At 41.1% G+C, this 115,343-nt stretch carries 102 protein-coding genes and 1 pseudogene (2 of these 103 only partly in view); 41 read left to right on the forward strand and 62 right to left on the reverse strand.

The window, feature by feature from the left end; translation table 11 throughout:
- A protein-coding gene (locus SHALO_RS08935) for a hydrogenase (protein WP_069478219.1) crosses the window boundary here: on the reverse strand, positions 1–25 show its 5' portion. 488 nt of this gene lie to the left of the window's left edge; the window shows 25 of its 513 coding nt (coding positions 1–25); it begins with the start codon at positions 23–25; its stop codon lies off the left edge, out of view.
- A gap of 32 nt (positions 26–57) precedes the next feature.
- The gene (locus tag SHALO_RS08940; protein WP_069478220.1) at positions 58–1,386 is read right to left on the reverse strand and encodes an ATP-dependent DNA helicase; all 1,329 of its coding nucleotides are present in this window, start codon (positions 1,384–1,386) and stop codon (positions 58–60) included.
- 58 nt (positions 1,387–1,444) lie between these two features.
- On the opposite strand from SHALO_RS08940, the gene SHALO_RS08945 reads away from it, so the two are divergent.
- Both SHALO_RS08945 and SHALO_RS08950 read left to right on the forward strand, forming a co-directional pair.
- Complete coding sequence (locus tag SHALO_RS08945) at positions 1,445–3,451, forward strand: SH3 domain-containing protein (protein ID WP_069478221.1); 2,007 nt, start codon at positions 1,445–1,447, stop codon at positions 3,449–3,451.
- Between the two features lie 12 nt (positions 3,452–3,463).
- On the forward strand, positions 3,464–3,991 hold the full coding sequence (locus tag SHALO_RS08950) for a cysteine hydrolase family protein (protein ID WP_069478222.1): 528 nt from the start codon (positions 3,464–3,466) through the stop codon (positions 3,989–3,991).
- A 20-nt stretch (positions 3,992–4,011) separates the two neighbouring features.
- On the opposite strand, the gene SHALO_RS08955 is transcribed toward SHALO_RS08950, so the two are convergent.
- Positions 4,012–4,200 (reverse strand): DUF1737 domain-containing protein, encoded by a 189-nt coding sequence (locus SHALO_RS08955; RefSeq protein ID WP_025345136.1) that lies wholly within the window; start codon positions 4,198–4,200, stop codon positions 4,012–4,014.
- A gap of 377 nt (positions 4,201–4,577) precedes the next feature.
- Between SHALO_RS08955 and tpx the strand changes: the two genes are divergently transcribed.
- Both tpx and SHALO_RS08965 read left to right on the forward strand, forming a co-directional pair.
- Positions 4,578–5,138, forward strand: coding sequence for a thiol peroxidase (tpx, locus tag SHALO_RS08960; protein WP_084010845.1), 561 nt, complete (start codon positions 4,578–4,580; stop codon positions 5,136–5,138).
- Positions 5,083–6,321 carry an NnrS family protein gene (locus SHALO_RS08965; RefSeq protein WP_238585223.1) on the forward strand — a complete coding sequence of 413 codons (1,239 nt, stop codon included), beginning with the start codon at positions 5,083–5,085 and terminating at the stop codon, positions 6,319–6,321. Before tpx ends, SHALO_RS08965 begins: the two co-directional genes overlap by 56 nt.
- Before the next feature lie 47 nt (positions 6,322–6,368).
- On the opposite strand, the gene SHALO_RS08970 is transcribed toward SHALO_RS08965, so the two are convergent.
- The 7 genes from SHALO_RS08970 to SHALO_RS09000 all read right to left on the reverse strand — a co-directional run bounded on the left by SHALO_RS08970 (position 6,369) and on the right by SHALO_RS09000 (position 15,193).
- On the reverse strand, positions 6,369–6,575 hold the full coding sequence (locus tag SHALO_RS08970) for a heavy-metal-associated domain-containing protein (protein WP_025345140.1): 207 nt from the start codon (positions 6,573–6,575) through the stop codon (positions 6,369–6,371).
- A 22-nt stretch (positions 6,576–6,597) separates the two neighbouring features.
- Entirely contained in the window at positions 6,598–8,757 is a 2,160-nt protein-coding gene (locus SHALO_RS08975; protein WP_069478224.1) for a heavy metal translocating P-type ATPase, read from the reverse strand.
- A 93-nt stretch (positions 8,758–8,850) separates the two neighbouring features.
- Positions 8,851–11,223, reverse strand: coding sequence for an HD domain-containing phosphohydrolase (locus SHALO_RS08980; protein WP_069478225.1), 2,373 nt, complete (start codon positions 11,221–11,223; stop codon positions 8,851–8,853).
- Between the two features lie 97 nt (positions 11,224–11,320).
- A complete protein-coding gene (locus tag SHALO_RS08985; protein ID WP_069478226.1) occupies positions 11,321–12,628 on the reverse strand; it encodes a DNA recombination protein RmuC in 1,308 nt (435 codons plus the stop codon).
- 31 nt (positions 12,629–12,659) lie between these two features.
- Positions 12,660–12,944 carry a hypothetical protein gene (locus tag SHALO_RS08990; RefSeq protein ID WP_037956411.1) on the reverse strand — a complete coding sequence of 95 codons (285 nt, stop codon included), beginning with the start codon at positions 12,942–12,944 and terminating at the stop codon, positions 12,660–12,662.
- Positions 12,944–13,861 (reverse strand): 16S rRNA (cytosine(1402)-N(4))-methyltransferase RsmH, encoded by a 918-nt coding sequence (gene rsmH / locus SHALO_RS08995; RefSeq protein ID WP_069478227.1) that lies wholly within the window; start codon positions 13,859–13,861, stop codon positions 12,944–12,946. The genes SHALO_RS08990 and rsmH overlap by 1 nt, the downstream gene beginning before the upstream one ends.
- A gap of 27 nt (positions 13,862–13,888) precedes the next feature.
- Complete coding sequence (locus SHALO_RS09000) at positions 13,889–15,193, reverse strand: adenosylmethionine--8-amino-7-oxononanoate transaminase (RefSeq protein WP_069478228.1); 1,305 nt, start codon at positions 15,191–15,193, stop codon at positions 13,889–13,891.
- A 104-nt stretch (positions 15,194–15,297) separates the two neighbouring features.
- Here SHALO_RS09000 and SHALO_RS09005 point away from each other — a divergent pair, with 104 nt between their 5' ends.
- Genes SHALO_RS09005 through ftsZ form a run of 3 tightly spaced genes read left to right on the forward strand, consistent with a single transcriptional unit; the run spans position 15,298 to position 19,269 of the window.
- Positions 15,298–16,758 (forward strand): peptidylprolyl isomerase, encoded by a 1,461-nt coding sequence (locus tag SHALO_RS09005; RefSeq protein ID WP_069478229.1) that lies wholly within the window; start codon positions 15,298–15,300, stop codon positions 16,756–16,758.
- A complete protein-coding gene (ftsA, locus tag SHALO_RS09010) occupies positions 16,759–18,135 on the forward strand; it encodes a cell division protein FtsA (RefSeq protein ID WP_025345148.1) in 1,377 nt (458 codons plus the stop codon).
- Between the two features lie 15 nt (positions 18,136–18,150).
- A complete protein-coding gene (gene ftsZ / locus SHALO_RS09015) occupies positions 18,151–19,269 on the forward strand; it encodes a cell division protein FtsZ (protein WP_025345149.1) in 1,119 nt (372 codons plus the stop codon).
- A gap of 54 nt (positions 19,270–19,323) precedes the next feature.
- On the opposite strand, the gene SHALO_RS09020 is transcribed toward ftsZ, so the two are convergent.
- The 3 genes from SHALO_RS09020 to SHALO_RS09030 are packed head-to-tail and all read right to left on the reverse strand — an operon-like array spanning position 19,324 to position 21,876.
- Entirely contained in the window at positions 19,324–19,794 is a 471-nt protein-coding gene (locus tag SHALO_RS09020) for a DUF4149 domain-containing protein (RefSeq protein ID WP_069478230.1), read from the reverse strand.
- Positions 19,791–20,612 carry a peptide chain release factor N(5)-glutamine methyltransferase gene (prmC, locus tag SHALO_RS09025; RefSeq protein ID WP_069478231.1) on the reverse strand — a complete coding sequence of 274 codons (822 nt, stop codon included), beginning with the start codon at positions 20,610–20,612 and terminating at the stop codon, positions 19,791–19,793. Before prmC ends, SHALO_RS09020 begins: the two co-directional genes overlap by 4 nt.
- Complete coding sequence (locus SHALO_RS09030) at positions 20,602–21,876, reverse strand: M48 family metallopeptidase (RefSeq protein WP_238585224.1); 1,275 nt, start codon at positions 21,874–21,876, stop codon at positions 20,602–20,604. Before SHALO_RS09030 ends, prmC begins: the two co-directional genes overlap by 11 nt.
- Before the next feature lie 160 nt (positions 21,877–22,036).
- On the opposite strand from SHALO_RS09030, the gene SHALO_RS09035 reads away from it, so the two are divergent.
- Positions 22,037–23,647 (forward strand): methyl-accepting chemotaxis protein, encoded by a 1,611-nt coding sequence (locus SHALO_RS09035; RefSeq protein ID WP_069478232.1) that lies wholly within the window; start codon positions 22,037–22,039, stop codon positions 23,645–23,647.
- Between the two features lie 94 nt (positions 23,648–23,741).
- Positions 23,742–25,700 (forward strand): ABC-F family ATP-binding cassette domain-containing protein, encoded by a 1,959-nt coding sequence (locus SHALO_RS09040; RefSeq protein ID WP_069478233.1) that lies wholly within the window; start codon positions 23,742–23,744, stop codon positions 25,698–25,700.
- 14 nt (positions 25,701–25,714) lie between these two features.
- On the opposite strand, the gene SHALO_RS09045 is transcribed toward SHALO_RS09040, so the two are convergent.
- The 7 genes from SHALO_RS09045 to purH form a co-directional block, all read right to left on the reverse strand.
- Positions 25,715–27,304 carry a methyl-accepting chemotaxis protein gene (locus SHALO_RS09045; protein WP_069478234.1) on the reverse strand — a complete coding sequence of 530 codons (1,590 nt, stop codon included), beginning with the start codon at positions 27,302–27,304 and terminating at the stop codon, positions 25,715–25,717.
- Positions 27,289–27,612: a hypothetical protein gene (locus SHALO_RS09050; RefSeq protein ID WP_084010849.1), complete on the reverse strand. Its 324-nt coding sequence runs from the start codon at positions 27,610–27,612 to the stop codon at positions 27,289–27,291. The genes SHALO_RS09045 and SHALO_RS09050 overlap by 16 nt, the downstream gene beginning before the upstream one ends.
- A gap of 85 nt (positions 27,613–27,697) precedes the next feature.
- Positions 27,698–27,994 carry a metal-sulfur cluster assembly factor gene (locus SHALO_RS09055; RefSeq protein ID WP_069478235.1) on the reverse strand — a complete coding sequence of 99 codons (297 nt, stop codon included), beginning with the start codon at positions 27,992–27,994 and terminating at the stop codon, positions 27,698–27,700.
- Between the two features lie 3 nt (positions 27,995–27,997).
- Positions 27,998–29,260 carry a hypothetical protein gene (locus tag SHALO_RS09060; protein WP_069478236.1) on the reverse strand — a complete coding sequence of 421 codons (1,263 nt, stop codon included), beginning with the start codon at positions 29,258–29,260 and terminating at the stop codon, positions 27,998–28,000.
- Positions 29,261–29,264: 4 nt separating this feature from the next.
- Positions 29,265–29,621, reverse strand: a complete 357-nt coding sequence (locus tag SHALO_RS09065) for a hypothetical protein (RefSeq protein ID WP_238585225.1) — start codon at positions 29,619–29,621, stop codon at positions 29,265–29,267.
- A 95-nt stretch (positions 29,622–29,716) separates the two neighbouring features.
- Complete coding sequence (locus SHALO_RS09070) at positions 29,717–31,537, reverse strand: KUP/HAK/KT family potassium transporter (RefSeq protein ID WP_069478237.1); 1,821 nt, start codon at positions 31,535–31,537, stop codon at positions 29,717–29,719.
- A gap of 150 nt (positions 31,538–31,687) precedes the next feature.
- Positions 31,688–33,220 carry a bifunctional phosphoribosylaminoimidazolecarboxamide formyltransferase/IMP cyclohydrolase gene (gene purH / locus SHALO_RS09075; RefSeq protein ID WP_069478238.1) on the reverse strand — a complete coding sequence of 511 codons (1,533 nt, stop codon included), beginning with the start codon at positions 33,218–33,220 and terminating at the stop codon, positions 31,688–31,690.
- 103 nt (positions 33,221–33,323) lie between these two features.
- On the opposite strand from purH, the gene SHALO_RS09080 reads away from it, so the two are divergent.
- Together SHALO_RS09080 and SHALO_RS09085 are read left to right on the forward strand one after the other, a co-directional pair.
- The gene (locus tag SHALO_RS09080; RefSeq protein ID WP_069478239.1) at positions 33,324–33,761 is read left to right on the forward strand and encodes a disulfide oxidoreductase; all 438 of its coding nucleotides are present in this window, start codon (positions 33,324–33,326) and stop codon (positions 33,759–33,761) included.
- 111 nt (positions 33,762–33,872) lie between these two features.
- Complete coding sequence (locus tag SHALO_RS09085) at positions 33,873–34,499, forward strand: DsbA family protein (protein ID WP_069478240.1); 627 nt, start codon at positions 33,873–33,875, stop codon at positions 34,497–34,499.
- Between the two features lie 9 nt (positions 34,500–34,508).
- On the opposite strand, the gene SHALO_RS09090 is transcribed toward SHALO_RS09085, so the two are convergent.
- Positions 34,509–34,991 (reverse strand): acyl-CoA thioesterase, encoded by a 483-nt coding sequence (locus SHALO_RS09090; RefSeq protein WP_069478241.1) that lies wholly within the window; start codon positions 34,989–34,991, stop codon positions 34,509–34,511.
- Positions 34,992–35,744, reverse strand: coding sequence for a DnaJ domain-containing protein (locus SHALO_RS09095; protein ID WP_069478242.1), 753 nt, complete (start codon positions 35,742–35,744; stop codon positions 34,992–34,994).
- A gap of 76 nt (positions 35,745–35,820) precedes the next feature.
- Between SHALO_RS09095 and SHALO_RS09100 the strand changes: the two genes are divergently transcribed.
- From SHALO_RS09100 to SHALO_RS09115, 4 genes are read left to right on the forward strand one after another with little or no spacing between them, the layout of a single operon-like run.
- The gene (locus SHALO_RS09100) at positions 35,821–36,954 is read left to right on the forward strand and encodes a MalY/PatB family protein (protein WP_069478243.1); all 1,134 of its coding nucleotides are present in this window, start codon (positions 35,821–35,823) and stop codon (positions 36,952–36,954) included.
- The gene (locus tag SHALO_RS09105) at positions 36,951–37,826 is read left to right on the forward strand and encodes a metallophosphoesterase family protein (protein ID WP_069478244.1); all 876 of its coding nucleotides are present in this window, start codon (positions 36,951–36,953) and stop codon (positions 37,824–37,826) included. The genes SHALO_RS09100 and SHALO_RS09105 overlap by 4 nt, the downstream gene beginning before the upstream one ends.
- 41 nt (positions 37,827–37,867) lie before the next feature.
- Complete coding sequence (locus tag SHALO_RS09110) at positions 37,868–38,488, forward strand: NlpC/P60 family protein (protein WP_069478245.1); 621 nt, start codon at positions 37,868–37,870, stop codon at positions 38,486–38,488.
- Complete coding sequence (locus tag SHALO_RS09115) at positions 38,485–39,258, forward strand: NlpC/P60 family protein (RefSeq protein ID WP_069478246.1); 774 nt, start codon at positions 38,485–38,487, stop codon at positions 39,256–39,258. Before SHALO_RS09110 ends, SHALO_RS09115 begins: the two co-directional genes overlap by 4 nt.
- Positions 39,259–39,324: 66 nt before the next feature.
- Here SHALO_RS09115 and SHALO_RS09120 read toward each other — a convergent pair whose 3' ends face one another.
- The 3 genes from SHALO_RS09120 to SHALO_RS09130 form a co-directional block, all read right to left on the reverse strand.
- Entirely contained in the window at positions 39,325–39,921 is a 597-nt protein-coding gene (locus SHALO_RS09120) for a DUF2238 domain-containing protein (RefSeq protein WP_069478247.1), read from the reverse strand.
- Positions 39,922–40,027: 106 nt separating this feature from the next.
- A complete protein-coding gene (gene purL / locus SHALO_RS09125; RefSeq protein ID WP_069478248.1) occupies positions 40,028–42,229 on the reverse strand; it encodes a phosphoribosylformylglycinamidine synthase subunit PurL in 2,202 nt (733 codons plus the stop codon).
- A 61-nt stretch (positions 42,230–42,290) separates the two neighbouring features.
- Positions 42,291–44,177 carry a putative bifunctional diguanylate cyclase/phosphodiesterase gene (locus SHALO_RS09130; RefSeq protein ID WP_069478249.1) on the reverse strand — a complete coding sequence of 629 codons (1,887 nt, stop codon included), beginning with the start codon at positions 44,175–44,177 and terminating at the stop codon, positions 42,291–42,293.
- Positions 44,178–44,322: 145 nt separating this feature from the next.
- Here SHALO_RS09130 and tatB point away from each other — a divergent pair, with 145 nt between their 5' ends.
- The 15 genes from tatB to SHALO_RS09205 all read left to right on the forward strand — a co-directional run bounded on the left by tatB (position 44,323) and on the right by SHALO_RS09205 (position 61,710).
- Positions 44,323–44,748, forward strand: a complete 426-nt coding sequence (gene tatB, locus SHALO_RS09135; RefSeq protein ID WP_069478250.1) for a Sec-independent protein translocase protein TatB — start codon at positions 44,323–44,325, stop codon at positions 44,746–44,748.
- Positions 44,748–45,509, forward strand: a complete 762-nt coding sequence (gene tatC, locus SHALO_RS09140) for a twin-arginine translocase subunit TatC (protein WP_069478251.1) — start codon at positions 44,748–44,750, stop codon at positions 45,507–45,509. The genes tatB and tatC overlap by 1 nt, the downstream gene beginning before the upstream one ends.
- Positions 45,510–45,560: 51 nt before the next feature.
- On the forward strand, positions 45,561–46,532 hold the full coding sequence (gene queA, locus SHALO_RS09145; protein ID WP_238585324.1) for a tRNA preQ1(34) S-adenosylmethionine ribosyltransferase-isomerase QueA: 972 nt from the start codon (positions 45,561–45,563) through the stop codon (positions 46,530–46,532).
- A 353-nt stretch (positions 46,533–46,885) separates the two neighbouring features.
- A complete protein-coding gene (locus SHALO_RS09150; RefSeq protein ID WP_069478253.1) occupies positions 46,886–48,520 on the forward strand; it encodes a ShlB/FhaC/HecB family hemolysin secretion/activation protein in 1,635 nt (544 codons plus the stop codon).
- Positions 48,521–48,554: 34 nt separating this feature from the next.
- Positions 48,555–56,408 (forward strand): two-partner secretion domain-containing protein, encoded by a 7,854-nt coding sequence (locus SHALO_RS09155; protein WP_069478254.1) that lies wholly within the window; start codon positions 48,555–48,557, stop codon positions 56,406–56,408.
- Positions 56,405–57,166: a hypothetical protein gene (locus SHALO_RS09160; protein WP_145923250.1), complete on the forward strand. Its 762-nt coding sequence runs from the start codon at positions 56,405–56,407 to the stop codon at positions 57,164–57,166. The genes SHALO_RS09155 and SHALO_RS09160 overlap by 4 nt, the downstream gene beginning before the upstream one ends.
- A gap of 160 nt (positions 57,167–57,326) precedes the next feature.
- Positions 57,327–57,563: a DUF7683 domain-containing protein gene (locus SHALO_RS09165; protein ID WP_069478256.1), complete on the forward strand. Its 237-nt coding sequence runs from the start codon at positions 57,327–57,329 to the stop codon at positions 57,561–57,563.
- Positions 57,564–57,601: 38 nt separating this feature from the next.
- A complete protein-coding gene (locus SHALO_RS09170) occupies positions 57,602–57,856 on the forward strand; it encodes a hypothetical protein (RefSeq protein WP_069478257.1) in 255 nt (84 codons plus the stop codon).
- A 4-nt stretch (positions 57,857–57,860) separates the two neighbouring features.
- Positions 57,861–58,283, forward strand: coding sequence for a hypothetical protein (locus tag SHALO_RS09175; RefSeq protein ID WP_069478258.1), 423 nt, complete (start codon positions 57,861–57,863; stop codon positions 58,281–58,283).
- A 298-nt stretch (positions 58,284–58,581) separates the two neighbouring features.
- Positions 58,582–58,920 carry a hypothetical protein gene (locus SHALO_RS09180; protein WP_069478259.1) on the forward strand — a complete coding sequence of 113 codons (339 nt, stop codon included), beginning with the start codon at positions 58,582–58,584 and terminating at the stop codon, positions 58,918–58,920.
- 48 nt (positions 58,921–58,968) lie between these two features.
- Positions 58,969–59,526: a hypothetical protein gene (locus tag SHALO_RS09185; protein WP_069478260.1), complete on the forward strand. Its 558-nt coding sequence runs from the start codon at positions 58,969–58,971 to the stop codon at positions 59,524–59,526.
- Between the two features lie 45 nt (positions 59,527–59,571).
- Positions 59,572–59,910 (forward strand): DUF805 domain-containing protein, encoded by a 339-nt coding sequence (locus SHALO_RS09190; protein ID WP_069478261.1) that lies wholly within the window; start codon positions 59,572–59,574, stop codon positions 59,908–59,910.
- On the forward strand, positions 59,903–60,280 hold the full coding sequence (locus SHALO_RS09195; protein WP_069478262.1) for a hypothetical protein: 378 nt from the start codon (positions 59,903–59,905) through the stop codon (positions 60,278–60,280). The genes SHALO_RS09190 and SHALO_RS09195 overlap by 8 nt, the downstream gene beginning before the upstream one ends.
- A gap of 22 nt (positions 60,281–60,302) precedes the next feature.
- Positions 60,303–60,890, forward strand: a complete 588-nt coding sequence (locus tag SHALO_RS09200; protein ID WP_069478263.1) for a hypothetical protein — start codon at positions 60,303–60,305, stop codon at positions 60,888–60,890.
- Positions 60,891–61,173: 283 nt separating this feature from the next.
- Positions 61,174–61,710: a hypothetical protein gene (locus SHALO_RS09205; protein WP_084010853.1), complete on the forward strand. Its 537-nt coding sequence runs from the start codon at positions 61,174–61,176 to the stop codon at positions 61,708–61,710.
- Positions 61,711–61,799: 89 nt separating this feature from the next.
- On the opposite strand, the gene SHALO_RS09210 is transcribed toward SHALO_RS09205, so the two are convergent.
- The 8 genes from SHALO_RS09210 to SHALO_RS09245 all read right to left on the reverse strand — a co-directional run bounded on the left by SHALO_RS09210 (position 61,800) and on the right by SHALO_RS09245 (position 72,865).
- On the reverse strand, positions 61,800–62,081 hold the full coding sequence (locus tag SHALO_RS09210; protein ID WP_025345184.1) for a flagellar basal body rod C-terminal domain-containing protein: 282 nt from the start codon (positions 62,079–62,081) through the stop codon (positions 61,800–61,802).
- 70 nt (positions 62,082–62,151) lie between these two features.
- The gene (locus SHALO_RS09215; protein WP_069478264.1) at positions 62,152–62,838 is read right to left on the reverse strand and encodes a substrate-binding periplasmic protein; all 687 of its coding nucleotides are present in this window, start codon (positions 62,836–62,838) and stop codon (positions 62,152–62,154) included.
- Positions 62,823–63,854, reverse strand: coding sequence for an HD-GYP domain-containing protein (locus tag SHALO_RS09220; RefSeq protein WP_069478265.1), 1,032 nt, complete (start codon positions 63,852–63,854; stop codon positions 62,823–62,825). The genes SHALO_RS09215 and SHALO_RS09220 overlap by 16 nt, the downstream gene beginning before the upstream one ends.
- Positions 63,847–66,756, reverse strand: coding sequence for a response regulator (locus SHALO_RS09225; protein WP_069478266.1), 2,910 nt, complete (start codon positions 66,754–66,756; stop codon positions 63,847–63,849). Before SHALO_RS09225 ends, SHALO_RS09220 begins: the two co-directional genes overlap by 8 nt.
- 128 nt (positions 66,757–66,884) lie before the next feature.
- On the reverse strand, positions 66,885–68,279 hold the full coding sequence (locus tag SHALO_RS09230; protein ID WP_069478267.1) for an MBL fold metallo-hydrolase RNA specificity domain-containing protein: 1,395 nt from the start codon (positions 68,277–68,279) through the stop codon (positions 66,885–66,887).
- 61 nt (positions 68,280–68,340) lie between these two features.
- A complete protein-coding gene (locus tag SHALO_RS09235; RefSeq protein WP_238585226.1) occupies positions 68,341–70,212 on the reverse strand; it encodes an AMP-dependent synthetase/ligase in 1,872 nt (623 codons plus the stop codon).
- Between the two features lie 80 nt (positions 70,213–70,292).
- Positions 70,293–70,853, reverse strand: coding sequence for a hypothetical protein (locus tag SHALO_RS09240; protein ID WP_069478269.1), 561 nt, complete (start codon positions 70,851–70,853; stop codon positions 70,293–70,295).
- Positions 70,853–72,865, reverse strand: a complete 2,013-nt coding sequence (locus SHALO_RS09245; RefSeq protein ID WP_084010855.1) for a TonB-dependent receptor — start codon at positions 72,863–72,865, stop codon at positions 70,853–70,855. The genes SHALO_RS09240 and SHALO_RS09245 overlap by 1 nt, the downstream gene beginning before the upstream one ends.
- Positions 72,866–72,976: 111 nt before the next feature.
- On the opposite strand from SHALO_RS09245, the gene SHALO_RS09250 reads away from it, so the two are divergent.
- From SHALO_RS09250 to SHALO_RS09275, 6 genes and pseudogenes are all read left to right on the forward strand, one after another.
- Positions 72,977–73,996 (forward strand): sensor histidine kinase, encoded by a 1,020-nt coding sequence (locus SHALO_RS09250; RefSeq protein ID WP_069478270.1) that lies wholly within the window; start codon positions 72,977–72,979, stop codon positions 73,994–73,996.
- Positions 73,993–74,700 (forward strand): response regulator, encoded by a 708-nt coding sequence (locus SHALO_RS09255; protein WP_069478271.1) that lies wholly within the window; start codon positions 73,993–73,995, stop codon positions 74,698–74,700. Before SHALO_RS09250 ends, SHALO_RS09255 begins: the two co-directional genes overlap by 4 nt.
- A complete protein-coding gene (locus tag SHALO_RS09260; RefSeq protein WP_069478272.1) occupies positions 74,697–76,028 on the forward strand; it encodes a TrkH family potassium uptake protein in 1,332 nt (443 codons plus the stop codon). Before SHALO_RS09255 ends, SHALO_RS09260 begins: the two co-directional genes overlap by 4 nt.
- Positions 76,025–76,369, forward strand: a pseudogene (locus tag SHALO_RS09265) (potassium channel family protein); the annotation flags it as partial. The gene SHALO_RS09260 and the pseudogene SHALO_RS09265, both read left to right, overlap by 4 nt.
- Positions 76,370–76,377: 8 nt before the next feature.
- Positions 76,378–76,743, forward strand: a complete 366-nt coding sequence (locus SHALO_RS09270) for a methionine-R-sulfoxide reductase (RefSeq protein WP_069478273.1) — start codon at positions 76,378–76,380, stop codon at positions 76,741–76,743.
- A gap of 112 nt (positions 76,744–76,855) precedes the next feature.
- Complete coding sequence (locus SHALO_RS09275) at positions 76,856–77,932, forward strand: CNNM domain-containing protein (protein WP_069478274.1); 1,077 nt, start codon at positions 76,856–76,858, stop codon at positions 77,930–77,932.
- Positions 77,933–77,971: 39 nt separating this feature from the next.
- Here SHALO_RS09275 and SHALO_RS09280 read toward each other — a convergent pair whose 3' ends face one another.
- The 10 genes from SHALO_RS09280 to SHALO_RS09325 form a co-directional block, all read right to left on the reverse strand.
- Positions 77,972–78,553, reverse strand: coding sequence for a histidine phosphatase family protein (locus SHALO_RS09280; protein WP_069478275.1), 582 nt, complete (start codon positions 78,551–78,553; stop codon positions 77,972–77,974).
- Positions 78,546–79,652, reverse strand: coding sequence for a DVU_1551 family NTP transferase (locus tag SHALO_RS09285; protein ID WP_069478276.1), 1,107 nt, complete (start codon positions 79,650–79,652; stop codon positions 78,546–78,548). The genes SHALO_RS09280 and SHALO_RS09285 overlap by 8 nt, the downstream gene beginning before the upstream one ends.
- A gap of 3 nt (positions 79,653–79,655) precedes the next feature.
- Positions 79,656–80,690, reverse strand: a complete 1,035-nt coding sequence (locus SHALO_RS09290; protein ID WP_069478277.1) for an XdhC family aldehyde oxidoreductase maturation factor — start codon at positions 80,688–80,690, stop codon at positions 79,656–79,658.
- A complete protein-coding gene (locus tag SHALO_RS09295; RefSeq protein WP_202968799.1) occupies positions 80,687–81,991 on the reverse strand; it encodes a DVU_1553 family AMP-dependent CoA ligase in 1,305 nt (434 codons plus the stop codon). The genes SHALO_RS09290 and SHALO_RS09295 overlap by 4 nt, the downstream gene beginning before the upstream one ends.
- On the reverse strand, positions 81,988–83,322 hold the full coding sequence (gene trsS / locus SHALO_RS09300) for a radical SAM (seleno)protein TrsS (RefSeq protein ID WP_069478279.1): 1,335 nt from the start codon (positions 83,320–83,322) through the stop codon (positions 81,988–81,990). The genes SHALO_RS09295 and trsS overlap by 4 nt, the downstream gene beginning before the upstream one ends.
- 4 nt (positions 83,323–83,326) lie before the next feature.
- Positions 83,327–83,773 carry a DVU_1555 family C-GCAxxG-C-C protein gene (locus SHALO_RS09305; RefSeq protein WP_069478280.1) on the reverse strand — a complete coding sequence of 149 codons (447 nt, stop codon included), beginning with the start codon at positions 83,771–83,773 and terminating at the stop codon, positions 83,327–83,329.
- Positions 83,766–84,506, reverse strand: coding sequence for a DVU_1556 family methyltransferase (gene trsM / locus SHALO_RS09310; protein WP_069478281.1), 741 nt, complete (start codon positions 84,504–84,506; stop codon positions 83,766–83,768). Before trsM ends, SHALO_RS09305 begins: the two co-directional genes overlap by 8 nt.
- 1 nt (position 84,507) lies before the next feature.
- A complete protein-coding gene (locus SHALO_RS09315; protein WP_069478282.1) occupies positions 84,508–84,714 on the reverse strand; it encodes a DVU_1557 family redox protein in 207 nt (68 codons plus the stop codon).
- 1 nt (position 84,715) lies between these two features.
- Complete coding sequence (locus SHALO_RS09320; RefSeq protein ID WP_069478283.1) at positions 84,716–87,079, reverse strand: pyridine nucleotide-disulfide oxidoreductase/dicluster-binding protein; 2,364 nt, start codon at positions 87,077–87,079, stop codon at positions 84,716–84,718.
- 80 nt (positions 87,080–87,159) lie between these two features.
- Positions 87,160–89,880, reverse strand: a complete 2,721-nt coding sequence (locus tag SHALO_RS09325; protein ID WP_069478284.1) for a molybdopterin-dependent aldehyde oxidoreductase — start codon at positions 89,878–89,880, stop codon at positions 87,160–87,162.
- A 479-nt stretch (positions 89,881–90,359) separates the two neighbouring features.
- Between SHALO_RS09325 and SHALO_RS09330 the strand changes: the two genes are divergently transcribed.
- Together SHALO_RS09330 and SHALO_RS09335 are read left to right on the forward strand one after the other, a co-directional pair.
- The gene (locus SHALO_RS09330) at positions 90,360–92,246 is read left to right on the forward strand and encodes an FIST N-terminal domain-containing protein (RefSeq protein ID WP_069478285.1); all 1,887 of its coding nucleotides are present in this window, start codon (positions 90,360–90,362) and stop codon (positions 92,244–92,246) included.
- Positions 92,243–92,911, forward strand: coding sequence for a response regulator transcription factor (locus SHALO_RS09335; RefSeq protein ID WP_069478286.1), 669 nt, complete (start codon positions 92,243–92,245; stop codon positions 92,909–92,911). Before SHALO_RS09330 ends, SHALO_RS09335 begins: the two co-directional genes overlap by 4 nt.
- Before the next feature lie 91 nt (positions 92,912–93,002).
- On the opposite strand, the gene SHALO_RS09340 is transcribed toward SHALO_RS09335, so the two are convergent.
- From SHALO_RS09340 to SHALO_RS09365, 6 genes are all read right to left on the reverse strand, one after another.
- Entirely contained in the window at positions 93,003–93,461 is a 459-nt protein-coding gene (locus SHALO_RS09340) for a hypothetical protein (RefSeq protein ID WP_145923251.1), read from the reverse strand.
- Positions 93,462–93,468: 7 nt separating this feature from the next.
- A complete protein-coding gene (locus tag SHALO_RS09345) occupies positions 93,469–93,981 on the reverse strand; it encodes a cytochrome b (protein ID WP_069478288.1) in 513 nt (170 codons plus the stop codon).
- A 9-nt stretch (positions 93,982–93,990) separates the two neighbouring features.
- Positions 93,991–94,434: a hypothetical protein gene (locus SHALO_RS09350; protein WP_069478289.1), complete on the reverse strand. Its 444-nt coding sequence runs from the start codon at positions 94,432–94,434 to the stop codon at positions 93,991–93,993.
- A gap of 87 nt (positions 94,435–94,521) precedes the next feature.
- Positions 94,522–95,742, reverse strand: coding sequence for an ATP-binding protein (locus SHALO_RS09355; protein WP_069478290.1), 1,221 nt, complete (start codon positions 95,740–95,742; stop codon positions 94,522–94,524).
- Positions 95,732–96,391: a response regulator transcription factor gene (locus tag SHALO_RS09360; RefSeq protein ID WP_069478291.1), complete on the reverse strand. Its 660-nt coding sequence runs from the start codon at positions 96,389–96,391 to the stop codon at positions 95,732–95,734. The genes SHALO_RS09355 and SHALO_RS09360 overlap by 11 nt, the downstream gene beginning before the upstream one ends.
- Before the next feature lie 4 nt (positions 96,392–96,395).
- The gene (locus SHALO_RS09365) at positions 96,396–96,668 is read right to left on the reverse strand and encodes a metal/formaldehyde-sensitive transcriptional repressor (protein WP_069478292.1); all 273 of its coding nucleotides are present in this window, start codon (positions 96,666–96,668) and stop codon (positions 96,396–96,398) included.
- A gap of 69 nt (positions 96,669–96,737) precedes the next feature.
- Between SHALO_RS09365 and dmeF the strand changes: the two genes are divergently transcribed.
- Positions 96,738–97,685 carry a CDF family Co(II)/Ni(II) efflux transporter DmeF gene (gene dmeF, locus SHALO_RS09370; RefSeq protein WP_069478293.1) on the forward strand — a complete coding sequence of 316 codons (948 nt, stop codon included), beginning with the start codon at positions 96,738–96,740 and terminating at the stop codon, positions 97,683–97,685.
- A 48-nt stretch (positions 97,686–97,733) separates the two neighbouring features.
- Here dmeF and SHALO_RS09375 read toward each other — a convergent pair whose 3' ends face one another.
- From SHALO_RS09375 to ggpS, 7 genes are all read right to left on the reverse strand, one after another.
- Entirely contained in the window at positions 97,734–98,225 is a 492-nt protein-coding gene (locus tag SHALO_RS09375) for a hypothetical protein (RefSeq protein ID WP_069478294.1), read from the reverse strand.
- Positions 98,222–99,811, reverse strand: coding sequence for a PepSY-associated TM helix domain-containing protein (locus tag SHALO_RS09380; RefSeq protein ID WP_069478295.1), 1,590 nt, complete (start codon positions 99,809–99,811; stop codon positions 98,222–98,224). Before SHALO_RS09380 ends, SHALO_RS09375 begins: the two co-directional genes overlap by 4 nt.
- Positions 99,804–100,103, reverse strand: coding sequence for a hypothetical protein (locus SHALO_RS09385; protein WP_069478296.1), 300 nt, complete (start codon positions 100,101–100,103; stop codon positions 99,804–99,806). Before SHALO_RS09385 ends, SHALO_RS09380 begins: the two co-directional genes overlap by 8 nt.
- Positions 100,104–100,117: 14 nt before the next feature.
- Positions 100,118–102,133: a TonB-dependent receptor gene (locus SHALO_RS09390; protein ID WP_158513720.1), complete on the reverse strand. Its 2,016-nt coding sequence runs from the start codon at positions 102,131–102,133 to the stop codon at positions 100,118–100,120.
- A gap of 123 nt (positions 102,134–102,256) precedes the next feature.
- Positions 102,257–103,243: a helix-turn-helix transcriptional regulator gene (locus SHALO_RS09395; protein ID WP_069478297.1), complete on the reverse strand. Its 987-nt coding sequence runs from the start codon at positions 103,241–103,243 to the stop codon at positions 102,257–102,259.
- A 129-nt stretch (positions 103,244–103,372) separates the two neighbouring features.
- Positions 103,373–104,440 carry a mechanosensitive ion channel family protein gene (locus tag SHALO_RS09400; RefSeq protein WP_069478298.1) on the reverse strand — a complete coding sequence of 356 codons (1,068 nt, stop codon included), beginning with the start codon at positions 104,438–104,440 and terminating at the stop codon, positions 103,373–103,375.
- Positions 104,437–106,704 carry a glucosylglycerol-phosphate synthase gene (gene ggpS, locus SHALO_RS09405; protein WP_069478299.1) on the reverse strand — a complete coding sequence of 756 codons (2,268 nt, stop codon included), beginning with the start codon at positions 106,702–106,704 and terminating at the stop codon, positions 104,437–104,439. The genes SHALO_RS09400 and ggpS overlap by 4 nt, the downstream gene beginning before the upstream one ends.
- A gap of 256 nt (positions 106,705–106,960) precedes the next feature.
- Between ggpS and SHALO_RS09410 the strand changes: the two genes are divergently transcribed.
- Together SHALO_RS09410 and SHALO_RS09415 are read left to right on the forward strand one after the other, a co-directional pair.
- Positions 106,961–107,233 carry a nucleotidyltransferase family protein gene (locus tag SHALO_RS09410; RefSeq protein ID WP_238585228.1) on the forward strand — a complete coding sequence of 91 codons (273 nt, stop codon included), beginning with the start codon at positions 106,961–106,963 and terminating at the stop codon, positions 107,231–107,233.
- 76 nt (positions 107,234–107,309) lie between these two features.
- A complete protein-coding gene (locus SHALO_RS09415) occupies positions 107,310–107,804 on the forward strand; it encodes a hypothetical protein (RefSeq protein WP_069478301.1) in 495 nt (164 codons plus the stop codon).
- Between the two features lie 25 nt (positions 107,805–107,829).
- Here SHALO_RS09415 and SHALO_RS09420 read toward each other — a convergent pair whose 3' ends face one another.
- From SHALO_RS09420 to metH, 6 genes are all read right to left on the reverse strand, one after another.
- The gene (locus SHALO_RS09420; protein WP_069478302.1) at positions 107,830–108,267 is read right to left on the reverse strand and encodes a nucleoside deaminase; all 438 of its coding nucleotides are present in this window, start codon (positions 108,265–108,267) and stop codon (positions 107,830–107,832) included.
- 100 nt (positions 108,268–108,367) lie between these two features.
- Complete coding sequence (locus tag SHALO_RS09425; protein WP_069478303.1) at positions 108,368–108,805, reverse strand: hypothetical protein; 438 nt, start codon at positions 108,803–108,805, stop codon at positions 108,368–108,370.
- 8 nt (positions 108,806–108,813) lie between these two features.
- A complete protein-coding gene (locus tag SHALO_RS09430) occupies positions 108,814–110,445 on the reverse strand; it encodes a hypothetical protein (protein WP_069478304.1) in 1,632 nt (543 codons plus the stop codon).
- Between the two features lie 107 nt (positions 110,446–110,552).
- Positions 110,553–111,248 (reverse strand): SIR2 family NAD-dependent protein deacylase, encoded by a 696-nt coding sequence (locus tag SHALO_RS09435; RefSeq protein ID WP_069478305.1) that lies wholly within the window; start codon positions 111,246–111,248, stop codon positions 110,553–110,555.
- Positions 111,249–111,259: 11 nt separating this feature from the next.
- Positions 111,260–112,051 carry an alpha/beta fold hydrolase gene (locus tag SHALO_RS09440; RefSeq protein WP_069478306.1) on the reverse strand — a complete coding sequence of 264 codons (792 nt, stop codon included), beginning with the start codon at positions 112,049–112,051 and terminating at the stop codon, positions 111,260–111,262.
- Between the two features lie 29 nt (positions 112,052–112,080).
- Positions 112,081–115,343, reverse strand: partial view of a methionine synthase gene (gene metH, locus SHALO_RS09445; protein ID WP_238585325.1) — the 3' portion only. The gene runs 154 nt beyond the window's last position; only the last 3,263 of its 3,417 coding nucleotides appear in the window; the start codon falls outside the window, past its right edge — the gene reads right to left on this strand; its stop codon occupies positions 112,081–112,083.

Genomic DNA, 115,343 nt, shown 5'->3' on the forward strand with positions numbered 1-115,343 from the left:
TTTCATAACTTACATTAAGTTCCATAGGTTGCCCCCTTGTGGTTTACATGTAAATCGTCAAAAGTCGCCAAAAAGTGAATCGCTCTTTACTTCTTCTATTTTTAAGATGTCCGATTTTTGGTAAAACTCCCCTACTTTGGGGGAAACTTGCACACACCGTGTCAAATGCTCAAAAAAGCGTTGGTAGTGGTAGTCGAGCAGAAGCTGTTTGGGGTAACGAGCACGCGAAATCGCCACATAAAACTGGCTTTTTTCAAAGATGTTGTTAATATTGCAGACCAATGAGTCAATGCTCATCCCCTGACTCTTATGAATCGTGATGGCGTAAGCGAGTTTGAGTGGAAACTGCTCAATGGAAACGAGTGGTTTTTCTTTGACTTCGCCTTCCATAACGACATTTTCATGCAACGTGTACTCTTGGCGTTCCACTTTCACGAGCTCGCCCGCTTTTTCCACGATGACCTCATTTTCATCAATCGCCTTGATGATACCTCGCTCACCATTGTAGTATTTGCCCCATTTGTTAGTGCAAAAAAGCACCTTTGCACCCACTTTTAAGGTCAAGTCCACAGGAATGGGAAGTGCGTTTTTCCACCCCTCGATTTTGTTTACATGTAAAGACTGTTCATGCACTTTTTCTTTGGCTTTGAGGACGATAGGCTCACTCTCGATCTGTGCTAATTTTTGGATGTTCAGCATCTCGGCTTCTTTGTTCCTGCCAAACAAGACTGTTGGGTCATCATCCCAAACACCGACATTTGTACGCAAAGCTTCAAGGTATTCGAGTGTATCACCATCAAGTATGCCACGTCGTATTTTGCCAAGATGCGAGAAAAAAAGTACATCGTGTGTGCGTTTGGTGATCGTCAGTTCCACCACCACAGGCTCAAACGTATTCCATGAACTGCTCTCAAACGCGTACTCAAAACCGCCCCACAGACTATTTTCTTTACCTTTAGAGACAGGAGGAAGCTGGAAAAAATCACCCACAAAGAGCACACTTCCCTCAAACCCCGCATTGCGAAGACGATAATAAATCATATCGAGCAAGTCTGCCGAAACCATGCTAATCTCATCAATGACCAAGAGATCGCACCTTGTAAGCACTTTTTTGATCTCAACGAGTCTGGCTTTAGTGTAACGATCATGACGGGTGAGTTCATCGAGGTGGGTGCAGATGCCAAAGGCAAAAAAGCTGTGCAAAGTTTGACCGCCAACATTGACTGCACTCACCCCTGTACTTCCAAGAACGACGATTTGCTTGCCGACTTTTCGCAGCTCTGTAACGATTTCACCCACCAGATAACTCTTGCCAACGCCCGCACCACCCGTGAGGAGAACATTGTCCTTTTTTAAGATGTCGATGAGTTTTTGTGCTAAGTTCAAAGAGGCTTCCTAAGTTGTTTTGGGTATTATAGCATTAAGAAAATTCAAGGCTTCAAATATGTCAATACGGAATATTTTTCTTTTTACATGTACGCTTTTTCTTCTCAGCGGGTGTTCTTTAAAAGAGCCATCAGCCCAAACAGTGATTGCACAAAAAAGCAGTTCAAAAGAGATGCTGCTTTACCCTCAAAACGTAGACTTTTTAGCGCAAAATATCACGCCTCAAAGCGTTGCACAAGACGATTTTACCTACCGTTACTATTCGCCATGGTTTAGAACGCATGTCAGCCACGACAAAGACGATGCGCTCTGGGCAAATCGGTCGTATGGACTGAAAAATCGTTATTATGGTGAAAATCTGCAACTCATCGATGGCGCTGAGATCGATACTATCATTAGCGCGACAAACGTAGAAGCGTATGGAAGCCTCAACTCACATGCGATTATGATCCAAAATGCACAAATGCGCAACCTCCCCTCCGACAAACCTTTTTTCAAAAAAACGACTTTGCCAGGAGAAGGCTATCCGTTTGATTATTTGCAAACATCACGCATTCATGTGGCTGAGCCTATTATCATTTCACACTACAGTAAAGATGGCGCTTGGGCATTTGTGGAGAGTTCTTTTGCTTCGGGGTGGATTCCTGTTGAGAGCTTTGTGACGGTGAATGCCAAAGAGCGTACCGAGTTTTTGAGCACAGTAAAAGTTGCCATCACGAAAGACAATGTACCCCTTTATAACGCAAAACAACGCTTCATCACGTATGCCAAAGTGGGAGCCATCTTGCCCATCAGCAGTGAAGACGATGACTTTTTTTACGCTTACATGTACACACGAGACGCCGCATTTAACGCTCAGAAATTAGAACTGCGCATCCCAAAAAGCTTTGCGCAAACCGTACCCCTAAGCTTTAGCAAAGAGAATCTCAGCCAAATTGGCGATGCACTTTTGGGTGAAAAATACGGCTGGGGCGGCTTTCTAGCCAATCGCGACTGCTCCGCCATGACGCGCGATTTTCTCTCTCCTTTTGGCATCTGGATTCCACGTAATTCCGCAGCACAAAAAAGTTTTGGAGAGTATGTTTCACTCAAAGATTTAACACCCAAGGAGAAAGAAGCGATGATACTCAAAAACGGCATAGCCTTTTTAAGCCTCATTTACCTCAAAGGTCACATTATGCTTTACGCGGGTGAATTTGAGGGTAAAGCCCTTGTGATGCAAAACATTTGGGGTGTGAGAACGATGGAGGAAGGCAAAGAAGGTCGCAATGTCATCGGCAAAGCCATCATCTCAGACTTGTATGTGGGAGCCAATCAACCCAATGTGCCAGAGAATGGACTGCTTATCAACCGCGTTGAGGGCATTATGGTCAAACCTGCCAATCCTAAAAGCAATAACCTTGTCTCAAAATACCCAAGCGTCAAAACGATCAAAGATAACACCGTCTTTTTTATGGATGGAAGCTCACTACCTTATGATGACAAAAAAGTAAAAACATTTGACGAGAAGCTTGAAAATGCAGACATCGAAGATATGTTCGCCCAAAAATACTCAGCCTTTGCACCCATAACCGACCCTGCTCTCAATGATGACCCCGGTCGTTTTCGCAACGATGCCTTTTTGAAAAAACTCTACGGTTCCAGTAAAAGCGAGATCGAAAAAAACCTTACAACGGTAAACTGGCTTCCTAACCACGGCGGAGTAAAACTGAAATTTAACAAAAATGAAAACGCGGCCGCACAACTGCAAAAAGTCTCTGACGAACTCGATCAATTGCCTGAAGAGTACATGAAATACCTCAAAAAAGTCGATGGAACCTACTACTACCGAAAAATCGCAGGAACTTCTCGCCTTAGTGCTCATAGTTACGGCATTGCCATTGATTTAGATACACAATTTTCAAGCTACTGGCGATGGGATAAAACCTACCAATTCAAAAATGAAATCCCTCAAAAAATCGTCGATATTTTTGAAAAACACGGCTTCATTTGGGGTGGAAGATGGTACCACTACGACACGATGCACTTTGAGTATCGACCAGAATTTTTTGAGAGCATAGATTAAATGGAGCAAAAGATGGAAGCATTATTGGTGATAGATATGCAAGTAGGCGCATTTCAAACGCCTCGTTTTGAAGCAGAAAAAGTCATTGAAAATATCAATCTTCTCTCAACATTTTTTAGGCAAAAGCATCAACCTGTTATTTTTGTACAACACGATGGGACAAAAGAAAACTTTTTAGTTTATGGTAGCGATGAATGGCACATCTTGCCTTCTTTGACTCAAAAAGCAAACGACTACTGCATTGAAAAAGAAGCCAATGACTGTTTTTATAAGACGGAATTAGAAGCTCTTTTGCAAAAGCTAAATGTTCAAAAACTCTATATCTGCGGTTGCGCCACTGACTTTTGTGTCAACGCAACCGTTCATGGGGCATTGGTCAGAGATTATGCGATTACGGTCATCAAAGATGGACACACAACAGTGGATCGTCCAATGTTAAAAGCAGAGCACATTATCAACTTTCACAACTGGTTATGGGAAAATTTAACCCCGACGCAAAGCCGTATTGAAGTCAAAAACACACAAGAAATAGTCAAATAGAGCTTTACATGTAAAGCCTCTTATTTCGTAAACCCGCACGCCTTGATGTCTTTTTCATCCTCTTTCACAATCGCTTGCGCCGCGATCACAGTTTGACCATTAAACGTCACAGCAGGGTTTCCGTGTAGCTTCCAACCATCATTTAAAAACTCCGTAATTCTCGTGCAAAAGGTTGAATCATCGGGTCCTGTGATAAGTTTGTACTGCATATTTTCTCCTTTAAAATCTTTACATGTAAACGTATTTTAATCTGTTTTACTTAAAAGATTGACGATAAATTTTACCTTCAATTTGAACTATTTGGAAATACCGAATAGTTGAATTTTCCTCAAGCTCATCTGTTTTGACTCAGCCAAACTGTTTCATTCTCAAAACTGACTTCTAAACTCACTTGCCCTTTATCATCGTTGCTATCCTCTTTTTTTATATTTTATTATAGCCTTTTAATAAAAAGGTTATCCATTTCATTTTAAAATGAAATAACATTTTACATGTAAAAAATTTCAAATTCCTAGATGTAGATCAAGGTTTTTTACTTTTAAATGAGATAAAATGACTCTCATATAAAACACTTGAAAGGATTCAGATGACATTTACCGCAAAAATAGACAAAACTACCCTTAAAGGCACACCCGTAAAGCTGGAAGGAAACTTCCAAGAAGTGGGCAATAATGCGCCCATCGTTACCGTTGTCACGCCAGACTTACAAGAAAAAACCATCGGTGGTGAGGGCAATAAAGCGCAACTCATCATCGTAGTACCTTCACTTGACACACCCGTGTGTGACGCGGAAGCAAGGCGTTTTAACCAAGAGGTTGCTAAACATGAGAACATTGACACGACGATTGTTTCGATGGACTTACCGTTTGCAAGCGCAAAATTTTGCAATGTGGCGGGCATCGAAAGTCTAACCGTTGGCAGTGACTTTAGACACAAAGCGTTTGCGCGTGCTTATGGAATGCTCATTGGAGAAGGCGCATTAAAAGGCTTGTGTGCTAGAGCCCTTTTTGTGATCAGTAAAGATGGCAAAATCGTGTACAAACAGGTGGTTCCAGAGATTACCGAAGAGCCCAATTACGACGAAGCGCTAAATGCCGCTATCGATGCAGCCAATAGGGGGGCTAGTTGTTGTGGTTTTTGTCAGTAGTTTAACGCCACCAGAGCCTCCAAAAACAACGGCTCTTCAAAACCTAGTCGCTCAGCCACACCGCCTCTTTTTCTTTGCAGGGGTGGTACAAGGCGTGCTTTTCGTTGCTCTTTTAGGTCTGCATTATGCAGGGCTTTTGAGTTTACATGTAAGCGTGGGGCTGTACCATGCTTATGCGATGACGTTCATCGTCTTTACCCAGTTTTTTGCTGGCTTTTTGCTGACGACGTTTCCACGCTATCTCTCGCGCCCATCGGCATCACCAAAAGAATATTTGCCGATCGCATGGTTGATGAATGGCGGTGGACTTTTGTTTATTGCACTCTCGTTTGTCTCGGAGATGGCACTTGTCGCCCCTATGCTTGTTATCATGGCGGGCTATGTCAAACTTTGCTTGCTTTTGCTTGAATTTCAAACCAAAAGCACGGTGACCAATAAAGTTGATACGACATGGATGCTCAGAGCGTTTGCACTCGGTCTTGTAGGTCAATTACTGTTTATAGCAAATCTATTTATTCCAGCCTACGCACTCGCACTTGGGGTGAGTTTTTACCTCTATTTGTTCTTTATTGTTCTCATCGTTTCACAAAAAATGATGCCATTTTTTGCCGCTAATACCATTATCGGCTATACGATGAACAAAAGCAAGCACTTTTTGCTCTTGGTTTTTGTGGCACTCGTCCTCAAAGTGGTTTTAGAAGCGTTAAGCATGAACGCATTTGTGGCGGACAGTGCGCTCTTTGGCATCATCACGTATGAGCTTTTGAAATGGCGCCTACCGTTTCGTAAATCACCTGCCATTTTATGGGTACTTTTTCTCTCCATTTGGTGGGTTCCCGTAGGGTTTGGGCTTTTTGTGGTACAAGATTTTTCAGCATTAGTTGGTCACTCCATTTATCTGGAAAAATCGCCACTACACGCCTTGGCATTGGGCTATTTTACCACCGTTCTTGTGGGTTTTGGAACCAGAGTGATCTTAGGTCATTCAGGGCGAACGCCTAAAGCAGATGCCTATGCCGTGACACTCTTTGGGCTCATTCAAGCGATGGCGCTGATTCGTATCATCGCAGGCATTTTCCCGCAATTTGGGTACTTGCATGCAGTACTTACGGTGGCAGTTTTGTGGATTGTTATCTTTGGATTGTGGTCGAAGCGGTATATTCATATCTTATTTGAGAAGTAACGCAGAATGTGAGCCCAAATACAGGGCTCACCTCTTTACATGTAAACCTAAGATATTACTTCAAAGCCTGCTTCATCAATTGCTTTTTCAAACACACTTACATCAATCGGAGCATCATATTCAATAACTGTTTGACCACTAGCAAGGTCAACATTGACACTCTTCACACCTTTGATTCCCTCTAAAACGCCTTTGACGCTTTTGACGCATCCCCCACAACTCATCCCTTTAACCACCAATGTGATTGTTGCCATTGTTTATCCTTTTACTATAATTTTATTTCATTTTCCAACGTCTTAACAGCAGTGAATTACTCACCACCGAAACCGAACTCATCGCCATTGCTCCCCCTGCGACAATGGGGTTTAACATACCCAAAAATGCCAATGGAATCGCTAGAATATTATACACAAAAGCCAAAAAGAGGTTCTGCTTAATTTTTGACATCGTAGCGCGCGAAAGAGCGATGGCATTGACGACATAAAGTGGATCGTTTGCAATTAAGATCAAATCAGCACTTTCCACGGCAATATCCGAGCCATTGGACATTGCAATCGCCACATCTGCCACCGCAAGTGCGGGAGCGTCATTGATACCATCACCCACCATACAGACAAATTTGCCTTCATTTTTAAGCTTGGTGATCGCATCCGCTTTGCCATTTGGTAAAACGCCTGCAAAAAAGTGCTCAATGCCTAGCTCACGAGCGACTTTTTGAGCACAACGTTCATTATCGCCTGTGAGCATATAGACCTCTATGCCATCGTTTTGAAGCTTTTCAACCGCTATTTTAGCGCTCTCACGAATCGTATCGGCCAGCGCGATATAACCGATAATCTGCTCTTTTGTAGAGAGCGCTACAATACTGTTACCCTCTTCCAAAAACGTTTGCGCAACCGTTGAGGGTTGTAATGACGTGAACTGAGCGATAAAAGCAGGAGAACCTACAAAATAAACCATGCCATCGATCTCGCCTGAAACACCTAGTCCTGAATAATTCTGAAATGCTTGAACGCTCTTGGGTGATGTTTGCGGTGATGAAGCGATAATCGCTTTAGCTAACGGGTGTTTGGACCCCTCTTCCAAGGCTGCAGCAAGGGCTAAAACTTGCTCTTTTGAAAGTGTACTCTCAATTAAAACATCTACCACCTGAGGGTTTGCATAAGTCAATGTTCCCGTTTTATCAAACACAACGGCGTTGATTTTGCCCACATTTTCAAGCACTTCGGCATTTTTAATGAGAATCCCCTCACTCGCACCCCTTCCAACACCAACCATAATCGCCGTTGGTGTCGCAAGTCCAAGCGCGCAGGGGCACGCAATGACCAGAACCGAGACCGCATTGATGATCGCCTCTTCAAAATCGCCCCCGATAAACCACCACGCACCCAAGGTAATCACCGCGATGCTCACCACAATCGGCACAAAAATACCTGCAATCGTATCGGCAAGGCGTTGAATCGGTGCTTTAGAACCTTGCGCCTCTTCGATGAGGCGGACGATCGAAGCTAAAAAGGTATCGGAGCCCACTTTGGTCGCTTGACATTTAAGCATCCCATCGCCATTTTTGGTCGCTCCTACAATCTTATCGCCCACAGATTTAAGCACGGGTAAACTTTCCCCCGTCATCATCGACTCATCGACCATACTATTGCCCTCAACGACAATGCCATCAGTGGGAATACTCTCGCCTGCTTTGACCACAAAAATATCGTTTACATGTAAAGCTTCTATGCTGATCTCTTCGAGCTTTCCATCACGCTCTACAAACGCATTTTTAGGCTGTAAATGAAGGAGTTTCGCAATAGCAAACCCCGTTTTGGCTTTCGCCCTCACCTCTAAAAGTTTGCCTAAAAGTACCAACGTTATGACCGAAACGGAGGCTTCAAAGTAAAGGTGCAACGGCACGTAAAAAAGTACAACGCTAAGGCTTAAAAAGTACGCAGCACTCGTGCCTAAAACGACGAGAACGTCCATATTGGCACTGCCACTTTTCAGGCTTTTATACGCACCCACATAAAACTTTCGCCCACAGTAAAACTGCACAATCGTCGCAAGGGCTAATTGAAGCATTGGGGGAAGATGCAGATGAATGTTAAAAAGCATCGCCACCATTTCGACTAAAAACGGTAGGGTCAGCAGTGCGGAGAGGCTAAATTCTCTCAAAAGTTTTTGGTAATCCTGCTCTTTATCCAGACTTTTTTGATCTTGATCGACTTTGGAAGATTCGGTAGCACCAAAACCTGTTTTTTCAATGCTTTGGATAATTTCGGGAAGGTTGATATTTGGGTTAGATGAGGCAATAAACGCTTTTTCGCTCGCTAAGTTGACATTGGCAGTAACGCCTTCAAGCTTGCCAAGCACACGCTCAATACGCGCGGAACATGCCGCACATGTCATGCCTTTGATGTCAAGCTCAAAATGTTTTTCGGACATTTTTTGTCTCCTATCTTTTTGTGACATTCTAACGCTTCGTTACTTGCGTCAAGATGAAACAAAAAAAGTAGCCAAATCTTTACATGTAAAGGGTTACGAAGAGAGATATTGCGTTATATCCACATCATCGATCTGTTCAGGAGTCAGATACTTTTGCGCATACTGCATATAAACACCACTACGTAAAAAAAGATCAAAGAGGTCGCCATCGATGTGTTCATCTTTTTTAAGCATGCTTAAAATTTTGATCGCCTCAGAGATCGTTTTTGCTTTTTTATACGGTCGATCACTGGCAGTTAAAGCTTCAAAAATATCGGCAATAGCGATGATGCGAGCAGGAAGAGAGATCTGCTCTTTGGTAAGCTTCCTTGGATACCCAGTGCCTTTCATCGTCTCATGGTGCGCGCAGGCATACTCAGGAACATGTTTGAGATTGTCCATAAAGGGAAGTTCAGAGAGCATACGAATGCTCATGATGATATGCTCATTGATCTTATAACGCTCCTCATCGTTCAGGGTTCCCCTAGCGATGCTAAGGTTGTAGAGTTCACCTAGATTATTGTAGTACTTTGGTATCTCCATCTTAATGCCAAGGCGCGTAAAGACCTTTGCATCGACCTCCTGCGCTCTTGAAATGAGATGCTCTGGTTTATCTTGGAGAAGCGTTTCAACACATGGAAGGGGTTTAAGAGGAATGTCAAGCAACCGTTTTTTCTCCGCTTCGCTCATACCCAATCGATCATCAAAATGACGTGTCCACGTGATGGAAGCGATCTCTTTGAGGCGTTCAATTTTTTGAGCATCCATAAACTCACCACCGATGTTACACTCGGCTAAAAAGGCAAAATCATCAAAGAGTTTTGCTTCTGCAACTGAGCGTTTTTGCATCAAAAGCTCTTGCGTGTCTTTGCCTTTTAAAAGTGCTTCTAAATACGCGATATGCGCATCTCTAAGCAACACTTCAAAACGGGTACGAATCTCATGAATACGGTTGTGAATACTCTCCAGTTTCGTTGCCTTATCGACCACATATTCAGGTGTCGTCACTTTGCCACAGTCGTGAAGAAGTGCGGCTATACGAAACTCCCTCCACGCATTTTCATCGGTAAAATTAAACTTTTTAAAAATACCTTCATGGCTGTTATTTGCTTCCTGCGCCAACATCGTGGCAAGTTCAGGTACACGCTCGCAATGCCCACCCGTATAAGGTGATTTATCATCGATGGCACTAGCAATAAGCTTGATAAACGACTCCATCAGGTTCTCTTGTGCTTTTTCATGCGCTTTGATCGAACGCGCCATCAACACCATCGAATGGCTGAGTGCGTAAAACTCTTTGATGCGTGTTCGAACATGATGCACAGCGTCGTACTGTTTAAGAGCAACGCCATCACTCATCGTTTTGAGTAAATCAACAGGGGCAATGATAATGCGTCTTAAAAAAAGCCATGTCACAACAATGATCAAAAGCATGATAAACAGTGAAATCACAATGGTTTGAATCATAATCGCATCGATCTCTTGGGTCACTTTTTTCTCTTCCAAATAGGTACCAATGTACCACTGTTTTCCAAAATCAGAGGGAAATTCTGAAAAGGCGAATAGGTAGTTTTTATTCGCTTCATTGTGAACTCGACCACGCTTTGTTCCATTTAAAAATTGCTCATACGATGCTTGTATCTCTTTGGGGAGTTGATCCACAGTGATATTGGACTCTTTTGTGGGTAAGGAGCTTGCGATCACATCGCCATGAGGATTGACAATGACAATAGGTCCATCGACAACGAGACTTTGTTCTTGAAGCAATTTGGTGATCGAAGCAATGGTAAAATCAATTCCAGCTACTTTCACTTTTTCACTCATTTGATTTATAAAAGGGTATGAAACGGTTATGCCAATCTCATTGGTTGAAGCAAAAGCATAAGGTTCTGACCAGTAAAAATTTTCATGGGAAGTTGCTTTTGTAAACCATGTGCGTTCACGCGGATCGTATGATAAGGGTTTATTTTCAATGCGAATGGTTTCAAATTCGGTATTTTTATACGCCCATTCATCAATACCTAGGTTGCTACGTGTATCGATGGTTCGCATAGCAAATTCGGGTGTGCGTCTGGCTTGAAAGAAGTTACCATGTAGATCAGCAATGTAAATGCTCGCAATTTTCTCATCGGAGAGCAATATCTCCCACATCATTCGCGTAAAAATTTCCCTTGAAGCAAAGAGATCATCGTTTTGTTGGCTATGAATCAACACTTTAAGATGCGCAGATGTCTTTTGTAAAGAGACTTTGATGGTTTCAATGATGTTTTTACGCACCTCTGCATTGCGCTTTTGAATCATACTGTAAGAATTTTTGGAACTTTGCAGGTAATTATGACCAATCAACGAGATAGAAAGAAAACTCGCAAGCCCTAAAATAAGGGTGATAATGCTAAAGGTGAACGTGTAACGTTTGGTCTTTTTCATAGTGATGCTCCTTACAAGAAGAGAGGCAGGCAGATAAATACTATGGTTCTAAGAAATTGTAACACGATTTAGAGCAATCGACACTACTTTTTTAAACTTATTCTTCTCTTTTTTCCGCAAGAAGAGCAACTTCTTCAATATCTGTACTAAAATCTTGGTATTCCAGTTTGGCATCTTTAAGATTCTTCGTCGCTTTGGCACCTAAACGCTTCAAATTTTCCACACGACCTAAGATATTGCCTGAACCTTCACTGAGCTGTTTTTGAGCGCTTTCATAGCTGTTATTGAGCGTTTGAAGCTGAGTGCCCACTTTTTTGAAACTCTCCGAAAAACCTACCATTTTGTCGTACATCTTGCCTGCTTCATCAAACAGCTTTGTCGCAAGTGTACTAGACTGCTCACTTTGCCAGTAAAGATAGATCGTACGCAAAGAAACGGTTAAAGTCGAAGGATTCACAATGGCAATGTGCTTACGAAGCGCGTATTCATACAGTTTTGGATCTTCGTTAATTGCAACCGAAAATGCCCCTTCAATCGGCACAAACATAAAAACATACTGCAACGTTCCTTGTTTATAGTGCGCATAATCTTTAGAATCCAGTGTGTCAATATGCTCGCGAAAGGCTTGCATAAGCGCTTTGGAAGCAATGTGCTTCTCCTCATCACTCTCAGCCCTAATAAACTCATCGTAACTGTTGAGTGAGACTTTAGAATCGATGATGATCGTACGCTCTTGTGGCAGTTTAATGACAACATCAGGACGTTTTGTACGTCCCTCTTCATCTTTATAACTCTCTTGCGTTTCGTAGTGAACGCCTTTCACAAGCCCAGAATACTCCAAAACGCTCTCCAAGATCATTTCACCCCAACTGCCTTGGCTCTGTTTTTTACCTTTGAGCGCTTTGGTAAGATTTTCAGCCTCTTTGGAGATATTCATACCTGCACGAGCGACCAGTTCGATCTCTTTGGAGAGCTCTGCAAATTTTTTCGTGCTGTTCTCTTGGGAATTTTCAACGCTTTTTTTGAAATGTTCTAGATTTTCTTTAAAAGGTTTTAGCAGTGTTTCAAGCGATTTGATCGAGGTATCGTCCAGTTTTTGAAGCTTTTTTTCTAGGTGTTGCTCCATAATGGCATTGAGTTTAAGTTCAAGCTTTTTCCCCTGCTCTTCAAAATCGAGTTTAAGCTTTTGATGGCTCTCTTTTTGTGCTTGAAGTTCGGCTTGCAGTGTCGCATTTCTCATGTTGAGGGCGAGGTTTTCCATGTTTAATTGCTCATTTTTGGCTTTCATCTCAGCGAGCGCGTACGCTTTGTCCTTTAGAACAGCTCGAATCCACAATCCAAAGACCACCATCGCAACGAGAAACGTGATAAAAACAGCTAGCAATAGCATCATCTCTTGGGGCATAACAACTCCTCATATAAGCTTACATGTAAAATTATTCGATGTAAATGGTGTCTAAAATTTGATTTTTGAAGCGAATATTTTCCAAATTTTGTTTCAAAACGCGGTTCTCTTCTTTGAGAATCGAATACTCACCATAGAGTTTATTGATGTCACGGCTCATGTAATAGATCTGATTTTTGATGTAAATACGTGGCAAAATGACCAAAAAAGCGACACACATCACCATATAGACAAGCAGTAAAAAACGAAAGTCAAGATTTCTCTCGACTTTTTGCTCGGCATCGTACTGCTCTAAAAGATCATTTTTATCGTCCATTACGCCCTCTTGATCTCAAAAACACGCAGCTTCGCACTGCGGCTTCGCGGGTTTTTTTTCACTTCAGCGTTCGTTGCTTCGATCGGTTTTTTACTAATGAGTTTGCCCAAAGCATGGTTATTGCCACACAGACATCGCATTACAGAAGGCGGGCAAATGCAGTTTTGAGACCAGAACTTAAAGGTCTGCTTCACAATGCGATCTTCTAGTGAATGAAACGAGATGATGCCCACAATGCAATGCTCAAAATTCGCATTTTTAATGCTCTCTAAAAGCTCTGTAAGCACCCCTAGTTCGTTATTGACTTCAATGCGAATGGCTTGAAAAAGAAGCGTTGAAGGATGGATACTCTTTTTACCACCCACTTTTTCGGCTAATTTTGAAAGCTCTTTGGCACTCTGTAAAGGGGCTTTTGCTCTGGCTTCACAGATCACATTCGCCAGCTTTTTATACTCGTGAATCTCACCATACTCGCGCAAAATAAACTCTAACTCCTCTTGTGAGTAGTGATTGACCACCTCATAAGCACTCAGCTCTTGCTTTGGATTCATGCGCATATCAAGCACATCCGAATCAAAGGCAAATCCGCGCTCTTTTTTATCGAGTTGCAACGAGGAGACACCAATGTCTGCAAGAATGCCGCGAATTGGCAGATGCGCATACTTAGCAATCACCGAAGCAAAATTACCATGGTGAAGGCTCACGCGATCGCCAAAGCGCTCTAACCTTTTTTGGCTAAAAGCGAGCGCTTCTTCGTCTTGGTCACACCCAATGAGCTTGATGTGAGGATTTTGCTCCAAAAGAGCCTCACTGTGCCCACCGTATCCGAGCGTACAATCCACAATAATCCCCTCAGAAAGAGCAAAAAAAGCCGCTTTAACCTCTTCTAAAAGTACGGGAATATGGGGAATGTTCACGGTGTATCCTTCTTCAAAATGGTTCTATTATAGACTCTTTAGGCTTACAATCGCCTCATACGCCACATCCATCATCGTCTCAATCTCTTTACATGTAATGATAAAAGGAGGCATAAAATAGACAACATTGCCTAATGGACGCAAAATCACACCCTTTTTCATGGCATACTCAAAGATTTTAAGATTGACCCGAAAATCAATCGGATACACGTCCAGTTCCACCGCTGCAATCATCCCTGTTTGACGGACTTTCTGCACATTAGGAAGTGATTTAAAACGCTCCAACTTCGAAGCGATCAACGCAATTTTTTCCTGATTTTGCTCTAGAATAGACTCATTTTCAAAGATGTCTAAAGTCGCATTTGCCGCACTGCACGCCAAAGGATTTCCCGTATAACTGTGTGAGTGTAAAAACGCCTTAAATTCGGAGTAATCACAATAAAAAGCATCGTACACGTCTTGGGTTGTTAGCACCACAGAAAGAGGCAGATAACCCCCTGTTAGTCCTTTAGAAAGCGTCATAAAATCAGGGCTAACATGGGCATATTCGCAGGCAAACATCTTACCTGTTCTACCAAAGCCAACAGCGATTTCATCGGCGATTAAGTGAACCCCATAGCGATCACACAGTTTGCGTGCCAGTGAGATATAAAGCGGATGGTACATGTTCATTCCACCCGAACATTGCACCAAGGGTTCAATGATAAAAGCAGAAATCTGATCGGCTTTTTCTTTAAAAATTTCCTCCAACGCATCAGCAGCTTTGATGGCACTCTCTTCACTTTGATCTTTGGGTACAGGTGTCTGAATCGTTTGCAAGAGAATATCTTCAAATACCTCTTTGTACAGTTTGACGTCCCCAACGGCTAAAGCACCGATCGTTTCGCCATGATAGCTGTTTTCCAAAGAGACAAATAACGGTCGTTTTTGCCCTCTGTTTTTATGATATTGAAAGCTCATTTTAAGAGCAACTTCAATGGCACTAGAGCCGTTATCGGCATAAAAACACTTCACCAGCCCTTTTGGAGCCAAGGCACAAAGCCTTTTTGAGAGCTTAATGATCGGTTCATGCGTAAATCCCGCAAAAATAACGTGTTCGAGTGTCTCTAATTGCTCTTTAATTTTTTGATTGATATACGGATTGCAATGCCCAAAAAGATTGACCCACCACGAACTAACACCATCGATATAACGGTTATCTTCAAAATCGACTAAATAGACTCCTTCGCCTCTTTGAATGGGAATAATCGGAAGTGTCTCGTGGTCTTTCATCTGCGTGCAGGGGTGCCATATATGCTTTAGGTCATCTTCAATTAACATTTTCGTGTTCATTGTTACTTTTTACCTTTTTTGTTAGGAGTTTCACGCGATTTATGGTTATTTAATAACTATATAGATAGAATTATAGCAAAATACAAAGTTCTCAAAGGGCATGAATGATTACCTGGATGCAACGTCACAAGAAATATTTGGTCATCACTATCTGGATTAGCACAATAGCGTTTGTAGGCGCTGGTTTTGTGGGATGGGGTGCTTATGATATGAACACAGATCGTGCCGCATCTGTCGCAAAAGTAGGTCATCGAACCATCTCTGTCCAAGAATTCCAATCCGCTTATGCAAGCCACTATAACTTTTACAACAATCTCTTAGGTGGTAAACTTACCCAAGAACAAGCCGATCAGATGGGTCTCGATAAAATTGTGATGAACACGCTAGTGAATCAAGCACTTCTTTTGAACTACGCTGATGAAATCGGCCTTGTTGCAACCAAAGACGATGTTAAAGAGCGCCTTATTAACACACCAACCTTTCAAACAGATGGCGTGTTTAACAAAGAACTCTATTATTCTATTCTGAAAGCCAATCGCATCAATCCAAGCGACTATGAAAATGGACTTGAAAAAGAGATTTTGAATGCAAAACTCGAAAACTTTTTTAAACTAACACCCACACCTAAAGAGATTGATCTTTTTGCATCTGCTTTCTTTATGGAAGATCGCCTCTCCGTTGCCGCTGTGACACTTGATGCCAACGAAGTGACACTCAATGAAGATGCCATTAAAGCCTACTGGGACAAGAACAAATCCAATTACCTTACGAAAAAAAGCTATACGCTTGAACTGCTCAATCTTCCTGCTTCTCAAGCCAAATTTGATGATAAAACGTTAGAGGAATTTTTCGCACTCGAGAAACACAACTACATTCATCCTGATGGGAAGCTGATGAGTTTTGAAGAGGCAAAAACAAAAGTTGCTGTTGACTTAAGACTTAAAAACGATAAAAAGAGTTCTTTAGAAGCCTATCTTGCTTTCAAAAAAGGTGAACTACCTGCAAGTGAGACTAAAATAATTTTTGATGATGACACCACCTACCCACTTGATAAGATTCAAGTAGTAGCCAAAGATGAAGTGTTAAAACCTGTTGTAATTAAGGACAGTTACGTTATTATCAAGGTGAAAACGATTCAATTCCCTGAGCCTATGTCTTATGAAATGGCGAAGAAAGATGCCAGTCGTGATCTTTTAGAAGAGCTTAAAAGTGCAGCATTAGAGAAGAAAGCTGTCGCCAAACTTGAAAACTTCACAGGAAGTGACATTGGCTTCGTTAGTCGTGATTCTGTAAAATCAATTGCAGGGCTTAGTGAAGCAAAAAGTGCTGAATTTTTAAGTCACGTTTTTGATAACACAACCAAAAAAGGTTATAAAATTATCGATGGAAAAGCCATTGTATACGAGGTTCTGGAACAAAAGTTGCTTAACAAGGACAAGGCTAAGCAGTATGTTAGTATGATTAGTGAAAATGTTTTACAAGTGAAACAAGCTGAATTAAACCAAAATCTTATTAAAAAGCTCGCTACTGCATACAAAGTCGAGCAATACTACAAAGGAAAATAGTTGAGCACTACGATTTTAGGTATCGACATTGGTTCAACCAAGATTTGCGCTATTATCGCTCAAAAAAACGATGATGGCGATGTCAAAATCTTAGGGGCAGGTATTGCAAAGTCTCAAGGTCTTAAAAAAGGTATTATTACCAATATTGACCTTGCATCAAAGTCGATTCGTAATGCACTCAATGATGCAAAAAGAGTCGCAGGAACGCAGTACGAAAAAGTCATCGTTTCGATCTCTGGCGCGTACACAAAAAGTGTTGATAGCAGTGGCATTGTCAACATTCCTAACCGTGATATTGGCATCAAAGAGATCAATCGTGCGATGCAAATGGCAGATCACAATGCCAACATTCCGAACGAATATGAAAAACTGCACGTACTCCCTTACAATTTCAAAGTAGACGATCAAGAGTTTATTGAAGATCCTCTTGGCATGAATGGCGCGCGCCTTGAGGTGCAAGTCCATATTATTACCGCTCAAAAATCATCCCTAAGTAACCTTAGAAAAGCCGTTAAATCAGCAGGTGTTGAGATTGACAACATCGTTCTTGGCTGTTATGCCTCAGCGATTGCCGTTTTAAATCACGATGAGAGAGAACTGGGCGTTGCGGTGATTGATATGGGTGGCGCTACATGTAATGTGATGATCCATGCAGGTAATTCCATGCGTTTTAACGACTATTTAGGTGTAGGCTCACTCAATATCACGAATGATCTCTCAACTGCTCTTCATACACCACTGGGTGCAGCAGAAGAGATCAAAATCAATTATGGCTCACTCAAAAGCAATTCCAATGAACTGATCGAACTCCCTGTCATTGGGGATGATGGTTCGACTCACGAAGTCTCTCTCAATATTGTCTCTAATGTTATTTATGTGAGGGTTGAAGAGACACTGATGATCTTAGCCAAAACACTTGAAGACAGTAGTTTTAAAGAACAAATTGGTGCAGGTGTCGTGTTAACAGGTGGAATGACAAAGCTCGATGGCATTAGAGAATTGGCATCCGCCATTTTCGACAATGTGCCTATCAGAATTGCCAAACCAAGAGAGATGGATGGACTCTTTGAGACACTCAGAGATCCAAGCTATGCAACAGCCATTGGTCTTGTTTTGTACGGCGGAGGTCACTTCACACCGTATGAGATCGATTCTAACAAAAAATTACGCTACAAAGATGAGACGATAGAACCAACCAAACACCACCACCAAGAGACATTTGATGATGGTGAAGAGGCTGAGGAAAATGAAATTGGAACACTTCCTGCTTCAGAGAGTAATGCAAAAGAGAAATTAAAAGATCTTGCAAACATCCAGGAAGAACATAGCGAGGGTTTTGGCTCAAAACTATGGAACAGACTGACACAATTATTTTAAAGAGGGGTAAGAGGTATGAACGGATTTAGCATAGAAGAATCAAAATGTGTATACGGAGCTAAAATCAAAGTTATCGGTGTTGGCGGTGGCGGTGGTAATATGATTAACCACATGGTAAGAGAAGGTATCGAAGGTATCGATCTTATCGCAGCAAACACTGACGCACAAGCCCTTGAAAATTGTTTGGCTAAAACAAAAATTCAACTCGGTAAAAAAGGCTTAGGTGCAGGTATGCGCCCTGATATTGGTCGAGAATCTGCATTAGAGAGTTACGAAGAGATCAAAAGTTCTTTAGAAAAAGCTGACATTGTTTTTATCGCATCTGGTTTTGGTGGAGGCACTGGAACAGGAGCTGCACCTGTCGTTGCACAAGCGGCTAAAGAGGTCGGTGCATTAACCGTTGCTGTTGTGACACGCCCCTTTATGTTTGAAGGTAAAAAAAGAGCTAAACTGGCAGAACTTGGCATTAATGAACTGCGTAAAGAGAGTGATTCGATTGTCATCATCCCTAATGACAAACTTCTTGCTATTGTGGATGCAAAATTTGGTATCAAAGACAGTTTTAAAATCGTTGATGATGTTTTAAGTCGTGCTGTTAGCGGTATGAGTTTGGTTGTTCTTTCATCCGGTCAAAGTGACATCAATGTTGACTTTGCTGACGTACAAACCGTTATGAGTCATCGTGGTATGGCACTTATGGGAATTGGTGAGAGCACGGGTGAAGATGCAGCGATGGAAGCGATTAAGAGTGCTATTGAGTCCCCTCTACTTGATAACCTCTCCATTAACGGCGCTCTTGGCGTCTTGGTTCACTTCCAAATTCCTTCAAGCTATCCTATCACGGAAATCAGCAATGCAATGCAGCTTATTCTTGATTGTGCGGATGAAGATGCTGATGTTATCTTTGGTACAACTACCAGTGAAGATATGGAAGAAAACAGTGTCAAAGTGACCATTGTTGCAACAGGATTTGAAAATAAAGTCGAAGCATCAAAAGAGCTCAAGATGCTTAACAGCAATCAAGAATCAATCAAAAAAGAGCGTATTTTACGCATGAAAAAAGTAAGTGGTGGCTATGAGGGACAAGATGACTATCTTGATATCCCTACCTACATTAGACACCAAATGGATTAGTAAAACCTCGTTATACCCTCTTCTATGTAGGAGAAGAAGCCTTGGCTTCTTCTCCTATTTTTGACTTAACCAACTCCTTCTGATAAATAACACAAATTGCGCTACCATCAAAGCTTTCATGACCCATTCACTCTGTTTGTGCATCGTAGCAAACGCTTCGGTTATTGTCTCCGTAGCGCCTAATTGTTGCGCGTGAATGATAAATGGCGTATAGTAATAAAGAAAAAGCCCTGTCCCAACAACAATCATAAGCGATAAAAAGAAGGAGAGAAAATCATAATTTTTACGCATCATAAAGACTTGCACTTCATAAATAATGCTGTAAAGTGCCGCAAAACCAATGACAAGGTTCATTTTCAAGAAGACTTGTGTCATCAAAATACCGCTTTGAAAATGGCTCAAAACGCCCTCACCTAAATACTTTTCTGGGAAAAAGATCACTGGTGCTATAAACGCACCCGCCGCAATTTCAACACCGATTGCAATGCCAAGCATCGCCAAATAAATCACCATAAAACTTCTCATTGTTGCTCCTTAATCCAAAATCCACGATCTAGCCCTGCTAAATCTTTGTAAAACGACACGTTCAAACCTTTTTCTTTTACATGTAAAGCAATAGGCTCACGCTGATCGTATCCCATTTCACAGACTAACGCCTTAACCTCTCGTTGCACAAAAAGATCAATAATCTGACACAACATCTCATCGCCCCTACTTCCGCCATACAGCGCTAATGAAGGCTCAAAAGAGAGTCCAATGCCTAAAGGCTCGCTATTGGCAATATAAGGAGGATTGGAGACGAGCATATCGATCTTTTCTGTGACCCCATCCAAATAACTCCCTTCCACAAAGTGAATGCGATCGCTCACACCGTGTTTTTGGGCATTGTGCACGCTTACATGTAAAGCGTCACGGGAAAGATCAACCGCGGTTATGTTAGCCTTAGGAAGCAGGAGAGAGAGCATAATAGAGACAATGCCACTCCCACAACCAATCTCGACAATATGTGCTTCCTCTGGCAACGTTTTGGCAAGTTCAACGGCTTTATCGACCAGAAGTTCCGTTTCAGGTCTTGGAATGAGTACGCGTGAATCGACATCAAAAACTCTTCCATAAAAACTGGCTTTTCCTAAAATATACTCCAAAGGCTCATGGCGTGCACGGCGTTCTAGAAGTTCCATAAAACGCTCATGTTCGCCACTTTCATCATCACTATGCCCCATGATCCAACTGATCTCTTTACCCAACACTTCAGCCAAAAGGATCATCGCCTCTTTTTGAGGAATCTCTGTGACATCGCGAAGTTGCTCCGTCCCTAAACGCACGAGGTCGTTAATGCGCAAGAGCCGCTCCTTCATCAAAGTGCATTCCAAGCTTCTTAAGTCTTTCCGTAAGCGGTGGATGGGTAAAATAAAGTGCGATCGTTAACGGATGCGAAAGAGGAAAACTTTTATTTTCATCCGCCAATTTGACCAAGGCTGAAGCAAGGGCTTCTTGGCTCTCACACTCACTGCCATACTCATCGGCTTTGTACTCATTGTAGCGACTCACAAGCCCAAAAAGAGGCATCAAAACAAACGAGAGCAGTGGTGAAAACATTAAGAAAAGTATCATCACACTACCTGCGGATTTGTTTACATGTAAAGCATCAAAAAGCTCCTCTGGAAGGTTTCCAAAGAGTGCGAACATAAGCAACAGCATCAGCGCACTGGAGGCAATATTTTTTAGAATATCGTTGTGTTTAAAATGACCCAATTCATGTCCTAAAACAGCTAAGAGTTCGTGTTTTTCAAGCTTTGCGATTAAGGTATCAAACAGCACAACGCGTTTGGAACGTCCTAAACCTCCAAAATAAGCATTGAGTCTGTTGTCCCGTTTACTCGCATCCAAGCTAAACACACCACTGCTCTTAAGCCCTGCTTTTTGCAAAAGGGCTTCAATGGAGCTTTTAAGATTTTTATCTTCAAGTGGGGTTAGTTTATTGAACAGAGGAACGATCACGATGGGATAGATCATATTGATAAACAAAATAACCACAAAAGCAAATAAAAATCCATAAAACCACCAATAGTCATACGCCATAATAATCGCACTCATCGCCCAGAAAAAGGCTCCACCCAAAATCACGAACATCAATGCTGCTTTGATTTGATCAAGGATGAATGTCTTGACATCAATCGTTGAAAAGCCAAACTTTTTATCGAGCCCAAAGGTCTGGTACAGATCAAACGGAAACGATAAAGCATAATTAATTGCAATAAAGCTCATTACCAAGAGTACTGAACGAAGGGCTTCGTTGCCCATAATGAGTGTTGCATCAAGCGTTGAGAGTCCAAATGTGATCCAGCCAAAAAAGAGGATAAAATCAAACAATGTGCTGACAATAGAGAATTTTTGCGAAGCGATTTTATACGCAGCCGCCTTGGCGTAATTTGCAGGTGAGAGAATAATCGCTTTAAAACTGCGCGCGTTGGTTACAAAACCTATCTCCATGAATGCCGCGTAGAGTTTAATGAGAAGATAAACGATATAAAAGAGTGTTAAGAGTTCTAACATAGAGTCTTTTCCTTTGATAAATTGAAAGACATTATCATACCAGTTTTTCATCAATATTCCCTAAACAAATGCAACACATTTGCAACGCTAGCGTGCTATGATTTTCTCAGAAATAAGTTCTTTCCTTTTTTTCTAGTAACACAACGGGTTATTTAAATATTTTATTAGGAAAATGAGTTTAGAATAATATATAACACAAAAGGAGTCTCTTATGACAATTGGAAAACAACTCTTAGCTATGTTAGCCATCGCTATAGTAGGAGCCTGTACTATCTTTGGTATTAGCATCACCAAGATGGATAAGGTTTATGAGGAAACGAATTATGTCACTGTCAATTCACTACCAAGCGTTCTTTCCCTCAGTGATGCTATGCTTTTTGGACTCCGCCTTCGTTTAGTCATGTGGGAGCATATTACGCAAGAGGATAAAGAGGTTAATGCAAAGTCCAAAGAAGGAATACTCGGTACTTTAAATGACCTCTCAAAAGAGTTGGATCAATATGGGAAACTGACGAGTGATGCTAAAGATAAAGCAATGCTAGAAAAAGACCTTGCAGCCTTTGAAAAATTTAAAGTCTTGGTTAACGATATTTTAAAGCTATCAGAAACAGGGCACAAAGCAGAAGCGTCTATCGCTTTTAATAAAGCACGCCCTACGCTAAAAGTCTTAACAACAGCGCTTGATGAACACATGAATTACAATTTGGAATTAGCGAAAACAATGGCATCGGATGCTGCACATGAAAAACAAAGTGCCAATACCATGATGATTATTGTCGTTTTACTTGTGGTTGGAACAACCATTTTCTTAAGTATTATCATCCGCAATAACATCATGCAAGGTGTGCATCTTGTACGTGATAGCATTGGTAATTTCGTTCGCACGAAAGAGCTTCATTTTCGTATCTCTTACACCAAACACAATGAGATTAAAGAGATGGTTGATAGTTTTAATACCTTGGTTGAAACGCTTGAACTTACCATTAAAGATGCAAAGAACTCTTCGAATGAAAACGCCTCTGTTTCACATGAGCTCAGTACCACCAGTATGCAAATAGGTCGTAATGCAGAGCAAAGCTCTACGATTGTTGAGAATACGATACATGAGATTGAAGCTATTAAAATCTTTGTACAAGAGACAGCAACACTTTCCGAAGGGATGAAACAGAGCATCGCTACAGCAGGAAGTCGCCTTGAGAATGCCAAAAATGAGGTTATTTCACTGCGTGGAGAGATGGATCAAGCCAGTCACTCCGAATCAGCCCTTGCTCAAAAATTGGAGCAGATGAGTCATGATGCGGAACAAGTCAAACAGATCCTTACGGTCATCTCTGACATTGCCGATCAGACCAATTTGCTAGCCCTTAATGCTGCCATAGAAGCTGCGCGTGCAGGTGAACATGGACGTGGGTTTGCAGTTGTGGCGGATGAAGTACGAAAGTTGGCTGAACGCACGCAAAGCTCGCTTACAGAGATCAATGCCACCATCAATGTCATTGTCCAATCCATCGTCGATTCATCCGAGCAGATGGGCAGAAATGCTAAAAACATTCAAAGGCTCTCCACGGTTTCGAGTGGTGTTGAAACGACCATTTTAGGAACCACACAGGTCATGGATGAGAGTGTTAATGCGGTTACGATCAGTGCTCAAAATTCTCGAAAGATTTCACAAGATACCGACAAGATCGTTGAGATGGTCACCAATATCAACACGTTAACCTCACAAAATGCCAGAAGTGTTGAAGAGATCGCAGCAGCAGCGGATCACCTTTCTCGCTTGGCTGAAAATCTTAACAACAAACTCAACCAGTTCCAATCCTAGCTAAACTTTAGGGGTAAAGTGTAAAAACTTTACCCATCCTCTGTTTTTCATCTTAATGGTATAATACGCGCAAAAAACGAAATGGGGCATTTATTTGGCACTTTTAGATTTAATTGGTATCAGCAAAGCCTATGAAACACAAAAAATTTTAACCAACGTTGATTTTTCTCTGCATGAGGGAGAACGTGTTGCCATCATTGGCAAAAACGGTGGGGGAAAATCAACCCTGATGAAGATCGTTTTTGGCGTATTGGAAGCAGATGAAGGGAGACGAATTCTTCAAAAAAATGCCAAAGTGGGCATGTTAGATCAAACCCCTCGTTTTAAAGAGGGAATGAACGTCAAAGAGGCGATTGAAGAGGAACTTAAAGAGCTCAAAACGGCGCGCCTTCGTTACGAAGAGGTTATTAAAACGTTAGAGCATGACTATCACAATGAAGCATTGCTAGCAGAACAATCGCAACTAGTTACCTTTTTAGATCTGCATGATGCGTGGAGTTTGGATGAAAAGATCGAGCAAGTTTTGCAAGAGTTTGATCTTAAACAGTTTGAACACAGCGATGTCAATCTTTTAAGCGGTGGCGAACAACGCCGTGTCACGCTTGCAGGTCTCATTCTTCAAAAACCCGATATTTTGCTTTTAGATGAACCGACCAACCATTTGGATGTTTACATGGTTGAGTTTTTAGAGCAGATGATTTTAAAGTCAAAATTTACCCTTCTCTTCATTTCGCATGATCGTTATTTTATCGACCATCTTGCCACGCGTACGATTGAAATCGATGATGGCAACGTGCGAAGCTTCGAGGGAGGATACGAAAATTATCTTACATGTAAAGAACTTTTGATCTTATCACTGCAAAAACAGCATGAAAATCTGCTCAAATACCTCAAAGGCGAAGAAGAGTGGCTGAGGCGTGGTGTTAAAGCAAGACTCAAGCGCAATGAAGGGCGAAAACAGAGGGTTTTTGAACTGCGCGAGTCTGCTAAAAAGAACCCATCACTGGTTCGAAAACTCAAACTAGAACTTGAGCGCGAAAAGCATAATTTCAATGGTGAGAAGATCATCAACAAACAAAAGATGCTTTTTGAGATGTACAACATCGATAAAAAGCTAGGTAACAAACTGCTGATTAAAGACTTTAGCACGCGTATCTTGCAAAAAGATCGCATTGCGATTGTCGGAAAAAATGGCGCTGGAAAATCAACCCTGCTTAAAATCTTACTGGGCGATATGAGTGTGGATGCTGGGAAATTTGATAAAGGTGAGTTTAAAGTCGGTTATTTTGACCAACAACGCCTTATGCTGGATGATAACAAAAATCTTATCGAAACCTTTTGCCCCAATGGCGGCGACCGTGTCGATGTCAAAGGTAAAAACCTTCATGTCTTTGGCTATCTTAAAGATTTTCTCTTTCCCAAAGAGGATCTCAACAAAAAAATCGGTATTTTAAGCGGTGGAGAAAAAAACCGTGTGGCACTTGCTCTGCTTTTTTCGCAAGAGGTGGATTGTTTGATTTTGGATGAACCGACGAATGATTTGGATATTCCTACGATTAATATTTTAGAAGAGTACATTCAAAGCTTCGGAGGTGCGGTTATTTTTGTCAGCCATGACCGTTACTTTGTTGATAAAATTGCAAGCAAGCTGTATGTGTTTAAAGGTGAAGGGATCATTGAAGAGAGTTACCAAGGTTACAGCGAATATTTAGAGATTGAAAAAGAGATCAAAGAGTTAGATGCCATGGAAGCAATCCAAGAAGTATCCTCAGAGGAGAAAGAAGAGCCAAAGGCACAAAAAGCTAAAGAGAGTGTGCCAACAAAACTCAGTTATAAAGAACAGCGTGCGCTTGAAACCTTGCCACTGCAAATTCAAACACTGGAAGATGAAATCATCGCGATTAAAAAATGTCTTGAAGATCCTGAGTGTTATCAACAGATTGGTCTTACGAAGCTGAGTCAAAATCTCGAAGAGAAAGAGGCACGCTTAGAGCCTCTAATTGAAGAGCTTTTAGAGATAGAAGAGAAAGTTGAGATGATGCAAAGAGGCTAAAAAGCCTCACTGCATCAGGCTTTAAAGGTTGAAAGCGTCGTATCAAGACTCTGAGAAGACTCAAGCATTGTTTGAGAAATGCGAGAAAGTTCCCCTGCAATTTTTTCATTGTTATCGGATAAGCTCAATGTTTTTTTCATCTGTTCCATCATTTGATTGGTCAGATGGGAGATTTCAACGACCTTTTTAGAGGCTTTTTTAGAGACATCAATTGAGACTAATGTACGATTTTTGGTCTCTTCCGTTGCACTTTGAACTCCAAATGCGTTTTGGGAAATCTGACTAATATTTTCAGCATTGACTTCCATATTGGAACTGAGCTGCGTCACACCTTGAACAATCACCCCAATCGTCGCGTCAATCTCAGCCAATGATTTTTGGGTACGTTCAGCCAGTTTTCGCACTTCATCCGCCACAACCGCAAATCCACGACCATGTTCACCTGCACGCGCAGCTTCAATGGCGGCATTAAGGGCTAGCAAATTGGTCTGATCGGCAATATCTTTGATCATTGCCAACACGCCTTTGATCTGCTCCGTTTGTGCCACCACACTTTGAATCTGATGTGCCATCTCTTGCTCAGAATCGCTCGCCGCATTGATTTTTTGCACTACTTCATTGAGTGATAGACTCATGGTTTCTAAAACACTAAACGAGGAGCTGTTGTCTTCAACCGTATGAATCGCAAGCTCTTCGGAGAGGTCAAGATCGGCTTCAATGTCTTTCATCAAATCAAACGACATTTTAATCTGTTGAGCTTGTTCCACCACACCTTGGGAAAAGGCAACCGCATTGGAATTGAGCATTTCGCCGGTATGTTCAACGTTTTGTGAAATTTTTTGTGAACTTAAAATGATTGATTGGATTTTCTCAATAAAAATATTAATAGACTGAGCAATCTCACCCATTTCATCTTGACTGTTAATCTTCACGCGCGCCGTCAAATCGCCATTTCCACTTGAAAGATCACGCACACGCTCCAGTAAAATCTCCAAAGGATTGCCCACAACACGTTTGAGTACCCACATCATCAGTACCGAAGTGATCAGCAATGAAAGGGAAAAGATACTCACCAATTTCCAACTCACATCACCAATGTACGCATCAATTTCGGCAAAAGAAAAGGTCATATCCATAACCCCTAAAACATCTCCTTTTTGAGACGTTGCATGGCAGGCTAAACAATCAGGCTCAGCAATAAGAGGTTTTAAAAGTCGTAAACGGTGCCCTTTCTCATCATCAAGCGTTATATTGTGATGTGTTGGATTTTTAAAAATATTCACAACGGCGGTGTCGGTTGAAAGCTTGGCATCGATGCCAAAGGTATCAATGACCGCTTGTGATTGGTGAATCTTAAGCTCTTTGATCCCCTTCATCGCACCCGCTTCTTGCAATGATTTTTCAATCAAAGCACGATCTCCCAAGTTCATGGCAGCACGAACGGTCTGAAAAACCGATTGGCTCAGCAAATTGAGATTATTTTCACTTTGCATTTGAGATGATTTTTTAAACTCACCGACGATGAAAAATTGTAAAACAATAAAACTACCCAATAAAAGAGGAATAAGCGTTAACCCTATTTTTAAACCTATGCCTTTGCGCATCTGTAGGCCTTTCGAACGTTCATCACATCAATTAAATTCATATCTTCAAGCATTTCATACAACTCTTCACTTCCAACGTTTACATGTAAAGCGATTTTGTCCATTTCAATCGATTTAATGACATAACCAATGACGGACGACGTGATAATGAAAGAGTCTTTAATGATAAGATTGATGATGGTATCTGGATGTTGCTCATGCGTTTTTCGAATCGCCTCTTTAATTGTCTGTGCATTTGCGATTGTTTTGATGGTACCTGAAACCACAATATCAACATGTTCGCTGTGCACTTTGGTCATTAAATCCATTCTGCCTCCAAAATCAAAAATTAATCTTTATTATAGTATATATTTACTCGATTTTGGAATTAATAAATCCTTATAATGACACACATTAACCACACAGTTCCTTTTTGACACGTTCACTTGCCATTGAGATATTCCAAGCAGGCTCCCACACGATTTCGATCTCGCACATCTCCACCTCTTCTATCGTTAAAACCGCATCTTTCGTCCATTGTTGAATCAGCTCATGCAGAGGGCAACCTTTGGTGGAGAGCGTCATCGTAACCAATACCTGTTTAGTGTCAATTTTGACATCGTAAATCAGCCCTAAAGCGACAATATCAAACCCAACTTCAGGGTCTATGACGGTTTCAATGGCAGCGTAAACCGCTTCTTTTGTTATCATTTTTTACTCCTTCATTTTATAATTAAATGCGTAAAGCGCATTCAATGCGACTAAGACAAGTGAACTTAACAGCAACACGCTTCCTAGAAAAAAAAGTCTCTCTATCTGAGTGACAACACCACTGCACAGTATCCCTACTGCAATAAATAACATCCATGTTTGGCTGTCTGCCATCTTGGTATGAATCATCTGATGCAACAAAGGTACTTTTTGCTTTCCAACTAAGGGTGAGAATTTCTCATACCAGATCAAAAAAGGCAAGATTTTATAGATATGCCCCACGATAAAGGAGAGCAAAAAGCCAAAAAAGAAAAGCACGCCTGAAAGAATGCCCAAATAGGCCTCGCCTAGAATAAAATAAAGCGTACATGTAAACACCGAAGTAACCAAACAGACCAGTGCAAAAAGAATATTTTTGACCCAATAATCATTTTGTTTGCGCACCCTTTGTCTTAGAATCATAGCGATCTGCACAACAAAAGAGAGCACCCCTAAAACCATGCACAAAGCGGCAATGCTTTGCACCAAAAGAGGAAAGGACGCAATAAGTGCGATCATCATTAACGTCACACCAAAACTGTGCAGATAAAATGCTCTGTTGATCCACTGCTCACTAAAATTATGTGAGAGTGAAAACATCGGAATAAGCACCATAGAAACGCCCATAACGATCATCATCACAAATCCACCAAGGGTTCCTATGATGTGCGCTTTCACCCAAGCATCGATGTCTATGGCTAAAAGACCATGTCCTAGACTCAGTCCTATGAGGAGACCAAGGCTCGTGGAAATAAACAAAAAGATCGTACCAATGAGTAAAAATTTACTCACCAAGGTAATCTTCTCTAAACGGTAAAAGGTGAGGAAAACATTGAAACAAAAAATCAGCATTGAAAGGTAGGTAATAACCGCGCCGTAAGGAATCAATAGATGAAACTCTGCAAAGCTAAATCCGCTGACCATCAGTGAAAAGCCAACAACGTACATGTAAAACTGCACATAAGCAAAATCTTTGGAAAAAATGGGCGCTTCAAGCACGACAGGCAATAGCTGATACATCGCCCCAAAGATAATCATCATCACAAATCCCAGCAAATAAAGATGTGAAAATGCCGCAAGGGAAGAGGAGATGATATAGCCTGAAATGTCAGAGCTCATCGACAAAAGTGCTCCACCACTAAGCGTTAAAAAGAGAATCCCTGCGATAAAAAAATGCGCGACCAAAACAAACGGTGGTGCCATCTCCGTGGCAAGTGAGACTTTCATGCTCTCATCCTGCGCACTGTTTTTGGCTAAGATCTACTTTGTCACTCATTCCCTCTTTGTAGGAAAAAATCAGTTGAAGTTTGCCACCATCAAGCTCCCTCACTTCAATGTCGTAAAAGAGTTGCACTTTGGCAAGCAGTCCTACAGGCGAGCGGTGGTTGATCATCACCACTTTTTTCGTAGGTGCATCTAAAAGTTCCAGTGCAATCATCGCGTTAACCATCGGTTCAGGTGGCACACATGTCGAAGTATCGAAGCTAATAAACTCTATGCCTTCTTGAAAATAGGTGAAAAAAGGAACCGTTGCATTGTTTACATGTAAAAGCGTTGCGTCAATTGGAAAGCTGTTTGAAGTCATCATAGTTTCATCCTTTGTTTTGATGAAACTATAATGCAAAGCGAGGTTAATTTCCTTAATCTACATCAAGAAAAAGACAAATCGTGTCTGAATTGATTTTAGATCTCTGCTCGTCTTGAAACACCGATCAGTTTTTCACTTGGGAAGTTATAAAAACTGACAAAACTAGGTGACATATCTTTAATAAACGCATAGAGTTTCCACCAAAGAGAGTGCGAAACGATCTCTTCATCGCCGTAAAAAATGGTTCGCTCATTGATGTTTTGACTTTTTAAAATCTCTTCCATATTGAACACTTCCATATAGCCTACAAAAATGACCAATAACGAAAGACCCGGAGCGAGGTTTGAAAACTCGCATTCAACCCCTAAAGGCTCACTCGTTGGCTTCATTTTAACAATCACGTTGCGCTCATAAATAATGCCGTTTTGAAACATCGTCTTTGGAATGTAAGCAGGAATATTCTCTTTTTTACGAGCAAAAAAGAGTGCGGTACCTTCGATGTGAGACTCTTGGGTGTAATGCACTTTGTACTCTTTTAAAAACTCATCTTTATCGACCGATAAAAACGAAGAGTAAAGACGTTTTTGCCCTTCCGTGTATAAAATAATCAACCCCAAAGGCACCGAAGCAATCAAAAGCGACCAGTATCCACCATGCGGAATTTTTAAAAGACATGACGTAAAAAAGACAAAACTGGTCGTGCCTGAGAGAAGAGCAAACACCATTTTGATCCATGACCTGCGATACGCAAAAATGATGACCATTAACGTTCCTGTGATGCTCATGGCTCCTGATACGGCAAGTCCATATGCCGCGGCAAGCTTGCCTGATTCTTGAAAGACAAAGAGCATGATGATCACACAGCCAAATAAAAACCAATTCACGGAGCCCACATAGATTTGAGAGCGAAGTTCATGTGACGTGTATTCAACCCTAAAATGGGGGAAAATACGTGTTGTCATCGCTTGATACAGTACAGAGAAAATACCGCTAATCATCGCTTGAGAAGCAATAATCGTCGCAATAATCGTTAAAATTAAAAAGGGAATAAAAAACTGTGGTGCAAACTCTTGCATCATTTCAAAGAGAGGGCTACCTGTACATTCGGGGTGAGTCAATAAAAAAGCACCTTGCCCGTAATAACTGAGCACCAACGCTACAAAAGCAAAAATCCACCCTTTCAAGATAGGAAGCCTTCCTAAATGCCCCATATCGGCATACAACGCTTCACCACCCGTTGTCGCAAGGACAATATCGGCTAATAAAATAAAGGTAATCAGAGGAAATTTCATCGCAAAATTGATCGCGTAGAGTGGGTTCATTGCCTCTAAAATACTACTCTCTTGTATAATGTACCAAAGCCCTACACCCCCAAGGGTTAAAAACCAAATGACCATCACAGGGCCAAAAGCAGAGGCAACTTTTTCAATACCTCTTTTTTGAACAATGAAGAGTACCAAAGCAATCACTGAAGCAAAAATGAGAAGATAGATACGTGGCGTCTCTTCGTAGTGAGGAATCAGTAAAACGCCTTCCACCGCACTTAAAATACTAATAGCAGGCGTAATAACACCATCGCCAATCATCAAAGAGAGTCCCAAAAAGCCTAAAACGGACACAATCGCAGCCATCCGCGTATTTTGAAGATACGGGGTTAAAATCTGAACTAAAACGACCGTTCCACCCTCACCTTTTTCACTCAAACTCGTAGCAAGCCAAGCGTATTGAATCGTTACTAAAACAATGAGTGCCCAAAAGACAAAAGACAAAATACCTAAAATACTCTCTACCATCGGAGGTACGATTAAAAAAATTACAGCTAATGTATAAATAGGACTCGTTCCAATATCACCATAAACAACACCCAATGCTTTAATAACCATCATCTCATTTTTAATGCGTTCGCGTAATGTCATTGACCACCTTCGTTAAACTTAAAAGAACCATAAGGAGGATTATAAAGCAGAAGAGATTAAAATAATATCAAAATTGTGGCGATAAAAAGGGTTGAGATTTTAAAGAGGAGAAGAAGCGCCATAGCAAGCACTTCTTCTTTTGAAAGTATGTTAATGTAAAAAGTGTCTCACACCCGTAAAATAAAGCGCCATACCGTGCTCATTGGCAGCAGCGATGACATCCTCATCACGAATACTACCACCGGGTTCAATGATCGCTTTAACACCCGCTGCAGCTGCAGCATCAATGCTATCACGAAATGGGAAAAACGCTTCACTCGCTAAGGCTGCGCCACTAACATCAATGCCCATCTCTTCGGCTTTGCGAAGTGCCGCTTTGGCGGCGTCCACACGACTGGTCATTCCCATACCAATCGCTACCATTGAGCTGTCTTTCACATAGACCACACAGTTTGATTTGGTTAGACTTGCCACTTTATAAGCAATTTCAAGATCGCTCAGCTCTTGTTTGGAAGCCGTTCGTTTGGTTAAGCATTTTGCATTTTTAATTTCATCATCATTCACCCTGTCGCTCTCTTGGAACACAAAACCACCATCGACGTGTTTAAAGTCATACGCATCTTCGCTAAGCACTAAGTATTTGCTCTCTTGCGTAAAGATTTTGATACGTTTTTTAGCATCAAAAACATGCAACGCATCATCATCCACGTTTGCAGCAATGATCACTTCGACGAAAATTTCATTGATTTTCTCAGCCAAGGCTTTGTTCAAGGTTCCATTGATCGCCACAACGCCGCCATACGCAGAAACAGGATCACATTTTAGCGCTTTAACATAGCTATCCACCAGATCGCCACCAATCGCAAACCCACACGGATTGGCGTGTTTGATGATACACACCGCTGGAGCATCACCAAAGGAAGCGGCGATTTTAACAGCGCCGTTGATGTCGGTCATATTGTTAAAACTGGCTTCGCCTTTAAGGGTTTTGAAGTTGTTACTAAAGAAGTAGTCAAACTCGTACAATGAACCCTTTTGGTGTGGGTTCTCACCATAACGGGTATCGAACGCTTTGGTTCCAACGATGAACTGTTTCTCACCAAAACCGTTGTTAAAACGCTTGTTCATGTAGTTGGCGATCATGCTGTCATATGCACCGGTGTGCTCGAATGCTTTGATCATCAAATCTCGTCTAAATTCTAATGTATTTTTGCCCAATTTTAGCGCTTCAATTACGTTATCATAATCCAAAACATCGGTCACGATCAGAACATCGTTAAAGTTTTTTGCCGCACTGCGCACCATAGCAGGACCGCCGATGTCAATATTTTCAATGATTTCATCAAAATCTTCGGTCTTAGCAATCGTCTCTTTAAACGGATACAGATTGACACATACAAGGTCGATTCCTTCAATGCCATGCTCTTTAGCAAGCTTTACATGTAAAGGTAAATCCCTACGATGTAAAATGCCTCCGTGGATCATTGGGTTGAGCGTTTTCACACGTCCGTCAAACATCTCAGGGAACTTGGTCACTTCGCTGATCTCCAAAGCTTTCACACCCTCTTCGTTTAAAAGTTTATAGGTTCCACCCGTTGAAATGATCTCAAAACCCAACGCCTCCAAATCCTTAGCAAACTCGACAATCCCCGTTTTATCGCTGACACTAATTAACGCTCTCACACTCGTCCTTTTTATCTATGTTTATAATTTATTGATGTTTTTATTTTACAATACGTTCCTTTTAGGACGTATTAAATAGAATACACAAAATTTTGGAGAGTGAATGAATCAAATACAAAAGTCGTCAAACACACTTTTTACACTGCTTTTTTTTGCATGGATCGTTTCGATGGTCGCAACACTTGGAAGCCTTTTTTTCAGTGAAGTCATGATGTTTCCACCCTGTGTGATGTGTTGGTATCAACGCATTTGCATGTACCCATTAGCGATTCTTTTTCTCGTCGCACTTTTTTGTAACGATAAAAATGTGTTTAAATACGCAATGCCACTTGTGCTTCTAGGACTTTTCTTTGCCATTTACCACAATTTGCTCTACTTTGGCATCGTGCCAGAGACGCTCGCTCCGTGTTCTCAAGGTGTTTCATGTACGAGTGATTATATCAACTGGTTTGGATTTATCACGATTCAATTTCTCTCACTGGTCGCATTTGCACTTATTTTTGTTACTTTAATTTTCATTAGACGTCTTCTGCCTCGTTAGAGGCAAGCTTTAGCGCCACAGCGGCATAGCGTAGGTTTTTAGGCTTTGCCTAAAAACCGTCATAAAAAGAGTTCTGCAAGAACTCTATCAAATTAAAAGGCTTTATAAATTATGAAAAAACAGACCCTTATTATCGCTTCGCTCTTTGTTCTTGTGCTTCTTTTTGTCGGAGGAAGTTATCTGTATAAAAATGCTGACCATTCCGTTTCCAGCGAAAAAACGTCCGCTCTTTTGCGCCCTTACGCCTATGTTCTAGGCAATCCCAATGCCAAAACCACGATTGTCGAGTTTTTTGACCCCGCGTGCGGTACATGTAAAAGTTTTTACCCATTTGTCAAAAACATTCTCAAACAAAATCCTGACAAACTCAAACTGGTTCTTCGTTACGCTCCTTTTCACACCGACTCTTACTACGTCGTTGCCATGATCGAAGCGGCACGTTTGCAAGGCAAATACCTCGAAGCACTCGAAGTCATTTACAAATACCAAGACAAATGGGCAAGCCACGGCACGCCCAATATTGGACTGATTTGGGGATTTTTACCCGAAGTGGGAATTGACATCGAGAAATTAAAAGATGATATGAAAAAACCTGAGATTGATGCGCTCATTAAACAAGACATAGAAGACACCAAAACCCTAGGTGTCAAAGCAACCCCAGAGTTTTTTGTCAATGGCAAGCCACTGGTCAAATTTGGTAAACAAGAGTTAGAAGAGCTTATCGCCTCCGAACTCTAAAAATCACCCCTAATTTTGGGGTGTAATCTCATTGTAGCCATGAAGTCTGATGTCGCGACGACGTTTGCCATCATGGTAACGCCTCTTTTCCACATCGGTTTCGGGCATTAAAGGAGGAACGGGTGTGGGTCTTCCTTTATCGTCCACCGCTACCATCGTGAAAAAACAGCTGTTCGTATGCGTTGCAATCCCTTTTTGAATATTTTCCGCAATGACTTTAATGCCCACTTCCATCGATGTTTTACCCGTAAAATTCACACTGGCTAAAAATGTGACCAGCATGCCCACAGGAATCGCTTGTTTGAAAATGACCTGATCCACCGACATCGTCACAACGTACCCTCCACAATAACGTGCAGCACAGGCATAAGCCACTTGATCGAGAAGCTTTAACAGGTCTCCTCCATGCACATTGCCCGAAAAATTGGCTTTATCGGGTGTCATTAACACCGACATACTTAGGGTGTGCTTCTCAAAAGGGGTTGTTAGCATCTAATTTTTTTCCTTTTTTATCATCTCATACGCTTCATTAATCTCTTGAAGCTTTGTCGTTGCAGCATCAATGATGCTTTGATCTTTCCCCTGCCCCATTAAAATATCAGGATGGTACTCTTTGACTAAAGCGCGGTACTTTTTCTTAATGCTCTCCATATCTTCGCTTGGATCTGCGCCTAAAACGTCATAGGCATTTTTTATTCCCATCTGCGCTTGGGAGGCTTTATTGGCGTAAAATTGCTCAAACGCAGCGATAAGTTTTTCAAAATCAGCGCGTTTGATCATGAGTGCACCCGCGATATCTTCGGTGATCATCAGCTCCGCTTGCGAAAAACTGTTGTCGATGAAAGCAAGATTGAGCAGATACTCCATCACTTTGAGACGTTTGGTATAGTCATTTTGGGTGAGTTTGAGGTATTTTTGAGAAACTATAAGCGTGTTATCAAAGCTTTGCATCTCTTTTTCATAGATTACTTTAAGCGCTTCACGAATGCTTTCACTGTTTTCAAACACACGAGCGATATCACTAAACGTATGCTTTAAAAGCTCCGCTTCCAGTTCGCAAACCCTGCCATCAGCCTTCGCGACTTTTGCCATCAATGCAACCAAAAGCCCAGCCTCATGCTCAGCCAAATCGCCTCTAAGTGTCTGTTTTACATCAACATTGATGTGTTGATACGCTTCAGTTTGATAGTTTTTTGTTAACAAATAAAACACTACAATAACGACTGCAATAATAATATAGGTCATTTTTTCACCTTTACATGTAAAACGAAATTTTGGCAAATATGCTACAATCATTACACTAAAAATAAGGACAATTTGAATGTTTAATTTCGATGAAATCGTAGATAGAACCCAAACACCTTGCGAGAAATGGGACAAATACAAAAACCAAGACATCATTCCAGCTTGGGTTGCCGATATGGATTTCAAATCGCCTCCGTGTGTGATAGACGCTCTTCAAAAAAGAGTCGCTGAGGGTGTTTTTGGTTATACCGGAATTGATGATGAAACCTATGATGCGATCATTGCCTTTTTGAAACGCCATTACAACTGGGAAATCAAAAAAGAGTGGATTTTATTTACGCATGGCGTTGTCAGCAGTATGAATGTCGCGTGCATGGCGGTGGAGGGGCAAAGTGTGATGACCACAACACCCGTTTATCCCCATTTTATCAAAGCACCTAAACATGCGGGCAAAGAGGTTTTAGCCATTGCGATGAAAGAGGAAAACAACCGCTGGGTGCTCGACTTTGAAGCGATGGAGAGAGCTATAACGCCTACATGTAAACTCTTTATGCTTTGCAATCCTTACAATCCAGCAGGAACGGTCTTTACATGTAAAGAGTTGGAGAGACTTGGCGCTTTTTGTTTAAAACACGACCTGACCATCTGTTCGGACGAGATTCATGCCGATCTGCTTTTGAATTCAGAGGCGAAACATATTCCATTTGCAACGCTCAGTGAAGCGCTTGCCCAAAAGAGCATCACGCTGATGGCACCGAGTAAAACCTTTAACATTGCGGGGCTTCAAGCCTCTTTTGCGGTTATTCCCAACGCGGAACTTCGAAAACGTTTTCAAAAGACGATGGGAAGCATGGTTGGAGGTATTAATCTTTTGGGCATTACCGCACTCAAAGCGGCGTACCTTGAAGGCGATACGTGGCTGGCGGAGCTTCGTGTCTATTTGGCTGAAAATCTTAAAATGGTTCAAGACTTTGTCGCGCGCAATCCTAAGCTTAAACTCTTAGATCAAGAAGCAACTTTTCTCGCGTGGATCGATGCAAGCGCTTTACATGTAAAGAGTCCATACGCATTTTTTCTTGACTTTGGTGTAGGGTTAAGTGATGGTGAACCGTTTGGCAACCAAAACTTTATACGCCTCAATTTCGGAACTCAAAAAAGTGTTTTAGAAGAAATTTTAAATCGCATGCAAAAGGCGATGGATAGCCTATGATCAAGTCTTTTTTAGGACTTATCATCGCCCTAAGCCTTTACGGAGGAGCGCACATTGTTATACTTGGCGATCCGCATATTCCAGGAAAACGCCTCGATAACAAAGAACAGGTTTTAGAGCAGATCAACCAGTGGAACGATGTTGACAGTGTTGTAGCCATGGGCGATCTCTGCTCGCAAACAGGCACGCAGGAGGAGTATGAACAGGTTCAGGCTTATTTTTTCAAACTTACAAAACCTCTTTATGTCATTACAGGCAATCATGATTTTATCTATGCCGATACACTCGATGCCAATGGTAAACTCCAACACGCATCTCGTGAGATTCAAGAGGCAAAACTCATGCGATTTCAAACCATATTTAACCTTTCAAAGCTTTATTACAGCGTGATTAAAGAGCATTATTTGCTTCTATTCCTCTCAGCCGATGCTTCTTCGCATTTAGCGGAACTCTCCCCTGAACAGCTTGAATGGTTTGAAAATGAGCTGAAAACCCATCCAACAATGCCAACGATTGTCTTTTTTCATGCACCACTTGATCATACATTGGAGAGTTACAACCATTGGGCCAATACACCCAATTTTATCGCACAGCCCAAAGAGAAATTACACCAGATTATCATCCATAATCCCCAACTTTTTTTATGGGTCAGTGGACACACGCACACATCTGCCAAAGAGCCGAGTTTTGCTTCTGCCTTAAATCGTTACGAGCAGGTCACCAACGTCCACAATAGCGATATGAACAAAGAGACAATTTGGAGCAATTCTTTGTATTTAGAAGAGGATTTTGTGCGCATTACAACGTACGATCATCACCAAAATAGATGGTTGGATGCGCTTGAACGCGTTATCGCTAAACCAAAAATTTAGGAAAAAATCGTTACTATAATGAAATTATCATGAGGATTTGAATGAGACTGTATCTAGTGGCACTGTGTGCCTGCGCATTTTTACTGAGCGGTTGTGCTCAAAAAGAGTTCACACAAAACGCTCCTGAACTTCCACAGGTTAAAGACGATACACCCAAACGCCAAGAGATCATCAAAACCGCGCTTAAATACCAAGGCAAACCCAACGGTGGCGACTGTTCAGGCTTTGTAAGCTTAGTCAATAAAGAGAGCACGCAGCCCTTCTTTAGCACAGCAGAGCTCAATGATTATTTTGAAGATGCAAGACGTTCGCTTGCGATCTACAATCTTTTAGAAGATCAAAAGCGCCTCTACCACGAAAAACCCAAAGAGGGAGACCTGATCTTTTTTGCCAATACGATTAAGAAGTATGCCAAGGCGAAAAAAAGCGTCGATAATATCACCCATATCGGTATCATCACGAAAATCGACCCTGATGAAACCGTCCATTTTATTCACCATACCAAAGGAAAAAATTTGATTAGCCAAATGAATCTTAACTATCCAACGGTCATGATGAACGACACAAAAGTCGTCAACTCCTACATGGAAAAATGCCCCAAAGATGAAGGGCATAAATGTTTAGCACCTGCTTATTTTAGCGCGTATGGGAGCATCAAATGAGACGCTGGATCGCATTGAGTGCTGTAACGCTTCTACTCGCAGGATGTGCGCAACAAGCACGCGTTGAGGCACCTGTGATTCCTATCGCTGAGAACCCTGCTCCAACGGAAGAGAAAATCTACCTTGGTGAAAAACCTTCCAATGATTTTTTCTTAAAGCAAGATCGTGAAGGTTTTGACTTGCGCCCCGTGCCTGAACTCTCTACGCGTGAAGCCATCGTGCAAAACGCTCTGTTGTATTTGGGAAAACGTGACGGAGGTGACTGCTCAGGCTTTGTGAGTCTTGTCAACTACAAAACAGGAACGCCTTTTTACCAAGAAAAAGAGCTCAGCCAAAGTTTCGATAACGCCAGAAAATCACGCGCTATGTTCAACCTTATGTCCAAAAAAGGTAACGCGTACGAGACACGCCTTCCCAACCTTGGCGACCTCGTCTTTTTTGAAAATACCGAGCGCAAACCTGCCGTAAAAACAAAAAGCAAAGCCAAAGGTAAAGAAAAAGTAGTCGCCAAACAACCTGCGGTTCAGGTCGCTGAGAATATTACCCACGTGGGAATTGTCACGAAAGTCGAGCCCGACGGAACCGTTGAGTTTATCCACCACTCCAATGGCAAAAATGTTTTGGATTATATGAATTTTAACTATCCGATGCTGACTAACAAAGATGGCAAAGTCATCAACACCTATATGAAACGCTGCCCCTCAAAAAAAGGTGCGGCGCAACCTCAGTGTATGAATATCGCCTTTTTTGTGGCATATGGGACGTTTTAGGATTTACATGTAAACATCTGAGGTGCCTCTATGCAGACACCTCTATGAATCTTCCTTTTGGATAGTTTATAAAATTTTTTTCAACTGCTTGTCATGGATAGACGATAAACTAAGCAGAGAGGCAAATCCACCCAAAAGTGCAAACGCCATATCCGATTGTGTATCCCACTGATACCCTTGTGTGCCCAAAAATGCTTCAGCATCTTCTCCCGTTGCTATGGCAACCCACCATTCTACTAATTCATAAAAGGCACTAAAAGCTAAGATAATAGAGATAATACTATAATTCAGCCACGCTCGTCCATTGATCACTTTTTTGCGAATCAATATTTCTCTGGCTAATAAAGCAGGCACAAATCCTTGGAAAAAATGACCTAATTTATCATAATTATTTCTATCGGAATGAAACATATCTCTTAACGTATCAAATAAAGGTACTTCAGCATACGTATAATGCCCACCCACCATCAAAATAATACAATGAAGTAAAATAAAAACATACAGTAAAGGTGTCAGCTTAAATGTTTTATAGGTTGCAAGAAGAAAGATCACGCCAATGATTGCAGGAAAAACTTCCAAAAACCATGTAAATTGATCTTTAGGATTGATACCAGACCAAACAAAGACTACTGAAAAAATGAGTATCCATAAATATTGATTCATTTCACTTCCTCAGACACAAAAAGTAGGATTAAAATATTGTTACATGTAAAAAAATTAAGATAAATTTTGAGAGAAAAGAGGTGCAATGACGCACCTCTTTGGCATATTAGATATCTTGTTCAATCACTTCAGCAAAACGGTTAAAGTAACGCTCTTTGATTGCTTCAACTGATTTAGAAATATCATTACATGTAAAGCTAGAACCGCCAACCGTTCCGATTTTCGTAATGGTAATACCAACAGTTTTTGCCATTGACTCAAAACCTGCTTCATCGTTGACTTCAACGATCGCACGAGAGAAACTCTCCGCAAAAATGTCTTTGGAATCGTTACATGGTAGTTTACATGTAACGCCTTTTTTACTCTTAGCAACCATTTTTGCCAACGCGATAGCGATACCGCCCACATTGACATCTTTAGCCGCATTCAAGAAACCTTTTTTATTGGCTTCGATAACAAGCCCCCAGAGTTTCAACTCTTTGTCGTAATTCAGTTCAGCGAGTGTTCCCTCGACTTTGCCAAAAAGCTCTTTCATATACAAACTACCACCAAAATCACTTTGAGTATCGCCGATGAGATAAATCGAAGCGCCCTCTTTTTGGAAGCTTGATGGAAGCGTTTTGTTCGCATCATCATTCAAACCTACCATAACGATCGCAGGGGTTGGGAAAACGCCAACGCCATTGGTTTCGTTGTAAAGAGAGACGTTACCGCTGACAACTGGCGTATTCAGTTTTGCACACGCCTCTTTGATACCGTAACAGCCTTGTGCAAACTGCCACATGACTTCTGGGTTTTCAGGGTTTCCATAGTTGAGACAATCAGTAATCGCTAGTGGGCGTGCGCCACTCATAGCAACATTTCTTCCACTCTCAGCTACCGCAGCAGCAGCGCCCATTTTAGGGTCGATGTAATTATAACGTGGATTACAGTCACTACTCATCGAAAGTGCTTTGCCGTTTTCTTTGATGCGAATCACACTTGCATCCAAACTTCCTGGTGCTTTGATCGTATTGGTTTGTACCGTTGAATCGTATTGATTGAAAATCCATGTTTTATCGCTCACTTCGACAGAATTTAGAAGAGTATCAAACGCCTTTTGGTTGTCTACTTTTGCAAAGTCATTGATCGTTGTGTTTTTAATCAAAGCCAAATAAGCTGGCTCTTTGGTTGGTCTATCATAAATAGGCGCTTGCTCACTCACAGGTTGTACGGGCATATCCGCCACTCTCTCACCATGCCAGAAGAGTTCCATATTTCCCGTTGTGGTTACTTCACCAATAATTTCAGCGTTAAGATCCCATTTTCTAAAGATGTCAACGACTTTGTCTTCATACCCTTTTTTCGCACAAATGAGCATTCGCTCTTGTGATTCAGAGAGCATAAATTCAAACGGTTGCATACCCTCTTCGCGTGCTGGAACTTTATCTAAGTGCATGATCATACCACTACCACTGCGTCCTGCCATCTCAAATGAACTCGACGTCAATCCCGCAGCTCCCATATCTTGGATACCCACGATATAGTCTGTTTTAAAGAGTTCTAAACACGCTTCCAAAAGGAGTTTCTCAGCAAAAGGATCACCTACTTGAACGGTTGGACGTAAGCTTTTGTTGGCTTCTGTAAAGCTATCGCTCGCCATAACCGCGCCACCCAGTCCATCGCGACCTGTTTTTGAGCCAACATAAACCACAGGGTTACCAAGTCCTTCAGCTTTTCCGTAAAAAATTTCATCACTTTTTGCAAGACCTAGTGTAAATGCGTTAACCAAGATATTGCCATTGTAACTCTCATCAAAGAACGTCTCGCCACCGATGGTAGGAACACCCATACAGTTACCGTATCCGCCGATACCTGCAACAACACCACGTACGAGGTAGCGTTGATGATGCGATGTGTCGTCATTATTCGTCACATTGCCAAAACGCAGCGAGTTCATATTGGCCACAGGACGCGCACCCATCGTGAAAACATCTCTTAAAATGCCGCCAACACCCGTTGCTGCACCTTGGTAAGGCTCGATGAAGCTTGGATGATTGTGTGACTCCATCTTAAAGACTGCCGCCATGCCATCGCCTACATCGATAACACCTGCATTTTCACCCGGTCCTTGAATCACCCATGGCGCTTTGGTTGGGAAACCATTGAGGTATTTTTTACTGGATTTATACGAGCAGTGCTCACTCCACATAGACGAGAAGATGCCGATCTCTAGCATGTTTGGCTCACGTCCTAAAATGTTCAAAATATTTTCATATTCGTCTTTGGTTAACTTATGTTTTTTTAACACTGCGTCTAAATTTTCCATGGATTTTTGCCCTATGTGATGTAATTAAAATGAGATTATTGTACAAAAAAGGAGCTAAAAGTTAGTTTTGATGCAAAAAGCTCTCCAACGCTTCAGCACTCATGGGTTTTGCAAACAGAAAACCTTGCATGCTGTCACATCCATTTTCGATTAAAAACACTTTTTGCTCCTCAGTCTCCACACCTTCGGCTAAAACTTCCAGCTCCAAGGTTTTGCCAAGCGCAATGATCGCTTTTGAGATTGCTTGATCGTCTCTATCACGCGGTAAATCGCGTATAAAAGAGCGGTCAATTTTGAGTTTATGCAGGGGTAATTGTTTGAGATAACTCAGAGACGAATAGCCCGTTCCAAAATCATCAATCGAGATTTTATAGCCCAAATTTTCAAGTTTTTGCAATGTTTTGGAAGAGTGCATCGGGTTGTTCATAAAACTGCTCTCCGTGACTTCAAGTTCAATGCTGAGCGCACTCACTTCTATTTTTTGGCGTATCGCCTCGATCTGCTCGATAAAATCTTCTTCTTCAATCTGAACATTGGAGATATTAATCGCGATGATGCCATTGAAAAAATTCTCGTCTTGCCATCGTTTCGCCTGCTCCAACGCTTTTTTGAAAATAAACAATCCAAGGGGGATAATAAGTCTGGTCTCTTCCGCCCTTGCAATGAAATTGTAAGGAGAGAGCAAACCCTTCACAGGGTGTTGCCATCGCACAAGCGCCTCCATGCCAATAATGGCATTGCTATGAAGGTTGATCTGCGGTTGATAATGCAGGATAAATTCATCGTATTCAATGGCATGTTTGAGATCGTTGTCAAATTTTGAGATCGTTAAAAGATGTTCTGTCATCGATGGTGTGTAAAAAAGATAATTTTTTGTGGAGTGATTTTTAGCTTCATACATGGCTGTATCGGCATTTTTAAAAAGTGCTTCAAAACTTTTTCCATCATTGGGGGAACACGCAACACCGATGCTTACACTAAGCTTAAAGTGCTCATCGGAAATGGCAATGGGCGCGTCCAAACCTTTGATGAGTTTTTGGCACAACGTTTCTACATGTAAAGCTTCATTGCTCAAGATGACAAACTCATCGCCACCAACACGGGCAATAAAATCAGAAGGATTCAACACAGATTTTAACCGTTCGGCTACCACTTGAATCACTTTATCGCCTATCGTGTGCCCATACATATCGTTAATGGTTTTGAAACGATCCAAGTCTAAAAATAAAAAGCACAACGACGACTCTTCCATCAAGCGCTGTTCAAGCTCTTGCCTCAGGTATGCACGATTGGGAAGTTTCGTTAGCGTATCGTTATGGGCTAGAAAAAGCATGTCTCTTTGGGCATTTTTACGATCACTGATGTCACGATGGGTTCCTGCAAGGCGAAGCGGTGCACCTGTTTTTGCATTGCGTTCCACCACAGCACCAGACCCCTCGATCCAAACCCAATGCCCATCCTTATGAAGCATACGAAACTCTACATTATAGGGTTGATGGTGTTTAATAGTATGTTCAACCGCTTTATGGGCTATCATACGATCTTCAGGATGAATGCGCTCCTCCCAATCGGTAACATCATCCTCAATATCTTCGCGTTTTAATCCTAAAAAAGAGAGCCATTTATCGTTTACAACATGGTGTTGATGCACGTAGTCCCAATCCCAATACCCAAGATTGGCTCCTTGAATCACATATTCCAAACGCTCTTCATGCACTTGGAGCTTTTTTTGCATCATCTCCAACTCCGTCACTCGCGCGCGAATCAGCCCATAAAGAAGTAAAGAAGTGACAATAATAAAAAAAAGTCCTTTGTAAGTCTGAATAAGCGTTAGATAAGCAACATTATCGATCAAAGACTCAACCAAACGGTCAGAAAAGAGAATCCACAGTGTCGCGAAAAGTGCATAAATAAGAACAATACGTAACGGACTGATACGAATGTGCATTCTCTTACCTCTGTTGGGGAGTTTTTGGGCAAAGCTTGTCACTACTATTTGACTCTATTATATCCCACGTTCGTGACATTTATACTCTTTTGATCAAAATTCAGATAAAATCCAACTTCAATTTAACTTCAAGGCGGTGCCTTTCATGTTTGGTATGGGAATAGGAGAAATCCTTGTTATTGCAATTATTGCTATTATATTTTTAGGACCAGAGAAACTTCCCGAAGCCATGGTCAAAGGTGCAAAATTCTTCAAATCCTTCAAAAACAGCATCAATGATGTCAAAAGTAGTTTTGAGCAAGAGATGAAAATCCAAGAACTCAAAGATGAAGCGCTTACGTATAAGAAAAAGTTGGATGAAGTAGCTACCAGTGCACGTAAAGTTATTACATTTGATGAACTTGAAGAGATCAAAAAAACAACCCAAGGGGTCAATGATTCCTTAAAAGAGCTCGAAAGCAGTGTCAAAGAGAGTGCTGCTCTTGAGACATCTTCACCTGTAGTGAGTGAGCCCATCCACGTTCAAGTGATCGAAACACCCAAAGAGACAAAAAAAGAGGAAAATGTATAATGTTTGATGAGTTAAAGCCCCATTTAGCAGAACTTCGTAAAAGACTTTCCGTTTCACTCGTTACTATTTTAGTCATGTTTCTTATCTGTTTTTCATTTTGGCAACCTATTCTTTCATGGATGATAGCCCCTCTTAAAGCCGTACTTCCAGAAGGAAGCAATGTCATTTTTACCGGCGTTCAAGAGCCTTTCTTCACCGCAATGAAAGTCGCCTTTTTTGCAGGATTTATTCTCTCACTCCCTGTTATTTTTTGGCAATTTTGGCTTTTTGTCGCTCCTGGGCTTTACGATAACGAAAAAAAACTGGTGATTCCTTTTGTGTTTGCGGCAACAATGATGTTTGCCATAGGCGCCTCTTTTTGCTACTACGTTGTTGTCCCATTAGCCTTTGCTTTTCTTATTGGTTTTGGTAGTGCTCTGTTTACCGCACTTCCTAGCATTGGTGAATACGTTGGCTTCTTCACAAAATTTTTAGTTGGATTTGGACTCTCCTTTGAAATGCCCGTTGTTATCTTCTTCTTTGCCAAACTAGGACTTGTGGATGACAAAGGCTTAAAAGAGTTTTTCCGCTATGCCATTGTCATTATCTTTGTTGTGGCAGGTATTTTAACGCCTCCGGATATTCTCTCTCAATTTTTAATGGCAGCACCGCTTCTCATACTTTACGGTATCTCTATTTTGGTCGCCAAAATTGTCAATCCATACATTCCACCTGAAAATGATGACACCGAAGAAGAGCCTGAACCAAAGAGTGAGGAATAGACCATAGACCCGCTTTTAAAATCGACCTACGACTACACGCTTCCACCAGAGCTGATCGCCACACATCCCGTTGAACCTAGGGATGAGGCGAGGCTTTTGGTGTTTGATCGCCACAGTGGACGCATCACACACACCCATTTTAAACACCTTTTTGATTTTTTACCTTCCGATATTGCCGTACTTCTCAATGACACCAAAGTCATTAAAGCACGTGTTTTTGGCAAAAAAGAGAGTGGCGGCGAGGTTGAAGTACTGCTGAACGCTCCTTTGCAAGAAAACCTCTACTCGGTCTACATCAGGGGCCGTGTCAAAGTAGGAACAAAGCTCTTTTTTGATGAAAAGATGCTCGCCAAAATTATAGAACTCAAAGAGGACGGCACGCGTGTCGTTGCCTTTTTTCAAGCAGAAAAACCCTTGCACACCCAAGCGCTTTTCGACGTGTTAGATAAAATCGGACACATTCCACTCCCACCGTACATCAAACGTGAAGACACAGACGAAGACAGTGTGGATTATCAAACAGTCTTTGCCAAAGAGCAAGGCGCTGTGGCTGCACCAACCGCTTCATTGCACTTTACCGACACGATGTTTGAAGCGTTAAAAAAGCGTTACGAAACTCACTTTTTAACCTTACATGTAGGCGCAGGAACGTTTAAACCCGTCGAAGCCGAACACATCAAAGATCATGTCATGCACTCCGAGATTTACGCTATTCCACCGTTTACATGTAAACTGATTGAAAGCCCAAAAAACATCTTAGCCGTTGGAACAACCGTCACACGAACGGTAGAGTATTTTGTCAGAACGAAAGAGCCTGTTGGAAAATGCGATCTCTTTTTGCATCCCCAAAATCCCCCACTTCGCGTCAACCATCTCTTAACCAACTTTCACCTTCCCAAATCAACACTCATCATGTTGGTCGCTTCATTTATAGGCATCGAACAAACGCTTGAACTCTACGAAGAAGCCGTGAAAGAACGCTATCGTTTCTTCTCTTATGGCGATGCAATGTTGATCGTTTAAAAGGGTTTTTCAGCTCCTTTTTCATTAAATTGTGTTTTTGCATATTCATTCAAAATTTCTTATTATCTTATAAAAAATAATATCTATCGTTATAAGATTTAAGGTTATAATGAATAAAATGCCACTTTTATATCACACTACACGCATCAAAATTATGTTATTTTCTCAAAGCGGGGGCGCAAATGAGCATTGTAAATCATTTAAAATCCCTCTTTTTTATAATAATCATACAGAGACAATAGTTTTCTATGCGTTGATTCAATATTATCGTTAATTTGCCTTTTAAGCCTTTACGTTGTCTGTAGGACATACACATAAATAATCCATGAATTTGGAACATTGTAAGGAATCCAATGGCTTTTCGTATCCAATTTTTACTCGTACTCTTATGCCTCCTTGGGAACAAATATGCAATTTTTGCAGATTCAATCACCGATGCAATCAATCAGCGAGAGCAATTTGAAAAACAAAAAGAGGTTTTTGAAAAACTTGATAAGCGCCAAGATGAAAATATCATGCGCTACAATGTTGAAAAACCTGAACTTTTACCCAAACAAGATGAACAGTGCTTTCAAATAAAATCAATTTCAGATGAAGGCATCACCCTACTCTCACATGATGAGAAACAAGCTCTTTATGATAACTATCGTGGCAAGTGTAATTCTCTCACAGATCTATCCAATTTAGCACGCGAACTTACAGCACTATACCTTGAAAAAGGGTACATCACTTCACAAGTCTATATTAAACCTCAAAATATATCTTCGGGAGAAGTAACACTTTATGCTGTCGAAGGGAAAGTGGCACAAATCGTTCCTGATGAGCTTTACATTAACAGTGCTTTTATGGGACAAAAGGATGATTATCTCAATCTTCGCGATTTAGAAAATGCCGTTGAAACAATCAATCGCCTACCGAGTAATCATGCCAAAATGGATCTTATTCCTAGTTCTGAAGTAGGATACACCGATGTGAGCATTGAAAACAACACGACAAACCGCATCAATGGTAGCATTGGCATTAATAATTTTGGAACCAAAAAAACGGGTGATAAGCAAGGAAGCCTTGCGCTTAATGTCGACAACCCTTTAGGAATCAATGATCAATTTGTTGTCAATCTCAATAGTACAGACAAGCATTTTCAAAATGAAAATTCTATTGGTGATGGGTACGAATACTCTTTCCCAATAGGAGGTTTATTGACAACATTGAGTTATCGAAAAAGCAGTTATGAGCAGTATGTTTATGGAGGCATTAACCAATATGATTCCAATGGTGATACAAAAACCTATACCCTAGCACTCAACTACAAACTCTTCCACAATGAATCGCATCGTGTGAGCATTGGCTCTTCCGTATCACAGTATCAAACAAAAAACTATTTAAGTGAATCATTGATTGAAACGGCGAGCTATGACCTCTCTAAAGTAGGAGCGATGATAGATTATATGTATCAAACAGCAGATTTTTACACCTATGTTGCACTTAATTACACACAAGGAACGGATTGGTTTGATGCCACAAATCCAACAAGTTTGAATGAAAAATACTCTCTTTATACGATTGACGCTTCACTGGTTAAGCGCCTTGATGCCTTTCAATATTCTCTTAGCGGGCATTATCAACACTCAAATTACCAACTTTTTAGCACCAATCAAATTAGCATTGGTGGGCATTACAGCGTTCGAGGTTTTCAAAAAGAAGGGCTTAGTGGGAACACGGGTTACTACGTACGCAACGAATTTTCTTACACACCACAGAGTAAATTTTTAGAGTATTTCGATCCAACCTATTTCATAGCCCTAGATGGCGGTGAAATCAAAAAAGAAGAAGATACCAATGGCGGCAAATTACTCAGTGATGCGGTTGGGCTAAAACTAAAACAGGGCAATTTTGATATGAATTTTTACTACGCGATGCCTCTTTATAAAAAAGATGTGCGTGTCACTCAGAACTTTTTTGGCGCATCTGCCAATTATCGCTTTTAAGCAATTATAAATGCCATATACGAGAAGGAAACACATGACAAGCAGACAAGTTGTATCCGTTATTATTAATATTTTTTTAGTATTGAATCAAACTATAACCGCAGCGGAACTAACTGTTGACACAGGTGCGCCTAAAGGCAATCAAGCTGAACTCATAAAAGCACCCAATGGTGTGCCTATCGTCAACATCGTCACACCCAATTCACAGGGACTTTCTCACAATAAATTTTCCAATTTTAATGTCGAGCAACAAGGACTCATTCTTAATAATGCGAAAACCGTTGCCAATACACAGCTTGCAGGATACATCTCGTATAACCCAAACCTAACAGGTGACGCAGCCAAACTCATTCTCAATGAAGTAACAGGAACCAGTAAAACATTACTACGAGGCTATACCGAAGTGGCAGGTCAGGCTGCTGATGTTATCATCGCCAATCCTAATGGTATCAGTATCAATGGTGGTGGATTTATCAATACACCGAATGCCACGTTAACAACAGGTTCTCCAATGATGAACGGTACCCTTCTGCAAGGATTTGATATTGGTGGTGGAAACATTGTCATTGAAGGGGATGGTTTTAACGCACACAACATAGCAAGAGTGAATCTCTATGCCAAAGCCTTAGAACTTAATGCCAAACTTTATGCCGATGAGTTGAGTGTCGTTGCGGGTGAAAACACCATCGCTTTAGATGGAACGGTTTCTTCTAAAAATAGAAGTGGAAGTGGTATAGCGATTGATTCAACACTGCTTGGTGGCATTTATGCCAATACCATCACACTCCAAAGCACCGATAAAGGCATTGGTGTCAATCTCCCTCCTGAAGTCATTGCGCAAAATTCTCTTATGTTAAGTGCCGATGGCGATATTGTCGCTTCTAAAGTACTTTCCAATGCGCAAACAACATTAACATCACACAGTGGAAATATCAATCTGACCAATGATGTATCAGCCAATAATCTTGCTATTTTAGCAAAAAAAGATCTCTCAATTGCCTCAAATAGTGTAGTCCAATCGTATCAAAATAGCGACATTATGGCTGATAATCTCTATAACAAAGGTGAATTGAGTACGGCTGGAAGTACAGGAACACTTAGTTTACATGTAAATCAAATTCTCACCAATGAAGGGCTTATTGGTGGCTATGATACGAACATTCAAGCAACCACTGTTGAAAATCAAGGGAATATTTATTCAAAGCACTCTTTAGCTTTTAATGCGCAAAATCTTACTAATAGTGGAACCATTCAAAGTGATGGAGACATTGATTTTTGGGTTAACAATACTTTTTCAAATCAAAAAAATGGAACGATCTCTAGTGGAAATCTTTTATCGATCATCAATGAAGATAAGCTCACTGCCATTCAAAAATTTTCAAATGAAGGTCTTTTAAATGGAGAAGCTATTGAGATTAAAGCGGAAACTTTTGATAATAGTAATTCTGTAACCGCTAAAGATCAATTTGCACTTACGGCTAAAACACTGAATAATAGTGGCACACTGAACAGCAACGGATCTATGATGATCTCTGCTGATACAATTGAGAATTCAGGTGAATTCAATGCGCTTGCAAGTACTGGCACAAGTAGTATAGCTGCTACGCAAAGCATCAACAATGAAGGGCTTATAGGAGGTTACGATGTTGATGTAAAAGCCAATAATCTTGACAATACGGGTGCGATCTATTCTAAAAACAATTTAGCGATTACGTCTAAAATCCTTGATAATTCTGGCGTTATTCGTAGTAATAAAAATATGAATCTTTTCGTGGAAGATTCCTTAACGAACCAAAAAGAAGGAGTGATTCATAGTGATGGTACATTATCCATCGCGTCTAATACAGCAAAAAGCAAGATTAACACAGTTACCAACTATGGACTTATTCAAGCTGAAAATGATCTTGATATTACAGCAAAGACTCTCAATAACCTTGCACAAGCCCCCGTACTTAAAGATATATCATCTACACAAACAGAAAACATTCCACAAGGTGGCGCCAATAATTATAATATTGTTACAACCAATATTTATAAAAGAGTTGTTGACATTCCAACAGACCCTGCCCAAATCATAGCTTCTGGAAATATCAATCTTGACCTTGGAACACTCAATAACGCCTATTCTCTTATTGCCTCTGATGGCAATATCGTTTTGAATGCAACGCTCGCAAACAATATAGGTGTGGTTCTTGTCACCACAACTGACATTATTACAGCACAATACCGTAATCAAAAAAAGTGTAAAAAGAAACTTGGAGTTATTAAGAGTTGTAGCACTTACGCAGCGTATCGCGGTACTTTTACGCAATCTGAAACCCTTAAAGAGTCTGTTGCTAGTTACGGTATTCAGGCTAAAAAGAGTATCTCAGGTAATGTTGTCACACTTAACAATATTAGCGAACAACAAGGAGGATCTGATAATCAACTCATTCAATCAAAATTATCCACGATAGAAAGCATTGAAAGTAGTGCTAAAAATTTACAACAATTGACATCCGAACTTTCAGGTTCTAATGAATCGGCAGTAGCCTTAACTTTTGATCAAGAGACACTTGATGAGGCTTTGAGCACAATAGTAACGCTAGATGATTTGAATAATTTTAAAACTGAATTAATTTCGGTAAAAGATGAGATGCAAGAGATATTGGATCAAAACAAAGTCTCTTTAGCATCACTTGAAACATTGGTTGGAACACTTAAAACACTCAACAATAAGGCAGATACAGCCGCTCTTGAATCGATGATTGGATTGGTAAAAGGCAGTATTGCAATTTCACAGAGTCATTTAACAGATTTTGAAACACTTTATACCTCTTTTTCTGCTGTTGCGGATGTCACTGCAAAAAAAAATGAATTGTTGACGATTCATTCCGATCTAAACACTGTCTTAACACAAAACGTTACGGCACTTCAAAATCTCGATATTTCACCGCTTACAAGCAATCTTGAAACATTAAATAATACACTTCGTGCTGAAGTTGGTGTTGCTTTATCGCAACAAACTACTATTGAATACAAAATCATTACAGCCAATGAAGGCTTATATCAGACCAACACACACAATGCACTTTCTCAAACACAAGCCAACTACACAGCAAATAGTAGTACGATCACCGACACCTTAACGCTGCCAAAAGGAAAGTATGGAATTTTCTTAGTCAATAAAGCCAAAGATCATCCTTATCTCATTGAAGCCAATCCTCTTTATACCAATTACAACACGTTTATTAGTTCTGATTATATGCTCAGTAAGCTTGACTACCGCCCAGAGAAGACTCTCAAACGCTTAGGGGACGCTATGTATGAGACAGAGCTTGTGAGCAATAGTGTTTTAAGACTCAGTGGTAGTCGCTATCTTGAAGGTTATGGCTCAGAGTTAGATCAGTTCCAAGGTTTGATGGACAATGCCATACTTTTGCAATCCTCACTTGATTTACAAGTAGGCATTTCTCTATCATCAGAGCAAATAGCACGCCTCAATAAAAACATCGTTTGGATGGTTGAGAAAGTTATTGATGGCGTGAGTGTACTTGTGCCTGAAGTTTACTTAGCCAGTACCAATGTTGGAAGCGATGGTGCAAAGATAGCGGCTGGGCAGATAGACCTTGTCATCCAAGATACGTTACTCAATGAAGGCTTGATCGCCTCAGAGGGAACATTGAGCGTTGCTACAGGATCAAAACTCACCAATCAAAACGGTACGCTCTCCTCCGGTAGTACAATGCTTTTAAGCTCTGCTGGTTCTATTGAAAATCTCAGTGGAGATATTCAGTCTGGTGGCGATATGAGCATCCAAGCTAAAGAATTTAGTGCAAGTGCACTGAGTCAAGATAAAACGTATACCTACGCTAGAGGTACACAAACCACAACCCAAAAAGGTAAAGCTTCTGAACTAACCTCTGGTGGCGATTTGAGTATTCAAACACAAGGCGATATAAACTTCAACAATGCCAATGTCTCTGCCACAAAAGATGTCATCCTAAATTCAACCAATGGCAATGTAAACATCGCTAGCCTTGCTAAAGAAGAAACCTATGACTTTAAGGTAGATGGTGGCTATAACAAAGGTAACTCAACTACCCATGCAACCTCTTCTATTGAAGGAGAAAATATATCTATCAATGCCAATCAAGTTAGTATCACCGCCTCTAACCTAAGCGCATCTGAAAATATCATCGTGGAGGGCAAAGAAGGTGTTAACATCTTAGCTGCCAATGATCTTACCTATCAAGATACAAAAGTTACCAGCAAAAGCGGCGGTTTATTGGGTGGTAAACAAACCAAACAAGATACCCTTTATAAAGAGAGTGTTGTTCAAAGTAGCTTAAATGCAAAGAATATTCTCATCCAATCCAGCGACGCAAGTGTTAATTTAGAAGCGGCAAACCTAGTTGCGAAAGAGAACATCGTCGTTGATGCAAAAGCTGACATCAATGTCCTTACCAAACAATACAGAGAAGGTGAGATGCATTCGGTCACGAAGTCATCATTTGGCGGACTCAAACAAAGTGCTTCAATGAACCGAAGCGATGCACTTAATGCTAAAGAGGCAACCCTTCGTACCGAAGCGCTAAACATCATCCTAAAATCAGGCAATGACATCAAAGTCATCGGTTCCAACATCGATGCTGCATCCGATCTTCAACTCCAAGCTGCCAATGAAGTGCTTATAGCTGCAGCACAGGAGTTTAGTCAAAGTGAACAGTGGAGTAAAAAAAGTAGTTTCAATTTAGGCAGCCTTTTAACATTGGGCTTCTCAAATAATCCAATTTATGAATCAGAGTTTAAAAAAGATGATAAAACAGCTGTCACTGCCAAATCTTCAAACATCAACAGCGGCAATAACATCATTATCGACAGTGGAAGTGCTAAAGTCGTAGGTTCTAACCTCAGTGCTGAAAAAACCATCCAAGCCACTACCAACACAGGCTCCATCGAAGTACTCTCCGCTGAAGAGACGACCCAAACGGAGAGTATTTCCAAAAAAACATCAGTATCACTCAACAATGTTTTTAAAATGGCTGAATCTCTCAATGATATTATTAACCCAATACCGAGTAAAGACCAAGACACAAAGATAAAAATCTCCGTTGCCAAAGCAACCTATGACAATTCAGCAACATCGACGGAAAGCCTAACGCATAAAAGCTCATCACTCAATAGTAAAAGTGGTGACATCGTCTTAGATTCTAAAAAAGACATTCTGGTAGAAGGCTCAACACTTGAAGCGGCTAAAACCGTAAGCCTTACCGCTCAAAATGGTGATGTGACCATCAAAGAGTCCATCGATACCTACAGTGAAAACAGTAAAGAAAAACACGCCAGTGCGGAGATAAGTATCACCGTTCAAAACGAATATGTGGAAATTGGTTCAGCCGTTAAAGCAGCCGCAGAATCAGCAGAGCAACTTAAAAAAGTCAAAGATGACTACAGCAAGTATAAAGATGAAGTGAGTAAGTTAGAATCAACCCTCAGTGATATTAAAGCACGTTATAAAGCCAAAGAAGCAGGCATAGACTACGAAGACATTGGCGATCTCCAAGACTTAATCGACAATGTCAAAGACAATGAAAAGTATTATGTTGCTGCTATTGCAGCAGCAACAGTTGATTTAACTTCTAAAACGATTGCTATTTACTCCCAAGCAGCTACAGCTGCTGCAAGTTCTGCAACATGGGGCTTTAGTGTAGGACTCGCTTTAGATATGAAAGGCTCCCAACTGCTCAGTGATGCAGGCTATACCAAAAGCTTAGCTTCAAGCATTTATGGTAATGACATCATCATAAAAACCAATACGGCAACCGATACCACAACAACTGTCAGTGGCTCTAATGTTGTGGCTGAAAATGACTTAAGTATTACCACACATGATTTACATGTAAACTCTTCTGTCGATACATCAACGTCCAAACAAGACACCAAAGACCTGAGTGGTTCTGTTTCTATGACCATGTACGGTGGAGGCAGTGGACTAGGTGCTTCTGTGGGATATGGAGAAGGTCATGAGAGCAGTGATAGCACTACCAACACCAATTCCAATCTTATAGCTAAAAACATTAACATCGAAACTTCCAATGATGCTTCTTTTAAAGGAGCAACCGTTCAAGCAGACGATACCTTGAACGTCAAAGTCGGAGGTGACTTAAGTGTTGAATCTCAAAGAGATAGTAGCTCCTCTAATTCTAATGGGTTTAATGTCAGTGTGAGTGCTTCTTTAGGGAATGATAAAGACTATACCAGTGGTTCAAAAGCACAACAAAACACTCTTAACCAAACGGTAGGTGCTAGAACGGGAGATGGTCTTGGAAGTGCAGGAGCAAGTTATGGGGCAAGCACAGGAACAAGTCAAACGAAACAAACAGTGCTCACTTCTCTCACAGGCGATAAAGTCAATATTGATGTTGAAAACAACACTAACATTAAAGGCGCCCTTATTGCTGCAGGAGAGACCAATGAGCAAGGTCAGTTTGAAGACAATGGAAAGCTAAACCTTAGCACAGGCACCCTCACCTTCGCCAACTCTACCAATTCTCAGTATAGCTCTAGTAATAGTTACAGTGTTGGAACCAACATTGGATTTGGATTTGGATCTAAAACCAATACCCAAACCAATGTTGAAGAGACTACGGGAAAAGTCAACTCTTCTTCTCTTTCACTTTCTAATGAGATGGGCTATAGCAGCTCTAAAACCTTAGCAACAGTAGGTGAAGGAACTTTACATGTAAAGGATACTGAAAACTCTGATGACCTTACTAGACTTAACCGTGATACCACGAAAGTCAACAAAGACCTTTACTCTGGGAGTGTTGGTACTTCGGTTACGGCTACGTTGGATCATAGGTTACTCACGGAAGATGGTAGAAAGCAGATAAAGCAAGAATACGAAGATATGAATATAATAGCAGGAACATTACCCAATGCAAATAGCAACAATCCAGTAGAAGCTGCGGCAGGTGAAGTATGGAATGCTTTGACCAAATATCTATCTTTAGGGATAGTACCATCCAACGAAAACCGTGGAGGCATTTTGGCTGAAATTCCCATTTTAACAGGAACAAAAGACGCTGCCCATATGGTATTGCAAGTCATTAATCAATTTTCAGATAAGTTCAATGAGAAGGATTACGTAAAAATGGAAGAGAGTAACTACTATAAATCCTTAAGTGAAGAGGATAAAACATTTTTCAATGGTAAAGATATCTATGTGTCCAAAGTACCTGTAGAAATCACACCCCAAAGCGCAACGTATCAAAATTCTATCAATGGTATGATGAATTCTGAGAGTGAAGCAATTAAGAATGGATTGCAACAAACGGGGCAGTCTGGAACAGGGACTCCAGTAGAGCTTACTATAGCGTATAACCCAACGTATGGCTTTTTATCAGACGTACTCGAATCTTTTGTCGATAAAAGCGGCATAGGCACGACAGGCATCGCAAAACAAACAGGACAATTTGTCAATGAAGTATCAACCGCACGAGGCAGTGAAGGTTCAAACTATGCCCTGCACTCACAAGCCAATGCGATTGTTTACAATGGCATCGCTTATGTACAAACCACAACAGGATTTAAGCCTGTTGGGTATTATAAAGCTAATGAAAATGTTCCAACTTTTGTTTCTTTTGGTTCACCAATGAAGGGAGAAGATATGAGTAAAGTAATTGAAGGTAGTTTGGGCTATACATATTCAGGTTCCTATACCAAACCCAATGACTTTGTAGGAGAAGTTCTAGGTGGCAATAGTGGCAATAACGAACAAGCTGACTTAGTACAAAAAGCAAATATTCTCAATGCGTACAAACTCTTTACCTCTGATTCTCCGCATAGTACTTATGTTTGTGAAAACTACGCAGACCAAGGTGTTCAATGTGGATATAGAAAATGAGACATATATTAATAACAATTTTTACATTATTAACTTTTACTGGGTGCTTAGCTAAAGATTATGCACAAGGAACAGAAACTATGATGGTTGATAATGTAAGACTCTATAGTCACAATAAAATTATGTCCATAGAAGCACCTTTCAATTTAGGAGAACCCTTTAAAGGATTTTCTACTTCTTACAAAGACTTTTTAAGTCTTACAAGATTTATCCGTGGCAGAATGGTAGAAAAGGTACTTATTAATAATTATTATATATCACCAGAAGGAGATATATTTAATTCTTTCCAATATTTAGATAAAAAAAATGGTGATATTTTTGAGCAAAATGTTCAAACAAATAAAAATACTATATATTACAATGAAAAATACGGAATAAAATACTATGAAGGCTCTGTAGATTATATAGACGGAATTAGATGTAGATCATTTTCGCAAAAAGAAAAATACCGAGAGGATTATGACCATAAAATTACGATAAATATCCAAACATATGATACTTTTTGTAGCTACTATGATCTATCTGGAAAAGGAAGATTATTGTGGATAACTTATGAATATAATTATTCTTTTGGAAGTCAGGCATTGAAAGGTCTCGATGAAAATTTAAAAAGTCAAAGCTTAAAAGATATCCAGCACCAATTTAAACAAGACATAAAAGCTATTTTTGATTCACTTCAAATTCACGATATGGATAGAGCAAAAATGAAAGAGCTAGGACTCTTGCATAATAAAGCGTATGAAATCAAAAGGGAATAAAAAGGAATAAAGGGGACAGGCTACTTTAATGGAATTAAGCAATAAATCTTTTACATGTAAAGAAAAAGTAGCCTGTCCCCATTTTGCTCGCTATTAATAAAGAAACTGGCACAACAAAACCAGCCGATAAAACAAAAAAAACTAATAATTAGGGATGAATATGATTATTTATGAAATTGAATGTTATGAAAAAAAATCAGATAAGTATGTAAAGTCTATATCATTGCCAAATAATGGAGATAAATTTTATAGAAATTTTTTAAATATCGAAGATAATAATCTACCTATGTATGGTATAGAAATTACACCTGAAATTCAAAAGAAATTTAAAATGGAGTTAAATATTGATATTGACATTAACAAATACTACTGTATTTTTGCAGAACTAAGCCAGTAAAATAATAAAGATAAAGGGGACAGGCTACTTTAACAGGGTTGGAGCATATCATTGTAAGACATGGAGACGATTTTGCTAAATGGGGTGTCGATTCGAGTTCAATCTCAACTCTAGTAACCAATACTGTGAAAACAGGTCAATCTATTGGAAAATATGGAGCAGATGGTTCTGTTTTTAAAGTGATTGTCAATGGCGAAGAAAAATATCTTAATGTAGTAATAGGTAAAAATGGATATATCGTGACTTCTCATCCTCTAAAGATGGAAGAACTTACTAGAGTATTGTGGAGGTAATAAAATGCAACAGGAAAATTTGGACATTATTATGTATGAGTATGACTATGGATTAATTTATTTAAAATATGTAAATCATAAAACTGCCGATAAAGAAGATTGGTATATTGATCCTATTAAGGAACTAAATTTGTCTAAGAAAATTGATGATGAACTAGTAAAATTAGGAGAAATATATGGAAATATCCTGAATATGGAAGAGCCTGATCCTCAATATATAGTTGGGTTTAGAAGTATCGAAGAAGTTAAATACTATTTCTATTATACTCTTTATGTTGCAACATTATTGAGTAGTGAATACAAACAAGGGAAAGTATTTCTTCATGGCAAAGGCAATGTTTTATGTTCTATAGAAGAATATATCAAACACCTTTCAACCCTTACAGACGAAGATTTAAAAGTATGGCTAAGAGCTGATTTGCAATAAAAGAGAAAGAAAAGCAAATATTCATCGTAGTAACGCCTTGGTTTAATCAACCAGGTGGTGGGGTGAGACCAAATAGCTTCATAGTGACAACAAAAATTAATGGAATAGAAGAAACTATTCCTTTTAGGCAATAAAATGAAAGAAGAAAAAGATAAAGGGGACAGGCTACTTTAATGAAATTAAGCGATAAATCTTTTACATGTAAAACCATGTTAAGCAAAAAAGTTAAAAATTTAGCCCTAATCCCTAAGTTTTCACCTTTGTTCCATAATTATAAAATCAATCCAAAAGGAAAAAATTGAAAAAAAGCGTTAAAAAAATTTATATGGTAAGTATCGTTGCATGTATTTTTTCAGGATGTGGTGGTCTCACATGGGTAAATTTAGATCAAACTCAAGCCAGTGATATAGCAATCAAAGAGGCAAAGCGAAAATGTGATTATGACAAAAAGATGTATGACCTAAACTCCCAATTGCAAGTCATAGAATATACCTCATTTGCTTTAAAAAATAGTGCGAATGCAGATGCGAAACAAACAAATGCATGGGAGAAGGAAGCCACACAAAAGGCGAAAATAGCTGTTTATACAGAGTTAGAAACATGTATGAAAGCGCACGGGTTAGAAAAACTGAAATAAGCCCTGAGTTTATATTATCAAACTAAAAATTTAACAATAGGATACGTAATGAAAAAGAGTTTCAAAAGTTTTATCTTAATAGCCATTGCAATGGTGATCTTAACAGGGTGTGGTAGTACTTATAACCCTTATGTTGTCAGCCCAACACCTATCAAAAAAGAGCAATCAAAATATTACTTACAAGATATTAGTTTAGTTTTGGATGATTCAATGGGAAAACTTGAAACACGCACAATCTATTTGAATCAAGAAACTTTGCGAAAATCTTTTGAGGAATTTATCAATTCTGAGCTAAAAGAACAAGGCGCTTATGCAGAGGGTGATTTGAAAATATCAATAGAAATGTATTATGCTAGGATTTTTAATACTGGTGGTAGAAAACTAAATAAACCAGAGTTTCATTACTCCATCAAAGTATTTGACCAAAATAATACATTGTTAGCACATTACAATATACCTAGAAGCACCACTCAATATAACGCTATTAGAAACTTTGCAGTCAACATGCAAATCGGGACATTTCAAAGAGATGAAAAAGATGAGCCAGAAGATATAGCACTCATTTCCAAAACGCTTGTTAAAGAACTGCGAGAATTAGGCCAATAAATCTTTACATGTAAAGAAAAATCGTACAAAACATTAGGAGGACAAATGAATTTTTTAAGTTACTATACGGCGGCTTTCAAAAAAGTTTTTGATTTTGATGGAATTGCCTCAAGAAGAGAATATTGGAGTTTCGCTCTTGTTAATTTCATTGTTATTATCATTTTATCGTTAGTGTCTAAAATCCTTATTTTGATTTATGCACTTATTGTGATTGTTCCATCTATTAGTTTGGCAACAAGAAGGCTTCACGATGCTGGTATGAGTGGTTGGTGGCAGCTGATTACATTTATCCCCTATCTGGGGGCCTTAATTTTATGCGTTCTATTGGTTTATAGTAGTAAGAAGATAGATAATAAGTATTTAAGAATGAGCAATTATGAGTGAGTTAACTATAAGAAGGCGTCCAAAATTATTCACCATTTGGTTATGGATGAATATTATTTTTTCAGTCATTGGTGGAATAGTATATTTTATATACCCACAACTAATAATGTTAACAAATCCAAAATTTAGCATTACTTCTTCTTACCTCTATGGAGTTATGTGTATTTTATCACTTTACTTCACAATTCTGATTTTACGTTGGAAGCGCTCTGGGTTTTTTGGAAGTATGGCTTTGCTCATTGTTGGAACAGGATTAAATCTTTATTATGTAGAGTTTCAGGCAGCTTTAGTAGGCATTATTTTAGAGATGATTACTGTTGCTTATCTATTTTTAGGTGGCAGTAAGAGGCTCTGGAATTATTTTGAATAATCATAATTTTATAAGGATTCAAATGAAATCTAGTTTGTTTATTATATCAATACTTTCTATACTGTTTTTAAGTGGATGCACTACTAAAACTGTTGGATTATTACCAGAAAATGCAACATTTACTGCAACGAAAGAGTCAAAAACTGCGCTTGTTATTGGTAGTATTGAAGAAGCATATATCACTATTCCGCATGCTGCGTATGTGTATATTTGGAATTTGGATAAATCTCAACAAGAAACCAATATGGTTTCAACGACAGATGTTGCACAAAGAAAACAAGATTTTTCTGACAGAAATCATCTTGGTAATTATTTTGTATTTGAAGTCACAGAAGGAGAGTATAAAATTTCTTCCTGGCAATATAGATATTATAGAGATCATGCTGAAGAATTACAACCTCCCATTGTATATAAATTTGAAAAAGGAAAAATCTATTACATTGGACGATTTTTTTCCAATGCACTCACTATGAATTTAGCTTTGAGAGATGAATCTCAAAATGATATTGTAAAAGTCAAGGAAAAATATACCAATTTTCCAGAACAAGAAGTCATTAATTTGAGTCAAAGTCACTCATTTTATGATTGGAAACTTATTAGGAAAAAATAATATAAGCTTGATATACAATTACAGGTCACACAGGGATATAGGGGGATATAGGGGACAGGCTACTTTAATGAAATTAGATAATAAATCTTCTATAAATACAGAAAAAGTAGCCTGTCCCCTTTTACCAAATACTGGGCAAAAGAGGTAATACGCAATGGTTACATACCAAAAACAGAAGAAGATAAACAAATTCTTATTTATCTTAAAAGCATTAAATAATCAAGTCTAAACTTTTAAATGTTTTTATCTTTATATGTAAAAAAATCAAATTGAAGGAAAAAAAATGAAGAAAAATTTAGTTTATGCAATTTATATATTGATTACATTTATGTTTACAGGTTGCGCAGCAACTCAACCATCTGAGCCTTTAAGTGGAAAAATTAAATTTGAAAAAATCAATCTAGCTTTTATACAAAAACACTATCCAACAACAAAACAGTACCAAACAGAAAAGGATGTAGAACAAAAACTCAATGATGTAATTATAAAAAATTTAGAACTAAATAACATGTTAGATGCTAATTCTACGGATACGTTAGCTATTTCTATTATGTTTAGAAGAATCTTTATGGGCGAAGGTATGCCTCTTGAATCACTAAAAAGTGATACGATAGGCTCTCCAAAATTAGCTTACGATATCCAAATCATGCGTAATGGAAAAGTTTTAAGGCGCTTAGAAAAAAATAATTTAATCTACGATGCTGGTTTATTTGGCAATATGAAACATATTATGCTCATGGACAAAGAAAATGAGCGAGAAAATGGAGCGATAGAAGCTTTAGGTAGAGATATTGTAGCGCGAGTAAAAGAATTTTATTGAAATATAAATAAAGAGGATAGGCTACTTTAACGAAACTAAGTAATAAATCTTTTACATGTAAAGAAAAGTAGCCTGTGCTAATGGTCTTATTACGCCTTCATATCCAAAAGGCTGCCGATCATTTCATCTTCGGCTTGGATGGGTTTGGTGTTGGCTTCAAAATTTGTCTCAAGTGCGATTTGATCGGTAAACTCGGTTGCTAGATCGGTGCTATTTTCGGTTTGACTGCTTTGTGCAACTACCGCGTTACCTTGGTTGGAGATGGTCGTTTGTGTGGCATTATAGTTATCGGTGTTGACATTGGCGACATTTTGAGCGCTGTTATTCATCCAGTTGGACATGGCTGTCATGGAAGTAGCATTAATGTTCATGATCGCTCCTTTATACTTTTTTGAACTATACTCTACTTCTCTTGAAAAAATTCTAAAGAAATTTTTGGTGCTATTTTAAGAGGGTTTTGAGTGTTGCATTGAGTGCAGTGATGGTTTGAGGATGGGTCTCTTTGTTAAAAGCAAAATAAAGATCGCTCTCTTTGAGCAAATAGACCACTTCGTATTCTGACACATCGCCACCCATATCTTTGATAATATGATACATCGCATCGATATTGGAAGCAAAACAATCAATACGGTCATCTTTGAGTTTTTTGAGTTGTGACTCAAGGCTACTAAACCGATCGAAAGTTTGAATATCAAACCCTTCTTTGAGCATCAATTGCTCAGCTGCTGCATTTAAAATCGTCCCTATTTTATACTCTGCAGCACTTTTGGCAGAGGTAATCACAACATGACGGCTTTTTTTAGCCAATATACCAATACGCAATTTTCCAATCGGTCCAACCCATGCAAATAAATCTTCTCGCTCAGGAGTACGTGCCATACTATACAGCATGGTATTTTTTACATGTAAGACATCGTGGTACCCTCTTGCCCACGGAATCAACGAGATGGTATTGCCCTCAAACTGATGCGCATTTTTTTCAAACAACTGTTTGAGCAAAAGTGTTGAGCTTCCTTGAATGTGATTGGGGTTTCCGTAATTATACGGTGGATTTTGCTCCGTGTAGACTTTAAAGACATCCGCATACGAACAAAGAGCGAAAAGTACGAGAACTAAACCATGTCGCATTGTTTCCCTTTGGGTCTTTTAAGCGCTTTCCATGTGTAGAGAAACATATCAAAATTTTCCAGCAAAATGTCGGTGATGTGCGGGTCAAATTGGCTTCCGCGCATCATCACAAAATAGTCTCGTACGGCTTTTTCTTCCCAAGGATCTTTGTAAACGCGTTTGTCTAACAGTGAATCAAACACATCCGCCACCGCGCAGATACGCCCAATCAATGAGATGTTTTCACCTTTCTTTCCATGCGGATACCCTTGCCCATCCCAACGCTCATGATGTTCAAGCGCAATCATCGCAGCGTGTTGCATCAGCTCAAACTCAGAGTCGATGAGCATCTCATAGCCAAGCATGGAGTGATTTTTCATAATGTTCCACTCATCATCACCCAGTTTTGCAGGCTTATTCAAAATCTCATCGCTAATGCCCACTTTGCCGATGTCATGAAGCACTGCTGCCATTTTGATCTTTTCGCATTCGGCCTCATCTTTGCCTAAAAACTTACAAAAGAGGTAACAAAACTCCGCGACACGTCTTAAATGCTCGCCTGTTTCTTTAGACTTGAGCTCTGCAATCGAAGCGGAGAGATAGGTCATTTCATGGTTGAGCTTGCGAATCTCTTCGGTTTGATTTGCCACTTGGCTTTGCAGGTTAGATTGCAGTTGATATAACGAGACGTGCGTCTTGACTCTGGCTTTTAAAAGTCCTGCATGAAACGGCTTTGCTATAAAATCGACCGCACCTAAATTGAACCCGATCTCTTCATAATCACTGCCCTCATTGGCGGTGAGAAAGATGACAGGAATTGCGCGCACTTTCTCCATCGTTTTAAGTCTACGGCACACTTCATACCCAGTCATCAGAGGCATGTTGATGTCCAGTAAAATGAGATCGGGCATCACCGTTTCAGCCAAACTAAGCCCTCGTTTGCCCTCTTTTGCGGCATACACTTCATGCTCACTCAAAAGCGAACTGAGCATTTCAAGATACTCTGGCGTATCATCGATGACTAAAATTTTAGCCATGGCTTATCTCCTCACTTAAACGCTCCAAGCTTTGCAAGGCGGCTTCAAAATCAAACTGTTTACATGTAAAAAGGAGCTCTTTAAACGCTGCCTTACCTGCTACTTCATCATGGGAAAGAAGTCGTTCTAACACAAACGTCACTTTGGAGACATTGGAGAGTTCCAGTGCCCTTTGAAGCTCTACCAAAAGAGACTCTAAAACCTTTTTCTCTTCAAATGAAAAATGGATTTGTTTTAACGAAGAAGGAGAACTTAGTTTTTCATACTCACTGCGCAGAACGCTCATCAGCGCTTGATGCTCTTTTAAAACGGTCTCTAAAGGAAGATTTTCAAAGCTATTTTGCTCTTTGAGCGAGCGCTCAAACACCCCAAGGCTCTGCTCCAACTGGCTCAATCCAACCGTGCCACTAAGCCCTTTTGTGGTGTGCACATAGTCCACCAATGTGGTTCTGTTTTCCGCAGCGATCAAAGCATGCAACCGCTCGGGTACTTGAAAATAGGTCTCAAAAAAGCTTCTAAAAAGCTTCTTCCACAGCGCTTCGTTCCCACCTAAGCGTTTAATCGCCTCTTGTTTCGCAAAAAGAGTTGTCGGGCTTTTGGGGGCGATAGATTGCGGTTTTGGCTTCATGGCAACGTTTACATGTAAAACCTCCAAGAGCGTACCATAGAAGTCTTCCACTTCAAAAGGTTTGCCTATGTGCGCGTCCATGCCGACCGCAAGACATTTTTCAATATCATGGATCATCACATTGGCGGTCATCGCAACGATGGGTGTCAGGAGATTGAGCTCTTTGCGAATGATGCGTGTGGCTTCATACCCATCCATCAATGGCATCTGAACATCCATCAAGATGAGATCAAACGGGTGAATTTGCTCTTGAATGATCTCCACCGCCTCCAGCCCATTGCGCGCGACTTCAACGTTGGCATGGGTTTCTTTCAGCAGATACGTTGCCACTTCAAGGTTGATGTCGTTGTCTTCCACAACCAAAATACGTTTGGAAGAGAGGTTGATCTTGGAAGGGTCAAAAAGTGGCACTTGCGCCCTTAACGCACATAACGAGACAGCTTCATCGTAAAGCATCGAAGGGTTGATCGGTTTTTTCAGTAACGCTTTGATGCCTGTGCTCAAAATGCGCTCTTTGAGCTCCGCATCATCATTGCTCGCAATCATTAAGAATGGAGGAAGTGCCTCCATACCGACTTTGTCGACCAATTTCATGTAAAAATCAACCCCATTGGCTTTTTTAGCCAGTTCATAATCCAAAATAGCCAGATGGAAGCTCTCACTCCCTTTTTGAAGTGTGCTACTGACATCATCACTGCTTTTGCAAACGGTGACAAAAAACCCAAAAGAGCGAATAAGCTCACTTAACGCTTCGCTGACTTTTTTCTGATCGCTGATCACTAAAAGATGCAGTGGTTCATATTCAAGAGCACTGTTTTCATGCTGTATATCAATGCCTTTGGCAAGTGGAAGTGTGAGCGTAAGGCTAAACAGACTTCCTCTGCCCTCCTCGCTCTCCAAATGGATACGTCCGTGCATCATATCGGCAAGCTGTGTGCAGATGTACAGTCCAAGCCCCGTTCCACCGTATTTTCGTGTGATGGAAGCGTCTATTTGAGCAAAGGCTTTAAACAGAAGTGACTGTTTCTCTTTGGCGATGCCGATGCCACTGTCTTTGACATGAAAGGTAAGCGTAGCGGTCTGTTCATCATGAATCTGCTCTTCCACGCTTAACACAACAGCGCCCTCTTTGGTAAACTTGATCGCATTGCTTAAAAAATTGTTGACAATCTGCATAATCTTGCATGGATCGCCCTTGAAAAAGCGATTTGTCTCCACAAAGTCACACTGAAAATCGATCCCTTTCTCTTTGGCAAGCACTGAGAAGATCGAACTGCTTTTTTTAAGCTCTTTGTGCAGATCAAATGCGATGGATTCAACATCCATTTTCCCCGCTTCGATCTTTGAAAAATCCAAAATATCGTTGATAATACGAAGCAGAACCGAAGATGCCTCTTTTATTTTAGCCACATACCCCACTTGCGTGCTGTTCATTGCTGTCTTGCTCATCAAATGCGACATGCCCATGATAGCATTCATCGGTGTGCGAATTTCATGGCTCATATTGGCCAAAAATTCGGACTTATAGCGACTCGCATCTTCAAGCTCTTTGGTGCGTTGTTTTACTTTTTCATCGAGTATCTCATTTTCGTGTTTGAGTGTTTCAAAAAAGCCTTTGAGCTTGATGCGTGTCTTATCTAACGCAAAACCAAGCGTGCCGATCTCATCGTTTTCATCCCACAAAAAAGGCTCATCCAGTTTCTGCTGTGCCAAAAGGGTGGAGTGCCCAACCAAACGGCGAATCGGACTGATAATTTTGTAATAGTAAATCCATGAAATAACGGTGATTAAAAGGAGCAGTTGCAAAAAGATCATACCACCAAAAAGCGTCATATCAGAGAGTATGGAATCCACAAGGTCTTGGCGTTTAAAGCCCATTTCCAATGAGCCAATCATAACACCCTCTTTTTCCAATAGTTTGTTCAAAAAAAGTGTGTCATCGTTGTTGGAAATTTTCGCTTTGTTTTCCCAGCCCAAAAAGAGCTTCCCATCATTATCTTTGACATAGACAAACTGCACACTCGGATCAAGCAGGAGTTGATCGAGCATCTTTTGACCCAGTTCGGGATAAAAATTCCATAACGATTCGCTAAAAATGGCAGAAGAGAGATTGAATTTTTTGGTATTGAGCGCGGTAAAAGCTTCTTGTTTATTTTGGTAGGTACTGTTAACATACGTTAGCACAACAAGGGGGAGAGGTAATAGCAATGCGATAATAATCATCACGGCTAAAGCTTGCAATAAAGAGACACGGTACAGCATTGCTTTAAACATTTTCAAGGACTCTTTCTAAAGCTATTTTACGACATCAGCAACAAAGGCATTAAGCTTATAGACCCTACAAGGAAGCAATAAACGAAGTCAAAATAAACTATAACATTTTCAAATCGCCCTTGTCAATTTTAAAGGTAAATTGTTTCTGCTTTTTTGACAATATGCACCTTACTGTCGACATTTTCTTTCAAATAAGCTTTAAAAAGCTCCATTTTGTCTACTTCTCCGTGAATCAAATGAATCATCGCCAACCCTCCAATGTGTTTAATCCAAGCGAGCATATCCGCGCGATCGGCGTGGGCTGAGAGACCATTGATCGTATAGATTTTGGCGCGTACTTTAATATCTTCACCGTAAATACGAATAAAAGGCTCACTATCGATAATATCACGCCCTAGAGTTCCTTTCACCTGAAAACCGACAAAAATAACGGCATTTTTAGGATTCCAAATGCGTTGTCTGAGATGATGCAACACACGCCCACCCGTACACATACCACTTCCTGCGATGATAATGGTGCGTTTATCGACATCATTAATTTGCATAGAGTCTTTTCGACGTGGCGTATGTTTGAGTTGTGGGAACGCAAAAGGGTCATCGCCTAAGCTTACATGTAAACCTACGGTTTGGTTCATTTGCGCAGGGTATTTTTGGTAAATTTTGGTCGCTTCAATGGCTAATGGACTGTCTAAGAAGACATGGCAATTGTGCAAAAGCCCCTCTTGGTGCATCTGATGCAGTAGCCATAAAATCTCTTGGGTTCGCTCCAGCGCAAAGGAGGGAATGACGATATTTCCGCCATCATTGAGGGTCGAAACCACGGCGTCTTTGAACTCTTGAATGCTCGCCTGAAGTGCTCGGTGTTCTCTATCGCCATACGTCGATTCGATAAAAAGGGTATCCGCATGGGAAATCGGGGCAAGGTCATTAAGAAGAAGTCGGTTTTTACTACCTAAATCTCCTGAGAAGACAACGGTTTTAACTACACTCTCTTCTTCATAATTAATCTCAACAAACGCACTTCCCATAATATGCCCTGCATTATGAAGGCTTAGCTTTAAAAAAGGGGCAATGGTGAGGATCTCATCGTACTTCACACGACGTATTTTGTGGGTGAAAACCTGTTCGACATGCTCTTTGGTGTAAAGCGGCTCAATCACACTGGCCTCTTCCCCTCTGCGCAATGCTTTGCGAAGCTGTGTCTCGTACTCTTCTTGCAACAAATTGGCACTGTCTAAGAGCATAATATACGCAATATCCAATGTCGCTTCCGTGGCAATAATCTCGCCACGAAACCCCTCTTTAACCAGTTTGGGAACACGCCCGATGTGATCGTTATGAGCATGCGTTAAAATGAGGTAATCAATCGAAGAAGGATCAAACCCAAAAGGCTCATAGTTGCTCTTCCACAGCTCGCCTTGAATCATCCCACAATCCATCATAATTTTGATGGAGTTAATCTCCAAGAGATGACACGAACCCGTAACCATGGAAGCAGCACCATACGATGTGACTTTTGCCATTTGTTCTCCTTCGTCAAAAACGCCTTGAAAAGGCTCTGATACCATTATGGCACGAAATGCTTTAATGTATAAATTTATCGATGATTTCTTTGTACTTTTTCTCGATGACGTGACGTTTTTTCTTAAATGTGTTGGTCAGCTCTTCGCCTACGGTAAACTCTTTGTCCAAAAAGTGGATATTTTGCAACTTCTCAAAGGGCTTAAATCCGTGTCCTTGATGCAACAGATCGTTCATCTCACTTTTGATTTTTGCCACGATCTGTTTATCTTCCATCACTTGTTCAATGCTGTGTACCGCTTTGTTAAAATTTAAAGCAACATACTCTTTAAGCTTTTCAAAATCAGGCACGATGAGCGCACCCAACCCTTTTTTGGTATGCCCCACTAAAATTGCATCGGTAATGAAGGGTAACATGGAGAGCGTTGATTCGATGCGCGTCGGATCGACATTTTCGCCACTGGCTAAGACAATAAGCTCTTTGGAACGCCCCGTGATGACCAGCTCGCCTTTGAGGGTTAGCTTGCCAAGATCGCCTGTTTTAAAGAAACTATCTTCACTGAAACTTTTGACATTCTCTTCAGGGTTGCAGTAGTAGCCTTTAAAGACCTGCTCACCCTTCACCCAGATGTCACCCACTTCGCCCGCACCCAAGGGATCGCCCTCTTTGTTCACGATTTTAAGCGTCGTATTATGAACCGCGGGGCCGAGTGTTGAGAAGGTATTGCATTGAAGGGCGCGTCCTGAGATTACAGGAGCACACTCGGTCATGCCGTATGCATTGACGATGCGAATACCAATGGCATCAATCCACGCATCTAAAAAATCGGGTAAAGCACCGCCTCCGCTTACCGCAAGGCGTAGTCTTCCCCCAAACTTCTCTTGAACGAGTGCCAGCTTTTTTTGAGCAAACACATAGAGTGGATAGAGCGCTAAACGGGTCACAAAAGCAATGGTTTTATCTTTACATGTAAGCATCAATGAGGGCTTTTTATAACAGGGAAGTTCGTCTTTTAAGACGCGATCCGCATGTCGATAGGCGGCTGAAATGGCAACGAGTTTGTTAAACAGTTTGGCTTTTTTAGGATCTTTTTTCTCCAGCGTGGTCATGATGCGTGTGTACATCGACTCCCACAGTCTGGGCACGGTTGCCACAATGGTCGGTTTATACTGCTCCAAATCGGCTGCAAAGGTTTTAATGGTCGAATAAACCGTACAGCACCCTTGCGAAAGGGCTACGTATTCGGCAGCACGTTCGAAAATATGCCACGAAGGAAGAATCGAAACCCACACATCGTCACTTTGAAGCGCAATCAATGGCGGAATTTCACGCACATTGTACATGATATTTTTATGACTCAGCATCACCCCTTTAGGTGTGCCCGTCGTGCCTGAAGTGTAAATAAGTGTGACAGGATCTTCCTCATCTAACACATCTTTACCTTGAATAAACGCTTCAACCTCATCCGCATGAATCGTGCGATCTTTTAAAATATCGTTGTACGAATAGAGGTTGCTTAAAAGGGAGTGAACCTTAGGTGCTTCGACAATGAAAATGGCTTTGAGTTTAAACGCATTTAGCATCACTTCGTGTCTCGCATACACACTCTCATTTTCAATGATTAAAAATTCGGCACCCGAATGGGAGAGAATATACTCTAACTCTTGCGTTGGGGTGTCACACCCTCTAGGAATACCGATGGCACCTAAGGCGATCAAAGCCTGATCGGTGGCCATCCACTCGTAGCGGTTGTCACACAAAAACATCACTTTAGAGCCTTTTATGACCTTCTTGGCTTTTAAAGCACGTGAAAGAATTAAAACATCTTCAAATAATTTCTCGTAACTGACTTCAAACTCTTGATCGCCTATTTTATAGATAAAGGCTTTTTTCTCTTTATACTGCTCATAGCTCGCAATGAATCTATGAAACAACGTGTTCTCTTCACGATGCAAGCACAATCCTTAACATTTCAAATTAATGAATTGTAATCATAAATTCCTGAAAGAGAAGCTCAACGCGGACGAAATGCTTTGAAAACGAGAAAAATAATGACGATTTGAATGAACAAAAGTCCTACATGTAAAGCATACACCTGCTCTTGTTTGTCGCTAATCCCATACCACTCAATGCCTTTGTAAAACAGATACGAAAGGACCATACCGATCAAATAACCCTTTTGCTTTAACACATCCGCAAAGGAGAGCAAAATGGTACGTTTCAAAGCCAGGGTTTCAATGCGCATCAGGTAATTGCCAAACACAAATGTCAGTTGGTACGAGATATAGATAAACAAAACACTGCTATAGCTGTAGCGAAACAGAAGAAAACTCACCACAATCAAAAGCGCTAAAAACTCTACAAAAAGTGTCACACGGTAAAAAACGAGAAGATTCATCATCTTCTCGTACACTTTTGCCACCACGAGCAAACCAATGGCAAGCCCAATGCCTCCGAGTGAAAACACCGAAGGCTCAAGCGGCGTGTAAAGCACAAAAACACTCCCCACCGCCAGCCCAAAAAAGAGGGAATTGAGCAGTTTATACCACAGGTAAGGTCGAAGGCTCAGTTTCATTAGAATCTCGCGCTAAAGCCAACAAGAAATGTTCGCTCATAATTGATAGGATAAACCCCTAACCCTGACCATGCACCACCATCAGCAAACATGGCATTTTTTTCATCAAATAGATTATTCACTTTGGCAAAGATTTCATAATTTTTATAGGTATACGTTGCCGATAAATCTGTGACCGAATAACTTTCCATTTTGCCATAATTGCCATCAAAATCATCAATTGCATAGGTTTTAGATTTATACGTATGTGAAAGAATTAAAGCAACGGGCTTTACTGGGTTATAGCCTAAAGCAACTTTAACATTATGAGGCGAAACACCGGGAATACTTCTTCCGTTAAAACTTCCGCCCAACCCATCATCAATAATTTCGGTATCGAGATACGTATAGTTTAATGCGCTAAAGAGATTGGAGAGAATTTGATATTTTTCAGACAATTCAATGCCTCTTTTTTCAGTCTCTTTGAGATTGGTATTATTCCCACTGGTGACATTGTAATAAATCTCATTGTCTAAGAAGGCATAAAAGAATGTTGTTTTAAAGGTATGAGGATAACTGATATAGTTAAATCCAACATTGAATGTATCGACTTTCATAGGTTCAATAAAGCCGTTAAATGTGCCTCCCCAACTAAAAAACCTGTCAATATCAGGTGCTTGAAACGAGTGATTATAATTTGTAAAAAGAGACATTTTTGAGGTCAATTTATAGTTATATCCTACATCATAGGCTTGAAGCGTGCTGTCATCTTCAGTGCTATTTGTGGATGATTCATATTTATATTTGACGTTTTCTTCACGCGCACCTACTGAAAAGGTATGAGCATTTAAAAGATAATCCGCTTTTGCATAAACGCCGAGGTTCTCTTTGGTCGTTTGATTTCCAAAAGCATCACGCTCACCATCAAAAGCTTGTATGCCTACAAGTGCTTTTAAGGCACCATCACTGTAATTGATTTTTGTATCATAGCTTTTATAGTCATAGTCACTTCGTGAACTGTACGTCACATAATTAGATACTTTATCTTCGTTGGACACTTGCGCATCAATGGAAAATTTATCATTGATTTTGTAGTTAAATCCATAAGAGAGGACATCTGAACTGTAATAGTATTCGTTGTATCCAGAAGATGGAATGGTGTAACGATTTTGTTCGTACTGAGATAGTGTTATTGCATTGGCAAAATTGACGTTCATTTTTGAATACGTTTTACCAACATTAAAGGTAAGATCTTCAATAGGCGTGAGTGTCGCTTTAATAGATTTATTGCGATTCCAACTCTCATCTTTCGTACCATCACTTGAAACTTCTTTGAAGCCATCATGGCTATAATCGTCAATATAGCCTGAAATGGAGAACTTCTCTTCTTTGATACCAAGACCAACAGAGGCAAATTTAAGCCCATTATCGCCCATATAACTTTTAATCACAGCACCATCATAATCTTTTGTGATAATGTTGATGACACCTGCATTAGCACCATCACCATATTCAACCGAGCCGCTGCCTTTAATAATCTCTATTTTGTCTATACTATCAATGGGAATAGATGATAACAGCTGAGGGACCATATCGATATTATTAAGGCGCCTACCGTTAAGCGTAACGACTGTATTTTCATAGCCAGCCCCCAATCCATAGCCACGCATATCAATCGCTTGTGCAAAAGGATTACCCATGTTTGGAAGGGCTGTTACGGAAGTTTGTGTGTTTAAAAATTCGTAGATGTCTTTGGAGTGAGATTGTGCAATCTCTTTTTTGGTGTAGACTTCAGATGCAAAAGGTGCACCAACTTCACTGACTTTGATCTTTTTCGAGATCACCACAACAGGCGCACTACTCTCTTCGAGCACTTCTGTTGTTTCTGAGGATGCTTCAGCTTTTGGCGTATAGAGTTGCTTTTCAGTGTCTACAGCACTTTGGACATCACTTGCCAAAGTAAGCGTAGCATTTAAAGCAAGTATCGCTGCTAGGCTGAAATACTTCCCTCGAAAACCTTTGAGATGTTTCATTCATTCTCCTTGAAATTTGGGAAAACTATTTTATCCTAAAAGTCACTATTTTGATAACTTTTTGATGGATTCTGCTCTATAATAATCCCAAATAGACTATGAGGATCAGGCGTGTTTCATCGCTACAATTACATTTTAACCGCTTTAGTCGTCTTGGGGGTCATTACGCTGATTAGCGTTGTGTTTCAAGACTATTTAGAGCTCGTGAACATCGCACTGATTCATCTTATTCCCATCATTTTCGTAGCGCTTCGTGGTAACTTTTCTGCCACGGCACTCATTGCCTTCATCGCTATTTTACTCTTCAATGTTCTGTATGTTCCGCCCGTTTATAGTTTCAGTGTGCATGACGCGATTTATCTGTGGAGTTTTGCCATTTTTTTACTGGTAGGCTACATCATCACAGCGCAAGCCAAAAAAATTCAGACCAATGAGATACGAGATATTTTGCTTAACACGCTCTCGCACGATCTTAAAACGCCACTCTCTTCCATCTTGGGTTCGATTACACTGCTGTTGGAAGATCGAAAAATGAGCGAAGAGACTCAAAATACGCTGCTTCAAGAGATCAAAAATGGTTCCGATAGAATGAACCGCCTGATCAATAACCTTTTAGACAACGCTCGCCTTAAAGACAAACACCTAGAACTTAAGATGGAATGGTGTGATCTGGAAGATATTTTAGGCGTTGCTTTGCAAGATTTTGATGAAGCGCAGATCCAACGCTCATTGCGTTTACATGTAGACGCTAAGTTAGAGCTTTTCTGGGGTGATTACAACCTTTTGGTGCGTCTTTTTGCCAATCTTTTAGACAACGCGTTTAAATACTCCAACCAAACCAAGCAGATCAGTGTCACGATCACGCAAGAACAAAAAGGCGTTATAATCGCTTTTTTCAACGAAAGCAATCCGCTTAAAGAGCACAACCTTGAGACCATTTTCGATAAATTTTACCGCCTTGAAAACGCGAACGATATTTCAGGTAGTGGTATTGGGCTTTTCATCTGCCAAAGCATCGTCGCCGCACACCATGGAAAGATCAAAGCGTACAACCACGAAAATGGCGTCTGTTTTGAGATAACCTTACCAAGGCTCAAACAGCTCAGTGCGCTTCAAAAAGAGGCTGAATGAAACCCAATGAGCTGATCTTAATCGTTGAGGATGACGATGCCATCTCCAAACTGTTAACCATTTCGCTGTTTGAATACGGTTATAAAACACGCTATGCCAATACGCTAACGCTTGCAAAACGTGAATACATCAGCCACAATCCGATGCTGATCATTTTAGATCTTGGACTGCCCGATGGTGATGGAAAAAAACTCATTAAAGAGGTGCGCAAAGAGAGCAAAACGCCCATCATTGTCCTCTCTGCAAGAAGAGAAGAAAAAGAGATTATCGCAGCTCTTGATTTGGGTGCGGATGACTATGTGACCAAGCCCTTTTCTGCGAGTGAACTGCTTGCACGCGTACGCTCAACGCTAAGGCGCGTGCATCACGACATTTCACCCCAGAGGCTTACATGTAAAGATCTTAGCATCGATTTTACCACCAAAGAGGTCATGCTAAACGAAGCTCTTTTAAAGCTCACGCCAACCGAATACGCCCTTTTGCGCTACTTAATGCAAAATGCCAACAAAGTCCTCCCCCATCAGCAGATTTTAAAAGCGGTGTGGGGTGTCGGGTATCAAAATGAGATGCAGTATCTTAGAACCTATATTAATTCCTTGCGTAAAAAGATTGAAAAAAGCTCGACCAGACCTGAGTACATCACAACCGAGTCCAGCATTGGGTATCGTTTTTGCCAATGTGAACACGAAAAAGGAGATGAATGAATCAAAAAACATTGAGAGTTATCTTTTTTAGCTATCTCACTGTGGTTTTCATAGGCGCCATTGTTTTAATGCTACCGTTTGCGCATGTGGGCAAACTCGCGTTTATAGACGCACTTTTTACCTCGACATCCGCAACCTGCGTGACGGGACTTATTGTCAAAGTAACCCCTGAGCATTTTACCTTTTTTGGGCAATGCGTTATTTTGATTTTGATGCAGGTGGGTGGTGTGGGCTATATGAGTATCGTCACCCTCTTCTTCTTGTTTATGAAAAAAAACCTGACCATTCATGAAAAAAACATGGCAAAAGATTCGCTCAATTACGCGCACAATCTTGACATTCAAAGTTTTTTAAAAAAGGTTTTTCTCTTTACGCTCATTATCGAATCACTCGGTGCACTTATTTTAGCGATGCGTTTTGCGACGCATATGCCCGTCAATAAAGCAATCTGGCAAGGGATTTTTCACTCCGTTGCCGCGTTTAACAATGCTGGTTTTTCGACCTTTCGAGACAATCTTCTAGGATACCAAACCGATTTTACCGTTTTAGTGACCGTTGCTTTTTTGGTTATTTTAGGCGGTGTGGGCTATTTGGTCTTGGTAGAGCTTCATGCCAAAAGTGTCCATAAGCGCTTTATGCTCTCTGCGCACACCAAAATTACCCTTGTGGGAACCCTTATTCTCATTGTTTCGGGCACGTTGCTTTTCTTAGCCATCGAGTGGGATACCAAAGGTCTTTTTGCGCACATGTCGCTTTATCACAAGCTTCTAAACAGTTTTTTTCTCTCGGTCAACTTTAGAACCTCAGGTTTTAACAGCCTTGATCTCTCACTTCTGAGCGACGCATCGCTTTTTTGCTCGACCATTTACATGATGATCGGTGGTGGGGCTGGCAGTACCGCCGGTGGCATCAAGATCACCACGGTTGCCGTGCTCATTATCGCAACCATTCACACGATTAAGATCAGCAATCAAGCACCACACGCCTTTAAACGCACCATCACGCAAGAGATTATCAACCGCTCTTCTGCGATCATTTTAGTCGCTTCGCTTATCACGATTACCGCCACTGTCGTTTTAGTCGAAACCCAACACACTAACTTTATGAAAACACTCTTCGAGGTTGTTTCGGCTTTTTGTACGGTGGGAGTTTCGGTTGGCAATGGTGATGTTTTAAGCCTTTCCGATAAATTTAGCCCGTTTGGTAAGTCGATCATCATCGCGCTCATGCTCATCGGACGTATGGGCATTTTTGCCTTTGGCTTTCTTATCATCGGAAGAGAAAAAATCAAACACGTACAATACCCAGAAGGAAGGATTTTACTATGAAAACATACGCCGTTATAGGTCTTGGAAAATTTGGCTTTCACATCGCCAAAGGTTTAGCCGAGCAAGGTATGGACATCATCGCCATCGACAACGATCCGCATAAAATTCAAGTCATCAGCGACTACATTGAAGACGCACTTATTTTAGACAGTACAGACATCAAAGCCCTTCAAGAAGCGGGCGTTGTGGGGCTTGATACGGTTATTATCAGCATTGGTGAGAACATTGAGGCGAGTATTTTAACCCTAATGGCGCTCAAAGAGTTGGACAATAAAACCATCATCGCCAAAGCGATCACGCTCACACACGGTGAGATTTTAGCTCGCTTGGGGGCGTTTAAGGAGTCCTTATGACGCTTCGTCCTCTTACCCCCGAAGAAGAGCGTGTCATTCTTCACAAAGGCACGGAGATGCCCTATTCTGGGCAATACAATAGCTTTCATGCACTAGGCGTTTACCACTGTAAACAGTGCAATGCACCACTGTATACCTCGTCTGACAAGTTTGATTCGGGATGCGGCTGGCCGAGTTTTGATGATGAGATCAAAGGGGCGATTAAGCGCGAAACCGACCGCGATGGCAGACGCACTGAAATCCTCTGCAATGCGTGTGGTGCGCACTTAGGACATGTGTTTGAAGGTGAGCATTTGACCCAAAAGAACACGCGTCATTGTGTTAATTCTATCTCGCTCGTATTTGTCCCTGAAACAAAGTAGTTTTTTGTTTATGCTATAATACGACACAAAATATTTTAAAGGAATTCTGTATGACCCAAAGCGAACCGGACTCGGTTAGTTTTCATTTCGTTAATCTCAGGGGAGTTGCTCTATGACACTTCTGATAGTCTATCTTTCTCTTGCTCTTTTCGTATCATTTCTCTGTTCCATTTTAGAAGCAGTTTTACTCTCAAGCACCAACTCTTACGTTGAAACCATTCCCAAAGAAAACAACGAAACAGCTATTGCTACAATCAAAGAGTTAAAAGCCAACATCGATAAACCGATCTCTTCTATCTTGACGTTCAATACCTTTGCACATACCATGGGAGCCGCAGGTGTGGGTGCTCAAACCCAAATCCTCTTTGGCGCTGAATGGCAGACGTTAGTGGCTTTTATTGTGACGCTGCTCATTTTGTATGTTTCAGAGATCATTCCTAAAACCATTGGTGCCCTTTACTGGAAAAAACTCTTGATCCCTTCCGCGTACATGATCGCATTTCTTGTCACGATTAGCACGCCATTTACATGGGTTTCATCGCTTTTGACCAATTATATTTCCAAAAATAAAAAACAGCAAGGCAATTTTTCGCGCGATGAGATTATGGCAGTCGTTGCTATGGGTGAAAAAGAAGGATCGATTCTCAGCAAAGAGAGTGACCTCATTGAAAATCTTTTAAAACTTAAAAACATTAAAGCCAAAGATATTATGACCCCACGAAGTGTTGTATTTGCACTGCCTGCAACGACAACCATTGAAGAAGCGATTGAGGATGATCGTATGTACATTCACTCGCGTATCCCTGTTTTTGGTGAGACGCTGGATGATGTTGTGGGCATCGTCTTTAACCAACGAATCCTAGAAGAGAGCGTGGAAGACCACGATACGATGACACTTGAACACATTGCGCATGAAGTGCATATGGTCTCTGAAAATCTTCCTGTACCAAACCTGATCGATCAGTTCGTTAAACGTAAAACGCACCTTTTCGTGGTCTTTGATAGCTACGGACAAACAGCAGGTGTTGTGACGCTTGAAGATGCGATTGAAACGCTTTTAGGTGTTGAAATCGTCGATGAGATGGACGAAGTCGAAGACATGCAACTCTTCGCCAAAGATCGCAGCAAAAAATTCCAAGACCGCATGAAAGTCGAGCGTAAAAAACTCGAAAAAGCGAAGGTTTATTAAAGACATTTAACCACCAGAGGCTTTACATGTAAAGCCTCTTTACAACACTTTTCGATACTCCCACTGCAACCGTTCACAATCCCACGTTAATTCATTCACACACGCAAAAGGCTGGACAATGCTAAACATATCGTTGATCTCAATGCCAAAGAGGTGTGAGAGGATCATGCGATTGACCCCTGCGTGCGCCACGATAATGATGGTACCATCAACACTTTGTACGATTTTTTCAAACGCCTGCCTCACACGTTGTGCCATCATATGAAAACTCTCGCCATTGGGTGGCGTAAAGTACTCCAAATTTTCACCTCGTTGCGCATACAGTTTGGGGTAGAGTGACTGAATATGCGCCATTGGGAGATTTTCCCAATCCCCCATATCGATCTCAGACAATGCCTCGACAACCTGATACTTCTTAGAAATCATCTCTGTCGTTTGCACACAACGCTTTAAGGGACTGGTAAAAATGGCATCAACGTGGATCGCTTTAAAATATTCACCCAACGCTTGCGCTTGCTCTAACCCTAACGCATCCAGTGGCACATCAGTACGTCCCAAATATCTCTTTTCACTCCCGTTATTAATGTGCCCATGACGCAACAAATAGACTTTTTCAACCATAGGGAAATACTTTACATGTAAGCTTTTCGATCTTGGAAATAATCATGCGTGTGGCGTTTAAACGTTGGGTGATATTGCGTTGTGCTTCGAAATTTCCTTTGCATTTTTGAAATGCCCGAGCAAAGCGCTTTTCAAAACCACACACATCATCTTCATCCACCAATTTATCGGCTAAGAAGAGCAGTTCGTTGGCAGTTAAAGGCACATTCTCATCGATTTCAATATCCATATGTGTTGCAACAATCTCACCGATGGCACCATAGCCCATCGAGCGAAGCTTTTGCGCACCCACCAACGCATGATTTTTCTCTTTACGAGCGATGTCGTGCACCCATGCCGCCGCACTTAAAGCATTTTTGTCGATTCCAATCCCAAAACAGACGATCTGTTCATGCAGATTGGATGCCATTTTTTCCACCGCTTCGCAATGCTTGATAATGTGGGGTGGCACCTCGTTTTGAAGCATCATTGCCAAACACTCTTCTTTATTAGGAGCACCCAGCGCTTCGTAGCGCAGGAGATTTTCATAATCTTCCTTCGTATCCATATCCATTAAAACCGACTGCTCGCAGACGTTTACATGTAAAGCATCCGCATGAAACGCTTCAAGCACTTTTTTCAGCCCACCTTCGCCGTTACTAGCAAGAATCTGCGCTTTATACTTCATATCAATCAGCGGTGGATGCCCTTTATGCCCCAAAAAGGTCGGGTAAATCACGCCCTTTCGTGTGCTTACATACGCCTCATACAACCGCTCAAGGCTTTGAGTTTTGATGAGGGGAATATCCACAGGCTGCATGTAAAACGCATGGATCATTTCATCCATCGCACGAAGCCCTTTTTGAATCGAGCTAAACATCCCTTTATCGTACTCCTCATTGTAAACGATCGTGACATTTTCCTCTTTTAAAACCTCTCTGATCTCGTCTTGGCGATGCCCAACCACCACGTAAATATGTTCTAGCCCATGCGCTTGGTAGGTTTGAATGAGTCGTTTTAAAGCGCTCGTTTCTCCAAAAGGCAACAGCGGTTTAAAGTCGTGCATACGCGAAGAGTACCCTGCGGCGATGATAAGAACAGCCATATCGCTTTTTGTCATTGTCTAACTTCTTTTCACTTGGGTTAATTCGGCAACGATGCTAATGGCGATCTCTTCAGGCGTTTGCGCATTGATAGAGACACCAATAGGACAATGCACGACGTCTAATTCTTGTTGCGCAAAACCCTCTTTCAACAGCTCCGCATACACATAATTGCGTTTGGTTTTACTCCCAATCATCCCAATGTATTTGGCGCGCATACGAAGGGCTTGCTCAAGCACAACTTTATCAACGCCTCTGGTCACGATGGCAATGTAACTGTTGGGAGGAATACCTACCTCTTGGAGTAATCCCTCATACGTCGAAGAGACCACATGAATTTCATCGGCGGAGGGAAATCGCTCTTTATTGGCAAACGCTTCTCTATCATCAATGACAACCGTGTAAAAACCAAGCGATTTAGAGAGTAAGGCGATTTGCTGAGAGACATGCCCAGCCCCCACGATGTAGAGCCGATCCATCGCGTAAAAAGGCTCGATCATGTACCGATTTTTTCCTACATGTAAATGAAACTTAACATGGTAAAAATTCTCCCGAAGCTCACGTACGATGCCTTGTACCTCTTTGTCCTCTTCGCCAAATAGCTCCGTTTCAGTGCATATCCATTTATGCTTGCCACTCATACGCCTGTTCGTCTGCGAAATATTCGTAATCATGATAAAATCCGTACCCACGGTTTTAAGCTCTTTGGCTTTATGGTAGATGTTGAGTTGCGAAATATCGAGCGCATCAATGTGCTCCAAAAGCACGCTGACTTCGCCACCACACACCATGCCAGCAGCTCTTGCATCATCATCGGTGAGTTCAATGTCTTCGATGGAGCTCTGTTTGGTTTTAAACACCTCAGGGGCTAACTGCATCGCCATGGCTTCAAGTGTGCCTCCACCGATGGTGCCTTCAATGGACGTATCTTTGCGAATCACCATCTTCGTGCCCGCTTCTCTAGGGGCTGAACCGCTTTTGTGTAAAATGGTTGCTGTAACGATTTCATGTTGTTCATTTAAACTATCTACAATGTGTTCTACGATGGTTTTCATACCTTTGCTCCTTGTCTGTTGTCGTGTAATTTTCGTTTGATCATGCTATGGATTATTTTGGGGGAACGATCATCTTCAAAGGTCTCAATCCGAAGCGTAAACTCAAAAGGAAAATGCTCTCTGATACGCCGAATCATCTCCTCTTTAAGCGCCACCGAGCGCTCTTTGTTGGTAAGCATCAGCTTTACATGTAAAGTGTCATTTTCCTCCACACTCAGCGTATAATCTAAAATAGAATCAAACCGTAAAAGGATCTCATCTAACGCGCGTAAGTGAATCTCATGACCCTGAATACAGACGCTGTTTTCCATGCGCCCCAACACTTTTTCCATTCGGCGCAAAAAGGTACCACACCCACAAGGCTGGCTTAAAAACCGCGCCCTATCGCCCGTTTTATAACGAATCAGCGGCATCGCTTGACGATTCAGCGTGGTAAACACCACTTCGCCATACTCCCCATCGTTGACAAGCTCGCCTGAAATCGGGTCAATAATCTCAAAATAGAGATCGTTCTCCCGTAAGTGATACCCATCCAAACACGCGCACTCAACGCCTCCACCATAGCCCATCTCGGTCATACCGTAATGGTTAAAAACTTTACATGTACCCTTAAAACTCAGTGCTTCCACCAATGCGTCAGGCACATAATCGGTGCTTAAAAGCACTTTTGTGATGTGGCTGTAAAAGAGTTCTGGCTTAACACGACTGAGGTACAACACTTGCATCGGAATCCCCACAATGCAGGTAATGTGATTTTCCTCAATGCACTGCGCCGTTTTTTCAACATCACTCAGCACACCATGCACGATGCACGGTATTCCACTTTTTGCCAACGCTTTTTGAAGCAGATCCCCGATGCTTCCATAAGCAGGACCTGGAAGTAAAACCATCACCGTGTCGCTTTGATCCACCAGACACTTCATCCCATACTGAAAAAAGTCGATGCTCACTTCCAAATCTTCCTGCGTAAAAAAGATGCGTTTCTCATCGCCTGTCGTCCCAGAGGTATTTAAGGTCACAATGCGCTCAATGTCGGAACTAGGAACACAGACAAAATCAAGACTATTTTGTTTAATCTCCCGAGGTGTCGTAAACGCAATGCGTTCAAAATCTTTCAGTGATGTGATAGTACTTAGGTCAACCTCTTTCAATCTTTCGTGGTAAAACCGACTCTTCTCTTTGGCATAGGTTAAGGTCTGAATGATCTTCTCAAGCTGATACGCCCTCAAAGCGTCTTGGCTTTTTGAAGCTATCTGTGTTCGCTCCACGATCCAATTTTCCAATGGTGTGACCTGCATCATGCCCTCTTTGCCTCTCGATACAAAGACGTCCCATCCATGTTGGTGATGTTGTACATGCAAAACGGAATGAGTTTACCTTCCACGGTAGAGACATGAATACAACAATCTCGAATACGCTCCAAATTCACATTCCACGCATCTTGAAATGCCATGCCTGAGAGGCTAAACGCGTTGTTGGCAATAGCGCTTAAGATTTTGTCCCAGTCGGAAAGTTTCTCTTCGACCTGCTTTTGATACGACCAGTTACGCGCTACAAAGGCTTTGGCTTTATTCGCCCCCTCTTCTGCTTTTTCGCTGTCACTCGAACAACACGAGCGTTTGGTCACTGGCTTTAAGCTGCCCTCTTCGATCAGATAATTACCATGAAACGAACAGAGCGCATTTTCGCAACCGGGGGGTTTCATACTCTGCATCTCAACCATATGATGGGTTTGCTCACAAATCTGCTCCATCACTTCAGGCAAGGTAATGCGATCTTCGTCTTTAGGAGGTTCTGGAATACGCCCAAAATAACTCACAGGCTGAAAATGTACCCCTCGGACGGTTGGAGAGTGGCTTATGCCAAAACGGACAATGTCACCAATGCTGTCCACATTGACATGGGGAACGATGGTAGGAACCAACACCACACCAATGCCGTATTTGCGACAGTTTTCAATCGCTTGAGCCTTAACAGCAAAGAGTCCTTTGCCACGCAGTTTTTCATAAATTGCATCATCGATGCCATCAAATTGTAAAAAAATAGAGCTAAGCCCTGCTTCTTTGAGGGCCTTCACATACGCTTCATCTTTTCCCATGCGAATGCCATTGGTATTGACTTGAATAAACGGGAAACCCAATGAAACACCCATACTCACGATTTCTGCTAGATCATCCCTCACCGTTGGCTCGCCACCAGAGAGTTGGATATTGCATCTGCCTGAGGCTTTCAAAATGCTCTCAAACTGAAACCGCAACTGAGCTAAGGTTGGGTCGTTGCTTTTAGCATCCAGTGCATCCGCAAAGCAAAAACGACAGCTAAGATTACACCGTGAAGTGACTTCAATCAGTGCGGTGCAAGTATGTTGCCTGTGCGCACTGCACAAGCCGCAATCAAACGGACACCCTTTGTCGATCTCGGTCATAGGGTTGTTAATGTACGCTCTCTCTTTGGTGCGTATCCATTCGCGCATTGGCGTTTTGCTTCGCCATAAGACCGTCTCAAACGATCCGTGTTCGGGGCAAGTTTTAATCATCAGTGCATGATCGCTTTCTTCGACGATAAACGCCTCAAGTACGCGCAAGCAGATAGGACACAAACTCTCCGTGTGCATCAAAGATTCATGCGTCATCGCATTACGCTCTATTTCCGTAGTCGTAGCCATGCTCTAGCAAAATCTCATAGACTTTGACATACGCTTTTTGAATGATCCCTGCGCAAATGGGTTTGAAACTTTGATCACCACTGTGAAAATCTCGCACACCAATCAGCGTCGCACACTGTGTTGAACCAAATTCCGTTTTGAACCATTCATGAAATGCCTGAACCATCGGTGCAAAATCCTCATGAGCACTCTCGTCATTTTTGGCTTTTGCCGCGTACAACCCTAAAACACCAATGCCACCACTAAGCACACCACAGGTTTTTTGTGTGTCCGCAATGCCACGGCAGAGTCCTTGTGCCGAGCGCACCAAATCATCATTGCAAGTGCCTTCGTCTTCAAGGGCGAGTTTATACATGATCTGCGCACAGCAAAATCCCGCTGATGAGAGTTTAAAGAGTCGTAGTGATATATCATCCATTGTTTTCATCTCCTTTTTTAGCGATTAACATAAAATAACCCGGTTTGCATTGCTTAATGTTTTGATCAAAAGAGCAACTCGTGTGAGCGGCTTCGCCTTCGATGGTTTTACCCCAAAAAGCCCCCATGGAGCCGTGTGAAAAGATGATTTTGACCATAAGCTCTTTAAGCAGTTGGCTACAATCTTCCAAAAGCATGATCTCAAAGCCAATCATCTCCAACATCTCTTTTAAAGAGAGCAGATCGTGCATTCCTCTCATACACGATGTCATGGAAAAATTATCCATCGAACTAAGTGCCTCAGGATTTTTCGCATACACATCGTTGATCACAAACCAACCGCCTTTATCCAAAACTCGGTAGACCTCTTTTAACGTTACATGTAAATCATTCATAAGAGAAAGTGTACACTCAGCAAAAACACACTCAAAACTTTTATTCACAAAGGGAAGAGCATCCCCCGATCCTGAAATAAACGTTGCAAAAGGATTTTTTGCCTTTGCAATCGTCAATAACTTCGAGGACGGATCAATTCCCACCACTTTAATCGCATAATTTTTATAAAGGTACGAAACCGTTGCACCCATACCACATCCTAGATCAAGCACATGATCCTGTTCATTTAAAGCACAAAAGCTAACCGCTTGATCGGTGAGTTTAAATCCCCCAGGGCGCAAGGTTTCACCTGTGGCTTCTTGCATAGAAACGCTTTCATAGACGTTACATGTAAACACGCTACTTATCCTCCAAGCTTTTTTCGACTTCAAGAATTTTCCCTAAAGCCAAATCTTCACTGATAAAGACCATGTTACAGGTAGGGCATTTTAAAAGCTCGACTTCAAAATTTCCTTCCAAATAGCGCACTTTAACCTTTTGTGACACCAATGCTTTTTGGCATTTGTCGCACATCCATGTGGTTGTTGTATCGATTTTAGTTTCCATCTCAGCCCTCCACCACTTCCATACGATGGCTGTAGACATCTTTCACCGTGATGTCACTGCCACTCTCTTCGTACTTCACCCAAAATGTCACATTTTGAACTCTAAGGCGTGCGAGGAAATCCATCGTTTCAGGATTGTAAAATCGCTCTTTACATGTAAGCGAGTGTTCCACCACTTTTTCAACATCACTCAACAAAATAAATCGCTTCTCCATAAGAGCGGTGATTTCATCGGAAATATGCAGGGTAAAATCATAGGTCTTGCTCATATCGCTCTCCTCTTCGTTCCAAATCTCTTTAAGCAACTGCTGTTTGAGGCGTTTTCGATTGTTTTGGCGCTCGGAGAGTGTGGGCATTTTTTGAGGCGCATCATGGTTGATTTCATTGCCATAAATAATGTCCAAAATATGATACGCCCGTTTATTGCCTTTGACCAACATATCTTTGCACATCGCGCAATACACCAGCACATCGTGCTCGCTCTCATCAATGCGGTCTTTCACAAAATCCTCCGCTTGATCAGGATTGGCACAGGCAACTAAACCGCCATAACCGCAACATTTCGCTTTTTCTTTGGAGTATTCAAGCTCTTGGATGGTATAACCTAAAGTTTTCACAATGCTTCGTACACTTTCATGAATCGCCGAATTATGCCTCGTCGCACACGCATCGTGAATGCAAAGCTCTCGCTTACCTTTTTTAATATCCACCTCAGGCAAACCGAATGAGGTAAACACTTCCCACAATGAGATGGTTTTAATCATCGGCAGGTATTTCTCAAATGTTGAAGCACAGCTCGAACAGGCGAGGATAAAGGTTGGCTCACCCATCTCTTTCCATGTTGTGTGAATTTTTTCAATACTTTGGGGTATCAGATCAAGCCTTCCTGCCCAATCCGCAGGAGCACCACAACAGCCTAAATAAAGACCGACATCGTTATCAGCATCTTTCTCTTTAATAACGCCCACCAAATGTTTGTAAATAGCGCCAATATAATCCGTGTGCGTGGAACTCAGCTGACAGCCTGGGTAAAAAAGATAGCCCGTTTTTCCAGATCCTTTGTATAAACCTCGTGCATACTGCGAAAAGGCAATGACAGGGTAGTAAAAAAGATTTTTAGATTGTTCTTTGCTTGGTTGTTTACGAACCATTGAGAAGTAATCGCTGTGGCTAAACTGCATATCTTTAAGGGCAAAATCATGCGCTGAGATGGGCATTTTACCGCGTTCAACCATGCTCTGTCTTGTAGCGTGTATGATGTCAGCCATACCAATGCCGATAGGACAGACCTCTTTACACAAGCCACACTCCGTACAGGAGTTAATCATCAAATTAGCACTGCGTGTTCCTAAAACAATGCGTTCGTTGTGATTGATACTCCTAATATAGCGATCAGGTGTGATGGAAAAGCGTTGCATATGCACACAGGCTTTAATGCAGGCATCACATTGGCATTTAAGACACCTACTTGCTTCCTCTTGTGCTTCATTTTCAGAGTAAAGAGAGGCTCTTTTTACCACAGGCTGAGTCGGTTTTGCAGTATCCGTTTTATAATCTAGTTTCGTTTCAAAAACACCCTCACGCTCCCTAGAAGCACTCATCGAGGTTTTCGTAATGTAGCGGTCTATCGAAATGGCCGCTCTTTTTCCTGAACTTGCAGAAAAGATAATAGACTGGTTTTGCGTTTGAAGTTTTCCACCCACAAACAAGGAAGAATCATTGACTTGAAAAGTCTCAGGATGAATGGTATACACTTCGCTCCAAATGCCTGTTCCTAAATAAATGGCATCGTATTTTTCACTATAATTTTTCAGATTTTCTTCAGTCACTTCCGTGTTATAACAAACCGTAATCCCTTTTTTAGAAATCATGGAGAGTTCTTCTTCGATAATAGCGGTCTCTAACCCTTGACCTTCATACGCCCAAAGGCTTCCACCTAAACGGTCTGTTTTTTCGTAAATACTGACTTTATAGCCTTTTTTATCCAGCTCAATTGCTGTAACACATCCGCTGAGTCCCCCACCAATAATCGCAATGGTGCCTTTATTTTTGGGCATAAGCAGTGGTCTTTTAGGACTCGTATACCCTAAATCAATAACGGTTTTTTCCAGTTCGCTGATGCGGATACTTCCACCCACCGCTTGTCGCACACAGACCTTCTCACAAGGGTGGTCGCAGATTTTTCCAATAAGTCTGCTAAAGGGTATTTTGGCTTCCATCACCTTATACGCTTTAGCAAAATCACCTTTTTCAATTTCGTAAGCAAAAGCAATCACATCCATATGAACCGGACACGATGCCACGCATACGGGAGGTTCTGAATGAATACAGTGATTGCTGATCTCTAATAATGCGTCTAAATCCATTCGTTTTTCCTCAAAATATCGTGTTTAAAGGCACATGTAAGAGGTGAGATACGTGTGTATCCCACTCTTACATGTAAAGCTTAAGCCATTGCAGCCAAAACTTTTTCTGGGCGTGCTGGTAAGTGTGTCACTCTCGCACCACACGCATTGTAAATAGCGTTGATAATCGCCGCATGAGGCGCAGCCAAAGGCATTTCACCTGCACCTGAAGCGCCAAGTAAACTGTTTGGTCGTTGGTATTGGGTATAGATGAGATCCAAAGCATCAGGAACATCTTTGATTTTTGGGATACCGCATCCTGTTAGGGTTGTATGTTTTTTAAGATCATCAAAGTCCTCAGTAAGCGCTAAACCGATACCTTGAACCAAACCACCATACATTTGCCCATCGACAACGAGTTTATTGATGATCGTACCGACATCAGAAGCGAGTGTCATTTTCTCAACATTGGTTTTACCTGTTTTCGTATCGACCTCGACTTCAGCGATACACACACCGTACATGTAAGCCGCAAATGGGTTGCCTTGACCATCTGTCGGAGGTGTATCGGTGCACGGAGCTGTCCATTTACCCATGTATTTAAGCTCACGCCCTTCGGCGACCATCTCATCGTAGGTTCGGTATGTGCCATCTGCTTTTTTCATCGCTTCGAGGAGATTGCGGCATGCCACAACGGTTGCATTACCCGTCACGACATTGGAGCGACTTCCGCCTGCTGGACCACTGTTCGGTGTTTTGGTCATATCATTGAGCACCAAATCAATTTGCTCTGGTTTAAGATGCAGAGGTTTTAAGGTTTCATGCGCAAAGGTAAGCGTACCAATATCCGCACCTTGTCCGTGATCTTCCCATGAATTGCCGACCGCAACGCCGTTTTTGGTGAGCTCTGCCCACGCTTCGGAAGAGTCAGGGCCATCTAAGCCACACCCGTAGATATTGACCGAAACGCCCACGCCGTATTTTTTATCAGCAGCCGCATTGGCATTCTTTTTCGCCGCTGTCTTTTTCGCTAACGCGTACACTGGGCGGCTTTTATCAAACAGTTCTTCTAAACAAAAGACATCGGGAGAACATCCTGTTGGGGTTGTATCGCCTGGTCTGTAGACATTTTTGTATCTGAATTCAAACGGGTCCATGCCGACTTTTTCAGCCAACTCATCAATAAGCACTTCGGATGGGAACATGATCTCAGGTGAACCATATCCGCGGAATGCTGAACCCCAACCGTGGTTTGTACAGACGGTTCGTCCATTGCCACGAATGTTAGGGATCATATAACCAGCCCCTCCAAATTGGAAACCACGTTGTGTCAATAAGTCACCAAATTCAGAATATGGTCCATGATCAACACTCCAATCAGACTCTAACGCTAAGATTTTGCCATTTTTGTCTGCCGCCATTTTCATCGTTGTCCAGAAAGGTGAACGTTTACCCGTATAGGTGATTTGTTGTTTCATATCAAATTCAAGGTACACAGGTCTTCCCGTAGCAAGAGTTGCAACCCCAAGTAAACCTTCCATCGTTGGGCTAAATTTATAACCAAACGTAGCTCCCGTGTTGTTTTGAACGATAAAAACGTCTTCGGCTTTCATACCCACACCCTCTGCAATCATCAACGCATGAAAATGCAGTGCGATACTTTTTGAGTGCACGATCAATTTTCCCTCATCATTGACATACGCAAAACCAACATCCGGCTCAAGCGGTAAGTGAGGTTGTCGTTGTGTATAGAAGCTATCTTCTACCACAAAAGGTGCATCTTTCATGATAGAGCTGGTTTCGGCTCCTTTGCTGATGTGGTTGGTAAAGTACACATTAGGCGTTCCTGGGTGAATTTCGATCGCATCATCTGCCATCGCGTCCGGTGCATTCATGTAGGCAGGTAACACTTCAAGCTCGACTTTGACTTTCTCAACGCCCGCATGAGCGGCTTTTTCGTTTTCAGCCAAAACAATCGCAATGGCATCACCGTATTGGAAGATTTTTTTATCATTTAATATTGGTCGATCTAAGCCATCGCCTTTATTGGTAGGAAACGCTAAACCATTGATGCGGTTGGTTCCCTTGACATCTTTATAGGTAAGAACGGCGACAACACCCGGGACTTTCTTAGCTTCTTCGGTGTCAATTGATAAAATATTGGCATGGGAAACTTCGGCTTGAACGAGTTTGGCATGAAGAGTATTGGATGGTAGTTTTAAACCTAAATCGGCTCCAAAATCCCATGTTCCCATGACTTTCGCAAGTGCGGAAGGACGAATAAACTCTGAACCCACCAACGAGGCACCCTCTGGAAGCTCTTTCCAAATATCTTTGATCGTGATTTCACCGCGCATTAATTTAGCAGCGTCCATCACCGCGTCGACTAAAGGAATATAGCCTGTACAACGGCAGAGGTTTTTGTTTTTTTGGAACCAATCACGAACTTCTTCGCGTGTTGGGTTGGTGTTTTGATCTAAAAGACCTTTAGCTGAGACGATAAAACCAGGCGTACAATAACCGCATTGCGCCGCGCCATGCACCATCCATGAAACTTGAAGTGGGTGAAGTTTATCTTTTGTACCCACCCCTTCAATCGTGATGATCTCATCATTGTCTACAATTTTTTTCATTTTCAAAATACACGATCTCACGACCTTGCCATTGTAAATAACGGTACACGTACCGCATTCACCACTATTACAGCCTACTTTTGTGCCTGTGAGTCCTAGCTGTTTTCGCAGCACATCGGATAGTTTCTCTTCGGCGTCTGTCACCAAAGTGGTTTTAACGCCATTAATGATTAAAGTTCTTTTTAACATGTGTTTCCCTCTTAAAATAGTTGTCAGCACTTTCTTACATGTAAGAAATATGCAAAATGTGCACATTTTGATACATAAGCTTTTTGAAAATCTCACTTTAAATGCCTTCAATATGCTTCTTTTGCATATTCACCACCATGATTTATCAAAAAACTCACCCCTAAAACCCACCATGAAGCACGTCGATACGTTTTGTATTCATGTTCTATAGAATTTTTTGGCCTCCCATAACTTATGTGTTTTTATTAGATTTACTTTTTAACTATCTGTGAAGATTATATAGTAGGATTGTAGCATGAATATAGCAATGGCATTGATTGTAAAGTGTCGTATCAAAAAAAAATTTGGGAGGAGTAAATCGGTAATCTATTGACATGTAACGCTCTTATTTTTGGGCTTTGTATTAAAAAATATCTTCCTTATAAGCTGCTATTGGGTATCTTTCAAACACGTGAAAATGCGCTTGGGAGAAAAGGTTTATGAAGACATACAATTTTTGTTATGAAACAGGTTCGGTGCACAGCATCATTGATTTTTCGCTCTTTGAAACGGAAAAAAATGTTTTAGTCCAACTCTTTTGTGGGCAAGGTAAAGCGGTATTGCAAGAGATCAGCGACATTATCCTCACCCAAATTCCCCATGCCATTTGTATCGGAACGACCACCGATGGAGAGATCTTTGGTGAGGCGATCACGACACTTAGAACCGTCATCTCCATTAGTATTTTTGAAAATACTTTCATTAAAACGGCCTACAGCAACCATGAAGACTCTTTTCAATGCGGTGTGAACATTGCCTCTGATTTGGTGAGCTCCAACACAAAACTCCTCATTCTTTTCTCCGATGGCACACGTATGAATGCCGAAGAGTTTTTAAAAGGAGTGGAATCGTATGATGCGACCATACCCATTTGCGGTGGCATGGCAGGTGATAATGGGAAGTTTGAGCAAACCTATATTTCATCCCAAAAGACCCTTTTAGGCGAAGGTGTGGTCGGGATTTCATTAAATTCTGATGCTTTACATGTAGCGACCGATTATAAGTTTGATTGGAAACCTATCGGGCTTAAGCATACCATTACGAAAGTAACAGAAAATAGAGTTTACCTGATCGATGGCATGAAAGCGGCTGAGTTTTACGATAAATACCTCGGCGGTAACTTCTCACAAACAGAATTTCCCCTCATTCTCGAAAAGTATGGCGTCACCATGGCAAGAGCCGTCATCGCCAAACATAACGATGGAAGTCTGAGTTACAGTGGCAATTTTAGCGAAGGTGACAAAGTCCGCATCGGCTTTGGCGACGCTGAGTCGTTGATGAAAGATCCCATAGACGTTTTAGAAAACTTGCACACGATCAACGCAGAAACGTATTATGTCTTCTCCTGTATGGCACGAAGACGGTTTATGCCGTTTTTAATTAAACTGGGCATTGGCTCGTTTTCAAAAACAGCGGCAACCTCAGGGTTTTTTACCTACTCAGAGTTTTACCACCAAAACGGCCACAACAAGCTGCTCAACCAAACACTCACCGTCGTTGCCCTCAGCGAATCATCCACCAACGTTTCCATGCCAAACACCTCGAACAAAGAGGAGGTCAAAAAAAATACCCCCTACTCCAAATCCATTGAATCCTTGACCCATTTGATTGAGCAGAGTGCGCGCGATTACGACGAGCAGTCCAAACGCTTGGAGAAACAGAGGCGCTACTCCACACTTTTAGCATCCCACAAACAGTTTTTGCGCTACACTGTTCATGAGATGAACACGCCACTGAGTGTCATCATGAACAATATCGAACTGCATGAGATGGAGTTTGGGAAAAGTACTTACTTGGAAAATATTGAAGTTGCGGCGAAAAGCATCTTTTCAATGTACGATGATTTGAGTTATTTGGTGAAAAAAGACCAAATCAACTATGTGAAGCGTCCCATTGATTTGATCGATTATATTCGTAGTCGCATCGACTTTTTTGCGCAAGTTGCCGATAAAGCAAAATCCATGCTTATCTTTCAAACCGATTGTGAGGACGCCATGATCTTCTTTAATGAAACCAAATTACAACGTATCATCGACAACAATCTCACCAATGCGATCAAATACACCTTTGAAAATGAAAAAATTGTCATCTCTATCTACAAAGATGCGGACAGCTGTCATTTTTGCATCGCGTCGCATTCGCGAAAAATTCAAAAACCCGAGAAAATCTTTGAAGAATTCTACCGTGAAGAAGAGGCACAAGACGGCTTTGGGCTCGGACTCAATCTCGTTAAAAGAATCTGTAAGGAAGAAAACGTGAAAATTACACTGCACTCCGATGAAGCCATCACATCCTTTTCATACCAATTTAAAATCGAGGACGCATGAAAATTTTACTCCTAGAAGATGACATTCTCCTGAACGAATCAATTACAAAATACCTCACTACCATCGGTCATGCCATGACATCGGTGCGAGATGGCAATGCCTGTTTAAGCATCTTGGAAAAAGAGCGGTTTGACCTGCTTGTTTTTGATATTAACGTACCCAACATGGATGGACTTAGCATTTTAGAGACCTTGCATGCGCAAAAAAAAGTCATGCCCGTCATTTTTATATCAGCACTCATCGACATTGAAGACATCTCACGAGCGTTTGAGCTGGGCTGTTTTGATTATCTGAAAAAACCGTTTCATCTCAAAGAGCTCAATATCCGAATCGACCGCATTTCAAAAACCTTAAAAAAAGAGAGGCATCACAAAAGACTCTCAGCCTCTTACAGTTTTGATTGTGATGCGATGACGCTCTATTTTCATGAAGAGCCCCAAGTTTTATCCAAACGGCAACTGCAAATCATCCAATTTCTCACCCATAACCGAGGATTTGTCTGTAGCTACGACATGTTTCGAGAAGACGTATGGAATGATTTTGATATGGACGTCGATGACGCCACCATACGAACAGAGATCAACCGTTTAAAAAATCATTTGAAAGAAGATTTTATCACCAATATTAGAGGGATCGGGTATATGGTAAAAACCCCTTCGATGTAGCGACATCCATACCGAATAAATTATTATTGTATTTTAGTGTTATCAAAAAACATATAACATAAAAAAAGAAAAGCCTTACGAAAAGTAAGGTTTATTTCATAACGTATTTGACATGATCTTTATAGGCTAAATGGCATGAAATACAGCTGTTTCCCAACTCTTTAACATTATCATACGCACCCATCCAATCTTTTTTTTGGACCGCTTTTTCAATCAAAGCAACATCTTCATCCATCTTTTCATCATGATAAACAAGCATTGCTTTAAACCCTTCTTGGCTATCCTTATCCATAATGAGCCACGGACTTTGCTTAGGTGCTGGATGGGTTCTGATAAAATCAATACCACGATCCACAAGGAGTTTATTCATAGTAATGACACCTTTTTGGATGTTATCATACGCCATACCCATACCGCTCATGAGTTGCGCATAGGTAATGTCCTCTTTTTTCATACTTTTTACAAGATCTTCTGCACTTTTTTCTTGCGCCACCAATGTCAATCCTGCACACACTAAAAGCGTGCCTATTTTTAATAATTGTCTCATCATTGCTCCTTTAAAACCACATGCGTTTGATAATATTGTTCTTACTTTTAATGGCATACGAGACCACACCTGCAACGTGCATGACGATTAAGAAGAGAAGCACTTTGGTTAAAAAACCATGGACAATGCCCACGCCAAAATCTTTAAAACTACTGTAAAGCTCTTTTTCTAATCCGAAGAAAATCATCTGCCCTAAAGAAGCACTTTGTGCAAGCACAAATCCACTGACACCAATCGCAATAATGACACCATAGATGGCGATATGATTGGCTTTCATCATCGTAGCTCTAAAAGGGCTCATAGAAAGGGCTTCGGGCTTTGGAGCTCTTGAAATCATCCAAATACGCATCACGCTTATCAATGTTGTGAGGATGCCTAAAATCATGTGGATTTTTAAAGAACCCAACTTTTCAACCGTATTGGGCATGTTCGATAAAACAAATGTTCCTGTCATCAAAAGAAAAATAAGCAATCCCCCACTAAGCCAGTGGAGGATAACAGAGCGTGATGTGTAGCGTGTCATAAGTGCTCCTTAGATCGCAAGTTTGGTAGCTAATGTTTTGCGTTGTTCGGTTGTCAAAACACTCAAAACTTTTTCAATGCTCTTGGCTTGAACATCAATCATCTCTTTAGACAAAGAAGCTCTGTTTTTGACAAAACCCTCTTTATCAAAGGTGCCATCTTTGTTGATAATAACGACCGCTTCTTTGGTGTCGACTTTGTCAAAACGCTGTTCGCGTACATCAAACATCACTTTTTGAATCTCATTCCATTGTGTTTTAGACAAATCCATAGTGGAGAGTGTCATCATAACCTCTTGCATACCATTGCCACTCATTGCCATCTGCTTTTGAAAAGGCATTTTGCCTGATCTGCTATCGCAGTCCATAAAACCTTTTGGTCCTCCAAAAGCGTAAACTGAGCTTGATGCCACCATAAGCGCTAAACTAAGTGTGATGAGTTTTGTTGTTTTCATCGTGAATCCTTTTTTTGATTTGTGATGAAATTATAAAAGACGAAGGTAATCCGTAACCCAAGCGAAGGTAAACAGAGGTAAACAGGATTATTTTGGAGAAATGATTAGCGTAACGTGAGCATTCTCATAGCTATAGTCTATCGTATAGCCGTTAAGATGGACGGTTTTTTGAATGATAAAAAGACCAAATCCATACCCCGTTGAGCTCTTATGTCTTTGCGTTTTATCCAATTTCCAACTGTGTAAGTTCTGAGAAATATCAATAGGAAGCGGTTCTCCTACATTGGAAATGTGGAGTTTATTTTCCTTACATGTAAGAGATACTTTATGGTTTTTTGAATACTGCAAGGCATTGTCGAGTATGTTTTTCAAACAAACCAACCACAACTCTTTATCCCCGTAAAGCGTATACCTTTCACATCCCTTTGTTTGTATAGCGTCCGCATCCTTTACATGTAAGGTTTGCAAAACTTCTTCTAAAAGGGAGTTTAGCGCATGAGGGTGTGGCAGAATTGCTTCATTTTTACCAATAAGCTCTTCTAAGGTCTTAAATGTATTGAGCTGAGCGTTAATCGCCTCAAATACCGTATGAATCTGTTCATGCGTTTTCACTGAGGGCTCATTTTTAAGGTAAAACATTCCTTTTGCCAAAGGTGTTTTCATCTCATGCATAAATATTTTATTAAACATCTCGCGCGTTTCTAAAAGGTAGCCAATATGACGAATGGCTTTGTTGTAGGAGTGGGAAATTTGATTGATTTCTTTATACTGTGAGGTCATTGCCACTTCAGAATAATCCCCACCTTCCATTCTTTTAAAGTGTAGCTCCACATCCATAAGCGGTGTGAGCATTTTTTTTGAGACCATAAATAAAATCGTTTGAAGCCCCAACAAGATAGCAAAAATGGAGTGAATCAAAATGAGCGCATAGTCCTCTTCTAAATCTTCTAAATAGATAGTGCCTATGGGATTGTACACATACAACACCTTTTTTCCTTGATACGAAAAGAGGCTGAAGCCTTTAAGCTCATCTCCTTTGTGATAAAGCATTTTTGCTTCGCTAGGGGGCTTTTGGGTAAAAATTTTAACGTTATACGCTTTCAAATCCTCATCACTAATGCTAAACGATTGAATCAACACGGGTTGTAATGAGCTTGCGATACTAAAATAACGCGCCATATTGTGCTCATCTTGCAGGTGTTTTTGGCGAATATAAAAAAATCCCCACAGTCCAAGAATCACCACAAGAGAAATCACAAATAAAAGCCTGATTTGTGCGATTAATGAGGTTTTGATATTACTCCACAAGGCGGTACCCTCGACCACGAAGGGCGATAATATGTTCTTTGAGAGAATAGGGTTTGATTTTTCCTCGAATTTTGCTGATAATCATCTCTAAACTTTTTCCATCCATTGATGAAATGGCAGGCGAATCGTAGAGGAGTTGCTCTTTGGAGACCACATTGCCATTGTGTTTGACAAGCTGTGAGGCAACTTCAAATTCAGCTTCGGTGAGGAAAAGAGGATTTTCTAGAAAAAGAACATCATGGGCTTTGGCATCAATGACAAACGCCCTGCTAGGCTTTTCATCTAAAAAAGCATTAACCCTTCGAAGCAAACTGCTGATGCGTGCATACAACTCATCAGGATCATACGGCTTAGGCAGGTAATCATCTGCACCAATTTGTAATCCCATGACTTTATCGCTGGTACTGTTGCGAGCGGAGGAGATAATAATAGGAATCTGACTTTTTTTTCGCAGTTCACGACACACTTCAAGCCCATCCATCCCCGGAAGTCCCAAATCCAAAAGCACTAAGCTGTATGGTTCAAGGGGTGTAACAACGGCTTTAAAAGGGTCATCACAGATATCTACGTGTAAGCTTCTTTGCTCCAAAAATGCTTGAATCAAAGAGGCAAATTCTTCATCATCTTCAATCAATAAAATCTTTTGCATCGCCTTACCTCAAATACGTTTTTAAAAGACTCGCAAGGTTAAGTATCTCTTTTTCTCTATCGTCTTCGCTGACGTGATTTCCCAGATGCTCTTTGATATGCCCGTCCAGTACCTCGCTCATTAACGAGTGTATAGCACCGCGTGCCGCGCTGATTTGTTGTAAAATTTTAAAACACTCTTTTTCGTCTTCCAAAGCTTTTTCAAGACTGCTCAATTGACCTTTGATTTTTTTGACCCGTAAAAGCAGCTTCTCTTTATTGGCAATCGTATGAGACATTTTTGACTTTTATAATTTTATTAGATATACTGGGGTATAGTATCAAAAAAAAATTTAAAAAGGTCTAAAATGAACACGCTAGAATCGCTCAAAAGTCTTGCACATTCGCACAATTTCGATACGTCAAATCCGATTTCCCAGAAAAACACGCTTTATGCCACGCTTTTGACGTTTACGATGATGGTCTTTGAAATCGTCGGCGGCCTTTATTTTAACTCGATGGCACTTTTAGCGGACGGATGGCATATGAGTTCGCATGCCTTAGCACTCGGTATGGCATTTACGGCATATGTTATGGCAACTAAATACGCACAAGATTTTCGCTTCAATTTCGGAACGTATAAAATAGAAGTGCTAGGCGGTTATACCAGTGCGATTTTATTGCTAGTCGTCGCTTTTTTTATGGCGTACCATTCGATCGAACGTCTTTTCAATCCGGTGCAAATTGCCTATCAAGAAGCGATCGCCATAGCTGTTCTCGGATTGATCGTCAATCTTGTATGCGCATGGCTGCTCAAAGACGACGATCATCATCACCACGGACACGATCACCACGGACACGATCACCACGGACACGATCACCATGAACATCATCACCGTCACGATATGAACCTTAAAGCCGCCTACCTTCACGTTCTCGCCGATGCCTTGACGTCGGTTTTGGCGATTGTCGCACTTTTAGGCGGCATGCTATGGGGTGCAAATTGGCTTGATCCGGTGATGGGAATCGTCGGTTCGGTCTTGGTTTTCATATGGGCGGTAGGGCTCATCAAACAATCGGGGAAAATACTCTTAGACGCAACGATGGACGAACCGATTGTTCAAGAAATCATCGACGTTATCAATGCTTTGGAAGAAAAAATCTCGATTAAAGATTTACATGTATGGCAAGTCGGCAAAGGCAAATACGGCTGCATTCTCACACTGTGCGCTCAAACACCCCTGAGCATCGAGCAGGTCAAACACGGACTTTCCATTCATGAAGAGTTGGTACACGTATCGATCGAACTCGCATAAAAAGCTTCCTTAAAGGTGCCAACACACCCTATCGGCACCGCAAAAACATTACGATTTAGCAGAATTTAGCTTTTTAAGCAGTCTATTTGTGTTGTAAATACTGATAAACAGCGTCCCACCTAAGAGCACAAATGCCAAGCCAAGGCAAACACTGAGTGCGAGTGGTACGCTTTGGCTCATCGCTTTTGTGGGAGAAGCTGATTCATTTTTGGTGGCTGTTTTTTTAAACCCAGCTTTAGGCGCGATGCCTTTACGGCTTATCTGATGACCAGGACCTCCATCTAAAATCACCTCGTACGGCACTTTAGGGATGCTCAAAACAAGTTCACTGCTATCGGGCAGTCTTTGTTGGAGTAAAATCTCTTGGCTTCCTAAGGCTTGCAGTTTCACCAATGCTCCAGGAGCGCCCTCGCCTGTGCTAAATTCGCCTTTGATACTGATTGTGTCATCGTCATTGTCGCTTACATGTAACAACAATGTATGCGCGCACATAAGCGTTGGCACCATCAATCCCATCATCCACACCATAAATTTTTTCATGCTCTCTCCTCTTTTTTAATCCAAAACGATTGTATTGCTTCAGGCTGACACGGTAGTTTTCGTGCACTCCAAAGCAGCGCGCATCCCAACAACAAAAGCCAAATATCGACCCCTAAAATAGGGCTAAAAGGGAAAAATCCTAGCATAAACCAGTGCAGTAAAACTGAGCCGATAAACAACACACCTCCCAAGGCTAAAAACTCTTTGGCAGCTTGGTAGGTGTTGAAGCGGTAAAACGCCCAGAAAAGCGTTGCGAGCCACGCATTGTAAAAGAGTCCTTTTTGCCATAAAAGCCGATCACTCAGATCAAACGGTAAAAGCCACTGCAACACGAAAAGCACACCCGTGGCGGGAATGACGCCGACCATGATGCTTAAAGAGAATTTTGCCATCCAATGATAAAAAGGAATGCGCTCATCAAACTTTTTCGCCTGTTTTTCAAGCCACAGCATCACGCCAAAACCGATTGCCAGAGCAGATGCGACCATCACTAAGGCCACTAACGTTCGGCTGATAATATCCACGCCTGCTAAAAAATGAAGAAAGAAGGTCGCTTCCGCAAAGAAAACACTCCACGAACGATCCAGTGCTTTTTGCTCAGAGATAAGCGAGCCATCGACCGCACTGAGGGTTAGACTAGGCTTGTTAAACGCACCACCATTTAGAAAAGGCTTGGTAATATCGTACCCTTTGAGCTCGATCTGGGCATTTGTAGCGTTCCAGTTGACCAGCTTTAATTGCTGAAAGTTGATCTGCGGATTGAGGGTTTGCGCTTTTGTGATTAATGTCTTAATCGGTAGCATCGGTGCTGTTTCACCAGAAGCGATACGCGCCTCTTCTTTAGGAAAAAGCACGGGACCGATGATCGCATCGATGCGGCTCTCTTTGCCACCACTTGCCAATTTTGCCATAGGAATGGAGCTTAAAAGTGAAAGGTTCATAAAAGCACCGCTGAGTGTAATCAGTAAAAAGATAGGAAAAACCCACGTAAAAATCTTTACATGTAAACGTGAAAAAAGTGCTTGCGGCGTTTTGGGTTTGTTCTTGTAGGAGAAGATAATGATCAAAATAACGCCTGAAATGACGATGCTCATCACACCCACAGCCATAAAACCAAAGAGTAAACGCCCCAAAAAGCTAAAGGCGACTCCAAAAAGCTCTTTATCAAAATCCAGCACTTTGCCGTAATGGAGTTTATTTAAAAAGCCTGCAAGATGCGATTGCGCTCCTTCATCCTGAATCTTTTCACCACTAAAAGGATTGAAAAAAAGTGGGGCACTAAAACGGTGTGAAATGCTCAAAGCCGTTTCCCCTTTTGTTCCAGGAAGTGTGATAAGCAGGTTATTTTTAGGAAAGTTGGGGTCTTCTAAAACCTGATTGAGCATTGTTTTATACTCAATCTGCGTCACATCTGTCCTCTCAATATGACGCGATGGCTTTTCCCACACTTGAAGGTACGGCAAAAAAATGGCAAAAATGCCAAAGAAAACGCTGATGTACATGACCAGCGAAACAACCATACCAAGTGCGGCATGAAGCCTTAAAAGGCGTTGTTTCCATAATTTAGATGCGTTAATCTCATTCATACAGCCATCCTAAAATGCCCACAACGATCAACGTTGGAAGCACAAAACGAAGCAGTGCGCTAAGTTTGCTAGGCGCTAAGGCGATCCACAAAGCGACCGCCGCCCACGCCAACGTGTTGTACAAAAGAGCGATCACGGCGAAATCGTTTTTAAAAGGCGAATCAAAAGCGACCAAAACGCACAGGCTAAGATACGAAAGCACCAAACCGCCAAAGATGGCGGTGATGATGCGAAAGAGCCCGATTTTTTTACCATGGGGCTCTGGAGTTGATAAATAGCGATAAAGGCTCATATGTACGACTTCCCTTAAAATCGGTAATCAAACGTCACGCCAAAGGTGCGCGGTTGACCCACTTGTAAATTGGTTCCTCGATATGAATAAAGCACGTCTTCATCCAACGTATTTTTGACGTAGGTACGAATTGTATAGCTTTTGGTTTCATAGCCAAAATTGGCATTGACCAGCGTATATTTGCCTGCGGTGTAGGCTTCGTTGTTATCGATGCCTGAGTAGTATTCACCCACATACGAGAGGTCGCTTCCAAAGAATAAGCCTCCGCCAAAGTGTTGGGTAAAACCAACATTGCCCGTAAAATGAGGCGCGTAATTGAACTCATTTCCTTTATAACTCGTACCTGTTGGCGTTTCGGTGATTTCAGATCGTAAAAGACCAAACCCGCCGTGTAGCTCCAAATTTGAGCTCAAACGGTAACTTGCTTCGGCTTCAAAACCGTAACTTTTACCCTCAGGAATGTTGGTAATACGATTACTTAACAAGCCTTGGTAGCCATCATAATCGTTGTAAAAAAGGTTGGTATTGAGCGTTAGACTTTTATTGAGCATTAACGAGCGCGTTGTCGCTTCATACGTCCACACCTCTTCTTTATCAAACTCATAGTACGTATAAGGCACCGCGCTCACATAAATGGAACCACCACCGGGCGTGTAGCCTTTGCGAATCGTAAACCCTAAATTGTGCTCTGGAGTAAGTTTGTAGTTAATGCCTACTTTTGGCAGGAAAATCGTTTCAGCCGTATCGGTATCGGTGGAGGCCATATTGGCCCCTCTTTGATACGAAACGTCTCTTTCTTGTTGCTCTCTCTCAACACGTCCACCAAAAATTACATCTAAAGAATCGCTTACATGTAAAGACTCTTCAGCAAATAAAGCGGCCGTTTTGATCTCATCATCACCACTCAACAGTGTGATACCATCGGTTGCAATATCTTGCGTACGGTTGTAAAAATAAAGCCCCACCATGCTCGTCAACAACCCACCTTTGGGGTCATGCACCAAACGCGTTTCAAGGGTATTGCTCTTTTCATCCAGATCCAAAGGCATCACGAGTGTTGCTTGTTCAAACGAGGCTTGATAATCGCTATGACCGAGTAGCGTATAGAGTTTTAGATCATCATTGATCGCGTATTCGACATCGACACTTACGGTTGTGGTGGTGGTATCGGTGTAGCGCACAGGGTTGGAAGATGTGACGACATCTTGGAATAATGAAATATCAGGGTTACTGATTTCATTCATATATTCGCCCTCTTGGCTGCGATGCGATACGGTCGTCTTAACGATCAACCCTTCAATATCTTTAGGAATCCAAAGCATTTTTCCCCGCACACTGCCTTGCTTAATCTCCGAAGCATCCCAAGGGGTACTCGCGCCTGTGTAATTGATAAATCCATGTCCGTAAACGCCCTGCGCAGCCAGTCGTAAGGCTAATTCATCCTCTACGATGGGACCTGAGATCATCGCGGCAAGCAGCGCTTTGTCATCTTCGTTTTCATAACCAACGCGCACAGCACCCTCAGGCTCAAACGTCGGATCTTTGGTATTGATGACAACCGCACCACCGATGCTATTGCGTCCTTGTGTGGTCGATTGAGGGCCACGAAGCACTTCGATCTGTTCAATATCCCAAGCGCCAATGTCCAAATAACGCTGTCCGCTCCAACTCTCACTCAAACCATCCACACTCGTACTAATGCGTGGACGCGCCCCCGAGATAAACGCGTGCATTCCCGATGCAGGGCCTGCGCCACTGACACCACGAATGACGGGAAGATCTGAGGGATTATTGATCATATTGGGTACTTGCGCCGCTACATCGTACGCCGATTTTGTTTGTGAAGCATCAATGGTATCGCCCTTGAAAACACTGACTGCGGTTGTTGTCTCTTGCAAAGAACGCTCAATTTTTTCGCCCGTAACGGTTACTTCTGAGAGTTCCACCGTGGTAGTGTTTTCTGAAAATGCAAGTGACGGTAGCAGTAAACATACAGCCAAACTCATTTTCCATAATTTTTTGTCTAACATCCATCGTCCTTTTTGTATCATGTTTGTTTTGATGGTGGAAGTGTGCCATTTATGAGGATGATTATCAATAAATAAAGAGTCACGAAAGGGAAAAAAAGAGATAAAAAGAGGAAAAAATGCGATTTACAAGAGTTGTTTGCGATAAATGCTCGGCGATATGCCAAAATGCTCCACAAAACGTTTGCTAAAATTGCCCGTGTGTTTGTAACCGACTTTAAACGCCGCCTCTTTCACGCTCATATTGTTTTGCAGTAAAGTCTTTGCCACATCCAAGCGCTGTTTTTGAAGCATCTCATACACGGTCATGCCGTAATACGCTTTAAAATCTTTTTTGAGATAGCACTCATTAATCGCCGAACGATAGGCAATCTGTTTGATCGAAAGCTCTTTATCGTACTCGTGCAAGATGATATGTCTCGCTTTTTCAAGGGAATGAATCGTTTTAATATCCAACGAAAAATCGGCAATCTTGTGCATCGTACTCATCATACGCTCAATCGTATAATGCGCCAAATACATAATATGCGCCTCCAAATAGAGCACATTCAAGAGATTTTCATCCATTGCGTGTTCATCAAACGCCTTTAAAATCTCCAGTTGTCTTAGATCAATCTCACCACCTTCTAAAACAGCATAACCATTCTGTTGCGTCTCCTCAGCCATCTTTGTGTACACCTCTTGATAATTTGAGATGAGATGAAACAGCAGCTCTTCTTTGATGCCAATCGTAATCGTACGGTAGTGCTTGTCTTTTTGCATCTGCATCTCCATACAAAACGCATGGGACGAAAAACCGATAAAAAAGCTGTTTTTCTTGATGAGGTATTGTGTCTTATTTTTAAACACGTGCGTAAAGTCATCGCCAAGGTTGAACACCAACACCGCCCCAGAAATATCCGAAGAGAGCGACGTTATCGTATCTTGATGCAAAACATACGCGTACGTGTACGCCGCCACACCGTTTCCAAGGTTATACCAAATAAACGTCCCATCCCCCAGTTCGGGTTTGACCTTTGCCAAAAAATTTTCACGCGAAAAAGGGTACTGCTTCGTTTGAGCGATCTGCAACAGATCATAAGCATTGATACGTAAAACAGAACTTTCGCTCACCCTCTTCCCCTAAAATTAAGTTACCATGAGTTGATAAGCATTCTCAAACAAAGGTATTTTATATTGTAGCAAATCTTCGCCTTAAAATGTAAAAGGTTCTTACATGTAAAGCCTTGATCTCTTCAAAAATCACACTTCTTCTGTATTTTTACGGATAAAAAGTGTGTGTGTTGGGTAGGCAAATTCGATCCCTTCTTTACCAAAAGCTTCAAATATTGCCATATTAATCGACTCTTGAATATCCATATAGATCGTGTAATCATCGCTATTGACGTAGTACACAAATTCAAAATTCAAACTTGAATCGCCATAGCTTGCAAAATGCCCCCGATCATACGTTGTCGTATCGATCATGGTAATAATCTCTTTGACGATGGTCGTGATTTTTTTGAGCTGTTCTGGTGCAATCTGATACGTCACACCTAAGGAAAATACAACCCTTCGCCTTTCCATTCTTTTATAATTATGCACGCGGGAATTGGTCAAATCGGTATTGGAAAAGACAAGTTGCTCGCCACTGAGTGCTCGAATACGGGTCGTTTTGATACCAATATGCTCCACAACCCCTATTTTATCGCCAACCATGATAAAATCACCCGACTCAAACGGTTTATCAAAGAAAATGACAAAATAGCTAAAAAGATCCCCAAGAACAGCTTGAGCGGCTAGCGCAACGGCAATACCACCAATGCCAAGACCTGCCACCACGGCGGATATTTTTACCCCAAGATTATCAAGGAGAAACATGATGGCAATCATCCAAATAGCAAAACTCACCAGCCCACTAATCCCTTTGAGTTGATCTTTCTTTTGGATCGAATCAACCGATGTTTGTAAATAGCGTTGCAAACTATAATGAGCAATAGCAATCACAATACGAACAGAGAACATGGTCAGTACCACAAAGATCATCACATCAAGGATATGTTCAAATTTTGAGGACAATACAAGAAATTTGAGCGATAGATAAAAGATAGAAAAGTAAAAAACAGGAATAAAATACGTCTCGATGACACTGATGATTAAACCACTCACGTTTGTGGGAATCGCATTAATCCATAGTTTTAGCTTTGTCAAAATGTAATATTTAAAGATAAAAACAGACAAAGAGCCTAAAGTAAAAAACCCAAAAGCAATGCAATAGTCCAAAAGCGGATTGCCCATAATCGTATAATCTAAGAGTAAATTGATCGTCATGTTATCGTACGATCAGGAATCACCGCACGCATAAATCCTTCGCCCCATGTGTGAACATCGTTACTGCGCACAATCGCATTCATACGCATCATTCGGTACGTCCGATCATCTTCGCCTAATGTTAAGGCAAGATAGAGCACCTCTTCCATACTTTTCGCATCGTAAGGATTAGTCAATAATGCGCCATGAAGTTCAACCGCAGCTCCTGCAAACTCAGAGAGAACAAGCACGCCATTGCCCCCTAAATGCCCTTGTGTTGCCACATACTCTTTGGCGACAAGGTTCAGTCCATCGCGTAACGGGGTAATCCACGCAACATCCGCCATAGCATAATACGCAATCACCTCTTCATAAGGAATAGAGCGGTAAAAATAACGCACAGGCGTCCAATCCAGCGTCGAAAAGCGACCGTTAATGCGCCCAACTAAGGTGTCAACTTCGACTCGAAGTGCCTCGTACACTTCCATACCAGGCGCTGCTGGGGTGACAAAATTGAGCAAAACCAACTTTCCAACAAATTCAGGGTGCTTTTCAAGTAACGTCTCAAACGCCACAAGTTTTTCAAGCGCACCTTTGACGTAGTCCAGTCGCTCCAATGAGAGAATGACACGTTTACCCAAAAATTGAGCGCGAATATCTTCTATTTTATGGTGCAATGTCGTTTTGTGAAGCAAATGATCAATCTGCGCACAATCAATCCCAACAGGATGCGCACCCAACCTCACCCTCTTTCCTAAAACCTCAATCTCATCGCTCATCAAATCCACACCAAGCGCGCAACCATAGGTCATAAACCGTGGAGCACAAGGGAGTTGGGAAAGAATTTTTGTCGGGGCATAACTGCGCACGACATCGACAAAATTTTCCACATAACGAGGAATGTGAAAGCCTATATAATCGCACTGCAACAGACTTCCGATGATCTCACGACGCCACGGAATGATATTGAAAATATTGGAAGGTGGAAAGGTTGTGTGGTGAAAAAAGGCGATTTTCAGATCGGGTCGTAACATGCGCAAAAACGCAGGCACCATCCATAAATTATAATCATGAATCCAAACCAAAGCGCCTTTTGATGCTTCCAGTGCGGCTTGTTTGGCAAAAATTTCATTAATTTCAAGGTAATGTTCCCAGTGTTCTTGCTTAAATTCAGCCTTATCGGGAAAGGAAAAAATGATGGGCCAAAATGCCTCTTTGGAAAACTTCTTATAAAACAGATCCACATCTTTGGCTAAAAGAGGAATGCGCGCGGCTTTTAATTTGGGGTATTTTTCCACATCAACATCAACATGCACTTCAAAGTTTGAAGGTGTGCGTGAGCTTTGTTGCGACCACGCAACCCATGAGCCCTCAACGCCTGAGGAGAAAAAATTTAACAGTGTTGGCATAATGCCATTGGGACTTTTAGGTTTTCTCCTCTCTCCATTTGCCAACTCATCAAAGGGCAACCGATGGTACACCATGACCAAATCCGACGTTCCCTCTTCATGCACCACGCTTGGCTTCTCACTTTTCAAAAACTGATAATGCGCAAGCCCCTCAATAATCCCCGCACACCCCTCGCCCGATGAAAGATAAACTCCTTTGTCATCACGAACTGCGTGCACAAGGGCTGGCTCTGCTCCTCCCACAACGATGCTAGAGAAGCCTTCTTGAAACATCGACAAATCATTCATCGTGTCACCCGCGGTCACAACCGTTTCGTGAGCAAATTCAAGATGCGCACACAGCTTCCGCAAGGTCGCACCTTTGCCAACGCCTTTAGGTAAAACATCAAGGTATTTTCGTGCGGAGAAAAGAAGCTCACACCCCAAAGAGGCAACAACAGCTCTTAGCGCATCATCAATCATCGCTTCATGCACCAAAAACGAGCACCGACGCTCCTGTGGAACACTTTGGCGCTCTAAATAGGAAAAAGATTCCAGTGCATCTACCACCGATTGCGTGCCAGGCCAAAGATCGGAAATCTCTTGTTGCAACGGAAAAACAGGCAACAACGTATCACCATAAACCACCGTCGCCCCCACATCCGCGATAATATAATCAGGTCTGGGAACCATCGGGTCATTTAAAACAGGCAAAATCGACTCTAAGCCTCGTCCTGTGACAAAAACAAGTTTAGCATAAGGAATATTTCCGCTAAAAAGTTCACGTAAATGCCGTCGTGCTGGCAGTGGACCTGCGAGTAAAGTACCATCCAAATCCGTTGCTAGAACAACGCTTGAGTTTGAATGTAAAGAAGAAGAAAGTAATTTTTTAAGCATCTATGCCTCCATTGCATTTTGTTGTGCAAAACCCTTTGGTGGGGCAACATTTATGTAAAAACACCTCGTCATATTGAATTAATAGCCATATAATAGCTTCGTATGTCAATCTATTGTAGCTAAAACTTTTACATTCTAGCTTAGGGGATGCGGTGTAAATGCGTGTCGTAAATCTTTACATGTAATTCACAAAGCGCTCAATCTTCGCTATAATTTTTTTATGAAAAAAGAAACCATTCTTCAACAGCTTAAAAGCATGAAAAATAATTATTTACCTGAAGGCTTTGTTATAGAGGGCTTATTTGGCTCTTACGCTCGTGATGAAGCCGATGAGACAAGTGACATTGACATTTTCATCGAAGCCAAACCCTCCTTTGTCGAACGCTACGGCATTAAATCTATTGAGCTAATCGAAGAAATTAAAAAAGAGATGAGTTCTGTTTTTGGCATTTCCATTGATTTGGCTGATAAAACAGGCATGGGTAAAACTGCTCAAAAATTCATTATCGATCGAACGATTTATGTCTAAAGTGTATTAGAAGTTAAAATTCAACTCAGGTTTTTTACTTTTTAGCTATTGCAAAAATTGTGGAGGTAAAGCTAGAATGAACCAACAAGATGATACAAAGATAAGCATACCTTTTGAAGCTATTTTAAAGCACAGTAAGTTTTTTAACTATAAAGTTCTTATACTATTTCTTGGCATGGTATGTGGTGTTATATTTCTTTTGCTGAGCAATAGTCAAAAAGTTTTTGAGGCAAACGTCTATCCAAAATCTGCAAAAGAAATTCGTAATATCCATTATTTAAAAACTAAAGATGGTTTTCTTTTTACTTTTAGTGCCAATAATGCAAATCTCAATGAAATTATTGATTTTAACGCCATGAAAAAGGAAGCTTCTTTATCCGACAAGCTTACTTATATCATCGATAGATCAGTATCTCAAGCTAAATATACCCCTAAAAAAAGACATGAATTTTTATGGCCAGAAGAGTCAAAGATACTACAAGAGATGGCAATATACTCATCAGATAAAATGAGGAAAGTTTTATTTATCAATCACAATGGAAAATGCTTTTACATTGTCAATAAGAATTAAAAGTTTACCCCGACCTCTTTTTCTTTTATACACCAATATCTTCATTCCAAAGTTCAGGATTATTTTGTATAAAAGATTCCATAAGTTGACGACATTTTGGGTTATTGATGACTTCAACTTCTACCCCTCGAGACCTCACGTACGCTTCTGGTCCACAAAAGGTTTGGTTTTCACCGATAACGACTTTGGGTATGCCATAAAGCAAAATGGCACCACTGCACATATCGCAAGGAGATAACGTAGAGTAAAGAGTGGCTCTTTGATAATCGCCTGCGCTAAGTCGCTCAGCATTTTCCAAACAGTCCATTTCGGCATGCAGTACAGCACTTCCTTTTTGAACTCTTTGATTGTGACCACGCCCGACGATTTTACCGTCTATCACAAGAACCGCACCAATAGGAATACCACCCTCATCCAACCCTTTTTGCGCTTCTTCTATGGCTGCTTCTAAAAATTTATCCATTATTTTTGCCTTTTAGTTATCTTAGATTGCTTTACATGTAAAAAATGAAATTTCAGAAAGTTAAAAGTTTAACTCCGACCTCTTTTTATTTTATAGTGAATCAAAATGATAATACTCCACAATACATCCACAAATTACATATAACAATTTGATTTAACAAAAATCCTATTGTAAAACTAAAAAAACCTACTCGTAAATTCTGGGCTGGCAAATGATTGTTTTTTTTCTTCAACCAAAAAGCTGTAATCATAACCGTAAGAAAAGCTCCTGGAAGTGAAAAAATATGTCCTAATCCTAGAAGTCCTTCTGGTATCTTAGCAGTCCAGTTTATGTTCAAATAAATTATAAAACTAATAGCAATTGCCGTTGATACACCTGTATAGAATGATGAAGTAAGCTTAAAAGCTGAACTCAGTCCAAGAATTATAAGTGGTACTATAAAATAGTACCAAAGTCCTATATACAAGCCATCACCTATTCCCAAAACCAATATTGGTACTATCATAGATACTAGTATTGATATATACAAATTTTTCATAATACCTCTTAATTTTGTCTTTGAAGGCTAACTGTTTTATTTACAAAATTGATATTCCAATAAATATCAAATTTTTTCAACTGTTCAAATTGAAAGTTATCTTCAAATCCTAATTGAATCTTTGGAACAGATTTACTTTTATAATAATTAACAGTACAAATGAAACTTGTATTGCTTTTCAATAAAGCAAATCTTTTTCTCTCATTTGATTTAAAAAATACAGAGATACAAACAACATCAGCTTCGACTGAACCATATTTTATTTTTGTTATAGGATTATTTTTATTTTCCAAAACTCTAATTTTACTCACAGCTTGAAAAAGCAATTTCTCTACAGCTTCTTTAGTGATTAAAGAATCTTCTACAAGTATTTTTGCATCAAATCTTTTTATTCCATCCAAACTAATATCTTTAATTTGTATAACTTCCCATCCGATTCCATATATTTTAGGAAAAATTTGAAACTTATAAGAACGATTATCTATATTTGTGTCTTGAATATCAGGTATTAAGATAAATGATTCTTTTGATAAGTAGTCATCTAGACTTGTTACTGATTCTTCTTTGGACATTTTATAGAGTTGAGAGTTTTCAAAACTTATCATTCCTCCTATACTATAAGGATGCCTATAATTTATAAAATATCTTTCATACTCAGGGAAAACTATATAAAGTATTTTCCCGATTAAGACCAAAAGATGAATGATTTGATTTTTATCATTTATATTTTTTATATCAATATGTATATTTAACTGTGTAGTACCAATTATACCTTTTGAAAATGTTTTAACTCGAATATTCTCATTATGTAAAAATAACTTCACATATTCTTGAGTCATTTTTTCATCAATAGATGATAAATATCTCTCATTAATCACATTGGTTACCATCAAGAATTTAATTATTCCAAGTATACAACCACTAGCAATATCAAGTAAATTATTCTTTATATCTTCAAGTTCATAAGATTTAATTGTTTTAAAAACTTCTTCCCTTGTTCCATGTTCTTTAAAAGAATAAATAATTTCGCTTCCATTAATTTCAACTTGACCATGGCTTATAGCATTTCTCAAATCAATATTTATTCTAGTTAAAAATTTGTAATTAAGTTTATTCAAACTACTTTTTAAAGCTCCTAGTTTATTTTGTTCTTTGTAATTTTTATCGGCTACAAAATCATTTTCAATATACAAAATAAATCTATACAAAATAAATCTATACAAATGATTCAAACAAAATTCCATCAACTGAGTAATAATAGGCAAATAGTATATTTTAATTTTTATTGATTCATCAAAAGCGACATCATCAAGTTCATTGTAAGTTTCTAAAATATGATGGTATAAATTAATTGCACTAAATAAATTATTTTGTTGCTCAAAAAATACTGTTGAAAATTTTTTACTGTCTTGCAAAAATAGGTTATCTAGATTTTCAAATACTTCATTTTCTACATCTCTATTAAAATAATATTGTGGTTGTGTCTTGATAAAATCATATAAAATTCCAATAAAGAATAGTTGTATATTCTCTTCATTCAAAGAAAATTTCTCTTTGATAATCTTTATTTTATCTACCAAATTAGCATTATTTGATACTACGCTGTATTGTGTGAACAACGTCAATAATAAATTCTGCATTTATTTTTTTGCAACCTTTTCATAGATTTTTAAGAAAGAAAAAAGCTTAGGGCTAAACTTTTAACTTTGTTATCCTTCTAAATTTTACATGTAATATTTTCAAAGAATTACCCTTGTAAAAACCGCTCCACATCCCCAACGATTTCATCCACCGCCTCAGTAGCTTTTTGATGCAATACTTTGGTATAAACCCTCTCATTAATGGCGTTACTTGGCTCTAAATTATTGAGGATGGAAACCTTTACATGTAAAGCAAAATGATCCATAGCAACGACGTTTCCGCTTGAGCCGATGATGACTAAAAACTGGCACTCTTCCATCGCTTCATAGAGGTGTTCGTACATTGGAGCGGCTTCGCCGAAGAAGACGATGTCGGGACGAAAGGAGCCGCCGCAGTTTTTACATGTAAAGGTTCGCTCTTGCTTGGTGTAGCCGATGAGATGGGTTGTGCCACACTGTTCACAGCGAAGGCGAGGTAAAAAGCCGTGCAAGTGCAAAATCTCTTTGCACCCTGCTCGCTCAAAAAGATCGTCGACATTTTGGGTGATGATGGCGATGTCGTTGGGGTATTTTGCTTGAAGCTTTGAGAGAGCATAATGCGCGGCATTTGGTTCTACAGAGGCGAGTTGTTCGCGCCTTGCGTCGTAAAATGTGAGGGTATTTTCACGGTTCCAGCTCAAACAGCCAGCCTGACAGATCTCTTCGATGCGGTACTTTTCCCACAGTCCACCCGTGTCGCGAAAGGTGGAGAGTCCACTCTCCGCACTGATGCCTGCTCCTGAGAAAATCACAACCCGTGCCATGGCTTGCCTCCTTAAAGTTTTGCTAAAAATGCCTTGATCGCCTCGTTGCACTCTACTGGGTTTTCAACCACACTCATATGCGCCGCATTTTTGATGAGCACAAACTCTGAGCCCTTTATTTGCTCCGCCATTGCTTTCATTTTGACTGGAGGTGTTAGGGTGTCGAGTTCGCCACACAAAACAAGGGTTGGAATGCTGATAGAAGGAAGAAAAGATGTCATGTCATTGCGTGTCAGCATGGCAAACAAACAGCCCTTAACACCGATAGAGTTAAACTTCGTCGACTTGGCGATGCGTTTATCGACCACCTCTTTGTGCGCTTTTTTATAGCCATCGCTGAAACAGTGTCCGATGAAATTTTTGGAAAACGAGGTCAAGCCTTGTGCATTGATGCGTCTGATGACGTCGGAGCGGTTGAGTTTGCCTTCATTATCGTCGGCATTGGAAGCCGTGTCGCATAAAATGACCGCGGAAAAAGCATTTTCCATGCGTTCAAGGGCGCGAAGGGCAATGTACCCACCCATCGAGAAGCCACACAAGATCGATGGCTTTTCAATTCGAAGCTCGCTAATCATCAGTTCAAGATCGTCGACAAACGATTCCATGGTAAACTGTCCATCACCCACAGAAGAGCCACCAAGCCCTCTGATGTCGTACGCCACACAGTAGTAGTTTTCACTCAGCGCTGCGATTTGCTCGTGCCACATGGTATGGTCATACGGGAAACCGTGTAAAAAAATGATTGCTGTATCTTTCTGATTGCCTTCCACTAAAACCGATAATCCGCCGATGGTTTTTTTCATATTTTATCCTTTGTATAGCTCATTATACATCAGACATTAAAATATAAAGCCTCCCTGTGGTGCATCACGATCGCCGTGGTACTTTGCTCGGGGTGAATCTGAAATGTTTCACTGAGATTTATGCCAAATTCTTCAGGTTTAAGCAGATCAAAAATGATTTGCGTATCTTCCAAGGCAGGGCACGCTGGGTAGCCAAACGAGTAGCGACACCCAAGGTAGCGCTTCATCTGCACATCGCGCAGACTATGCCCTTCAAGCTCTGCGATGCCAAGATCGAGGCGTATCTGTTTATGCACGATCTCCGCCAATGCTTCAGCCAGTTCAACACCGAGTCCATGCACAAAAAAGTACTCAGTAAAATTGCCTGCATCGTAAAGCTCTTTCTCATACGCTGAAAATTTTGAACCCGCACTAACACACGTCAAAGCCAAAACATCGTGACGATCAGGGTGAATAAAATCACTTAGACTTCGGTACGGGTTTCTGTTTTGACGTGGAAAATCAAACGTCTTAATGGCACGCGCTTTGATGGCGTCGATGCTCTCACGATTTACCTGTGACTCACTAAAATACCCCTCGCTCTCATCAAAAAGATAGAGGTTGTTTTCGCTTGATCGTGCAGGATAGTAACCGTAAATCAACGTCGGCTCAAAAAGTCCCAGTCGTTCGATGTCCGCTTTGATGCGCTCAAATGTTGGCCACAAAACCTCATCCAGCTGTTTTTGCTTCGCTTCTTTGCTCTGCCCTTTACCACTGTAACCCCAACGTTGCGCAAAAAGAATTTTGTGGTTGATCCACGAAAACGCAAGCTCTTTGACGTCAGTTTTCAACACACGTCTGCCCCAAAAGGGTGGTGTCGGGATGGCAATGTCACGGCTTGGCATTTTAAGCTCATGAAACGGTGGAATTTCTTTGGCTTCTTTCGTGGCGCGATTGACACTGTTTTCAAGAACGATGCGACTAAAAGAGGTATCATAATTTTTCGCTTCGATGCGCGACATCGCCGTTATGCCCTCAAACGCGTCTTTGCAGTAATAAATCGGCCCATCGTAAATCGGACGGCAAAAGTCTTCCACAAAGTTATCGGTCAGTGCCGCACCACCTAAAATAACAGGGATGGTGATGCCCATCTTCTGCATCGCTTCAAGATTTTCTTTCATCACATTGGTCGACTTCACCAAAAGTCCGCTCATACCGATGGCATCGGCTTTGTGCTCTTTGAGGGCTTCTAAAAATGTGTCTAAATCTGCTTTGATGCCGATGTTGATGACTTTAAAACCGTTGTTACTTAAGATGATGTCCACAAGGTTTTTACCGACATCGTGTACATCGCCTTTGACGGTTCCGATGATGAGCGTGGTGGTGGTGTTCTTCTCCGTTTTTGGAAGGTAAGGTTGCAGATAATCCACCGCAGCCTTCATCACTTCAGCCGATTGGAGGACAAATGGTAATTGCATCTTTCCACTGCCAAACAGCTCGCCGACTACTTTCATCGCATCGATCAAAATTTCATTGACGATGACTTCTGCGGCTATTTCCTCTTTTGCGGTAGGTAAAAGCAGTAACATACGCTCTTTATCGCCATCGATGAGCAGGGTTGAGATTTTCTCTTTCGTATCCATCGCAAGAAACGCCGCATCGCTCTCGTCTTTGTTCTCCACAACCCCTTCAAAATGGTCAATGAATTTAAAGAGTGGATCGCCCTCCTCTCGGTGGTTGAACAGTAAATCTTCGCAGATTTTTTTATCAATATCACTGATCTTGTGCATCGGAAGCGTATTTTTAACATTAACAATCGCCATGCTAAGCCCTGCTTCGACACAATGGTGTAAGAAGACGGAGTTTAGGTATTCACGCGCGTGTTTGGCTAAACCAAAAGAAATGTTTGAAACACCAAGGACAAAACCCACTTCGGGGTGCAGTGCGTGAAATTCACGAATCGCTTCGATGGTCTCAATCGCCGCCGTATGGTACTCAGGATCGCCACTGCCCACGGTAAACGTAAGCAAGTCAAACACCAAATCTTCGGGGTGAATGCCGTGTTTTTCGGTCGCTAAAGTATAGATGCGCTCCGCAATCGCGACCTTTTGCTCTTTGCTCTTCGCCATACCGACTTCATCGATGGTCAGACATACGAGTGCCGCACCAAAACGCTTCGCTAAAGAGCAGACTTTATCGAATTTTTCGATGCCGTCTTCTAGGTTCACGGAGTTGATGATGGGCTTTCCACCAATGAGTTTGAGTGCGACTTCAAGAGCTGGAACTTGCGTGGTGTCTGGCATCAATGGCAAAAGAATCTTTTGCACATAACGCCCCATCACCTCTTTGGTGTCTTTGTGCTCATCACGTCCTGCAAAACCAACACTCACATCAATGCCATGCGCGCCACTTCTGACTTGTTGTTGCGCAACGCTCAGTGTGCCATCATAGTCTTCGGCAAGCAGTAACTCACGAAAGGCTTTGGAACCTGTGGCGTTACTTCTCTCACCAATGAGAAACGGTGCTGGGTCTTGTTTTAAAGCTCTTGTTTCAAACAAGGAGGCGATGCTACGAGGCATCTCACCTTTGGGCGTAAGAGGCTTTTTACCTTCGACACGTTTGGAAAGCTCTAAGATATGCTGAGGCGTCGTACCACAACATCCTCCAAGAATCGCAACGCTTGCAATTTCGGTGAATTTTTCTTGAAGTTCCGCAAATTCACGAGGTCCCATCGGGTAAAAGGTGTAACCACCACGGTTTTGAGGAAGTCCTGCATTGGCGTGTACACTAATGGGCTTACTCCAAACGGAACTGAGCGTTTTAACATGTTTTTCAACTTGTTCAGGGCCTGTGCCACAGTTAAAGCCAAGGCTGAGGATGTCAAAAGGCTCTAAGATCGCCGCAATCGTGGTTGCATCGGTTCCGATCAGCATCGTTCCACTGAGTTCAATCGTCACAGAAACCATGATAGGAAGTTTTACATGTAAAGATGTTTGAGCGTCTTGTATCGCATGCAAAGCAGCTTTAATTTGAAGCGGATCTTGTGCCGTTTCAATGAGAAAAAGATCGCATCCGCCATCAATCGCACCGCGTGCCGCCTCTTTGTAGCCTTCAAACATCTCATCGTAACCGATATGCCCTAAGGAGGGGAGTTTTGTCCCTGGTCCAAAGGCAGCGGCGGTAAAACGTGGCTTTTCAGGCGTTGCAAACGATGCGCACGCCTCTTTTACGATCTCAACACCGGCACGGGCGAGTTCATAGGCTCTCTCACCGATGCCATAATCGTCCAAAACCCACGGCAATGCGCCAAAGG

It is taken from the genome of Sulfurospirillum halorespirans DSM 13726, assembly GCF_001723605.1.
Lineage (GTDB): Bacteria > Campylobacterota > Campylobacteria > Campylobacterales > Sulfurospirillaceae > Sulfurospirillum > Sulfurospirillum halorespirans.

Bases quoted from the DNA above. Each gene is read 5' to 3' on its own strand.
- SHALO_RS08945 (WP_069478221.1), top strand. From the start codon at position 1,445: ATGTCAATACGGAATATTTTTCTTTTTACATGTACGCTTTTTCTTCTC.
- SHALO_RS08950 (WP_069478222.1), top strand. From the start codon at position 3,464: ATGGAAGCATTATTGGTGATAGATATGCAAGTAGGCGCATTTCAAACG.
- SHALO_RS08955 (WP_025345136.1), bottom strand. From the start codon at position 4,200: ATGCAGTACAAACTTATCACAGGACCCGATGATTCAACCTTTTGCACG.
- tpx (WP_084010845.1), top strand. From the start codon at position 4,578: ATGACATTTACCGCAAAAATAGACAAAACTACCCTTAAAGGCACACCC.
- SHALO_RS08965 (WP_238585223.1), top strand. From the start codon at position 5,083: ATGCCGCTATCGATGCAGCCAATAGGGGGGCTAGTTGTTGTGGTTTTT.
- SHALO_RS08970 (WP_025345140.1), bottom strand. From the start codon at position 6,575: ATGGCAACAATCACATTGGTGGTTAAAGGGATGAGTTGTGGGGGATGC.
- SHALO_RS08975 (WP_069478224.1), bottom strand. From the start codon at position 8,757: ATGTCCGAAAAACATTTTGAGCTTGACATCAAAGGCATGACATGTGCG.
- SHALO_RS08980 (WP_069478225.1), bottom strand. From the start codon at position 11,223: ATGAAAAAGACCAAACGTTACACGTTCACCTTTAGCATTATCACCCTT.
- SHALO_RS08985 (WP_069478226.1), bottom strand. From the start codon at position 12,628: ATGCCCCAAGAGATGATGCTATTGCTAGCTGTTTTTATCACGTTTCTC.
- SHALO_RS08990 (WP_037956411.1), bottom strand. From the start codon at position 12,944: ATGGACGATAAAAATGATCTTTTAGAGCAGTACGATGCCGAGCAAAAA.
- SHALO_RS09000 (WP_069478228.1), bottom strand. From the start codon at position 15,193: ATGAACACGAAAATGTTAATTGAAGATGACCTAAAGCATATATGGCAC.
- SHALO_RS09005 (WP_069478229.1), top strand. From the start codon at position 15,298: ATGATTACCTGGATGCAACGTCACAAGAAATATTTGGTCATCACTATC.
- ftsZ (WP_025345149.1), top strand. From the start codon at position 18,151: ATGAACGGATTTAGCATAGAAGAATCAAAATGTGTATACGGAGCTAAA.
- SHALO_RS09020 (WP_069478230.1), bottom strand. From the start codon at position 19,794: ATGAGAAGTTTTATGGTGATTTATTTGGCGATGCTTGGCATTGCAATC.
- SHALO_RS09030 (WP_238585224.1), bottom strand. From the start codon at position 21,876: ATGAAAAACTGGTATGATAATGTCTTTCAATTTATCAAAGGAAAAGAC.
- SHALO_RS09035 (WP_069478232.1), top strand. From the start codon at position 22,037: ATGACAATTGGAAAACAACTCTTAGCTATGTTAGCCATCGCTATAGTA.
- SHALO_RS09045 (WP_069478234.1), bottom strand. From the start codon at position 27,304: ATGCGCAAAGGCATAGGTTTAAAAATAGGGTTAACGCTTATTCCTCTT.
- SHALO_RS09050 (WP_084010849.1), bottom strand. From the start codon at position 27,612: ATGGATTTAATGACCAAAGTGCACAGCGAACATGTTGATATTGTGGTT.
- SHALO_RS09055 (WP_069478235.1), bottom strand. From the start codon at position 27,994: ATGATAACAAAAGAAGCGGTTTACGCTGCCATTGAAACCGTCATAGAC.
- SHALO_RS09060 (WP_069478236.1), bottom strand. From the start codon at position 29,260: ATGAAAGTCTCACTTGCCACGGAGATGGCACCACCGTTTGTTTTGGTC.
- SHALO_RS09065 (WP_238585225.1), bottom strand. From the start codon at position 29,621: ATGATGACTTCAAACAGCTTTCCAATTGACGCAACGCTTTTACATGTA.
- SHALO_RS09070 (WP_069478237.1), bottom strand. From the start codon at position 31,537: ATGACATTACGCGAACGCATTAAAAATGAGATGATGGTTATTAAAGCA.
- SHALO_RS09080 (WP_069478239.1), top strand. From the start codon at position 33,324: ATGAATCAAATACAAAAGTCGTCAAACACACTTTTTACACTGCTTTTT.
- SHALO_RS09085 (WP_069478240.1), top strand. From the start codon at position 33,873: ATGAAAAAACAGACCCTTATTATCGCTTCGCTCTTTGTTCTTGTGCTT.
- SHALO_RS09090 (WP_069478241.1), bottom strand. From the start codon at position 34,991: ATGCTAACAACCCCTTTTGAGAAGCACACCCTAAGTATGTCGGTGTTA.
- SHALO_RS09095 (WP_069478242.1), bottom strand. From the start codon at position 35,744: ATGACCTATATTATTATTGCAGTCGTTATTGTAGTGTTTTATTTGTTA.
- SHALO_RS09100 (WP_069478243.1), top strand. From the start codon at position 35,821: ATGTTTAATTTCGATGAAATCGTAGATAGAACCCAAACACCTTGCGAG.
- SHALO_RS09105 (WP_069478244.1), top strand. From the start codon at position 36,951: ATGATCAAGTCTTTTTTAGGACTTATCATCGCCCTAAGCCTTTACGGA.
- SHALO_RS09110 (WP_069478245.1), top strand. From the start codon at position 37,868: ATGAGACTGTATCTAGTGGCACTGTGTGCCTGCGCATTTTTACTGAGC.
- SHALO_RS09115 (WP_069478246.1), top strand. From the start codon at position 38,485: ATGAGACGCTGGATCGCATTGAGTGCTGTAACGCTTCTACTCGCAGGA.
- SHALO_RS09120 (WP_069478247.1), bottom strand. From the start codon at position 39,921: ATGAATCAATATTTATGGATACTCATTTTTTCAGTAGTCTTTGTTTGG.
- purL (WP_069478248.1), bottom strand. From the start codon at position 42,229: ATGGAAAATTTAGACGCAGTGTTAAAAAAACATAAGTTAACCAAAGAC.
- SHALO_RS09130 (WP_069478249.1), bottom strand. From the start codon at position 44,177: ATGCACATTCGTATCAGTCCGTTACGTATTGTTCTTATTTATGCACTT.
- tatB (WP_069478250.1), top strand. From the start codon at position 44,323: ATGTTTGGTATGGGAATAGGAGAAATCCTTGTTATTGCAATTATTGCT.
- tatC (WP_069478251.1), top strand. From the start codon at position 44,748: ATGTTTGATGAGTTAAAGCCCCATTTAGCAGAACTTCGTAAAAGACTT.
- SHALO_RS09150 (WP_069478253.1), top strand. From the start codon at position 46,886: ATGGCTTTTCGTATCCAATTTTTACTCGTACTCTTATGCCTCCTTGGG.
- SHALO_RS09155 (WP_069478254.1), top strand. From the start codon at position 48,555: ATGACAAGCAGACAAGTTGTATCCGTTATTATTAATATTTTTTTAGTA.
- SHALO_RS09160 (WP_145923250.1), top strand. From the start codon at position 56,405: ATGAGACATATATTAATAACAATTTTTACATTATTAACTTTTACTGGG.
- SHALO_RS09165 (WP_069478256.1), top strand. From the start codon at position 57,327: ATGATTATTTATGAAATTGAATGTTATGAAAAAAAATCAGATAAGTAT.
- SHALO_RS09175 (WP_069478258.1), top strand. From the start codon at position 57,861: ATGCAACAGGAAAATTTGGACATTATTATGTATGAGTATGACTATGGA.
- SHALO_RS09185 (WP_069478260.1), top strand. From the start codon at position 58,969: ATGAAAAAGAGTTTCAAAAGTTTTATCTTAATAGCCATTGCAATGGTG.
- SHALO_RS09190 (WP_069478261.1), top strand. From the start codon at position 59,572: ATGAATTTTTTAAGTTACTATACGGCGGCTTTCAAAAAAGTTTTTGAT.
- SHALO_RS09195 (WP_069478262.1), top strand. From the start codon at position 59,903: ATGAGTGAGTTAACTATAAGAAGGCGTCCAAAATTATTCACCATTTGG.
- SHALO_RS09200 (WP_069478263.1), top strand. From the start codon at position 60,303: ATGAAATCTAGTTTGTTTATTATATCAATACTTTCTATACTGTTTTTA.
- SHALO_RS09205 (WP_084010853.1), top strand. From the start codon at position 61,174: ATGAAGAAAAATTTAGTTTATGCAATTTATATATTGATTACATTTATG.
- SHALO_RS09210 (WP_025345184.1), bottom strand. From the start codon at position 62,081: ATGAACATTAATGCTACTTCCATGACAGCCATGTCCAACTGGATGAAT.
- SHALO_RS09215 (WP_069478264.1), bottom strand. From the start codon at position 62,838: ATGCGACATGGTTTAGTTCTCGTACTTTTCGCTCTTTGTTCGTATGCG.
- SHALO_RS09220 (WP_069478265.1), bottom strand. From the start codon at position 63,854: ATGGCTAAAATTTTAGTCATCGATGATACGCCAGAGTATCTTGAAATG.
- SHALO_RS09225 (WP_069478266.1), bottom strand. From the start codon at position 66,756: ATGTTTAAAGCAATGCTGTACCGTGTCTCTTTATTGCAAGCTTTAGCC.
- SHALO_RS09230 (WP_069478267.1), bottom strand. From the start codon at position 68,279: ATGGCAAAAGTCACATCGTATGGTGCTGCTTCCATGGTTACGGGTTCG.
- SHALO_RS09240 (WP_069478269.1), bottom strand. From the start codon at position 70,853: ATGAAACTGAGCCTTCGACCTTACCTGTGGTATAAACTGCTCAATTCC.
- SHALO_RS09245 (WP_084010855.1), bottom strand. From the start codon at position 72,865: ATGAAACATCTCAAAGGTTTTCGAGGGAAGTATTTCAGCCTAGCAGCG.
- SHALO_RS09255 (WP_069478271.1), top strand. From the start codon at position 73,993: ATGAAACCCAATGAGCTGATCTTAATCGTTGAGGATGACGATGCCATC.
- SHALO_RS09260 (WP_069478272.1), top strand. From the start codon at position 74,697: ATGAATCAAAAAACATTGAGAGTTATCTTTTTTAGCTATCTCACTGTG.
- SHALO_RS09270 (WP_069478273.1), top strand. From the start codon at position 76,378: ATGACGCTTCGTCCTCTTACCCCCGAAGAAGAGCGTGTCATTCTTCAC.
- SHALO_RS09275 (WP_069478274.1), top strand. From the start codon at position 76,856: ATGACACTTCTGATAGTCTATCTTTCTCTTGCTCTTTTCGTATCATTT.
- SHALO_RS09280 (WP_069478275.1), bottom strand. From the start codon at position 78,553: ATGGTTGAAAAAGTCTATTTGTTGCGTCATGGGCACATTAATAACGGG.
- SHALO_RS09285 (WP_069478276.1), bottom strand. From the start codon at position 79,652: ATGACAAAAAGCGATATGGCTGTTCTTATCATCGCCGCAGGGTACTCT.
- SHALO_RS09290 (WP_069478277.1), bottom strand. From the start codon at position 80,690: ATGAAAACCATCGTAGAACACATTGTAGATAGTTTAAATGAACAACAT.
- SHALO_RS09295 (WP_202968799.1), bottom strand. From the start codon at position 81,991: ATGATGCAGGTCACACCATTGGAAAATTGGATCGTGGAGCGAACACAG.
- trsS (WP_069478279.1), bottom strand. From the start codon at position 83,322: ATGACGCATGAATCTTTGATGCACACGGAGAGTTTGTGTCCTATCTGC.
- SHALO_RS09305 (WP_069478280.1), bottom strand. From the start codon at position 83,773: ATGGATGATATATCACTACGACTCTTTAAACTCTCATCAGCGGGATTT.
- SHALO_RS09315 (WP_069478282.1), bottom strand. From the start codon at position 84,714: ATGGAAACTAAAATCGATACAACAACCACATGGATGTGCGACAAATGC.
- SHALO_RS09320 (WP_069478283.1), bottom strand. From the start codon at position 87,079: ATGGATTTAGACGCATTATTAGAGATCAGCAATCACTGTATTCATTCA.
- SHALO_RS09325 (WP_069478284.1), bottom strand. From the start codon at position 89,880: ATGTTAAAAAGAACTTTAATCATTAATGGCGTTAAAACCACTTTGGTG.
- SHALO_RS09330 (WP_069478285.1), top strand. From the start codon at position 90,360: ATGAAGACATACAATTTTTGTTATGAAACAGGTTCGGTGCACAGCATC.
- SHALO_RS09335 (WP_069478286.1), top strand. From the start codon at position 92,243: ATGAAAATTTTACTCCTAGAAGATGACATTCTCCTGAACGAATCAATT.
- SHALO_RS09340 (WP_145923251.1), bottom strand. From the start codon at position 93,461: ATGATGAGACAATTATTAAAAATAGGCACGCTTTTAGTGTGTGCAGGA.
- SHALO_RS09345 (WP_069478288.1), bottom strand. From the start codon at position 93,981: ATGACACGCTACACATCACGCTCTGTTATCCTCCACTGGCTTAGTGGG.
- SHALO_RS09350 (WP_069478289.1), bottom strand. From the start codon at position 94,434: ATGAAAACAACAAAACTCATCACACTTAGTTTAGCGCTTATGGTGGCA.
- SHALO_RS09360 (WP_069478291.1), bottom strand. From the start codon at position 96,391: ATGCAAAAGATTTTATTGATTGAAGATGATGAAGAATTTGCCTCTTTG.
- SHALO_RS09365 (WP_069478292.1), bottom strand. From the start codon at position 96,668: ATGTCTCATACGATTGCCAATAAAGAGAAGCTGCTTTTACGGGTCAAA.
- dmeF (WP_069478293.1), top strand. From the start codon at position 96,738: ATGAACACGCTAGAATCGCTCAAAAGTCTTGCACATTCGCACAATTTC.
- SHALO_RS09375 (WP_069478294.1), bottom strand. From the start codon at position 98,225: ATGAAAAAATTTATGGTGTGGATGATGGGATTGATGGTGCCAACGCTT.
- SHALO_RS09380 (WP_069478295.1), bottom strand. From the start codon at position 99,811: ATGAATGAGATTAACGCATCTAAATTATGGAAACAACGCCTTTTAAGG.
- SHALO_RS09385 (WP_069478296.1), bottom strand. From the start codon at position 100,103: ATGAGCCTTTATCGCTATTTATCAACTCCAGAGCCCCATGGTAAAAAA.
- SHALO_RS09390 (WP_158513720.1), bottom strand. From the start codon at position 102,133: ATGTTAGACAAAAAATTATGGAAAATGAGTTTGGCTGTATGTTTACTG.
- SHALO_RS09400 (WP_069478298.1), bottom strand. From the start codon at position 104,440: ATGACGATCAATTTACTCTTAGATTATACGATTATGGGCAATCCGCTT.
- ggpS (WP_069478299.1), bottom strand. From the start codon at position 106,704: ATGCTTAAAAAATTACTTTCTTCTTCTTTACATTCAAACTCAAGCGTT.
- SHALO_RS09410 (WP_238585228.1), top strand. From the start codon at position 106,961: ATGAAAAATAATTATTTACCTGAAGGCTTTGTTATAGAGGGCTTATTT.
- SHALO_RS09415 (WP_069478301.1), top strand. From the start codon at position 107,310: ATGAACCAACAAGATGATACAAAGATAAGCATACCTTTTGAAGCTATT.
- SHALO_RS09420 (WP_069478302.1), bottom strand. From the start codon at position 108,267: ATGGATAAATTTTTAGAAGCAGCCATAGAAGAAGCGCAAAAAGGGTTG.
- SHALO_RS09425 (WP_069478303.1), bottom strand. From the start codon at position 108,805: ATGAAAAATTTGTATATATCAATACTAGTATCTATGATAGTACCAATA.
- SHALO_RS09430 (WP_069478304.1), bottom strand. From the start codon at position 110,445: ATGCAGAATTTATTATTGACGTTGTTCACACAATACAGCGTAGTATCA.
- SHALO_RS09435 (WP_069478305.1), bottom strand. From the start codon at position 111,248: ATGGCACGGGTTGTGATTTTCTCAGGAGCAGGCATCAGTGCGGAGAGT.
- SHALO_RS09440 (WP_069478306.1), bottom strand. From the start codon at position 112,051: ATGAAAAAAACCATCGGCGGATTATCGGTTTTAGTGGAAGGCAATCAG.